This is a genomic window from Arthrobacter sp. BG5, assembly GCF_056680155.1.
On the sequence record NZ_CM155268.1, the window covers coordinates 2206223 to 2319184 of the forward strand.

Annotated in this window: 109 protein-coding genes and 1 tRNA gene (2 of these 110 only partly in view); 61 read left to right on the forward strand and 49 right to left on the reverse strand. The window is 68.9% G+C overall.

The window, feature by feature from the left end; translation table 11 throughout:
- Both pheA and AC1MBE_RS10240 read left to right on the forward strand, forming a co-directional pair.
- A protein-coding gene (gene pheA / locus AC1MBE_RS10235; protein WP_479777905.1) for a prephenate dehydratase crosses the window boundary here: on the forward strand, positions 1-692 show its 3' portion. It extends 289 nt beyond the left edge of the window; the window shows 692 of its 981 coding nt (coding positions 290-981); its start codon lies beyond the left edge, outside the window; its stop codon occupies positions 690-692.
- Positions 693-786: 94 nt separating this feature from the next.
- Complete coding sequence (locus tag AC1MBE_RS10240; RefSeq protein ID WP_346958368.1) at positions 787-1005, forward strand: hypothetical protein; 219 nt, start codon at positions 787-789, stop codon at positions 1003-1005.
- A gap of 85 nt (positions 1006-1090) precedes the next feature.
- Here AC1MBE_RS10240 and AC1MBE_RS10245 read toward each other — a convergent pair whose 3' ends face one another.
- The gene (locus AC1MBE_RS10245) at positions 1091-2206 is read right to left on the reverse strand and encodes a diacylglycerol/lipid kinase family protein (protein WP_479777907.1); all 1116 of its coding nucleotides are present in this window, start codon (positions 2204-2206) and stop codon (positions 1091-1093) included.
- 78 nt (positions 2207-2284) lie between these two features.
- Here AC1MBE_RS10245 and serS point away from each other — a divergent pair, with 78 nt between their 5' ends.
- Complete coding sequence (serS, locus tag AC1MBE_RS10250; RefSeq protein WP_479777909.1) at positions 2285-3565, forward strand: serine--tRNA ligase; 1281 nt, start codon at positions 2285-2287, stop codon at positions 3563-3565.
- Positions 3566-3658: 93 nt separating this feature from the next.
- Positions 3659-4507: an HAD family hydrolase gene (locus tag AC1MBE_RS10255; protein ID WP_346958371.1), complete on the forward strand. Its 849-nt coding sequence runs from the start codon at positions 3659-3661 to the stop codon at positions 4505-4507.
- Positions 4508-4547: 40 nt separating this feature from the next.
- Here the strand turns inward: AC1MBE_RS10255 and AC1MBE_RS10260 are convergent, their stop codons facing one another.
- On the reverse strand, positions 4548-5147 hold the full coding sequence (locus AC1MBE_RS10260) for a hypothetical protein (RefSeq protein WP_479777911.1): 600 nt from the start codon (positions 5145-5147) through the stop codon (positions 4548-4550).
- Between the two features lie 174 nt (positions 5148-5321).
- On the opposite strand from AC1MBE_RS10260, the gene AC1MBE_RS10265 reads away from it, so the two are divergent.
- Positions 5322-7751 (forward strand): phosphoketolase family protein, encoded by a 2430-nt coding sequence (locus AC1MBE_RS10265; protein ID WP_479777913.1) that lies wholly within the window; start codon positions 5322-5324, stop codon positions 7749-7751.
- 56 nt (positions 7752-7807) lie between these two features.
- On the opposite strand, the gene AC1MBE_RS10270 is transcribed toward AC1MBE_RS10265, so the two are convergent.
- From AC1MBE_RS10270 to AC1MBE_RS10280, 3 genes are all read right to left on the reverse strand, one after another.
- Entirely contained in the window at positions 7808-8563 is a 756-nt protein-coding gene (locus AC1MBE_RS10270) for a DUF429 domain-containing protein (RefSeq protein ID WP_479782568.1), read from the reverse strand.
- 57 nt (positions 8564-8620) lie between these two features.
- A complete protein-coding gene (locus tag AC1MBE_RS10275; protein WP_479777915.1) occupies positions 8621-9946 on the reverse strand; it encodes a carboxylesterase family protein in 1326 nt (441 codons plus the stop codon).
- A gap of 138 nt (positions 9947-10084) precedes the next feature.
- Positions 10085-10573 carry an inorganic diphosphatase gene (locus AC1MBE_RS10280; RefSeq protein WP_479777917.1) on the reverse strand — a complete coding sequence of 163 codons (489 nt, stop codon included), beginning with the start codon at positions 10571-10573 and terminating at the stop codon, positions 10085-10087.
- 152 nt (positions 10574-10725) lie between these two features.
- Here AC1MBE_RS10280 and dacB point away from each other — a divergent pair, with 152 nt between their 5' ends.
- The 15 genes from dacB to AC1MBE_RS10355 all read left to right on the forward strand — a co-directional run bounded on the left by dacB (position 10726) and on the right by AC1MBE_RS10355 (position 26136).
- Entirely contained in the window at positions 10726-12240 is a 1515-nt protein-coding gene (gene dacB, locus AC1MBE_RS10285; protein ID WP_479777919.1) for a D-alanyl-D-alanine carboxypeptidase/D-alanyl-D-alanine endopeptidase, read from the forward strand.
- Between the two features lie 148 nt (positions 12241-12388).
- A complete protein-coding gene (locus tag AC1MBE_RS10290; RefSeq protein ID WP_479777921.1) occupies positions 12389-13531 on the forward strand; it encodes a zinc-dependent metalloprotease in 1143 nt (380 codons plus the stop codon).
- 98 nt (positions 13532-13629) lie between these two features.
- Positions 13630-14667, forward strand: coding sequence for a tRNA lysidine(34) synthetase TilS (tilS, locus tag AC1MBE_RS10295; RefSeq protein WP_479782570.1), 1038 nt, complete (start codon positions 13630-13632; stop codon positions 14665-14667).
- A 29-nt stretch (positions 14668-14696) separates the two neighbouring features.
- On the forward strand, positions 14697-15248 hold the full coding sequence (hpt, locus tag AC1MBE_RS10300) for a hypoxanthine phosphoribosyltransferase (RefSeq protein ID WP_138767802.1): 552 nt from the start codon (positions 14697-14699) through the stop codon (positions 15246-15248).
- 200 nt (positions 15249-15448) lie between these two features.
- Positions 15449-17512, forward strand: a complete 2064-nt coding sequence (gene ftsH, locus AC1MBE_RS10305; RefSeq protein ID WP_479777924.1) for an ATP-dependent zinc metalloprotease FtsH — start codon at positions 15449-15451, stop codon at positions 17510-17512.
- Between the two features lie 9 nt (positions 17513-17521).
- Positions 17522-18178 carry a GTP cyclohydrolase I FolE gene (folE, locus tag AC1MBE_RS10310; protein WP_479777926.1) on the forward strand — a complete coding sequence of 219 codons (657 nt, stop codon included), beginning with the start codon at positions 17522-17524 and terminating at the stop codon, positions 18176-18178.
- Positions 18179-18190: 12 nt separating this feature from the next.
- Positions 18191-19144, forward strand: coding sequence for a dihydropteroate synthase (gene folP, locus AC1MBE_RS10315; protein ID WP_479777928.1), 954 nt, complete (start codon positions 18191-18193; stop codon positions 19142-19144).
- 11 nt (positions 19145-19155) lie between these two features.
- The gene (gene folB, locus AC1MBE_RS10320) at positions 19156-19515 is read left to right on the forward strand and encodes a dihydroneopterin aldolase (RefSeq protein ID WP_479777930.1); all 360 of its coding nucleotides are present in this window, start codon (positions 19156-19158) and stop codon (positions 19513-19515) included.
- The gene (gene folK, locus AC1MBE_RS10325; RefSeq protein WP_479777932.1) at positions 19512-20060 is read left to right on the forward strand and encodes a 2-amino-4-hydroxy-6-hydroxymethyldihydropteridine diphosphokinase; all 549 of its coding nucleotides are present in this window, start codon (positions 19512-19514) and stop codon (positions 20058-20060) included. The genes folB and folK overlap by 4 nt, the downstream gene beginning before the upstream one ends.
- Positions 20057-20581: a DUF3180 domain-containing protein gene (locus AC1MBE_RS10330; RefSeq protein WP_479777934.1), complete on the forward strand. Its 525-nt coding sequence runs from the start codon at positions 20057-20059 to the stop codon at positions 20579-20581. The genes folK and AC1MBE_RS10330 overlap by 4 nt, the downstream gene beginning before the upstream one ends.
- Positions 20562-21074 (forward strand): PH domain-containing protein, encoded by a 513-nt coding sequence (locus tag AC1MBE_RS10335; RefSeq protein WP_479777936.1) that lies wholly within the window; start codon positions 20562-20564, stop codon positions 21072-21074. The genes AC1MBE_RS10330 and AC1MBE_RS10335 overlap by 20 nt, the downstream gene beginning before the upstream one ends.
- The gene (locus tag AC1MBE_RS10340) at positions 21071-22654 is read left to right on the forward strand and encodes a PH domain-containing protein (protein ID WP_479777938.1); all 1584 of its coding nucleotides are present in this window, start codon (positions 21071-21073) and stop codon (positions 22652-22654) included. Before AC1MBE_RS10335 ends, AC1MBE_RS10340 begins: the two co-directional genes overlap by 4 nt.
- Positions 22647-23567: a Rossmann-like and DUF2520 domain-containing protein gene (locus tag AC1MBE_RS10345; RefSeq protein ID WP_479777940.1), complete on the forward strand. Its 921-nt coding sequence runs from the start codon at positions 22647-22649 to the stop codon at positions 23565-23567. The genes AC1MBE_RS10340 and AC1MBE_RS10345 overlap by 8 nt, the downstream gene beginning before the upstream one ends.
- 1 nt (position 23568) lies before the next feature.
- Positions 23569-24456: a pantoate--beta-alanine ligase gene (panC, locus tag AC1MBE_RS10350; RefSeq protein WP_479777942.1), complete on the forward strand. Its 888-nt coding sequence runs from the start codon at positions 23569-23571 to the stop codon at positions 24454-24456.
- Between the two features lie 183 nt (positions 24457-24639).
- Positions 24640-26136, forward strand: a complete 1497-nt coding sequence (locus AC1MBE_RS10355; protein WP_479777944.1) for an MDR family MFS transporter — start codon at positions 24640-24642, stop codon at positions 26134-26136.
- A gap of 11 nt (positions 26137-26147) precedes the next feature.
- Here AC1MBE_RS10355 and AC1MBE_RS10360 read toward each other — a convergent pair whose 3' ends face one another.
- Genes AC1MBE_RS10360 through AC1MBE_RS10370 form a run of 3 tightly spaced genes read right to left on the reverse strand, consistent with a single transcriptional unit; the run spans position 26148 to position 28646 of the window.
- Positions 26148-26981: an alpha/beta fold hydrolase gene (locus AC1MBE_RS10360; RefSeq protein ID WP_175323913.1), complete on the reverse strand. Its 834-nt coding sequence runs from the start codon at positions 26979-26981 to the stop codon at positions 26148-26150.
- A 46-nt stretch (positions 26982-27027) separates the two neighbouring features.
- Positions 27028-27651, reverse strand: a complete 624-nt coding sequence (locus AC1MBE_RS10365) for a thymidine kinase (RefSeq protein ID WP_479777947.1) — start codon at positions 27649-27651, stop codon at positions 27028-27030.
- Positions 27652-27710: 59 nt separating this feature from the next.
- A complete protein-coding gene (locus AC1MBE_RS10370; RefSeq protein ID WP_479777949.1) occupies positions 27711-28646 on the reverse strand; it encodes an alpha/beta fold hydrolase in 936 nt (311 codons plus the stop codon).
- Positions 28647-28723: 77 nt separating this feature from the next.
- On the opposite strand from AC1MBE_RS10370, the gene lysS reads away from it, so the two are divergent.
- The 4 genes from lysS (at position 28724) to AC1MBE_RS10390 (ending at position 33808) form a co-directional block, all read left to right on the forward strand.
- Positions 28724-30253 carry a lysine--tRNA ligase gene (lysS, locus tag AC1MBE_RS10375; protein ID WP_479777951.1) on the forward strand — a complete coding sequence of 510 codons (1530 nt, stop codon included), beginning with the start codon at positions 28724-28726 and terminating at the stop codon, positions 30251-30253.
- Between the two features lie 2 nt (positions 30254-30255).
- The gene (locus AC1MBE_RS10380) at positions 30256-30444 is read left to right on the forward strand and encodes a hypothetical protein (RefSeq protein ID WP_479777953.1); all 189 of its coding nucleotides are present in this window, start codon (positions 30256-30258) and stop codon (positions 30442-30444) included.
- Between the two features lie 138 nt (positions 30445-30582).
- A complete protein-coding gene (locus tag AC1MBE_RS10385; RefSeq protein ID WP_479777954.1) occupies positions 30583-30909 on the forward strand; it encodes a histone-like nucleoid-structuring protein Lsr2 in 327 nt (108 codons plus the stop codon).
- A gap of 406 nt (positions 30910-31315) precedes the next feature.
- The gene (locus AC1MBE_RS10390; protein WP_479777956.1) at positions 31316-33808 is read left to right on the forward strand and encodes an ATP-dependent Clp protease ATP-binding subunit; all 2493 of its coding nucleotides are present in this window, start codon (positions 31316-31318) and stop codon (positions 33806-33808) included.
- A gap of 169 nt (positions 33809-33977) precedes the next feature.
- Here AC1MBE_RS10390 and AC1MBE_RS10395 read toward each other — a convergent pair whose 3' ends face one another.
- A complete protein-coding gene (locus AC1MBE_RS10395; RefSeq protein ID WP_479777958.1) occupies positions 33978-34421 on the reverse strand; it encodes a QcrA and Rieske domain-containing protein in 444 nt (147 codons plus the stop codon).
- 127 nt (positions 34422-34548) lie between these two features.
- Here AC1MBE_RS10395 and AC1MBE_RS10400 point away from each other — a divergent pair, with 127 nt between their 5' ends.
- The 6 genes from AC1MBE_RS10400 (at position 34549) to dhaM (ending at position 39978) form a co-directional block, all read left to right on the forward strand.
- On the forward strand, positions 34549-36675 hold the full coding sequence (locus AC1MBE_RS10400) for a S9 family peptidase (protein WP_479777960.1): 2127 nt from the start codon (positions 34549-34551) through the stop codon (positions 36673-36675).
- Positions 36676-36764: 89 nt separating this feature from the next.
- On the forward strand, positions 36765-37274 hold the full coding sequence (locus AC1MBE_RS10405; RefSeq protein ID WP_479777962.1) for an amino-acid N-acetyltransferase: 510 nt from the start codon (positions 36765-36767) through the stop codon (positions 37272-37274).
- A gap of 112 nt (positions 37275-37386) precedes the next feature.
- Complete coding sequence (locus AC1MBE_RS10410) at positions 37387-37578, forward strand: hypothetical protein (protein WP_479777964.1); 192 nt, start codon at positions 37387-37389, stop codon at positions 37576-37578.
- A 98-nt stretch (positions 37579-37676) separates the two neighbouring features.
- A complete protein-coding gene (dhaK, locus tag AC1MBE_RS10415) occupies positions 37677-38678 on the forward strand; it encodes a dihydroxyacetone kinase subunit DhaK (RefSeq protein WP_479777966.1) in 1002 nt (333 codons plus the stop codon).
- A gap of 2 nt (positions 38679-38680) precedes the next feature.
- Positions 38681-39307, forward strand: a complete 627-nt coding sequence (gene dhaL / locus AC1MBE_RS10420) for a dihydroxyacetone kinase subunit DhaL (RefSeq protein WP_346958401.1) — start codon at positions 38681-38683, stop codon at positions 39305-39307.
- A complete protein-coding gene (dhaM, locus tag AC1MBE_RS10425; protein ID WP_479777968.1) occupies positions 39304-39978 on the forward strand; it encodes a dihydroxyacetone kinase phosphoryl donor subunit DhaM in 675 nt (224 codons plus the stop codon). The genes dhaL and dhaM overlap by 4 nt, the downstream gene beginning before the upstream one ends.
- A gap of 15 nt (positions 39979-39993) precedes the next feature.
- Here the strand turns inward: dhaM and AC1MBE_RS10430 are convergent, their stop codons facing one another.
- A complete protein-coding gene (locus tag AC1MBE_RS10430) occupies positions 39994-40830 on the reverse strand; it encodes an HhH-GPD family protein (protein WP_479782572.1) in 837 nt (278 codons plus the stop codon).
- Positions 40831-41091: 261 nt separating this feature from the next.
- Between AC1MBE_RS10430 and AC1MBE_RS10435 the strand changes: the two genes are divergently transcribed.
- Positions 41092-41775 carry a hypothetical protein gene (locus AC1MBE_RS10435; protein ID WP_479777970.1) on the forward strand — a complete coding sequence of 228 codons (684 nt, stop codon included), beginning with the start codon at positions 41092-41094 and terminating at the stop codon, positions 41773-41775.
- A 91-nt stretch (positions 41776-41866) separates the two neighbouring features.
- On the opposite strand, the gene disA is transcribed toward AC1MBE_RS10435, so the two are convergent.
- Positions 41867-42943: a DNA integrity scanning diadenylate cyclase DisA gene (gene disA / locus AC1MBE_RS10440; protein ID WP_346958404.1), complete on the reverse strand. Its 1077-nt coding sequence runs from the start codon at positions 42941-42943 to the stop codon at positions 41867-41869.
- 330 nt (positions 42944-43273) lie between these two features.
- Here disA and AC1MBE_RS10445 point away from each other — a divergent pair, with 330 nt between their 5' ends.
- Both AC1MBE_RS10445 and AC1MBE_RS10450 read left to right on the forward strand, forming a co-directional pair.
- On the forward strand, positions 43274-44887 hold the full coding sequence (locus AC1MBE_RS10445) for a peptide chain release factor 3 (protein WP_346958405.1): 1614 nt from the start codon (positions 43274-43276) through the stop codon (positions 44885-44887).
- Positions 44888-45056: 169 nt separating this feature from the next.
- Positions 45057-46415, forward strand: coding sequence for a protein kinase domain-containing protein (locus AC1MBE_RS10450; RefSeq protein WP_479777973.1), 1359 nt, complete (start codon positions 45057-45059; stop codon positions 46413-46415).
- 2 nt (positions 46416-46417) lie between these two features.
- Here AC1MBE_RS10450 and AC1MBE_RS10455 read toward each other — a convergent pair whose 3' ends face one another.
- Positions 46418-47620, reverse strand: a complete 1203-nt coding sequence (locus tag AC1MBE_RS10455) for a PucR family transcriptional regulator (protein WP_479777975.1) — start codon at positions 47618-47620, stop codon at positions 46418-46420.
- Positions 47621-47717: 97 nt separating this feature from the next.
- Here AC1MBE_RS10455 and AC1MBE_RS10460 point away from each other — a divergent pair, with 97 nt between their 5' ends.
- Together AC1MBE_RS10460 and AC1MBE_RS10465 are read left to right on the forward strand one after the other, a co-directional pair.
- Positions 47718-48791 (forward strand): ferredoxin reductase, encoded by a 1074-nt coding sequence (locus AC1MBE_RS10460; protein WP_479777977.1) that lies wholly within the window; start codon positions 47718-47720, stop codon positions 48789-48791.
- A gap of 11 nt (positions 48792-48802) precedes the next feature.
- Positions 48803-50017 (forward strand): fatty acid desaturase family protein, encoded by a 1215-nt coding sequence (locus tag AC1MBE_RS10465; protein ID WP_479777979.1) that lies wholly within the window; start codon positions 48803-48805, stop codon positions 50015-50017.
- 46 nt (positions 50018-50063) lie between these two features.
- Here the strand turns inward: AC1MBE_RS10465 and AC1MBE_RS10470 are convergent, their stop codons facing one another.
- From AC1MBE_RS10470 to AC1MBE_RS10495, 6 genes are all read right to left on the reverse strand, one after another.
- Entirely contained in the window at positions 50064-50636 is a 573-nt protein-coding gene (locus AC1MBE_RS10470) for a class I SAM-dependent methyltransferase (protein WP_479777981.1), read from the reverse strand.
- A 74-nt stretch (positions 50637-50710) separates the two neighbouring features.
- The gene (locus AC1MBE_RS10475) at positions 50711-52816 is read right to left on the reverse strand and encodes a copper-translocating P-type ATPase (protein ID WP_479777983.1); all 2106 of its coding nucleotides are present in this window, start codon (positions 52814-52816) and stop codon (positions 50711-50713) included.
- A gap of 112 nt (positions 52817-52928) precedes the next feature.
- On the reverse strand, positions 52929-54425 hold the full coding sequence (locus tag AC1MBE_RS10480) for a multicopper oxidase family protein (RefSeq protein WP_479777985.1): 1497 nt from the start codon (positions 54423-54425) through the stop codon (positions 52929-52931).
- A complete protein-coding gene (locus AC1MBE_RS10485) occupies positions 54425-54718 on the reverse strand; it encodes an SHOCT domain-containing protein (RefSeq protein ID WP_479777987.1) in 294 nt (97 codons plus the stop codon). Before AC1MBE_RS10485 ends, AC1MBE_RS10480 begins: the two co-directional genes overlap by 1 nt.
- A gap of 152 nt (positions 54719-54870) precedes the next feature.
- On the reverse strand, positions 54871-56244 hold the full coding sequence (gene radA / locus AC1MBE_RS10490) for a DNA repair protein RadA (RefSeq protein WP_346958414.1): 1374 nt from the start codon (positions 56242-56244) through the stop codon (positions 54871-54873).
- 73 nt (positions 56245-56317) lie between these two features.
- A complete protein-coding gene (locus AC1MBE_RS10495) occupies positions 56318-57445 on the reverse strand; it encodes an FUSC family protein (RefSeq protein WP_479777990.1) in 1128 nt (375 codons plus the stop codon).
- 259 nt (positions 57446-57704) lie between these two features.
- Here AC1MBE_RS10495 and pstS point away from each other — a divergent pair, with 259 nt between their 5' ends.
- From pstS to pstB, 4 genes are all read left to right on the forward strand, one after another.
- On the forward strand, positions 57705-58823 hold the full coding sequence (gene pstS, locus AC1MBE_RS10500) for a phosphate ABC transporter substrate-binding protein PstS (RefSeq protein ID WP_346958416.1): 1119 nt from the start codon (positions 57705-57707) through the stop codon (positions 58821-58823).
- A gap of 163 nt (positions 58824-58986) precedes the next feature.
- The gene (gene pstC, locus AC1MBE_RS10505) at positions 58987-59919 is read left to right on the forward strand and encodes a phosphate ABC transporter permease subunit PstC (RefSeq protein WP_479777992.1); all 933 of its coding nucleotides are present in this window, start codon (positions 58987-58989) and stop codon (positions 59917-59919) included.
- Positions 59920-61029 carry a phosphate ABC transporter permease PstA gene (pstA, locus tag AC1MBE_RS10510; RefSeq protein ID WP_479777994.1) on the forward strand — a complete coding sequence of 370 codons (1110 nt, stop codon included), beginning with the start codon at positions 59920-59922 and terminating at the stop codon, positions 61027-61029.
- 46 nt (positions 61030-61075) lie between these two features.
- Positions 61076-61855: a phosphate ABC transporter ATP-binding protein PstB gene (pstB, locus tag AC1MBE_RS10515; RefSeq protein WP_346958418.1), complete on the forward strand. Its 780-nt coding sequence runs from the start codon at positions 61076-61078 to the stop codon at positions 61853-61855.
- 98 nt (positions 61856-61953) lie between these two features.
- On the opposite strand, the gene AC1MBE_RS10520 is transcribed toward pstB, so the two are convergent.
- The 3 genes from AC1MBE_RS10520 to AC1MBE_RS10530 form a co-directional block, all read right to left on the reverse strand.
- Positions 61954-62970 (reverse strand): inorganic phosphate transporter, encoded by a 1017-nt coding sequence (locus tag AC1MBE_RS10520; RefSeq protein ID WP_479777996.1) that lies wholly within the window; start codon positions 62968-62970, stop codon positions 61954-61956.
- Position 62971: 1 nt separating this feature from the next.
- On the reverse strand, positions 62972-63589 hold the full coding sequence (locus AC1MBE_RS10525) for a DUF47 domain-containing protein (RefSeq protein ID WP_479777998.1): 618 nt from the start codon (positions 63587-63589) through the stop codon (positions 62972-62974).
- 352 nt (positions 63590-63941) lie between these two features.
- Positions 63942-64598 (reverse strand): hypothetical protein, encoded by a 657-nt coding sequence (locus AC1MBE_RS10530; RefSeq protein ID WP_479778001.1) that lies wholly within the window; start codon positions 64596-64598, stop codon positions 63942-63944.
- 203 nt (positions 64599-64801) lie between these two features.
- Between AC1MBE_RS10530 and AC1MBE_RS10535 the strand changes: the two genes are divergently transcribed.
- The 4 genes from AC1MBE_RS10535 (at position 64802) to AC1MBE_RS10550 (ending at position 66844) form a co-directional block, all read left to right on the forward strand.
- Positions 64802-64874: transfer RNA gene (locus AC1MBE_RS10535), tRNA-Lys, on the forward strand.
- Positions 64875-65013: 139 nt separating this feature from the next.
- Entirely contained in the window at positions 65014-65517 is a 504-nt protein-coding gene (locus tag AC1MBE_RS10540) for a MarR family winged helix-turn-helix transcriptional regulator (RefSeq protein ID WP_479778003.1), read from the forward strand.
- Positions 65518-65627: 110 nt separating this feature from the next.
- The gene (locus AC1MBE_RS10545; protein ID WP_479778004.1) at positions 65628-65930 is read left to right on the forward strand and encodes a hypothetical protein; all 303 of its coding nucleotides are present in this window, start codon (positions 65628-65630) and stop codon (positions 65928-65930) included.
- The gene (locus tag AC1MBE_RS10550) at positions 65927-66844 is read left to right on the forward strand and encodes a serine/threonine-protein kinase (protein ID WP_479778006.1); all 918 of its coding nucleotides are present in this window, start codon (positions 65927-65929) and stop codon (positions 66842-66844) included. The genes AC1MBE_RS10545 and AC1MBE_RS10550 overlap by 4 nt, the downstream gene beginning before the upstream one ends.
- A gap of 143 nt (positions 66845-66987) precedes the next feature.
- On the opposite strand, the gene AC1MBE_RS10555 is transcribed toward AC1MBE_RS10550, so the two are convergent.
- Entirely contained in the window at positions 66988-69996 is a 3009-nt protein-coding gene (locus tag AC1MBE_RS10555; RefSeq protein ID WP_479782574.1) for an alpha-amylase family glycosyl hydrolase, read from the reverse strand.
- Between the two features lie 344 nt (positions 69997-70340).
- On the opposite strand from AC1MBE_RS10555, the gene AC1MBE_RS10560 reads away from it, so the two are divergent.
- Complete coding sequence (locus AC1MBE_RS10560; protein WP_479778008.1) at positions 70341-71198, forward strand: putative protein N(5)-glutamine methyltransferase; 858 nt, start codon at positions 70341-70343, stop codon at positions 71196-71198.
- Positions 71199-71234: 36 nt separating this feature from the next.
- Here AC1MBE_RS10560 and AC1MBE_RS10565 read toward each other — a convergent pair whose 3' ends face one another.
- The 5 genes from AC1MBE_RS10565 to AC1MBE_RS10585 form a co-directional block, all read right to left on the reverse strand.
- Positions 71235-71759, reverse strand: coding sequence for a hypothetical protein (locus AC1MBE_RS10565; RefSeq protein WP_479778010.1), 525 nt, complete (start codon positions 71757-71759; stop codon positions 71235-71237).
- Between the two features lie 107 nt (positions 71760-71866).
- A complete protein-coding gene (locus AC1MBE_RS10570; RefSeq protein WP_175322464.1) occupies positions 71867-72130 on the reverse strand; it encodes a GlsB/YeaQ/YmgE family stress response membrane protein in 264 nt (87 codons plus the stop codon).
- A gap of 228 nt (positions 72131-72358) precedes the next feature.
- On the reverse strand, positions 72359-73330 hold the full coding sequence (locus AC1MBE_RS10575) for an aldo/keto reductase (protein ID WP_479778012.1): 972 nt from the start codon (positions 73328-73330) through the stop codon (positions 72359-72361).
- Between the two features lie 18 nt (positions 73331-73348).
- Complete coding sequence (locus AC1MBE_RS10580) at positions 73349-73558, reverse strand: dodecin (protein WP_479778013.1); 210 nt, start codon at positions 73556-73558, stop codon at positions 73349-73351.
- An 89-nt stretch (positions 73559-73647) separates the two neighbouring features.
- Positions 73648-74496, reverse strand: coding sequence for an SGNH/GDSL hydrolase family protein (locus AC1MBE_RS10585; RefSeq protein ID WP_479778015.1), 849 nt, complete (start codon positions 74494-74496; stop codon positions 73648-73650).
- A 220-nt stretch (positions 74497-74716) separates the two neighbouring features.
- Here AC1MBE_RS10585 and AC1MBE_RS10590 point away from each other — a divergent pair, with 220 nt between their 5' ends.
- From AC1MBE_RS10590 to AC1MBE_RS10610, 5 genes are all read left to right on the forward strand, one after another.
- Positions 74717-74974: a metal-sensitive transcriptional regulator gene (locus tag AC1MBE_RS10590; RefSeq protein ID WP_138767747.1), complete on the forward strand. Its 258-nt coding sequence runs from the start codon at positions 74717-74719 to the stop codon at positions 74972-74974.
- Between the two features lie 122 nt (positions 74975-75096).
- Complete coding sequence (locus AC1MBE_RS10595; protein WP_479778018.1) at positions 75097-76455, forward strand: acyltransferase family protein; 1359 nt, start codon at positions 75097-75099, stop codon at positions 76453-76455.
- A complete protein-coding gene (locus tag AC1MBE_RS10600; RefSeq protein ID WP_479778020.1) occupies positions 76452-76796 on the forward strand; it encodes a GNAT family N-acetyltransferase in 345 nt (114 codons plus the stop codon). The genes AC1MBE_RS10595 and AC1MBE_RS10600 overlap by 4 nt, the downstream gene beginning before the upstream one ends.
- A 134-nt stretch (positions 76797-76930) precedes the next feature.
- Positions 76931-77656, forward strand: a complete 726-nt coding sequence (locus AC1MBE_RS10605) for a hypothetical protein (protein WP_479778021.1) — start codon at positions 76931-76933, stop codon at positions 77654-77656.
- Between the two features lie 32 nt (positions 77657-77688).
- Positions 77689-78477 (forward strand): SDR family NAD(P)-dependent oxidoreductase, encoded by a 789-nt coding sequence (locus AC1MBE_RS10610; protein ID WP_479778023.1) that lies wholly within the window; start codon positions 77689-77691, stop codon positions 78475-78477.
- Between the two features lie 11 nt (positions 78478-78488).
- Here AC1MBE_RS10610 and AC1MBE_RS10615 read toward each other — a convergent pair whose 3' ends face one another.
- The 3 genes from AC1MBE_RS10615 to AC1MBE_RS10625 all read right to left on the reverse strand — a co-directional run bounded on the left by AC1MBE_RS10615 (position 78489) and on the right by AC1MBE_RS10625 (position 82071).
- Entirely contained in the window at positions 78489-79556 is a 1068-nt protein-coding gene (locus AC1MBE_RS10615) for an FUSC family protein (RefSeq protein ID WP_479778025.1), read from the reverse strand.
- Between the two features lie 153 nt (positions 79557-79709).
- Positions 79710-81299 carry an MFS transporter gene (locus tag AC1MBE_RS10620; protein WP_479778027.1) on the reverse strand — a complete coding sequence of 530 codons (1590 nt, stop codon included), beginning with the start codon at positions 81297-81299 and terminating at the stop codon, positions 79710-79712.
- Between the two features lie 253 nt (positions 81300-81552).
- Entirely contained in the window at positions 81553-82071 is a 519-nt protein-coding gene (locus AC1MBE_RS10625) for an N-acetyltransferase family protein (RefSeq protein ID WP_479778029.1), read from the reverse strand.
- Between the two features lie 114 nt (positions 82072-82185).
- Between AC1MBE_RS10625 and AC1MBE_RS10630 the strand changes: the two genes are divergently transcribed.
- Positions 82186-82416: a hypothetical protein gene (locus AC1MBE_RS10630; protein ID WP_479778031.1), complete on the forward strand. Its 231-nt coding sequence runs from the start codon at positions 82186-82188 to the stop codon at positions 82414-82416.
- Positions 82417-82488: 72 nt separating this feature from the next.
- Entirely contained in the window at positions 82489-82746 is a 258-nt protein-coding gene (locus tag AC1MBE_RS10635) for a hypothetical protein (protein ID WP_479778033.1), read from the forward strand.
- A 29-nt stretch (positions 82747-82775) separates the two neighbouring features.
- Here the strand turns inward: AC1MBE_RS10635 and AC1MBE_RS10640 are convergent, their stop codons facing one another.
- The gene (locus AC1MBE_RS10640; RefSeq protein ID WP_479778035.1) at positions 82776-85361 is read right to left on the reverse strand and encodes an ATP-dependent DNA ligase; all 2586 of its coding nucleotides are present in this window, start codon (positions 85359-85361) and stop codon (positions 82776-82778) included.
- 40 nt (positions 85362-85401) lie between these two features.
- Between AC1MBE_RS10640 and ku the strand changes: the two genes are divergently transcribed.
- Complete coding sequence (ku, locus tag AC1MBE_RS10645; protein ID WP_479778037.1) at positions 85402-86559, forward strand: non-homologous end joining protein Ku; 1158 nt, start codon at positions 85402-85404, stop codon at positions 86557-86559.
- Positions 86560-86596: 37 nt separating this feature from the next.
- Here the strand turns inward: ku and AC1MBE_RS10650 are convergent, their stop codons facing one another.
- The 7 genes from AC1MBE_RS10650 to AC1MBE_RS10680 all read right to left on the reverse strand — a co-directional run bounded on the left by AC1MBE_RS10650 (position 86597) and on the right by AC1MBE_RS10680 (position 93068).
- Positions 86597-86884, reverse strand: coding sequence for a DUF7218 family protein (locus tag AC1MBE_RS10650; protein WP_479778039.1), 288 nt, complete (start codon positions 86882-86884; stop codon positions 86597-86599).
- Between the two features lie 2 nt (positions 86885-86886).
- Positions 86887-87390 carry an SRPBCC family protein gene (locus AC1MBE_RS10655; protein WP_479778041.1) on the reverse strand — a complete coding sequence of 168 codons (504 nt, stop codon included), beginning with the start codon at positions 87388-87390 and terminating at the stop codon, positions 86887-86889.
- 590 nt (positions 87391-87980) lie between these two features.
- On the reverse strand, positions 87981-88259 hold the full coding sequence (locus AC1MBE_RS10660) for an HPr family phosphocarrier protein (RefSeq protein WP_138767728.1): 279 nt from the start codon (positions 88257-88259) through the stop codon (positions 87981-87983).
- A 58-nt stretch (positions 88260-88317) separates the two neighbouring features.
- A complete protein-coding gene (locus AC1MBE_RS10665; protein WP_479778043.1) occupies positions 88318-90408 on the reverse strand; it encodes a PTS fructose transporter subunit IIABC in 2091 nt (696 codons plus the stop codon).
- A 2-nt stretch (positions 90409-90410) separates the two neighbouring features.
- Positions 90411-91397 carry a 1-phosphofructokinase family hexose kinase gene (locus AC1MBE_RS10670; protein WP_479778045.1) on the reverse strand — a complete coding sequence of 329 codons (987 nt, stop codon included), beginning with the start codon at positions 91395-91397 and terminating at the stop codon, positions 90411-90413.
- Entirely contained in the window at positions 91394-92230 is an 837-nt protein-coding gene (locus AC1MBE_RS10675) for a DeoR/GlpR family DNA-binding transcription regulator (RefSeq protein WP_479778047.1), read from the reverse strand. Before AC1MBE_RS10675 ends, AC1MBE_RS10670 begins: the two co-directional genes overlap by 4 nt.
- A 574-nt stretch (positions 92231-92804) precedes the next feature.
- The gene (locus AC1MBE_RS10680; protein ID WP_479778049.1) at positions 92805-93068 is read right to left on the reverse strand and encodes a DUF6458 family protein; all 264 of its coding nucleotides are present in this window, start codon (positions 93066-93068) and stop codon (positions 92805-92807) included.
- A 313-nt stretch (positions 93069-93381) separates the two neighbouring features.
- Between AC1MBE_RS10680 and AC1MBE_RS10685 the strand changes: the two genes are divergently transcribed.
- From AC1MBE_RS10685 to AC1MBE_RS10705, 5 genes are all read left to right on the forward strand, one after another.
- Positions 93382-93999, forward strand: coding sequence for an alpha/beta hydrolase (locus tag AC1MBE_RS10685; protein WP_479778051.1), 618 nt, complete (start codon positions 93382-93384; stop codon positions 93997-93999).
- A 274-nt stretch (positions 94000-94273) separates the two neighbouring features.
- Positions 94274-95284, forward strand: a complete 1011-nt coding sequence (locus tag AC1MBE_RS10690; protein ID WP_479778053.1) for a LacI family DNA-binding transcriptional regulator — start codon at positions 94274-94276, stop codon at positions 95282-95284.
- 106 nt (positions 95285-95390) lie between these two features.
- A complete protein-coding gene (locus tag AC1MBE_RS10695) occupies positions 95391-96137 on the forward strand; it encodes an HAD family hydrolase (protein WP_479778055.1) in 747 nt (248 codons plus the stop codon).
- Between the two features lie 54 nt (positions 96138-96191).
- Entirely contained in the window at positions 96192-98525 is a 2334-nt protein-coding gene (locus tag AC1MBE_RS10700) for a glycoside hydrolase family 65 protein (RefSeq protein ID WP_479778057.1), read from the forward strand.
- 140 nt (positions 98526-98665) lie between these two features.
- The gene (locus tag AC1MBE_RS10705; RefSeq protein ID WP_479778059.1) at positions 98666-98971 is read left to right on the forward strand and encodes a putative quinol monooxygenase; all 306 of its coding nucleotides are present in this window, start codon (positions 98666-98668) and stop codon (positions 98969-98971) included.
- Positions 98972-98997: 26 nt separating this feature from the next.
- On the opposite strand, the gene AC1MBE_RS10710 is transcribed toward AC1MBE_RS10705, so the two are convergent.
- On the reverse strand, positions 98998-99714 hold the full coding sequence (locus AC1MBE_RS10710) for an HAD family hydrolase (protein WP_479778061.1): 717 nt from the start codon (positions 99712-99714) through the stop codon (positions 98998-99000).
- Between the two features lie 73 nt (positions 99715-99787).
- On the opposite strand from AC1MBE_RS10710, the gene AC1MBE_RS10715 reads away from it, so the two are divergent.
- Positions 99788-100465, forward strand: a complete 678-nt coding sequence (locus AC1MBE_RS10715; protein ID WP_479778063.1) for a FadR/GntR family transcriptional regulator — start codon at positions 99788-99790, stop codon at positions 100463-100465.
- Positions 100466-100474: 9 nt separating this feature from the next.
- Here AC1MBE_RS10715 and AC1MBE_RS10720 read toward each other — a convergent pair whose 3' ends face one another.
- From AC1MBE_RS10720 to AC1MBE_RS10735, 4 genes are read right to left on the reverse strand one after another with little or no spacing between them, the layout of a single operon-like run.
- On the reverse strand, positions 100475-101134 hold the full coding sequence (locus AC1MBE_RS10720) for a transaldolase family protein (protein WP_479778065.1): 660 nt from the start codon (positions 101132-101134) through the stop codon (positions 100475-100477).
- A gap of 8 nt (positions 101135-101142) precedes the next feature.
- The gene (gene rbsD / locus AC1MBE_RS10725; RefSeq protein ID WP_479778067.1) at positions 101143-101562 is read right to left on the reverse strand and encodes a D-ribose pyranase; all 420 of its coding nucleotides are present in this window, start codon (positions 101560-101562) and stop codon (positions 101143-101145) included.
- A 9-nt stretch (positions 101563-101571) separates the two neighbouring features.
- On the reverse strand, positions 101572-102525 hold the full coding sequence (locus AC1MBE_RS10730; protein ID WP_479778069.1) for a ribokinase: 954 nt from the start codon (positions 102523-102525) through the stop codon (positions 101572-101574).
- Positions 102526-102550: 25 nt separating this feature from the next.
- Positions 102551-103348, reverse strand: a complete 798-nt coding sequence (locus AC1MBE_RS10735; RefSeq protein ID WP_479778071.1) for a sugar phosphate isomerase/epimerase family protein — start codon at positions 103346-103348, stop codon at positions 102551-102553.
- A 271-nt stretch (positions 103349-103619) separates the two neighbouring features.
- Here AC1MBE_RS10735 and AC1MBE_RS10740 point away from each other — a divergent pair, with 271 nt between their 5' ends.
- The 3 genes from AC1MBE_RS10740 (at position 103620) to AC1MBE_RS10750 (ending at position 107304) form a co-directional block, all read left to right on the forward strand.
- Entirely contained in the window at positions 103620-105146 is a 1527-nt protein-coding gene (locus AC1MBE_RS10740) for a sugar ABC transporter ATP-binding protein (protein ID WP_479778073.1), read from the forward strand.
- On the forward strand, positions 105143-106159 hold the full coding sequence (locus tag AC1MBE_RS10745) for an ABC transporter permease (RefSeq protein WP_479778075.1): 1017 nt from the start codon (positions 105143-105145) through the stop codon (positions 106157-106159). Before AC1MBE_RS10740 ends, AC1MBE_RS10745 begins: the two co-directional genes overlap by 4 nt.
- Positions 106160-106314: 155 nt before the next feature.
- Positions 106315-107304 carry a substrate-binding domain-containing protein gene (locus AC1MBE_RS10750; RefSeq protein WP_479778077.1) on the forward strand — a complete coding sequence of 330 codons (990 nt, stop codon included), beginning with the start codon at positions 106315-106317 and terminating at the stop codon, positions 107302-107304.
- 128 nt (positions 107305-107432) lie between these two features.
- On the opposite strand, the gene AC1MBE_RS10755 is transcribed toward AC1MBE_RS10750, so the two are convergent.
- The 6 genes in view from AC1MBE_RS10755 to AC1MBE_RS10780 are tightly spaced (at most 18 nt apart) and all read right to left on the reverse strand, a layout consistent with a single transcriptional unit that may run on beyond the window.
- Positions 107433-108419: a phosphotriesterase family protein gene (locus tag AC1MBE_RS10755; RefSeq protein ID WP_479778079.1), complete on the reverse strand. Its 987-nt coding sequence runs from the start codon at positions 108417-108419 to the stop codon at positions 107433-107435.
- The gene (locus AC1MBE_RS10760) at positions 108416-109330 is read right to left on the reverse strand and encodes a shikimate dehydrogenase family protein (protein ID WP_479778081.1); all 915 of its coding nucleotides are present in this window, start codon (positions 109328-109330) and stop codon (positions 108416-108418) included. Before AC1MBE_RS10760 ends, AC1MBE_RS10755 begins: the two co-directional genes overlap by 4 nt.
- Complete coding sequence (locus AC1MBE_RS10765) at positions 109327-109962, reverse strand: bifunctional 4-hydroxy-2-oxoglutarate aldolase/2-dehydro-3-deoxy-phosphogluconate aldolase (protein WP_479778083.1); 636 nt, start codon at positions 109960-109962, stop codon at positions 109327-109329. The genes AC1MBE_RS10760 and AC1MBE_RS10765 overlap by 4 nt, the downstream gene beginning before the upstream one ends.
- The gene (locus AC1MBE_RS10770; RefSeq protein WP_479778085.1) at positions 109962-110930 is read right to left on the reverse strand and encodes a 2-hydroxyacid dehydrogenase; all 969 of its coding nucleotides are present in this window, start codon (positions 110928-110930) and stop codon (positions 109962-109964) included. Before AC1MBE_RS10770 ends, AC1MBE_RS10765 begins: the two co-directional genes overlap by 1 nt.
- The gene (gene xylB / locus AC1MBE_RS10775; RefSeq protein ID WP_479778087.1) at positions 110930-112432 is read right to left on the reverse strand and encodes a xylulokinase; all 1503 of its coding nucleotides are present in this window, start codon (positions 112430-112432) and stop codon (positions 110930-110932) included. Before xylB ends, AC1MBE_RS10770 begins: the two co-directional genes overlap by 1 nt.
- An 18-nt stretch (positions 112433-112450) precedes the next feature.
- On the reverse strand, positions 112451-112962 hold the 3' portion of the coding sequence (locus AC1MBE_RS10780; protein ID WP_479778089.1) for a glucose-6-phosphate isomerase family protein. It continues 73 nt past the right edge of the window; only the last 512 of its 585 coding nucleotides appear in the window; its start codon lies beyond the right edge, outside the window; its stop codon occupies positions 112451-112453.

Below are 112962 nucleotides of genomic sequence, written 5' to 3' on the forward strand. Positions count from 1 at the left end.
CGGGCGTCCGGATCGAGGACATCCGCCGGGTTTCCACCCACGGCCACGCCTGGGCCCAGTGCAGGCTCTGGGTCGACACTAATATTCCAGATGCAGAATATATCCCGGGGTCTTCCACAGCCGCTGCTGCAATGGGCCTGCTGGAAGGCGACCCGCATTATGACGCCGCCATTTGCGCCCCGATTGTCGCTGCCGAGCAGCCCGGCCTGGCCGTGTTGGCCGAAAACATCGGCGACAACCCGGGTGCAGTCACCCGCTTTGTGCTGGTGGGCCGGCCCGGCGTGCTGCCGGAACGGACCGGTGCGGACAAGACCACGGTGGTGGTCCCCCTGCCGGAGGACCGGCCCGGCGCGCTGATGGAGATCCTGGACCAGTTCGCCACCCGCGGCGTGAACCTGAGCCGGATCGAATCGCGGCCCACCGGCCAGTACCTGGGCCACTACTTCTTCAGCATCGACGCCGACGGCCATGTGGGCGACGCGCGGGTGGCCGACGCGCTCGCTGGACTGCACCGGATCAGCCCCGCCACCAGGTTCCTGGGCTCCTACGGCCGGGCCGACGGACAGCGCGCGGAGGTGGCGTCGCACACGTCCGACCAAGCATTCCGAGCCGCCCATGCCTGGGTTGAAGACATACTCACCGGGGCATCTGTGGTTCCGGAATATAAGCCGGAGGCTTCGCCCACAGCGTAGACAAACGCCACATCCGGCACTTCCTCCCCATAGAAACTGTGCGTATGCTTGCCTGATCCATATTTGGGTAGCCCTCTACCGGAAAGAGCAGGTCATGTCAGGCACCAGCACAGAAAATGACGGCCAGGGAATGATTGTCAATCCCAAGCCGACTGCTGAAAACCAGGACTGGGACGGCGACGACGCCGATCGTGCGGACCGGCTGCGCTTCGAAGAGGAGCAGGCCATGATCCGCGAACAGTCCGAGGCCCGCGCCGCCAAGGCGGCCGCGGATGCGAAGAAGGAAGCAGACGCCAAAAAGGAAGCCAGCTAGGCCAGCCAACTCCCGGGCGGGGTGCCGCGCCAGGCTGCCCGCCAGGCGGTCCTGTCGGGACGCCGGCCCGGGCGGGGTGCCGTGCCTAGTTGATGCCGGTCCCCGGCTGGCTGCCGGCCCCGCCCGCCGTCAGCGCGGTGTCCCGGGCTTCGTCCTCTTTGACCCGGACCAGCAGCGAGCGGGGGGCCACCCGGACGGTGACCGTGGTGGCCTCGCCGGACGGATCGCCGTCGACCTGAGTGGGCATTGGTTCGGCGCACTTGATCACGATTTTGCCGGAGCGGTAATACGTCATCACCGGCAGGTTTCTTTTATGCTTCAGCACGATCTTCCAGTACATCGCGAGCCAGCCGATGGCGCTGCGCGGGCTCATTACCACCACATCCAGCATGCCGTCGTCGATCATGGCCTGCGGGATAAAGTCGATTCCGCCGGGGATCAGGCCGCAGTTCGCGAACAGCACGCTGCGGATTTTCCGGGACTGCTCGGGCTGGTCGTCCAGCGAGATCGAGACCCGCTTTCGGCGGCCGGGAAGATGCCGCACCCCGGCCTCCGTGTAGGCAAGCCAGCCCACCGCTTTCTTGAGCCCGGCGTTGGTGTCGCCCACCACCTCGGCGTCCATGCCGATGCCGGCGATCACCAGGAAGGCGTGGTCCTGGGACTGGCCGGTCAGGGCGTTCTCAACCCGCATGCGGGCGGTGTCGATGAAGCGCTGGTGGCCGAACAGCGCAATCTCGACGCAGCCGTGCAGGTCCCCGATGTCGAGGTGGACGTTGCGGGCCAGCAGGTTGCCAGTGCCCAGCGGGAGGAGCCCCATGGCGATTTCCGTGTGCGCGAGGGCGTCGGCCACTACGCGGACGGTGCCGTCGCCGCCGCCCACCAGGACGACGTCGGCGCCGGAATCGACGGCGGCCCGGGCCTGCGAGAACCCGGGGTCCTCGGCGGTGGTTTCGAAGAAGCGCGGGGCCTCCCAGCCGGCCGCGAGGCAGGCGCTTTCGACCAGGACCCGGGCCTCCGCGGACCGGGATTTGATCGGGTTCATCACGACGGCGACCTTCTGCCTGGCCAGGCCGGGGTTGTGCGTATCTTCCCAGACGGCGCTGCGGGTGTGCCTGGCCTTCAGCCGGCGCACGCCCCACCAACTGGAGAGGGCAAATACCAGGGCTCCAGCGATGATGAGGTAGAGCAGCCAGTCGCGCATGTTGCTCCAACACTATCCCGCGCCCGCGACCCGGCAGGACTGCCCGGTCGCGGCCCCCGGATTCGATACTCTTATCTGGTGATCGACGTAAAAGACCTCAGCGAAAATCCGGACAAGTTCCGTGCCAGCCAGCGCGCCCGCGGCGCCGATGAATCCGTGGTGGACGCGATCATCGCCGCGGATACGGCCCGGCGCGCGGCACTGATCCGTTTCGAAAACCTGCGGGCCGAGCAGAACGCCTTCGGCAAGAAGGTGGCCCAGGCCAAGGGCGAGGAGAAGCAGGCCCTGCTCGCAGAGGTCAAGGTGCTCGCCGCTTCGGTCAAGGAAGCCTCGGCCGAGGCCGACGTCGCCCAGGCCGCCCAGGAGGAGCTCCTGCGAGGCATCCCCAACCTGGTAGAGGACGGCGTCCCGGCGGGCGGCGAGGATGACTACGTGGTGGTCAAGACGGTCGGAACGCCGCGCGAATTCCCCGACTTCGAGCCGAGGGACCACCTGGAGATCGGCGAGCTGATCGGCGCGATCGACATGGAACGCGGCGCCAAGGTTTCCGGATCGCGCTTCTACTTCCTGCGCGGCGTGGGCGCCCGGCTCGAAATGGCGCTGCTCCAGATGGCCATGGAACAGGCCATCGACGCCGGCTTCGTCCCCATGATCACCCCGACGCTGGTCCGTCCCGAAACCATGCAGGGCACCGGATTCGACGTCAAGCACGACGCCGAGATCTACCGCCTCGCCGAAGACGACCTCTACCTCGTGGGAACGTCCGAGGTGGCCCTCGCGGGCTACCACGCGGACGAAATCCTGGACCTCACCGGCGGCCCGATCCGCTACGCCGGGCAAAGCTCCTGCTACCGCCGCGAAGCCGGTTCGCACGGCAAGGACACCCGCGGCATCATCCGCGTCCACCAGTTCAACAAAGTGGAGATGTTCATCTACACCACGGTTGAAGAGGCCGCCGCCGAGCACGCCCGCCTGCTGGCCTGGGAAGAGGAAATGCTGGCCAAGTGCGAGCTGCCCTACCGCGTAATCGACACCGCCGCGGGGGACCTTGGCACCTCGGCGGCCCGCAAGTTCGACTGCGAAGCCTGGGTCCCCACGCAGGGCGCCTACCGCGAGCTGACGTCCACCTCCAACTGCACCACCTTCCAGGCGCGCCGGCTCAACATCCGCGAACGGGTGCTCAACGAGGACGGCGCGCCCAAGGGCACCCGCGCGGTGGCCACCCTCAACGGCACCCTCGCCACGACCCGCTGGATCGTCGCCATCCTGGAACACCACCAGAACCCGGACGGCTCGGTCAACGTCCCGGCCGCGCTGCAGAAGTACCTCGGTGGCATGACGGTCTTCCCCGTGCTCTAGCCCGCCCGCCGTCGGCAGCTGTTTACCCAGGCTTCACGCGCCACTGTGGCGCGCGTCCTAGCAGCTGTCGGCGGTGTCTGCTCTACTTATTGGATGACTACATTGACTGAAGCCTCAGTCGCTGGCAACGATGACCAGCGCGAAGCAAACGAAAAAATGATGATCGCCCTCGACGTCGACGGAACCCTCGTCGACCACGACGGGCACATGTCCGTTCCCGTCCGGGAAGCCGCCCAGGCCGTGGTGGCTGCCGGGCACGAGGTCATGATCGCGACGGGCCGTTCGCTCAACGCCACCCTGCCCATCATCGAGCACATCGGCATCGAGACCGGCTACGCCGTCTGCTCCAACGGCGGCGTCACGCTGCGCGTGGATTCCGGGCTCGCCGACGGCTACCAGGTGTTGCACAAGGCCACCTTCGACCCCGGCCCCGCGCTGCGGGCGCTGCGCAAGCGGCTGCCTTCGGCCAAGTATGCGCTCGAGGACGAGAACGGCAACTTCCTCTCCACCGAACGCTTCCAGGACGCCAGCTTCGGCGTCGAGGCGATCGGCGTCGACTTCCAGACCATGCTGGAGGCCACCGCCGTCCGCGTTGTGGTGTTCAGCTCCGAGAACACGCCTGAGGAGTTCAACGCGGCGATCCGCCACGTGGGGCTCGCCGGCGTCACATACTCCGTGGGCTGGACGGCCTGGCTGGACATTGCCGCCGCCGGTGTCACCAAGGCCAGCGCCCTGGAGCAGCTGCGCGGACGCCTCAGCATCGGCGCGCACCGCACGGTGGCCGTCGGCGACGGCCGCAACGACATCGAAATGCTCACCTGGGCGCGCCGCGGCGTGGCGATGGGACAGGCGCCGGCCGAGGTGATCGCCGCCGCTGACGAGGTCACCCACTCGGTGTACGACGACGGCGCCGCGCACGTGTTGCGCAGCATCCTCGGCTAAGGCGGGGCGGGGGACGCTCGCTTCCGCGGGCGGGTCCGTCCTACCGGACTTCGAGGATCAGGCCCAGCAGCCGGGCGGCGGCGGGACGGGCCGCGTGCTCCTCGTTCCACTGCGACCGGGCCACGGCCTTGCTTACGGCCTGGGTGGTGATCCCCAATTCCTCGGCCACGGCCTTCTGCTGGCCGCGCACGCCGGGGGTAAGCAGGTCCAGCACCCGCCACTCGGCGGCGCTGCGGTCGTGCACAATGTGGCCCAGCAGCCGCAGCACGGCCTCGGCTTCCGCGGCCAGGTCCGAGTAGGGGCCCTCAACTGCCACCGGGATGCGTTCCTTGCTGTTCCTTAGCCGGTCCACCGCCCGGCGCGCATAAATCAGTCCGTGGCCGGAGGCGTCCTTGATCTGGTTCGGCAGCGGTTCGTTGACCGGGCCGACGCCGATGCCGACGTACCAGGCACCCGTCCGCAGGGCGATCAGCGCCGCCTCGACTGCCTGCCGCGGGCAGTCCAGGATGCCCTGGACCTCATCCTCCACCGAGCGGTCGAAATCGAGGCGCGCGGGAATGTGCCGCAGGTCCTTGAGGAGCTGCGGCACACGGTCGCCGTCGCGCCGGCTGTCGGTTTGGTTGATGGTCAGCGTGAACATTCTGGATGCCACACTACCGCGTGGCAAACGCGAGGCAAGTACCCGGGACAGCCCCCGTACAGACCCGCCGCGGCCCCCGCCCGGACGCGCGGCGGGCTTGTCTCGGGCCGCCGGAAATGTTGCGATGGATCAAGACGCTGCCGACGGCGGCACGAACCGGGGCGGAGTGCAGCAGTGGCTGATGGGTTGGAGCAGGGGACAGGGCAGCGGACCGCGGAGACGGCCGGCGCGGACGAACTTGGCCTGGTGGACCGGTGGTGGCGGGCGGCCAACTATCTGTCCGTGGGCCAGATTTACCTGCGCTCCAACCCGCTGCTGCGCGAACCGCTGAGCGCCGCGGACACCAAGTCGCGCCTGCTCGGCCATTGGGGGACCACGCCGGGGCTGAACTTCATCTACTCGCACCTGAACCGGGTCATCCGGCGGGACTCCCAGCAGATGCTGTTCGTTGCCGGCCCCGGGCACGGCGGGCCCGCCGTCGTCGCGAACGCCTGGCTGGAGGGCACCTATTCCGAGATCTACAGCAACGTGGGCCCGGACGAGGACGGCCTAGCCGAGCTGTTCCGGCAGTTCTCCTACCCCGGCGGCATTCCCAGCCACGCCGCCCCGGAAACTCCGGGCTCCATCAATGAAGGCGGCGAACTCGGCTACTCGCTGGCGCACGCCTACGGCACGGTGTTCGACAACCCGCAGCTGATCACCGCCGTCGTGATCGGCGACGGCGAGGCGGAGACGGGGCCGCTGGCCGCGAGCTGGCACTCGCACAACTTCCTGGACCCGGCCGCGGACGGTGCCGTGCTGCCGATCCTGCACCTGAACGGCTTCAAGATCGCCAACCCCACGATTCTGGCGCGGATGCCGGAGGCCCAGCTGGAGCAGCTGCTGCGCGGGTACGGCCATGAGCCGCACTTCGTGACCGTCACCGACCCGGAGGACACCGCGGCCGCGCACCGCGATTTCGCCGCGGTGCTGGACCGCTGCCTGGCCGACATCCGGGCGATCCAGGCGGCCCGCAGGACCGCAACAACAGCCGGCGGGGCCGGCGGCAACGACGCGCCCGCCGCCGCGTGGCCGATGATCGTGCTGCGCTCGCCCAAGGGCTGGACCGGCCCGAAGACGGTCGACGGGCTGCAGGTGGAAGGCACCTGGCGCAGCCACCAGGTGCCCCTGGCCGAAGTCCGTACCAACCCCGAACACCTGGCGCAGCTCGGCCGGTGGCTGGAGTCCTACCGGCCGGACGAACTGTTCGACGGCGAGGGCCGGCTCCGGCCCGACGTCGCCGCGAACGCCCCCGGCGGGGAGCTGCGGATGAGCGCCACGCCGCATGCCAACGGCGGCGTCCTGCTGCGCGACCTGAAGCTGCCCGGCTACACGGACCACGCAGTGGACGTCGCCCGGCCGGGCCAGGAGCGGGTCAGCGCCATGCTGACCCTAGGCGGCTGGCTGCGGGACCTGATTGCGCTCAACCCGGAGACCTTCCGGCTGTTCGGTCCGGACGAGACCGCATCCAACCGGCTGCAGGACGTCTATGAGGTGACGGACAAGGTCTGGCAGTACCGGATCGAGGAGATCGACGAACACCTTGCGCGCGCCGGCCGGGTGATGGAGGTCCTCAGCGAGCACCTGTGCCAGGGCTGGCTGGAAGGCTACCTGCTGACCGGCCGGCACGGGGTGTTCAGCTGCTACGAGGCCTTCATCCACATTGTCGACTCGATGTTCAACCAGCACGCCAAATGGCTCAAGGTCCACCGCGAGCTGCCGTGGCGGCGGCCCGTCGCCTCGCTGAACTACCTGCTTTCCTCCCATGTCTGGCAGCAGGACCACAACGGCTTTTCGCACCAGGACCCCGGTTTCATCGACCACGCGGTGAACAAGAAGGCCGAGGTCATCCGCGTCTACCTGCCGCCGGACGCCAACACCCTGCTCTCCGTGATGGAGCACTGCCTCGACTCGCGGGACTACGTCAACATCGTGGTCAGTGGCAAGCAGCCCTCACCCACCTGGCTGGGGCCCGACGAGGCGGCGCACCATTGCCAGCGGGGCCTGGGGATCTGGGAATTTGCCGGGTCGGAGGTCCCGGGCGAGGAGCCCGACGTCGTGCTGGCCTGCGCGGGGGACGTCCCCACGGTGGAGACGGTGGCGGCGGCCGAACTGCTCAAGGAAGGGGCGCCCGGGCTGAAGATCCGGGTGGTGAACGTGGTGGACCTGATGCGGCTCCAGGACGCCGCCGAGCACCCGCACGGCCTCTCGTCCCGGGACTTTGACGGCATCTTCACCGCGGACAAGCCGATCATTTTCGCCTACCACGGCTACCCGTCGCTGATCCACCGGCTGGCGTACCGCCGCACCAACCAGGACGGTCTGCACGTGCGCGGCTACAAGGAGGAAGGCACCACCACGACGCCGTTCGACATGGCCATGCTCAACGGGATCGACCGCTACCAGCTGGCCATCGACGCGATCGACCGGGTGCCGGGCCTGGCGGAACGGCACTCGCTGCTGCGCCAGTCGCTGCAGGACCGGCGCATCCGGGCGCACAACCACACGAGGGAGCACGGTGAGGATGCGAAGGAGATCAGCGGCTGGACGCTCAGCGCTGAATAGCAGCGTAGCTGAATAGCCGCGTCGCGGCCCGGCCCGCAGCCCCGCACCGCGGCCGGCTAAGGGCCGGTGAGGCCGGCCAGGCCGCCGGTGGGCAGGTGGATCCAGCCCTCGGACCGGGCGGCCCGGGCGTGGCCGGCGTCGGGACGGAGGGTCGCGCCGAGGGCCACGGCCCGCGCGGTCAGCGAGGCGATGAGCGCGTCGAACATGTCGTCCGAGCCGGCCAGCGCGTCCTCATGTCCGGCCAGGTCCAGCCACGGTGCCGCCCGCTGGAGCCCGTCCAGGAGTTCGCCCAGCCGCTGCGTTTCCGCGCCCCCGCGGCCCTTGTAACCCCGGGCCAGCAGGCCCCAGGACTTCAGCGACGCGGCCGGGTAGACCTCGGCCAGCCGGCCGCTGCCGTCCCTGGCCTGCGGCCCCTGGTCCAGGGCGATCTTGGCCTGGATGACGGCGCAGCGCATTGCCGGGTGCGCCAGCCGGTCGGCGGAGACACTCAACGGGATCAGCCCGGTCCGCGCGGTGACAAAGCGGTCGGTGTCGCGGTAGGCCAGCCGCCGGCGGCCCTCGATGCCGTCGTAGTCCAGCACCGGGTGCGCCTCGCCGGCCAGGTGCCCTGCGATGAACGGCAGGAACGCGTCCGGCCAGCCTACGGGGCAGTCGATTCCGGTCATGTCGCTGGCGCCGAAGAGCCGCACAATGTCGTCGTCGTCGACGCCGAGCGACAGGTGCGCCAGGCGGGCGGTGCCCCCGCTCCACTCGATCACGGCTGCCGCGGTCTTTTTCGTGGCCGCGGCGAGGTCGACGCCGAGGGTCAGCATCCGCGGTCCGTCCGGGGTGTTCGGTGACACGGTCACGGCGTCAGCCCCTCGTCCGGCTCACAGCGCGCGGTACCGGAATGCGCCGGGAATCCCGCCGCGGCGCTCCAGGCCTTGCCCCGAGGCAAAGCGGGCCCACACGGCGCGCAGTGCCCGGCCCTGGGCGTTGATGTCCTCCCAGCTGGCGCCGGCGAGCAGCCCGGCTCCGGCCCACGTCTTCTCGTTGCCGAACAACAGCGGCAGGTCCACGGTGTGCGCGGCCCCGTAGAAGTTCCCCGGCGCGGCCCAGGACAGTACATAGCTGTACGCCGTGCCGCCGGCCCGCGCGTGGCGCCGGGCGAACCGCCTGGCGGACCGGCCGTACACCGCCTCGGTCACGGCCCAGTTGATGGCTTTGACGGCGGCGGTTCCGAGCACGGGGATTTTGGCCAGGCGGCTGACCGCGCGGTTGCGGGGCAGGAACATCCGGGCTTCCTCGGAGGTGTGCCCGATCAGGACCTCGATGCCGGGGGCCGTGCTGTTCCAGGCCTGCTCAATGCCGGACTCCGGCGGCAGGGGCGCGTGCCCGTACTGGGTGCCGAAGGGCATGGCCGCGATCAGCCCGAACTTCCGGGCCACCTGCGACACGTGCTCCTCGATCTCCACGACGTCCATTGCCGGGGTGTCTTCGGTGACGGCTTCCGCGGCGACGCCCATGGCGCGGCTCATCTTGTCCCGGCCCCGGGTAATGCCCAGCGGCGCGCTCTGGATGATGGCTCGCCGGAACAGGTCAGGCGCCTCCGGCGTCGCCATCAGGTGGGCGACGGCGTCGCCGCCGGCGGACTGCCCAAAGGCCGTGACGTTTTCCGGATCCCCGCCGAAGGCGCTGATGTTGCGCCGCACCCAGCGGAAGGCCTCCAGCTGGTCCAGCAGGCCCAGGTTGGCGGGCCGGCCGGTGCCGGTGGCCAGGTAGCCGAACAGGCCCAGGCGGTAGGTCACGGAGACCACAATGACGCGGTTTTCGGCGACGAGGGCCCTGGGGTCGAAGATCGCCAGGTCGCCGGAGCCGGAGGTATAGGAACCGCCGTGCAGCCAGACCATCACCGGCACGCGTTCGCCGTCGCGCAGGTCCTCCGGGATGGTGATGGAGAGCCGCTGGCAGTCCTCGCTGCCGGGGAGTTCCCCGTAGCGGGTGCCGAGGATGTCGTCCAGGAACGGGACCGGGGCCTGTGGGCAGGCGGGGGAGAGAGCCGTGGCCTCGAGGGTTTCGCTCCGGTCGGGCGCGGGTGCCGGCGGCTGGAAACGTGCGGCGGTGGCGTACGGGATTCCGGTGGCGCGCAGCACGCCGCCGTCGCGCCACCCGGTGACCGGGCCGCAGGGCGGGCTAAAGGCAGGCTCGGCGTTCATGAACCAACGATTTCACACATTCCTGATCCACGGCTGGCAGCGCGCACCTGCGCTTAAATAGCAACGCGGGGTCACTTACCGCCCATATCCGTCGGCCGGATGGGCGGTAGGTGACCCCGCGTTGGTGCTGCGGAGGCGTTAGTGCGCGCCCGGGACGAAGCGCTTGATGGAGGCTTCGAGTTCAGCTTCGGCCGCGGCGCGGTCGCCCCAGCCCTCGGCCTTGACCCATTTGCCCGGCTCCAGGTCCTTGTACCGGGTGAAGAAGTGCTCGATCTCCTTGATCAGGAACTCGCTGACGTCGCCGATCTCGTTGATGTGGTCGAAACGGGCATCCGTCGGGACGCAGAGGACCTTGGCGTCCCCGCCGCCGTCGTCGGTCATGTTGAAGACGCCGATCGGGCGGGCCTCGACGATCACGCCGGGGTAGAGGTCGAAGTCCTGCAGGAGCACCAGCGCGTCCAGCGGGTCGCCGTCCTCGCCCAGGGTGTTCTCAAAGAAACCGTAGTGCGTGGGGTACTGCATGGAGGTGAACAGGACGCGGTCCAGGCGGACGCGGCCGGTCTCGTGGTCGACTTCGTACTTGACGCGCGATCCCTTGGGGATCTCGATGGTCACGTCATGCTTCATGGAATGCTCCTCGACGGATTCAGGGGGTGCGCGGCACACACGACCTGCAAAAAAGCAGTGCCGGTGCCGCCGACTACTATTGAGGATATAGCGACAGGCCCTGGTTTCAGGAACTAGTGGGGACATTTCAGGACTAAAGGACCAACAGCAGCATGAAACCCAGAAAGCGCCGGGAGGGCACGGCTCACGCGCCCGGAACGCTCGGGCGCACCATTCCGATGCTGCTGCTGACCCTTCTGGTCCTTGCGCTCGCCATCCCGGCCGGCGTGGCGGTCAGTCCCGGGTTCCGCGGCCCGGTCCGGCCCCCCGAGCCCGCCGCGGCCGGCCCCTGGCAGCAGTTGCCCACCAGCCTCAGCACGCCCGACGGCGGTCCGGGCACCGCCGGCGCCATGCGGCCGCTCAGCGACGCGGCACCGGTGCCGGACGCCGCAGCGCTCGCCGCCGCCCTCACCGCCACCTTGAAGACCGACGGCGCCGGGTCCTTCAGCGGCGTGGTGCAGGACGCCATCACCGGCAAGGTGCTCTTTGACCGGTCCGGCGACGAGGTCCGCGCCCCGGCCTCCAACATCAAGCTGCTGACGGCCGCCGCTGCGCTGCGCACCCTCGGCCCGGACCGGCGCTTCAGCACCAGGGTCGTGGCCGGCCCCACGCGCGGCTCCGTGGTCCTGACCGGCGGCGGAGACGTGCTGCTGGGCGCCGGCAAGTCCGCGCCGGACGCGGTGCTGGGCCGTGCCGGGCTCGCCACCCTGGCGGAGTCCACCGTGGATGCCCTGCGGAAGGCCGGCACGACCGGCCCGGTGTCCGTCCTGCTGGACGATTCCCTCTTCACCGGACCGTCCCTCAGCCCGGCCTGGAGCCCGGAAGACGTGGCCGCCGGCGAAGTGGCGCCGTTGTTTCCGCTGGCCCTGAACTCGGCCCGTTACGACCCCGCCGTCACCACCGGACCCCGTCCCCGGGACGCCGCCATGACCGCAGCCGAGGCGTTCGCCGCCCGGCTGTCTGCCGCGGGCGCCGCCGCCGGGCTCACCGTCGCACCCGGCGTCGCCAGGCTGCCCGCGGCGCGCAAGCCTTCCCCGGCCGCCGGCGGACAGGCCGGCAAGGTCCTCGCCGAAGTCCAGTCCGCCACCGTCAGCCAGCAGGTGGACCTGATGCTGCGCACCTCGGACAATTACCTCGCCGAGGTGCTGGGCCGGATGGTGGCGGTAGCCAGCGGGAAACCGGCCAGCAACGCCGGCGCCGTCGCGGCCGTCCTGCGGCAGCTCGAGGAACTGGGCATCCCCGCGGCCACGCTCCGGGCAGCCGACCTGGCCGGGCTGACCCTGGACAACAAGGTCTCGGCGCGGCAGCTCGCCGCCGTCGTCCGCGCGATGACCACGGGCACGGACACCCGCCTCCGGTCCGCCCTGGCCGGGTTCCCGGTGGCCGGGCTGACCGGAACACTGGGCGGCCGGTACACGGATACCAGCACCGCCCGGGGCGCGGGCCTGGTCCGCGCCAAGACAGGGACGCTGAACACCGTGATCGCCCTCAGCGGCTACGTCGTGGACGCCGACGGCCGGCTCCTGGTTTTCTCCTTCATCGGCAACGGACTCACCCCCGGGGCTGCCGGCAACAAGACGGCCCTGGACCGGACAGCCTCGGTCCTGGCGGGCTGCGGCTGCCGCTGAGGCCGCGCCGTTTCGACGGTTCCCTGCGCATCAGTGGGTTCGAAACGTCTAATCAGCAGGGAACCATCGAAACGGCGGCCACCGGCTGCCCGTTCGCTCCGCGACGAACTTAAGGCGCATCCCCGGCCTGCTGTGATCTGATGGGGCTATGGAGTCCTCTTCGCGCGAGACATCTGCCGAGACATCTGCCCGGTCAGCAAGCCAGGCCCAGGCCCTCATCAACTGGGAGCTCGCGGCGTCCACGGCCGCGCGCCTCACTCCGGCCGGGCCGTCGCTGGGCTCCGCGGAGATCGGCGCCGCCGTCGAAAACCTGCGCCTGATGGCGGACATCTCGGTGCCGCACGTCCATGACATCACCGGACTTGAGGCCGCCCGGGACCTCCGCGACTCCTCCGTCCTGGTGGTGGACCGTGCGTCGTGGGCCAAGGCGAACACGCAGAGCTTCGCCGTGATGCTGCAGCCCGCCATCGAGAAAATGCTCGAAGGACGCCGCGGGACCGTGGGCCCGGGCGCCGCCAGCGTCAGCGGCGCGATCACCGGCAGCCAGCTGGGCGCCATCCTGGCGTTCCTCTCCAGCAAGGTCCTGGGCCAGTACGACCCGTTTTCCGCGCTGGCCGAGAATTCCACGGCCCCCGCCGCCGGCCGGCTGCTGCTGGTGGCCCCCAACATCATCGCGGTGGAACGCGAGCTCAACGTCGCGCCCGAGGATTTCCGGCTCTGGGTCTGCCTGCACGAACAGACCCACCGCGTGCAGTTCGCCGCCGCCCCCTGGCTCCGCCACCACATGCTGGACCAGATCGAGGACCTCAGCGCCCACCTGCTGGGCAACGTCGACTCGATCATGGAACGCGCCGCGGCAGCTGCGAAGGCCCTCAAGGACCGGTCCGCGCCCGGAGCGGCCCCCGGCCGCGGGGCAATCCTGGACCTGTTGCAGGACCCGGCCGAGCGTGCGGCGATCTCGCACCTCACCGCGGTCATGAGCCTGCTGGAAGGCCACGCCAACGTGGTGATGGATGCGGTGGACGCCAGCATCGTCCCGTCGGTCAAGACCATCCGGCAGCGGTTCAACGCCCGCGGCAAGGACCGCGGCGCGATCGAGAAGTTCATCCGCAGCCTGCTCGGCCTGGACGCAAAAATGCGGCAGTACAGCGACGGCTCGAAGTTCGTCCGCGAAGTGGTTGACGCCGCCGGCATGGAAGGCTTCAACAAGGTCTGGGAGTCCGCCGACCACCTGCCCACCGAACCCGAAATCCACGACTCGAAGCTCTGGCTCGAACGGATGGGGCTCTAGTCCGCGTGCCCGCCACCAGCAACCCGGATCTCCCGGCGGCTTCCGGCGGACGACGACGGCCCGGCCGGCTGGCGCCCGTCGTCGGCAAGGCCCGGAAAATGCTGCAGGACGCCCTCGCCGACGCCGGCTACCCCGCGCGCGTGCTGGTGGCCTGCAGCGGCGGACCGGACTCGCTGGCGCTCGCCGCCGTCGCGTCCTACTTCGGCCGCCGCGGCCACGTCGACGGGCACCCGGTGTCCGTCGGCGCCGTCGTGGTGGACCACCAGCTCCAGCCCGGCTCGGCGGAGGTGGCCGCCGCGGCGGCCGTGGCGCTGCAGGAGCTGGGACTGGCCCCCGTCCAGGTCCGGACAGTCGACGTCGCCCCTGCCGGGATGGGCCCGGAAGCCGCCGCGCGGGACGCCCGGCACGCCGCCCTCGAAGCCGCCGCCGACGAGACCGGCGCCGGAGCCATCCTGCTGGGCCACACCCTGGACGACCAGGCCGAGCAGGTCCTGCTGGGGCTGGCGCGCGGCTCCGGGACCCGCTCGCTCGCCGGCATGCGGCCGGCCCGCGGCCGCCTGCTGCGGCCCTTCCTCGGGCTGCGCCGGGTCGAGACGCTGGAAATCTGCGCGGTTGAGGGGCTGGACCCCTGGCACGACCCCAGCAACGCGGACCCCTCGTTCGCCCGCTCGCGGACCCGGGTGGAGGTACTGCCGATGCTGGAGGACAAACTGGGCCCGGGCGTGGCCGAGTCGCTGGCCAGGACGGCGTCGATCCTGCAGCTCGACGCCGACTACCTCGAGGATGTGGCGAACGACACCTTTGCCCGGCTGCAGGAGCGCACCGGCACGGAGCTCGGCCTGCCCGAGGCCGCGCTGCGCGAACTGGCGCCGGCCGTGAGGTTCCGGGTGATCGCCAAGGCCGCCGCCGCCGTCGGGGGTCAGCAGCCGAGCTACCAGCGGCTGCTCGCCGCGGAGGCGCTGCTGCGCCGGCAGGGCTCCGCGGGGCCGGTGGAGTTGCCCGGCGGCGTGAGCGTCTACCGGCTCTCGCTCGCCCAGTTGCTCGCGGCGGAGCGGTCCGCCCCCGCCGGCGGTCCCCGTGAGGGCGCCCGCTGTGGGAAGCTTGTATTCCGGCCTCAAAAACCGCCCCAAGAATAGTCGCACCCGCATCTACACAGGAGCCATTGGTGGATTCAAACGACGTCCAGGCAGACCTCAAGCACGTTCTCTACTCCAAGGAGCAGATCCAGTCCCGGATCACCGAACTCGCTGCCCAGATCGACAAGGACTACGAAGGCCGCGATCTGCTGATCGTCGGTGTGCTCAAGGGTGCGGTCATGGTGATGGCGGACCTGGCCCGCGCGCTGCACAGCCACGTCTCGATGGACTGGATGGCCGTCTCCTCCTACGGTTCCGGCACGCAGTCCTCCGGCGTGGTCCGCATCCTCAAGGACCTGGACACGGACCTGATGGGCAAGGACGTCCTGATCGTCGAGGACATCATCGACTCCGGCCTCACGCTCTCCTGGCTTAAGACCAACCTGGAGTCCCGCGGCCCGGCCTCGGTGGAGATCTGCACCGCGTTCCGCAAGCCCACTGCCGCCAAGGTCCAGATCGACGTCAAGTACGTCGGCTATGACATCCCCAACGAATTTGTCGTCGGGTACGGCCTGGACTACGCCGAGAAGTACCGCAACCTGGACTTCGTGGGCACCCTCGCACCGCACGTCTACGAGTAGAACCGGCGGCCACGCCCCGGCTCGACGCTGAGCCTGTTCTGCCCCGCACAGCCCTCCGCTACGCCGATAGGGAACTTTTACCCTTGACCGTGCGTGAGTTACTGCGACGGTGTATAGCTAGAACCTGACGCAGCACCACACGCGCGCAGATCGGTCGCCGTGCAGCACTACCAGGAGGGACGGGGCGAGCCCCCGATCAGATGAAAGCGAAGAGTTTCTTCAAAGGCCCGGGCATCTGGATTGTCGTTGTTATCGGCATGCTCCTGCTGGCCTTTGCCACCCTGGCCCCGGGGGGATCGGTCCGGATCGACACGGACAAGGGCCTGGAGCAGTTGTCCACCGGCAAGGTCGAGCAGGCCAAGATTTTCGACGCCGAGAACCGCGTGGACCTGGTGCTGCGGGACGACTACCAGGCTGACGGGCAGAACAAGGGTAAAAACGTCCAGTTCTACTTCGTCAACGCCCGCGCGGCCGACGTCGTCAAGGCCGTGACCGCTGCGAAGCCGCCGAGCGGCTTCACCGACCAGCCGGTCGAAAGCAACTGGTTCTCCGGCCTGTTCTCGCTGCTGGTCCCGGTGCTGCTGCTGGGTGTGCTCTTCTGGTTCCTGCTCTCCCGGATGCAGGGCGGCGGCTCCAAGGTCATGCAGTTCGGCAAGTCCAAGGCCAAGATGGTTAATAAGGACATGCCGCAGGTGACCTTCAGCGACGTCGCCGGCGCCGACGAGGCCGTCGAGGAACTCCAGGAAATCAAGGAATTCCTCCAGGAACCGGCCAAGTTCCAGGCGGTGGGCGCCAAGATCCCCAAGGGCGTGCTGCTGTACGGCCCTCCCGGCACCGGCAAGACGCTGCTGGCCCGTGCCGTCGCTGGCGAGGCCGGCGTCCCGTTCTTCTCCATCTCCGGTTCGGACTTCGTCGAAATGTTCGTCGGCGTGGGCGCCTCCCGTGTCCGCGACCTGTTCGAACAGGCCAAGGCGAATTCGCCGGCCATCATCTTCGTGGACGAGATCGACGCCGTCGGCCGGCACCGCGGCGCCGGAATCGGCGGCGGCAACGACGAACGCGAGCAGACCCTCAACCAGCTCCTGGTTGAAATGGACGGCTTCGACGTCAAGACCAACGTCATCCTGATCGCGGCCACCAACCGCCCCGACGTGCTCGACCCCGCGCTGCTGCGGCCGGGCCGCTTTGACCGCCAGATCTCGGTCGAGGCCCCCGACCTGATCGGCCGCGACCAGATCCTGAAGGTGCACGCCAAGGGCAAGCCGATGGCTCCCGGCGTCGACCTCAAGGCCGTCGCGAAGAAGACCCCCGGCTACACCGGCGCGGACCTGGCGAACGTGCTCAACGAGGCCGCGCTGCTGACGGCCCGCTCCAACGCCAACCTGATCGACGACCGTGCCCTCGACGAGGCGATCGACCGCGTCATGGCCGGCCCGCAGAAGCGCAGCCGCGTGATGAAGGAACACGAGCGCAAGGTCACCGCCTACCACGAGGGCGGGCACGCCCTGGTGGCCGCGGCGTTGCGCAATTCGGCTCCGGTCACCAAGATCACCATCCTGCCGCGCGGCCGCGCCCTGGGCTACACCATGGTGGTCCCGGAGAACGACAAGTACTCCGTGACCCGCAACGAGCTGCTGGACCAGATGGCCTACGCCATGGGCGGCCGGGTGGCCGAGGAGCTCGTCTTCCACGACCCGTCCACGGGCGCCTCCAACGACATCGAAAAGGCCACCGGGATCGCCCGGAAGATGGTCACCGAGTTCGGCATGAGCGAGCGGGTCGGCGCGGTGCGGCTCGGCCAGGGCGGCGGCGAGCCGTTCCTGGGCCGCGACGCCGGCCACGAGCGCAACTACTCGGACCAGATCGCCTACGTCGTGGACGAGGAAGTGCGCCGCCTGATCGAAGGCGCGCACGACGAGGCCTACGCGATCCTGACCGAGAACCGCGACGTCCTGGACCAGCTGGCCCTGGAGCTGCTGGAACGCGAGACCCTGAACCAGGGCGAGATCGCGCAGGTCTTCACGAATATCCGCAAGCGCGATTTCCGCGAGATCTGGCTCTCCAAGGAGACCCGGCCGATCCAGGCCGTCGGCCCGGTGGAGTCCCGCCGCGAAAAGGCGGAGCGCGAAGCCCAGGAGGAGGCCAAGGAAGCCCGGCTCGAGGAACCGCTGGACACCCGGCCCCCGCACGCCCAGGGCGTCCCCGGGCAGGAGCCCTTCCAGGGCGGTGTTACGGATCTGGGGCCTGACGGCCATCCCGGCTAGGCTTCTTCTGTGACTTCTTACTTCGACGACGACGACGTTCCCGCCACCGCCGGCCTCTTCTCCGCGGAAGGGGCGGCGGGGGATCCCGGCCAGAACACCACCCCGGTGGACCACCCCCGGATCCAGGCGGCGGTGCGCGAGATCCTGCTCGCGATCGGCGAAGACCCGGACCGCAGCGGCCTTGTGGACACCCCGAAGCGCGTCGCCAAGGCCTACGCGGAGATGTTCGCCGGCCTGCACCACGACCCGGCCGAGATCCTCGCCACCACCTTCGACCTTGACCATGAGGAACTGGTCCTGGTCAAGGACATCCCGTTCTACTCGACCTGCGAACACCACTTGGTGCCGTTCCACGGCGTCGCCCACGTCGGGTACATTCCCTCCCACGACGGCAAGGTCACCGGGCTGAGCAAGCTGGCCCGGCTGGTGGACATGTTCGCCCGCCGCCCGCAGGTCCAGGAACGGCTGACCACCCAGATCGTCGAAGCCCTCGTCACCCACCTCAAGCCGCGCGGCGCGATCGTCGTCGTCGAATGCGAACACCTCTGCATGTCGATGCGCGGCATCCGCAAGCCCGGTGCGAAGACCGTCACCAGCGCGGTCCGCGGGCAACTGCATGACCCGGCCACCCGCGCCGAAGCCATGAGCCTCATCCTCGGAAGGTAAGAACAACACACTATGGATTCCCTCGCCGCAGCCCCTGGAACAGGTCCTGCCACCTCGCCGCTGCCCGTGCTGCGCAAGCCGCGCCCGGCCGCGAGCTTCAAGGACCTGCCGACGGACCGGACGCTCGTGATGGGGATCCTGAATGTCACCCCGGATTCGTTCAGCGACGGCGGCCGGCACGCGACGCCGGACACCGCCATCGCCGCCGGCCTGCGGATGTTCTACGCCGGCGCCGACATCATCGACGTCGGCGGGGAATCCACCCGTCCGGGCGCGGCCGAGGTCAGCGTCGGGGAGGAGCAGCGCCGGGTGCTGCCCGTCGTCGAGGCGCTGGTCAAGGCCGGCGCCCTGGTCAGCATCGACACCACCCATGCGGCCACCGCCGAGGCCGCCCTGGCCGCCGGCGCCGCGATTATCAACGACGTCTCCGGCCTCACGATCGAGCCGGAAATGCTTGAGTTGGTGGCGAGGAGCAAGGCGCCGTACATCCTCACGCACCGCCGCGGCGACGCGAACACCATGGACTCGCTGGCCGACTACAACAACGTCGCAGCGGAGGTCGCCGCTGAACTCGCCGGTGTCCGGGACAAGCTCTATGCGGCCGGCGCCTCGCCCGAGCAGATCATCCTGGACCCGGGCCTGGGCTTCGCGAAGAACGAGTCACAGAACTGGGAACTGCTGCAAAACATCGACGTGCTGCAGGGCATGGGCCACAAGGTCCTGGTCGCCGCGTCCCGGAAGCGGTTCCTCGGCAGCCTCCTCACCGTCGCCGGCAAGGCCGCCGCGCCCCACGAACGGGACTCCGCCACGGCGGCCGTGACCGCCATCAGCGCCTTCCGTGGCGCCTGGGCCGTCCGCGTGCACGACGTCGGCCCCAGCCTCGACGCCGTCAAGGTCGCCGCCCGCCTCGCCCCCGCCAGCCCGGCCAGTCCGGCGGCGGCCCCGGCCGCACCCGGCGACAGCTGAACCGGCGCCCCATGGACCGGATCACGCTGAGTGGTGTCACCGCCGTCGGGCACCACGGAGTGTTCGACTTCGAACGCCGGGACGGCCAGCCGTTCGTCGTCGACGCCGTGCTGCACCTGGACTTCGGCAAGGCCGCGGCGAGTGACGACGTGCGGGACACCGCGCACTACGGCGAGGTGGCCGAGTGCATCCGCGGCTGGATCACCGGTACCCCGCAGAACCTGATTGAAGCCCTCGCGGTGCGGATCGCCGACGATGTGCTGCTGCGCTTCCCGGTGGCCGCGGTGGACATCACCGTGCACAAACCCAAGGCCCCGATCCAGGTCGACTTCGGCGACGTGTCCGTCAGCGTGCACCGGGAACGGCCATGAGCCCGCACGCCGCCCCCTACACGCGCGCCGTGATCGCGCTTGGCAGCAACCTGGGGGAGCGCAACGACACGCTTTCCGCCGCCGTCGCCGACCTCGTCGACCCGCCCGAGGTACGGCTGCTGGCCATCTCGCCGATCGTACAGACCAAGGCCGTCGGCGGCCCGCCGGACCAGCCGGACTTCCTGAACATGGTGATCGCCGTGGAAACCTCGCTGTCCCCGGAGGAACTGCTGCGGCACTGCCACGCGGTGGAACAAAAGCACTTCCGGGTCCGCGAGGTCCGCTGGGGTCCGCGCACCCTCGACGTGGACATCATCACCTACGGCGAGCTGGTCAGCTCCGACCCCGACCTGACGCTCCCGCATCCACGCGCCGCGGAGCGCGCCTTTGTGCTCTATCCCTGGTCCCTGATCGAGCCCGCGGCCGAGCTGAACGGGGAACGGGTGGGCGACCTCGCCGCCAAGGCCGCCGACTTCCCCGACCTCGTGCCGTTCGACGGTTTCGAGGAACTCAAAGGCACGGCCGGAGTGGTGGAGGCGCCGTGAAACCAATCAGCCCGCTTCTGCTGCTCGTCATCGGAGTCGCCCTCGCCGTCCTGGGCTGGCTCGCCAGCCTGATGACCGCCCGCTACGGGTTGAACACCCCGGTGCTGCCGCTGACCGGGCTGATCACCATGGGCGTGATCGTGGCCGTCACCCTGATCCTGGGCATCCGCGTGCTGCGCTGGCGCAACGGGAAAAAGAAGAAAATGCTCAACCCGATCCTGGCCGCGTGGACCCTCGTCCTCGCCCAGGCCTGCGCTTACACCGGGACCGTGCTGCTGGGCTGGCACGCCGGGATTTTCCTGGACCAGCTGCGGCTTTGGTCCGTGCGCAGCGGGCAGTCCATTACCTGGGAGACGCTGTCCATGGCCGGCGGCGGCCTCGTTATGGTGGTGGTGGGCCTCGTGGTGGAGCGGTTCTGCCGGATTCCCCCGGAGGACGGCGACGCCGAGGGGACCCCCGGGCTGCAGGGCAAGCGCGGCAAACCCGAGGCCGAAGGCGAATATGCATACCGAGGCGATTGACCCTCCTGGGGTGGCCTGGCTGCGGGTTTCCCCGCGCTACGTCACCGTGCGGATGGCGGCCTGGGCGCTGGGCAACGCGGCCGCCGTCGCGGTCCTTTCGCTGCCCCTCGTCCTGGTTCTCACCGGCGTGTGGGACTGGCCGCCGCTCTGGCTCGCCGTCGCGCTGCCCGCCGCTGCCCTCGTGCTGGCCCTCTGGCGGCTGGTCCTCATCCCGCGCCAGGTGCGCTCCATCGGTTACGCCGAACGCGAGGACGACCTCCTGATCCGGCGTGGCATCTTTTTCCAGCGCGTCCTGGTGGTGCCGTACGGCAGGATGCAATACGTGGACATCGGCGCCGGCCCGGTGGAACGCGGCCTGGGCCTGTGCACCCTCAAGCTTCACACCGCCTCGGCCGGGACCAGCGCGGAGATCCCCGGCCTGCCCGCGGCGGAGGGGGCGCGGCTCCGCGAACAGCTGTCCGCCCGCGGCGAGGCCCGTCTGGCCGGGCTGTGAGCGCCGCCGGGGACAGCTGGCAGCGCGTTCATCCAGCCTCCCCGTTCGTCCGGGGCTGGGTGGCGCTGGCAGCGATGTTCTTCTTTTTCGGACGCGACGCCTTCGAACGGCTGCTCCAGGGCGGCCCGGTCTTCGACGATCGGCTCGCCGGGAGGGCGCCGTGGCTGGTGCTCGGCGGCGGCACGGTGCTGCTGCTGACCGTTATCGGCTTTGTCCTGAGCTGGTACTTCACCCGCTACCAGGTGGCTGACGGGTACGTGCGGGTCAACACCGGGGTGCTGTTCAAGCAGCAACGCCAGGCCAGGCTGGACCGGGTCCAGGCGATCGACGTCGTGCAGCCTTTGCTGGCACGGATTTTCGGGCTCGCTGAGCTCCGGTTCGAGGTCGCCGACGCCGGAACGTCCGCAGTGCACCTCGCCTACCTGCGCGCGGACGAGGCCCGCCAACTCCGCGCGACCATCCTGGCCAGCGCCTCCGGTGCCGCTGGTGCCACCGTAGGCACCCGCGCCCCCGGTGCCGCGGCGGGGCTGGAAGCACCGGGCCAGCTGGCCGCAGCCGCGGTGGAAGCGCCGGAACGGGTGGTGCTGACCGTGCCGCCGCAACGCCTGGCGGGGTCGCTGGTGCTGAGCGAGCAGAGCGTCTTCATTGTCCTCGGCGCCGTGGCCTCGGTGCTGCTCTCGGCCGTCACGGAAAACCGCAGCTTCTTCCTGTACCTGATCCCCGCCGGCCTGGGCCTGGTCGCGGCGTACTGGAACTCCTTCAACAAGGGCTACAACTTCACCGCCGCCATTTCCCCGGACGGCATCCGGCTGCGCTACGGCCTGCTGGACACCCAGGCCCAGACACTGCCGCCGGGACGGATCCAGGCCCTGCGCATCAGCCAGCCGCCGCTCTGGCGGATCTTCGGCTGGTACCGGATGCAGGTCAACGTGGCCGGTTATGGAACGGCCGGCGGCAACGGCGAGGGCTCCTCCCGGACCACCCTGCTGCCGGTCGGAACGCTGGCAGAGGTGTTCATCATGCTCTCACTGGTCCTGCCCGACCCCGGCACCCGGGACCCCGTGCGCGTCTTCACCGCAGGCCTGAAGGGCCTGGCGCCCTCCGGCGGTCCGGCGGCACGGGATGACGACGGCGGCGGTCCGGCAACCCCCGACGACGGCGGCTTCGTCACCACACCGGCGCGGGCGCGGGCGCTTGCCCCGCTGGGCTGGCGGCGCAACGGCTTCGCCGCCACCGACACCGCGCTGCTGATCCGGTCCGGCCGCTGGTGGCGCCAGCTCGTGCTGGTCCCGCACCAGCGCACCCAGTCGATCGCGCTGCAGCAGGGGCCGCTGGCCCGGCGTTTCCGGGTGGCGGACCTCGTCCTGCACACCACCGCGGGGCCGGTGGCGCCGCGGCTGGTCCAGGCCGGCCTGAACGAGGGCCGGGCCCTGCTCGACGCGCAGGCGGCCCGGGCCCGGAGCGCGCGGAAACTGCAGACCAGTGAACACTGGCTCGGGGCGGCCGCACCGCTCGCGCACGAACCACTCGCGCACGACCGTCTCGACCACGAACCGAAGGAAGGGCCGCAGCATGGCTAAGCCAGGACGCCTCGGCGTCGGAATCATCGGAGCCGGCAAGGTGGGAGCCGTCCTGGGGGCGGCGCTGCGCGCAGCCGAGCACGCCGTCGTCGGGGTCTCCGCCGTCTCGGACGCAAGCCGCGAACGCGCGGAAACCCTGCTGCCCGGTGTCCCCGTCCTCGAGGTGCAGGACATTGTGGAGCGTGCCGAACTGGTGCTGCTGGCGGTCCCCGACGATGCGCTCGGCCCCCTCGTAGAAGGCCTCGCGAAACTCGGCGCCTGGCAGCCCGGCCAGCTCGTTGCCCACACGTCCGGGCGGTTCGGCGTCGGCATCCTGCGCCCGATCCGGGCCGCGGGGGCAATCCCGCTGGCGCTGCACCCGGCCATGACCTTCACCGGGATGAGCCTGGACCTCACCCGGCTGCTGGATTGCAGCTTCGGTGTGACGGCCGACCCGGCGATGCTGCCGATCGCGCAGGCGCTCGTGGTGGAGATGGGCGCCGAGCCGGTCGCGATCGCCGAGGGCGACCGCACGGTCTACCACGCGGCCCTGGCCCACGGCTCGAACCATCTGGTCACCCTCGTGGCCCAGGCGTCCGAACTGCTGCGCGAGGTGGGCGTCGAAGCACCCGAGCGCATGCTGGGGCCCCTGCTGCGCGCCAGCCTGGAGAACGCCCTGGCCTCGGGCGAGTCTGCGCTGACCGGACCGGTGTCCCGCGGCGACGTGGGAACTGTCGCCGCGCACTCGGAGGCCCTGCGGGAACTCGACGGTGGGTCCGGCGGCGATATTCTGGAGGCGTACCTGGCCATGGCACGGGCAACGGCCCGCCGCGCGGGCAGCCGCGGGCTGTTGAAGCCGGACCAAATTGAGGGCATCCGGCGGGCTCTCGAGGGCCCCGACGCCGATGCCCCGATTCCTGAGGAAGGACCCTGAGATGGCAATCCAGCTCGTGACCACGGCTGCCCGGCTGCGCGCCGAGAGCGCCCGCCTGCTCACCGAGAAACGCGGCACCTCGCAGGGGCTCGTGCCGACGATGGGCGCCCTGCACGAGGGACATGCCCAGCTGGCGCGCACCGCCGTCGCGCAAAACGACGTTGTGGTGGCGAGTATCTTCGTCAACCCGCTGCAATTCGGCGAGGCCGTGGACCTCGAACGGTACCCGCGCACGCTGGAGGCGGACCTGGCCCTGCTCGAGGCCGAAGGCGTCGACCTCGCCTTCGCGCCCGCGGTGGAGGAGGTGTACCCGGGCGGGGAACCCCTGGTGCGGATCACCTCGGGCGTGCTGGGGGACAAGTGGGAGGGCGCCTCCCGGCCCGGGCACTTCGACGGCGCCCTGACGGTGGTGGCGAAGCTGCTGCACTACGGGCTACCCGCGCTGGGACAGAGCACGTACCGGGCCTACTTCGGCCAGAAGGACGCCCAGCAGCTGGCCCTCGTGAAGCGCATGGTGGCTGACCTGAACTTCCCGGTGGAGATCGTCCCGGTGCCGATTGTGCGGTCCCCGGACGGGCTGGCGCTCTCCAGCCGGAACCGTTTCCTCTCGGCCGAGGAGCGCGAAGCGGCCCTGGTGCTGTCCCGGGCACTGCGGCTGGTCGAGGAGCGGGCCAACGCGCACGAACCCCTTGACCTGGACTCCGCGCGGGCGCTGGTGGAGTCCCAGCCCCTCGTGGAACTGGACTACTTCGACGTCGTGGATCCGCGCACCCTCGAGCCGCTCGCCGAGAACTGCCGGGAGACCCCGTTCCGCGGCGAGGGCCTGGTCCTGATCGCGGCCAAGGTCGGCCCGGTGCGGCTGATCGACAACGTGCCGCTGGACTCCTGACCCCCTAGAAGCCGGAGGAGGCAACGCGCGGTCACCTAGCGCCCGTCCGGCGGCCCACCGTGGGCCGGGACTGACCCCGCGTTGTTTTCCCGCGGCGGGAATTACTGCCGCCCGGCACGGGTTGGAAATCGTAGTGGCGACATAGTTCGCCGAAACCCAACGTCGACTCCCAAGGGGATTCCCATGCCAGCAGATGCCCCTTCCAACGTCCAAGACAGCCTGGCCCCGCCGACCCGGACCGACGCCGCCGCCCCCGCGGCAGCGCAGCGCGGTGAGGCACCCGCGGCGCCGGAGAAGCTGTCCCGGGAATCCGTCACCATCATCGCCACCCTGCTGGTAGCCACCTTCGTGGTGATCCTCAACGAGACCATCATGAACGTCGCCCTGCAGCGGCTGATGGTGGACCTGCGGGTGGACGCTCCCACCGTGCAGTGGCTGTCCACCGGCTTTATGCTGACCATGGCCGTGGTCATTCCCACCACCGGTTTCATCCTGCAGCGGCTCTCCACCCGGGCGGTCTTTATGCTGGCGATGGGGCTGTTTTCCGCGGGCACCCTGCTGGCGTCCCTCGCACCTGGCTTTGAAATCCTGCTGCTGGCCAGAATTATCCAGGCCGGCGGCACCGCGATCATGCTGCCGCTGCTGATGACCACCATCCTCACCCTGGTCCCGGTCTCCCGTCGCGGCGCCGTCATGGGCAACGTAAGCATCGCGATCTCGGTGGCACCGGCCATGGGACCGACGGTTTCCGGAATGATCCTGCAGCACTTTTCCTGGCGGTTCATGTTCGTGTTCGTCCTCCCCATCGCGCTGCTCGCGTTCGGCATCGGTGCCCGGTTCCTGAGGAACATCGGCGAAAAAGAGAAAACCCGGCTGGACGTGCTGTCGGTGGTCCTTTCTGTCCCGGCCTTCGGCGGGGTTGTCTACGGACTGAGCCAGATCGGCGGCGGGGGCGGTGCCGGCGCCCCGGCGGTCGCGGCGCTCGCCGTCGGCGTCGTGGCGCTGCTGGCCTTTGTCCTGCGCCAGCTCAGGCTGCAGAAGGCCGAGGCGCCGCTGCTGGACCTGCGCGCGTTCAACTTCCGGATGTTCACCGTGTCCGTGCTGCTGCTGGTGGTGGCGATGATTGCGCTGTTCGGCGCCGTGATCCTGCTGCCGCTGTACCTGCAGGAGATCCGGGGCCTGAAGTCGCTCGAGACAGGCCTCGTCCTGCTGCCGGGCGGCCTGGCGATGGGTCTGCTGGGCCCGGTCATCGGCAGGCTCTTCGACAAGGTGGGTCCGTTGCCGCTGACGGTGACCGGGTCCGTCATGATGGTGCTCTCGCTCTGGCAGTTCTCCAGGCTGGACAGCCAGACGCCGGTGGGCTGGATCATCGCGCTGCATGTGGCGCTGAGCCTGGGTCTGGCGCTGCTGTTTACGCCTGCCTTCACCACGGGGCTGAACCCGTTGCCGCCGCACCTGTACTCCCACGGGTCGGCCATCATGAGCACCCTGCAGCAGGTCGCGGGTGCGGCGGGCACAGCGCTGCTGGTCTCCATCTTCGCGGCCGTCTCGGCCGGCTCCGGTATCGTCGCCGGCATGCACGCGGCGTTCCTGACCGCGGCCGCCATCGCACTCGCCGCCGTCGTGCTGTCCCTGCTGATGCGCAAGACCGACGGCGCGGCAGCCCCGGGCGGCCACTGACCCGGCAGCTGCTAGCCGGCGAAGAACTCGCTGAGTTCGGCGATGAGCTTGTCCGGCGCCTTGTTGACCCCGTCGTGGCCCATGCCCGGCAGGATGGTGTAGCTGGAACCGGAGAGCACGTCGTGGATCTGCCCGCAGGCCACACCGAAGTACGCCGGGCTCTTCTCGCCCACGATGATCAGCGTCTCCAGCGGCAGCTCCAGGAACGGCTCGGCCGGCATGTCCGCGGCGATGATCGCCTTGATCTCGCGGACGCCGGTCTTCATCAGCTCGCGCAGCTGCTTGCCGACCGGGGTGCCGGCGGTGAGCTTGTTCGCCAGCGTCAGCATCGACAGCGGCATCCGGGACAGCGCGCTTCCGGTCTCCAGGCCGCGGACCAGCACGGCGAGGGCGCGGTCGTCGTCGCCCGCCGCCGTGAGCCGCTCGTATTCGGCAGTCCAGTCCGCCGTGACGCTGTGGTTCACCGAGACGGCCGGGTCGTACACGGCCAGCCGTTCCACCGGCAGGGTGCGGGCCGCGTGCAGCGCCACCGCGCCGCCGAAGCTGTGCCCGAAGACGTCGGTACTGGCGGTGTGCTTCATCACGGCATCTAGGTCACGGATGTCCACGTCCAGCGTGTAGTCCTCCGGCTGCGGTGAGGACGAGCCACGGCCGCGGCGGTTAAACGTGTGCACCGGGCGGCCCAGGGCGGCGCTGAGCTTCTGCGCGAACCGGGTGTAGTCGGCGGCCGTCACCATTGAGGCCGGGACGACGACGACGCCGGAACCCGCCGCGGCGAGCTCCGCGCCCGTGCTGAAAAGCTCAAGGGTTCCGCCGTCGGGGGTTCTGATGTTCTCGCGGGTCATGCTCCGAGCCTAGCCGAGGCGCCCGGAACCGCACAGCGGGGAGCGGCTAGCCCAGCCGGCCGCCGGAGATCTCCAGGTAGCATGATCCGCACAGCGACTCGTACCAGGCGTCCTGCCCGTCGATGGCCACCTGGTCGCCGTCGAACACCACTTCATCGCCGATCCGGCGGGTGTTGAAGATGGCCTTGCGGCCGCAGCGGCAGATCGTCTTGAGCTCCTCCAGGGTATGCGCGATTTCCAGCAGCCGGAGCGAACCGGGGAAGGCGCGGGTCCGGAAATCGGTGCGGATGCCGTAGGCGAGCACGGGAACGTTGTCCAGCACGGCGATCCGGAACAGATCGTCCACCTGCTCCGGCTCAAGGAACTGGGCCTCATCCACCAGCAGGCAGGCCACGGGCGGCGTGTCCACGTGCTGCAGCAGGGCATCTGGGTCATCCCCGTGGGCGTGCGCGGAGAACAGCTGCCGGGCGGACGCCCCGGCGGGGATCAGGAAGTCCACCGAGCGGGTCATCCCCAGCCGGGACACGACGTCGGTGTCGCCCTTGGTGTCGATGTCCGGTTTGGCGAGCACCACCCGCTGGCCGCGCTCCTCATAGTTGAACGCTGCCTGCAGCAGGCCCGTCGACTTGCCGGAGTTCATCGCGCCGTAGCGGAAGTAAAGCTTGGCCAAGGGGGTCCTTTCGACATAGGTCGCCCCCGATTCTAGTGCCAGACGTCCAATGCCAGACGTCAGCGGGCCGGCCGCAGCCGCCGCCGCACCTGTAGCCGTGCCGGGCCGGAAGCGTCGCCGCCGAGCAGGAACCTGGCGGCGATGACCGCCAGCCGGCGGTTCCCCGGGCGGATCGGTCCTTCGTGCAGCTGGCCCGGCACCACCGCGAACTCGATCGCGGGGACCGCCGCGGCGAGCTGCCGTCCGGTTTCGGCGAAGTAGTCCGGGCTCCACCCCCCGGTGAGCATCAGCGTGGGGGTCCCGACGCCGGCAAAGTCGCCCAGCTCGGCGTCGGCGGCCAGCACGGCGCGCATTTCCGCGACGGCGGTGGGCAGCAGCGCCCGCATTTCGGCGCCCAGGGTGGTCCGCGCGGAGAGGATGCTGAGCATCCGCAGGGCACCCAGCGGCAGCCGGGACACCGGGCCCGCGGTTTCCAGCCCCTGGACCAGGTGGGCCCAGGCGTGGTCAAGCTCCCCGGCGGCCACCGACCGTTCCAGCTCCGGGCGCCAGCGGCTGGTCAGGCTCCCGGCCAGGGACACGGCCGCGTCATAGGTGACCAGGCGGCGGATCGGGACGCTGCGCGCGGCCTGCAGCGCCACGAAACCGCCGTAGCTGTGCGCGACGACGTCCGTGGAGCCGGTCCGGCGCAGCACGGCGGCCAGGTCGGCCACCTCCGTGGCGGCGGAGTAGTCCGCGGGCTGCGGCGAGGAACCGGCCCGGCCGCGGCGGTTGTAGCAGTGCACCGGGCGGCCCAGCAGCCGGCTCAGGCTCCGCGCGAACGAACGGTAAAGCGCGTCCGTGACCAGGGTCCCATGCACCAGCACGACGCCGGTCCCCGCCGCCGCTGTCGGGGCGGGCTTGGGTGCCGCGTCCGGGGCCGGGGCCGGAGCGGGCCGGACGGTGTGCAGCTCGAGGTGCCCCTCGCCGTCGTCGGTCCGAATCGTCCACGTCTCCATAGCTGTGAGTCTATTCCCGGTCCTTTCCCGCCCCCGCCGCACCGGCGGAGGGCCAACTCCCGGTAAACTTGGGGATTGTGACTTCCCAAAACACCCCCGCCCCGAACTCCGCCGAGCACTCCGACGCCAGCGAACAGACGCTGGTCCGCATGGAAAAGCGCGCCAAGCTGATCGAACGTGGCATCGAGGCGTACCCGGTGGGAGTCGAGCGCACCCACTCGCTGACGGATATCCGTGAAAAGTACGCACACCTCGTAGCCGACGAGACCACCGGCGACGTCGTCGGCGTGACCGGCCGCATCGTCTTCATCCGCAACACCGGCAAGCTATGCTTCGCCACCCTGCAGGAGGGCGGCCTCGACGGCAAGGCCGTGCGGTTGCAGGTCATGCTCAGCCTGGCCAACATCGGTGAGGAAGCGCTCGCGGACTGGAAGTCCCTCGTTGACCTCGGCGACCACGTCTTCATCAAGGGCGAAGTCATCTCCTCGCGCCGCGGCGAGCTCTCCGTGATGGCCGAGTCGTGGTCCATGGCGTCCAAGGCGCTGAGGCCGCTGCCGGTGCTGCACGCCGAGCTCAACGAGGAAACCCGCGTCCGGCAGCGCTACGTGGACCTGATCGTCCGCGACGAGGCCCGCGAAATGGTCTACACCCGGGCCGCGATCACCCGTTCCATCCGCGAAACCCTGCACCGCCAGGGCTACGTCGAGGTGGAAACCCCGATGCTGCAGCTGGTGCACGGCGGCGCTACGGCCCGTCCGTTCGAGACCCACATGAACGCGTTCGATCAGAAGATGACCCTGCGGATCGCCACCGAGCTGTACCTCAAGCGCACGGTGGTCGGCGGGATCGACCGGGTCTACGACATGGGCCGGGTCTTCCGCAACGAGGGCGTTGACTCCACGCACAGCCCCGAATTCACCACCCTGGAGAGCTACGAGGCGTGGGCCGACCAGTTCGTTATGGCGGACCGCATCAAGGAGATCATCCTCGACGCCGCCGACGCCGCCGGCGTGGGCCGGGTGCTGCAGACCGAGGCCGGCGAGATCAACCTCGACGGCGACTGGGCCTGGATGGCCGTGTACCCGGGCCTCTCCGACTTCGTCGGCCAGGAGATCACCCCGGAAACGCCGGTCACGGAGCTGCTGGCCCTCGCCGCGAAGCACGAGGTCAAGGTCGACGCCGGCTGGGACGCCGAGAAGCTCGTGGTCGAGCTCTTCGGCGAACTGGTCGAACCGACCCTGCTCAACCCCACCTTTGTCTATGACTACCCGCCCTCCGCGCAGCCGCTGGCCCGCCACCACCGTGAGGACAACCGGCTGATCGAAGCCTGGGACCTGATCATCGGCGGGATGGAGCGTGGCACCGCCTTCTCCGAACTGATCGACCCGGTGATCCAGCGCGAACGGCTCACCGAGCAGTCCCGCCGTTCGGCCGCCGGCGACGTCGAAGCCATGCAGCTGGACGAGGACTTCCTCCGCGCCCTTGAATACGGTGCGCCGCCGATGGGCGGCATCGGCCTGGGCATCGACCGGCTGGTCATGCTCTTCACCGGCGCCGGCATCCGCGAGACCATTCTCTTCCCGCTGCTCAAGCCCGAGGGCCACTGATCATGGAATACATTGCCGTCCTGCTCCCGTCCGTGGTGGTCGGGCTCATCTTCTGGTTCGCCATGAAGGCAATTTTCAACGCCGATAAATCCGAGCGCCAGGCGGAGGCCCGCGCCCAGGCGGAGGCCGCAGCCCGTGGTACGGAAGAGAATCCCGCCACCGGAAACGGGCATTCCCCCGACCAGCGCTAAAAAGCGCGGGTGTTTCCCTCCTGCGGATTTTCTTTGGGATGGCATTTCCGCTTTGACTCCCGGCCATAAAACGATGGATACTTTTTACAGATACATCCTGCTTTTCTAAATACTCATACTTTTGAAAAGAGAGTTTTTATGGCACAGAAAGTTAAAATCATCCTCGTTGATGATCTGGATGGGGGATCCGCGGACGAAACTGTCCGGTTTGGCCTGGACGGCGTCAGTTATGAAATTGACCTGTCCTCAAGCAATGCGTCGGAACTCCGCTCGGCGGTCGAGCGGTACGTGGCCCACGCCCGTAAAACATCAAGCGGCCGCGCAACCCGGACAAAAGTCTCGGGCGGCCGTAATCAGGACTCGGCTCAGATCCGTCAATGGGCCCGGGACAACGGCTATGCGGTAAACAGCCGCGGCCGTATCCAGGCTGAAATTCAGGAAGCCTACCAAAAGGCAAATTCCTAGCACGGCCTGGCTGCCCGCGGTTCGACTCGGCGCCGCGACGCAATTGACACCAACAAAGCCCCCGTCTTCCGGCGGGGGCTTTGTCATGTCCGGCCGGGGGTTCCGGCCGTGCCGCTGCTCATGTCCGGCCGCGCGTGCTGACCGTGCCGCTGCGTTCCAGCCCGGTTGTTGGCCGGCCAAGCGGCTGACACGCCGGAACACGCCGGTCCCGGGCCGGCCCCGGCGGGAAGAACCGGGCAGGAGCCGCCGGGCCGAGCCGGGGATGGCTGCGGGCGTGCCGCGGGCAGCCGCGTGGGTCCGGGAGGGGGTGCGCAGGGTGTCCCGGTTTCCCCCGTGGCGAACAAGCCACAAATCTGCAACTCCGCCACGTAGCATCAAAGTACGTCGTAGCTAGGAGTGTGGCGAAATGTTTGAGCGATTTACGGACCGTGCCCGTCGCGTAGTTGTGCTTGCCCAAGAAGAGGCACGCATGCTGAACCACAATTACATCGGTACCGAACACATCCTCTTGGGCCTGATCCATGAGGGTGAAGGTGTTGCCGCCAAAGCCCTCGAGTCCCTGAGCATCTCGCTCGACGGTGTCCGCGAGCAGGTGCAGGAGATCATCGGCCAGGGCCAGCAGGCCCCGTCCGGCCACATCCCGTTCACCCCGCGCGCCAAGAAGGTGCTGGAGCTCTCGCTGCGCGAGGCCCTGCAGCTGGGCCACAACTACATCGGCACCGAGCACATCCTGCTCGGCCTCATCCGCGAGGGTGAAGGTGTGGCAGCCCAGGTGCTGGTCAAGCTCGGAGCGGACCTGAACCGCGTCCGGCAGCAGGTCATCCAGCTGCTCTCCGGCTACCAGGGCAAGGAAACCACCGGCGCAGGCGTTGGCTCCGGCCAGGCCGAAGGCACCCCCGCCGGTTCGGTCGTCCTCGACCAGTTCGGCCGCAACCTGACCCAGGCCGCCCGGGAGAACAAGCTGGACCCGGTGATCGGCCGCGAGCAGGAAATGGAACGCGTCATGCAGGTCCTTTCCCGCCGCACCAAGAACAACCCGGTGCTGATCGGCGAACCCGGCGTCGGCAAGACCGCCGTCGTCGAGGGCCTGGCCCAGGCGATCGTCCGCGGCGACGTGCCGGAGACCATCAAGGACAAGCAGCTGTACACGCTGGACCTCGGGTCCCTCGTGGCCGGCTCCCGCTACCGCGGCGACTTCGAAGAGCGCCTCAAGAAGGTGCTCAAGGAGATCCGCACCCGCGGCGACATCATCCTGTTCATCGATGAGATCCACACCCTCGTGGGTGCCGGCGCCGCCGAAGGTGCCATCGATGCGGCCTCGATCCTGAAGCCCATGCTGGCCCGCGGCGAGCTCCAGACCATCGGTGCGACCACGCTGGATGAATACCGCAAGCACATCGAGAAGGATGCCGCCCTGGAGCGCCGCTTCCAGCCGATCCAGGTCAAGGAGCCCTCCGTCGCCGACGCGATCGAGATCCTCAAGGGCCTGCGTGACCGCTACGAGGCGCACCACCGCGTCACCATCACCGACGGCGCCCTCGCCTCGGCGGCCAGCCTCTCCGAGCGCTACATCTCGGACCGCTTCCTGCCGGACAAGGCGATCGACCTGATCGACGAGGCCGGTGCCCGGCTGCGCATCCGCCGGATGACCGCCCCGCCCGAGCTCAAGGTCATGGACGAGAAGATCGCGGCCATGAAACTGGAGAAGGAATCCGCGATCGACGCGCAGGACTTCGAAGGCGCCGCGTCGCTGCGCGACAAGGAGCAGAAGCTCATTGCCGAGCGCGCCGAAAAGGAACGCCAGTGGAAGACCGGCGGCATGGACGACATCTCCGAGGTGGATGAGGATCTCATCGCCGAGGTGCTGGCGAACTCCACCGGCATCCCGGTCTTCAAGCTGACCGAGGAAGAGTCCTCGCGCCTGCTGAAGATGGAAGACGAACTGCACAAGCGTGTGGTCGGCCAGAACGAGGCCATCAAGGCCCTGTCCCAGGCGATCCGCCGCACCCGTGCCGGCCTGAAGGACCCGAAGCGTCCGGGCGGCTCGTTCATCTTCGCCGGGCCCACCGGCGTCGGCAAGACCGAGCTGGCCAAGGCACTCGCGGAGTTCCTGTTCGGCGAGGAAGACGCGCTGATCACGCTGGACATGTCCGAGTACTCGGAGAAGCACACCGTCTCCCGGCTCTTCGGTGCCCCTCCGGGCTACGTGGGCTACGAGGAGGGCGGCCAGCTGACCGAGAAGGTCCGTCGTCGTCCGTTCTCCGTGGTGCTGTTCGACGAAGTGGAGAAGGCGCACGCCGACCTCTTCAACTCCCTGCTGCAGATCCTGGAAGACGGCCGCCTGACCGACTCCCAGGGCCGCGTGGTGGACTTCAAGAACACCGTGATCATCATGACCACGAACCTCGGCACCCGGGACATCTCCAAGAGCGTCGCCACCGGCTTCCAGTCCGGCACGGACACGCAGACCGGCTACAACCGGATGCGCGCCCGGGTCACGGAGGAGCTCAAGCAGCACTTCCGCCCCGAGTTCCTGAACCGTGTTGACGACGTGGTGGTCTTCCCGCAGCTGACCCAGGACGAGATCATCGAGATCGTGGACCTGTTCGTCAACCGCTTGGAGAAGCGCCTCAAGGACAAGGACATGGGCATCGAGCTCACGCCCGCGGCCAAGGTGCTCCTGGCCACCCGCGGCTACGACCCCGCGATGGGTGCCCGGCCGCTGCGCCGCACCATCCAGCGCGAGATCGAGGATCAGCTCTCCGAGAAGATCCTTTTCGGCGAACTGCACGCCGGCGACATCGTGGTGGTGGACGTGGAAGGCGAAGGCGACGACGCGAAGTTCACCTTCGCCGGCAACGCTAAGCCGCGCATCCCGGAGATCGCTCCGAGCGTCTAGGCGCCAAGGTATAAGGTTCCAAGCAGAAGGCTCCGGCCGCTTCCTTCAGGGAGGCGGCCGGGGCCTTTTTGTTGCCCGCGCGCGGGCCGGCGGCGGGAGCGGGTCGCCGCGCATTGTCGCTCGCGCGTTGTGGCTGGGCGGCTTGCGCGGCGCTGCTCGCCCGGCGCGGTCAGGCGGTAACGGTGATCCATTCGCCGTCGATGGCGGCCTTCAACTTGCCCAGCGGCGCCTGGGCCGGGCCGTTGACCACGCTCCCGTCGGCTCCCTTGAACGAAGAACCATGGCACGGGCATTCGAAGTCTTGGCCGGCCGGCGCTACCGGGCAGCCGGCATGCGTGCAGGCCGCGTCGTACGCCAGCACGGTCTTGTCATCCTGCCGGAAGACCACCACCGTTTTGCCGTTGACGCTGCCGGTGGCCGTGCTGCCCACCTTCACCTCGCTGAGCTTGCCGATCCGGACCGGTGTGCCGGCCGGGACCGAGGGGCCGGCCGCCGTCGTTGCGGGGGCGCCGGAGGGCGAAGCCGCGCACGCCGAGAGGGCCAAGGCGCCACCCCCGATGGCGCCGGCACCAAGCAGAATGGAGCGTCGGGGCAGGGACTTTTCAGGGTTCATGCCCCCATCATGCCAACTCTGCCTGAAAGCCCGCTGCGATTCCCGGGGAGCTCCCAGTCTGAAAGCAGTGTTTCACTCTGAGTGAACGGGGTGTGATCCCGGGCACAAGCGGTGTTGAATCGGGGGCATGGCTTCTTCTGACACGCAGACCCCGGGCGAGCACCCCGAGACCCCTTTCCACGACCTGGACCACTACCTCGCCATCCCGAGGGTCAGCGGCCTGGCGTTGAGCCCCGACGGCGGACGGCTCGTCACCACCGTGGCCACGCTGAACGACAAGGGCACGGAATTCCGCACGGCGCTGTGGGAACTGGACCCCGAGGGTAAAAAGCAGGCCCGGCGGATCACCCGCAGCGCCAAGGGCGAGGCCGGCGCCGTGTTCGCCACGGACGGCAGCCTGTACTTCACCTCCGCGCGTCCGGACCCCGAGAGCCCGGATGCCGAGCCGGTCAACGCGCTCTGGGTCCTTCCGTCCGACGGCGGGGAGGCCCGCGTCGCGCTTTCCCGCGCCGGCGGCGTCGGGAGCCTCCTGGCGGCGAAGCAGGCCGACGCCCTCTTCCTCACGGCGTCCGTGCTCGCCGGATCCACCGACGAGGACAATGACGAGGAGCGCCGCAAGGACCGCAAGGACAACAAGGTCGCCGCAATCCTGCACAGCGGTTACCCGGTGCGGTATTGGGACTCGGACCTGGGCCCCGCGCAGCCGCGGCTGTTCGCCGTCGAGCCCGGCCCGGAGCCGGAGCCCGGCAAGCCCGCGACGGTCGACGCCGTCCCGCCGGTCAAACTGCGCAACCTGACCCCGGACGCCGGGAACGGGCTCCGCGAGGCGGAGACCGTCGTCAGTCCGGACGGGAAAACCCTCTACAGCAGCTTCACCAAACCGCTCGCCAACGCCGACTCGCGCACCGTGCTGGTGGCGGTCGACGTCGCCACCGGCACCCGCCGGACCCTGTTGGACACCGAGGGCATGAGCTACTTCCCCGGTCCGGTCAGCCCCGACGGCCGCACCCTTGCGGTGCTGAGCGAGACCGAGACGACCCCGGAGCAGGCGCCGCAGATCAGACTGCACCTGCTCGACGTCTCGGGCGGCGGCGCCGCTGGCGGCGCGGGCCTGACGCCGCTCGCGCCGGAGTGGGACCGCTGGCCGCACCCGGCGGCCTGGCTGCCGGACGGCTCGGCCCTGCTCGTGACGGCTGATGAGGACGGGGCGTCCCCGGTGTTCCGGATCAGCGTCCCCGGGACGGACGGCGGAGACTCCGCCCCGGTACGGCTGACGGCGGACACAGCCGCCTACACCGACGTCGCCGTCTCCCCGGACGGAAGCACCGCCTACGCGATGCGCAGCTCCTACGAATTCCCGGCGGAGGCCGTCCGGATCGACCTGGCTGGCGGCGACGTTACCCGGTTGCCGGCCCCGGCGGAGCGTCCGGTCTATCACGGCACGCTCGAACGGGTGGAAACGACCTCGGCCACCGGCCACCGCGTCCCGGCGTACCTGGCCCTGCCGGAAGGCGCCTCGGCCGGAAATCCGGCTCCGCTGCTGCTCTGGATCCACGGCGGTCCGCTGGGATCCTGGAACGCCTGGACCTGGCGCTGGAACCCGTGGCTGCTCGTGGCTAGGGGCTACGCGGTGCTGCTGCCGGACCCGGCCCTGTCGACCGGCTACGGCCAGGACCACATCCAGCGGGGCTGGGGCGAGTGGGGCAAGGCGCCCTTCCTGGACCTGATGGCGATCACCGATGCCGTCGAGCAGCGCACCGACATCGACGAGACACGCACCGCGGCCATGGGCGGATCGTTCGGCGGCTATATGGCCAACTGGGTGGCGGGCCAGACGGACCGGTTCAAGGCGATCGTCACGCACGCCAGCCTTTGGGCCCTGGACCAGTTCGGCCCCACCACGGACTCCGCGCAGTACTGGCTCAAGGAAATGACGGCCGAGATGGCTGCGGAGAACTCGCCGCACCTGCACGTGGAGAACATCCGCACGCCCATGCTGGTCATCCACGGGGACAAGGACTACCGGGTACCGATCGGGGAGGGGCTGCGGCTCTGGTACGAGCTGCTCTCCAAATCCCAGCTCGCGGCCGACGAGAACGGCGAGACCGACCACCGCTTCCTCTACTTCCCGGACGAGAACCACTGGATCCTGCAGCCGCAGCACGCCAAGGTCTGGTACGGCGTCGTCGAGCACTTCCTGGCCAAGAACCTGCTGGACAAGGACCTCCCCGTCCCCGACGGGCTCGGTCTCTGACCCCTGCCCCGGCCTTGGCCGCCCCGGTTTGGGCCCCCGGTCTGGGGACAGGGCGGGGGCGGGGCGGCCCTGCGCCGTAGGATTGGGCTGTGACTGAGACGATCCGCATCCGCCCTGCCCGCACCGGCGACGTCGCCGCCATCAAGACCCTGGTGGCACCCCTGGCGGACCAGCGGATCCTGATGGCCAAGGAAACCGTCGCGTACTACGAAAGCCTCCAGGAGTTCCGGATCGCCGAGGCGCCCGACGGCGAGGTGATCGGCTGCGGGGCACTGCACGTGATGTGGGACGACCTGGCCGAGGTGCGCACCCTGGCGACCTCGGACGCGTGGCGCGGCAGGGGTGTAGGGCACCTGCTGGTGGAGCGACTGTTGGAGGACGCGAAGGCCCTCGGCGTCTCCCGCGTCTTCTGCCTGACCTTCGAGGTGGAGTTCTTCAAGAGGCACGGCTTCGACGTGATGGCTGACCAGACGGCAGTGGATCCGGTGGTGTACTCGGAGCTCCTGCGCTCGCATGACGAAGGCGTTGCCGAATTCCTGGACCTGGCCCGGGTCAAGCCCAACACGCTCGGGAACACCCGGATGATCCGGACGATCTAACTGCCTGAACTTCCTGCAACGGGGTCTATCGCCAAATCAACTTGGTGGATAAACTGATCCCGGCCCGATGGGGCGGGCCGCCAGCTTCCGGAGGCAGAAATTGCAGAATCGCGTGATTTTTCCAGATTTCTCCGCATTCCAAATGACGGTCGACGCCGTGCCGGTTCTGCCGGATTCATCCGGCGCGGGCGGCGGCTCCGGCGGTGCGCCCGAGGACGCCTCCCCCCGCCGGCTCCGGCTCCGGGCCGCGCTTGGTCCGGACGCCTGGCCGGGCTTCGCGCCGGAGGCTGCGGCCGGCCCCTGAGCCCCCGGTTGGCGGCCGCCCCGGGAGCCTACCGCTGGCAGGGCCCCGGTAGTAGGGTCTAAGCAAGCAGCCAGGACAACCATCCAGGGAGCACAGCCATGAAGAAACTCATCAACGATCCCAAGGCCGTGGTCGACGAGTCAGTGGAGGGGTTCGGGCTTGCGCACGCCGACCTCGTGAGCGTCTACCCGGACCCCAAATACATCGTCCGGAAAGACGCCCCGGTGGCGGGGAAAGTCGGTCTGGTCTCCGGCGGCGGCAGCGGCCACGAGCCCCTGCACGGCGGCTATGTCGGAATGGGCATGCTCGACGCCGCGGTTCCCGGCGCTGTGTTCACCTCGCCCACCCCTGACCAGATCCTGCCGGCCACGCTCGCGGTGAACTCGGGCGCCGGCGTCGTGCACATCGTGAAGAACTACACCGGTGACGTACTGAACTTCGAAACCGCCGCCGAACTGGCGCAGGCCGAGGGGGTGGAGGTCCGCACGGTGCTGGTCAACGACGACGTCGCCGTGCAGGACTCGCTCTACACCGCCGGGCGCCGCGGTGTGGGCGGAACGGTCCTGGTCGAGAAGATCGCCGGCGCCGCGGCCGAGCGCGGTGACAGCCTCGACGCCGTCGCGGCCATCGGCGACCGCGTCAACCAGAATGTGCGCAGCATGGGCGTGGCCCTGAGCGCGTGCACGGTGCCGCACGCCGGGGTGCCCAGCTTTGAGCTTGAGGACAACGAAATCGAGATCGGCATCGGCATCCACGGCGAGCCCGGCCGGCACAAAATCCCGATGGAGCCCGCGGACGGCATCACGGACCGGCTGCTGGACCCCGTGGTCAGCGACCTCGGCCTCGCCTCGGGGGACAAGGTCCTGTTGTTCGTCAACGGCATGGGCGGCACGCCGCAGAGCGAGCTGTACATCGTTTACCGCCGGGCCGCGCAGCGACTCGCTGAACAGGGCGTCACCGTGGAGCGCTCGCTGGTCGGGAACTACATCACCTCGCTGGAGATGCAGGGCTGCTCCATCACCGTCCTGCGCCTCGACGACGAAATGACCGCCCTCTGGGACGCGCCCGTCCACACCGCCGCCCTCCGCTGGGGCATCTGATCGTGGGGCTGGATGTCGACTGGGCCGTGCGGTGGCTGACGCTTTCCGCGGAGGCGATGGCAGAGCACCGGGTCGAACTCATTGAACTGGACCGGCCGATCGGGGACTCCGACCACGGCGAGAACATGGACCGCGGGTTCAAAGCCGTGATGGACAAACTCGCCGAATCGCCCCCGGAAACCGCCGGAGCCGCGCTGAAGCTGACCGCCATGACCCTGATGTCGAAGGTGGGCGGCGCCGCCGGGCCGCTGTACGGAACGGCTTTCCTGCGCGCCGCCACGGCGCTCGGCGACGCCGCCGACATTGACGCCGCCACGCTCGCCGGCGCCCTGCAGGCGGCCCGCGACGGGATTGTTGCCCGGGGCAAGGCCGAATCCGGGGACAAAACGATGGTGGATGCCTGGACGCCCGCGGTGGATGCCTCCGCGGCCGCGGCCGGCGACGGCGACGTCCGCAAAGTCCTGGCCGCGGCGGCCGACGCGGCCGAGGCCGGGGCGGTGTCCACCGACCCGATGCTGGCCCGCAAGGGCCGCGCCAGCTACCTGGGGGAGCGCAGCATCGGCCACCGCGACCCCGGTGCCGTCTCCAGCGCCCTGATCCTGCGCGCCGCCGTGGGGGCCGCCGGATGACGGTCGGGCTGGTCGTCGTCTCGCACAGCGAAAAGATCGCCGACGGCGCCGTCGAACTCGCCGCGCAAATGGCCCCCGACGTCGTGATTGTCGCGGCGGGCGGCACGGACGACGGCAGGATCGGAACCAGCCTGGAGAAGGTGATGGCCGCGCTGGAACGGGTGGCCGGGGAAAGCGGGATCGTGGTGCTCACCGACCTTGGCTCCGCCGTGATGACCGCGGAATCGGCGGTCGAGTTTGCCGCTGACCCGGGGTCCATCCACCTGGCCGACGCCCCGCTCATCGAGGGACTGGTCGCGGCAGCCGTATCCGCCCAGACGGGGGCCGACGCCGGGACGGTGAAAGACGCGGCCGAAGCCGTTTACCGGCCCCCGGCCCACCCGCACGCGCCCGAACACGAGCACCAGCAGCCGCCGGACGCCCAGGGCGACTTCGAACTCGTCAACCAGGCCGGGATGCACGCCCGGCCGGCGGCCAAGATTGCCGGCGGCCTGGCCGGAATGGACGCCGAGGTGACCGTCAACGGCGTTGACGGCGCCTCCATGACGGAGCTGATGATGCTCGGTGCGGGCAAGGGGACCGTGCTGCACATCCAGGCCAGCGGCACGGACGCGGCCAAAGCGGTGGACTACCTCGGCGGACTGATCAGTGCCGGCTTCGGCGAGCCCTAGGCGCGAGCCCCAGGCTCAGCCCGGGAGGCGCAGGCCGCCCGGGTGCAGCTCGGCCAGGCCGTCGCCCAGCAGCCCGGCCACCGCCCGCTCAAGCTGCTCAGGCGCCGAGTTCAGCCGGTGCAGGGCCGCGAGCGGGACGCCGATCCCCTCAGCGTCGAACCCCAGGTCCGCCGGTGCGCGCTCCAGCAGCTCCCGGGCCACGGGCGCCTCGGCCATCCGCAGGACCGCCATCACGGCCCCGCGCACCTGCCGGTCGGTGCCGTGCCAGGCCTGCCCCTTGGGAGTGTAGGTGGGTGGCGGCTCACCGGCAGCGAGCCAGGCGCACGCCGCGCGGACCGGGCACTCGCCGCATTTCGGTGACCGGGCGGTGCAGACCAGCGCGCCCAGTTCCATCACGGCGGCGTTCCAGCGAACCGAGGCGGCATCGTCGTCGGGCAGCAGCTGCGCGGCCAGCCGCATCTCCCCGGCTGTCAGGGCCGGCGCCGGAAGCGCGGCCCCGGTGAAGAGGCGTGCGTGGACCCGGCGGATGTTGGTGTCCACCACCGTCTCCCTGCGGCCGAAGGCAAACGCGGCGACGGCGGCCGCCGTGTAGCTGCCCACGCCGGGAAGTTCCAGTAGGTCCGGGTAGCTGCCGGGCACCTCGCCGTCGTGGTTGTCCACAATCGCGACGGCGGCCGCATGCAGCCGGAGCGCCCGCCGCGGATAGCCCAGCCGTCCCCACGACCGGACCGCCTCGCCGGCAGGCTCCCGCGCGAGATCGGCCGGGGCAGGCCAGCGCAGCAGCCATTCCTCCCAGACCGGCAGCACCCGCACCACGGGGGTCTGCTGCAGCATAATTTCGCTGACCAGCACGCCCCAGGCTGAGCAGTCGGCGGCCCGCCATGGCAGGTCCCGCGCGGTGTCGGCGAACCAGGACGCCAGGGCGGCGTGCAGTTCCTGGAGCGGCACGGCCGGCTGGGCGGGGACGGCGGCGACGGGGACGGCGGCGACGGCGGGGAGGGCGGGGGAATCGGCTAGGGCTTTGATCGAACCAGCTTAATAGAGATGCGGACCATAGTGCGGCCGGCGGCGTGGTGGGTCAGCCCGGGCCGCGGCGTTCTCTAACCTAGGAGGATGGTCAGGCAAGGCAATTCAGGAACTCGCGGTTCGGGACCGAAGGCTTCCGCCAAGGCAAAGGCCAGCGGCAGGCAGGTGCGGAAGCCGGTCAGCCCCGTTTACCGACGCCGCCGGCTCTTCGCCGCGGCGATCCTGCTGCTGGTGCTTGCCCTCGCGGTGGGTGGATTTGCCGCGATCTCCAACGCCATGAACGGGGCAACACCGGAGCCCGCCGCCAGCGGCTCGCCCCGGTCCGAAACGCCGGTGAGTACCGGCACCGCAAGCCCGCAGGCGTCCGCGACGCCCAGCCCGGGCGCCGGCTGCGACCAGAAGCTGCTGACGGTCTCCGCGGCCACGGACAAGGCCGCCTACGCGGCAGGTGAGAACCCGTTGCTCACCCTGAAGGTCACCAACGGAAACCAGGTGCCCTGTGAGGTCAACATCGGAACCTCGCAGATGGAATACCTGGTGACGAGCGGCTCGGACCGGATCTTCTCGTCGAGGGACTGCCAGGCGGAAAGCAGCGACCTGGTCAAGACCATCCGCCCAGGCCGGAGCGAGACGGCGAACTTCCCGTGGCAGCGCAACCGCACGGTGCAGGGCTGCGCCGCGGTCGACGCCAAACCTGCGGGAGGAACTTACGTCTTCACCGCCCGGCTGGGTAACAAGACCAGCACCAGGGCCGTCTTCCAGCTCGGTTAAGCCGATCGAGTGCTCCACAAGTGCCGTTTTGGCGGTCCAAAAGGGCGGTCACGGAGCGACCGGCGGTGCCTACGGGCCTAGAGGAACGGGCCTAGAGGAACCGGTCGAGCAGGCTGGCTTCGGCCATCCGGCTCAGGCCCTCGCGGACGGTCCGGGCACGCTGGTCGCCGATTCCGTCCACCGTCATGAGGTCATCGATGGTGGCCGCCATCAGGAACTGCAGCCCGCCAAAGTGGTCCACCAGCCGGTCGGCGACGGCCTTCGGCACCGCCTTGAGCCCGGAAAGCAGGCGGTACCCGCGCGGCTGCACGACGGCGTCGAGGTTCGCCTCGCCGCCGGCGAAGCCGACGATCCCCGCGATTTTGCCCAGGTCGATCAGCTCGGTGGGCCCCAGGTTCACAAGGGCCTTGACGGCGTTGTCGATGTCCGCGGCGGACGCGCTGGGGCCCGAGTAGTCCCGGATGATCACGTCGCTGCCCGGCCCGCGTCCCACCGTCAGTTCGTCGAGTTGCAGCGAGAGCAGGCGGCCGTCCTCGCCGAGTTCCAGCACGTACTGGGAGATCTCCTCGGAGATGCGCCGCACCATCTCCTGGCGCTGCAGGGTCACGGCCACGTCGCGGACCGTCACCATGGCCTCGATCTCCAGGGCCGAGAGCGAACTGGTCACCTGGTCCAGGCGGGAGCGGTAGCGCTCCAGGGTGGCAAGGGCCTGGTTGGCGCGGGCCAGGACCTTCTCGGAGCCTTCCAGGACGTGCCGCAGGCCGTTGACGTAGAGCGCGATGATCTGCATCGACTGGCTCACCGAGATCACCGGAACACCGGTCTGGATGGCGACGCGTTCGGCGGTCCGGTGCCGGGTTCCCGTCTCCTGGGTTTCGATGCTTGAGTCCGGGACCAGCTGGACCCCGGCGCGCAGGATGTTGCTCGCGTCCTTGTCACAGACAATGGCGCCGTCCATCTTGGCCAGTTCCCGCAGCCGGGTGGGGGAGAAGTCAATGCCGATCTCGAAGCCGCCGGAGCAGATGGATTCGATGGTCCGGTCGATGCCGAGCACGATCAGGGCGCCGGTGCGGCCGCGGAGGATGCGCTCCAGCCCGTCCCGCAGGGCAGTGCCGGGTGCCACCCTGGCCAGCGTCGCCTTAAGCGCATCCTCGGGACTCCGAGCCATAGGTTTTCCCTTCAAAGGTGCAGGTCGATGCCCGCAAGTACACCGGTTTTTATCGGATTTCCACCGTTGGCCGGCAAGAACAAAAGTGCCTGGTTTCCCGTATGCACCATCATAGGGGCAGCGGCGGGCGGTTTCCGCACGGTCAAGCCTCAAAGTGGCCCATTTCCGCCGTGCCGGGGCCACCGTGCAGACGGCCATCCGGCGGAAGCCGGAAACCGCATTTTCGCCGGCCCGTCCGGGCCTGCCGCGGCCTGCGATAAACTTGTTGCTTGGGTGTACCGCGGGCTCTCCGCGCCGTGACCCGTCCACAGCCGCAGCGAAAGTAGCACCGTGTCTCAAGAAGTCCACAGCCCCGCCCGAGTCCAGGAGATTCACAAGCAGGCAGCCCGGCGCCGGACCTTCGCAGTGATCTCCCACCCCGACGCCGGCAAGTCCACGCTGACCGAGGCGCTGGCCCTGCACGCGAAGGTGATCGGCACCGCCGGCGCGTCCAGCGGCAAGGCCAACCGCAAGGAAACGGTTTCCGACTGGATGCAGATGGAGAAGGACCGCGGCATCTCGATCAGCTCGGCAGCGCTGCAGTTCGCCTACCGCGACACCGTCATCAACCTGCTGGACACCCCGGGCCACGCGGACTTCTCCGAGGACACCTACCGGGTGCTGGCCGCCGTCGACTGCGCCGTGATGCTCGTGGACGCGGCCAAGGGCCTGGAAACCCAGACCATGAAGCTCTTCGAGGTCTGCAAGCAGCGGAACCTGCCGATCATCACCGTGATCAACAAATGGGACCGGCCCGGCCTGGACGCCCTGGCCCTGATGGACGAGATCACCGAGCGCACCGGCCTGCAACCCATGCCGCTGACCTGGGCGGTCGGCATTTCCGGTGATTTCCGCGGCGTCTGGGACCTGCGCAATGACCGCTTCGCCCAGTTCAAGCGCAACAACGCCGGCGCCAACATCGCCCTCACCGAGTACTTCACCCCGGAGGAGGCCGCCGCCAGCCAGGGCGGCGACTGGTCCAACGCCGTGGACGAGGCCGGGCTCGTGATCGAATCCAACCTCGCGTTCGACGTCGACGCCTTCCACGCCGGCAAGGCGACGCCCATCCTGTTCAGCTCAGCCGCCCTGAACTTCGGCGTGAAGGAAATCCTCGACGCCCTGGTGGACTTCGCGCCGCCGGCCGCCCCGCGGCCCGACGTCGACGGCGCCGCGCGCCCGGTCGATGACCCGTTCGCCGGGTTCGTCTTCAAGGTCCAGGCCGGCATGAACAAGGCCCACCGCGACCACGTCGCGTTCATCCGGGTCTGCTCAGGCGTCTTCGAACGCGGCATGGTGGTCACCCAGGGGCGCACCGGGAAGTCCTTCGCCACGAAGTACGCCCAGCAAGTCTTCGGCCGCGAACGCGAGGTGATCGACGAGGCCTTCCCGGGCGACGTCGTGGGCCTGGTGAACGCCTCCTCGCTGCGCGTCGGGGACAGCCTGTTCCTGGAGAAGCCGGTGGAGTTCCCGGCCATTCCGCTGTTCGCCCCCGAGCATTTCCAGGTGGCGCGCTCCAAGGACCCCAGCCGCTTCAAGCAGTTCCGCCGCGGCATCGAACAGCTCGAGCACGAAGGCGTCATCCAGGTGCTCCGCTCCGATATCCGCGGCGACCAGGCGCCCGTGCTGGCCGCCGTCGGCCCGATGCAGTTCGAGGTGGTCGAGGACCGGATGGCGCACGACTTCAGCGCCCCGATGCGGCTCGAGCGGCTGCCGTACTCGCTGGCCCGGATCACGACGGCGGACGCCATGCCGGCGCTGGCCAACGTGCCCGGCGCCGAGGTGCTGCTGCGCTCCGACGGCGAGTACCTGGCACTGTTCAACGATGTCTGGGCCCTGCGCCGGATCGAGAAGAACCACCCGGACCTCACGCTGGTGCCAATCGGCACGCACAACCCCGCAAAATAGCCGGAAATTTCCTCAGCTCAGGTCTTCCTGAATCCGCATTCCGCGGTATCATAAGTAACCTTGCTAATTTCGCGGGCGCTGGCGCTGGGGGCCGGCTTTTAGGACTGATTCGTCCGATTCCATGTGCGGACCCCTATCGAGGGAACAAGAAAACTCGTTGACAATAACTATGGACTCCGGCTTTCTGCTCAGCGGACGGTACCGGATCGATGCCCTCATTGGCAGGGGAAGCCAATCGACTGTGTACCGCGCGCACGACGAGCTGCTGCAGCGCGAGGTGGCGGTCAAACTCTTCCGCAATGACGCGGACGATCTCGAGCACACCCGCCGGCAGGGCCAGGAAGTGCGGATTCTCGCGGGGATGAGCCACCACGCCCTGGTGACGCTGTTCGACGCCGGCGCCGACCTCAGCAGTCCGGACTCCCGGCTGACCTATCTCGTGATGGAACTCGTGCGCGGGCAGGACCTGCGCCACCGGTCCCTGCAGGGGCCGCTCTCCGCCGCGCACATGGCCCATATCGGCTACGACCTCGCGGACGGGCTGTCCTACATCCACCACCACGGGATCGTGCACCGGGATATCAAGCCGGCGAACATCCTGCTGGTGGACTACAGCAATGACGACCGCCGCCCCCGGGCCAAGCTGACCGACTTCGGCGTCGCGGCCATCCTGGGGCACAACCGCGCGGACGAGGACGGCGGCACCTCCGGGACGCCGGCCTACCTGAGCCCGGAACAGGCCGCCGGCGAATCCGCCGGCCCGGCGAGCGACATCTACTCGCTCGGCCTCGTGCTGCTCGAAGGCCTGACCGGCAGGATGGCCTACCCGGGCGCGCCGATCCAGTCCGCCGTCGCGCGGCTGCTGCACGACCCCCAGATTCCGGAGGAGCTCGCCCCGATGTGGGTGGCGCTGCTGTCCTCAATGCTCTCGCGCGACCCGGCGGCCCGTCCGCGCTCCCGGGAGGTGTCCCTTGCCCTGAGACAGGAAGTCATCAACGGCGTCGGCCGCCACCGGCAACTGCCTGCGGCGGCGGCGAATGACGAGGAAGGCCGGATGCGCGCCGTCGAGCGGTACCGGATCCTGGATACCCCCGAGGACGGCGCCTTCGACCGGATCGCGGCGCTTGCGGCTCGCGTGTTTACGGTGCCGGTCGCGATCGTCAGCGTCGTCGACCACGACCGGATCTGGTTCAAGGCCCACCACGGCACCGACGTCACCGAGATTGGCCGGGATCCGGGGCTCTGCGCCTCGGCCATCCTGCAGGACGGGCCCTGGATCGTGGAGGACGCCGTAACGGACCCGCGGACGCTCGCCAACCCGCTCGTGGCGGGAGAGTTCGGGTTGCAGTTCTATGCCGGCGTGCCGCTGCGCACCCCGGACGGCTACAACCTCGGCACCTTCTGCATCCTGGACCGGGAGCCGCGGGAGTTCACCGCGGAGGACACCCGGACGCTCGAAGACCTCGCCGCGATCGTCATGAACGACCTGGAGATGCGGCTGCAGAGCCGCGCGGCGATCGCCAGCTAGGGTCAGCGCCTGCCGGCGTGCAGCGCGAGCTCCAGCTCAAACCGCGCCACCGGGTCCTCCAGCGCGTCGCCGAACAGCTCGCGCAGCTGGGCCGCCCGGTAGCCCACGGTCTGGGGGTGGATGCCCAGCTCGGCGGCCACCGGTGCGCGCTGGCCCCAGTGGCGCAGCCAGGACAGCAGAGTTTCGGCGAGCCGCTCGCGCTGCGCCGGGCGGAGCCCCTCCAGTGGCGCGAGGCGGCGGTCCGCGAGCTCAGCGATTGCGGAGGGCTCGGCGCCGAGGATCACCGCCGCGAGGTGCTCATCGGCCCAGATGGGCGGATCCTCCGGCCCGTCCCGGTGCGGCAGGACCGAGGCCGCGAGCACGGCCAGCCGCAGGGATTCGGGGACTTTCTCCCAGCCGCCGGCCGGGCCCACGGAGGCGCCGCGGCCCCGCAGCGCCTTGTCCAGGTCCTTCCGCGCGGACGCGGAGTTGCGCGCCGGCACGAGCGCCACGGCGTCGGTCTCACGTTCGATCACCAGCGTTCCCGGTCCCAGCCGCAACCGCAGTCCGGCGGCCCGGTTCACCGGCAGCGTGACAACGGTCATGCGCTGCGGCAGTGACCAGTCCGCCATGGCCGCCGTCTGGCGCAGCGCCGCCTCGTCCGCCTGCCCCAGCAGCAGCAGATCCAGCAGTTCCGTGCGGCGCCGGTCCACCGCCCCGGCGCGTTCGGACTGCTCAAAGGCATAGGCCTCCGCACTGACCGCGGAGAGCTCGTCGATGTAGGCAAGAATCGATTCGCCGAGGTCCACCACCACGTTCTGGCCCAGATGGTGCTCCACCGAGACCTTCGACATTTCCCGGAACGTCACCCGGGCGCCCATCCGATAGGCGCTGAGCAGCGCATCCATGCTCCTGCCCTGCCGGAACTCGCCGCTGCCCAGGCCGGCGACCAGCTGCCGGCTCTCTTCGGAAAGCGCCGGCAGCGTGGTGCCGGGAAGCTGCAGGAAGCGGTCCAGCGCCGTCGCAACGCCGCGCCGGAGGCCCCGCCCGAAGCGGCCCTCGATCGGCCGGGCATAGGCGGGAACCAGGTGCGGCACGGCGGCGATGATGGCCTCCACAATGCCGGGCATCCTGGGCCGGAGCATGTCGCTGACCTCTTTGGGCAGCGCCAGCCAGGGCGGGTCGTAAGAGGAATGGCCGGGGTGGCCGGCAGCGGAAGCGTTCATGGCCGAGTCCAAAAGTTGTTGTACGGAAACAGTTTCTTGGAGTCAATCGTATGCCTTGGGCGAAGATTTATGACCCAACCTGACATACTATTGATGAATGATCCGGCTCCGTAAGCTGGCGCGCGCCGCATCTCTACTGACCACCCCCTTAGCTCCAGAAGACATTCTGTCGCTGTTCAACCCCGTGTTTTCTGCCCGCCAGTTACGCGGCGTGGTTACCCGGGTGGTTCCAGAAACGGCCGATTCCGCCACCATTTTCTTCCGTCCCGGCCGAGGCTGGCAAGCGCACCGCGCAGGCCAGTGGGCCCGCATCGGCGTCGAACTCAACGGCGTGCGCCACTGGCGGTCCTACTCGCTCAGCGCGCCCGCAGGTGAGGACCCCGCCATCACCGTCACGGACATGGGTGCCGTCTCCGGGACCCTGGTCCGCACCACCAAGCCGGGCGACGTCCTCTTCCTCGCTCCGCCGCAGGGCGACTTCGTCCTGCCCGAGCATCCGCGCCCGCTGCTGATGCTCACTGCGGGCAGCGGCATCACTCCGGTGATGTCGATGATCCGCACGCTGGTCCCGCACCGACCCGACGCCGACGTCGTCCTCGTCCACACGGCGCGGACGGCGGCCGACGCCATCTTCCGCGAGGAACTGGCCGAGCTCGCGGATCAGTTCCCCAATTTCAAGGTCACGCACTGGTTCACCGGCGAACGCGGGCGGCTGGATTTCAGCACCGCGGCCGGGCTGGACGCGCTGTGCCCGGACTGGCGGGACCGCGCCGCCTACGCCTGCGGCCCCGAAGGTTTCCTCGACGACGCCGAGGCGCTCTGGGAATCCGAGGCGGCTCCGGACACCTCCGAGGCGGCCGCGACCCTGACGATCGAACGCTTTAGCACGAGCCTGGCCGGCGGCGAAGGGCACGACGGCGGGCTGGTGACCTTCGAAGCCTCGGACCGTGAAGTCGAAGCGGACGGCGACACGCCCCTGCTCGACGTCGGCGAGGACGCCGGGGTGCTGATGCCCAGCGGCTGCCGGATGGGCATCTGCCACAGCTGCCTCATCCCGCTCCGCGCCGGCCAGATCCGCGACCTGCGCACGGGCGAAGTCCACGGCGAGCCCGGCCAACTAATCCAGACGTGCGTCTCGGCAGCCGCCGGACCCGTTAACCTCGACCTCTGAGGAGAAACCACATGACCACACTTGCAGATAAGACAGATATTGCCGAAGACGGCAGCACAAGCACTGGCGCCCAGTCCGGCTCCGCCGGGAAGCCGGCCGCCGCCGTAAAGAAGCGGCCCGGTGCGCTTGCCGAGACCGGAAGCCCGTTGCTGCGACCCCCTGCCGCGGCACACCTGTCCGACGAGCAGGTCGCAGAGCTGGGCCGTGAACTCGACGCGATCAAGGACGACATCCTCGCCAAGCGCGGCTCCTCCGACGCCGCCTACATCCGCCGCATGATCAAGATCCAGCGCGGCCTGGAGATCTCCGGCCGCGCCGCCCTCCTGGTCAGCAAGAACAAGGCCGCCTGGGTCACCGGCACCACGTTGCTGAGCTTTGCCAAGATCCTGGAAAACATGGAGCTGGGCCACAACATCCTGCACGGCCAGTGGGACTGGATGCGGGACCCGGACATCCACTCCACCACCTGGGAGTGGGACTTCGTCACCCCGGCGCGCTCCTGGCAGCACACCCACAACGACCTGCACCACCGCTGGACCAACGTCGTCGGCAAGGACAACGACATTGGATACAACCTGCTGCGGATGGACCCGCAACAGGAATGGAAGCCCTTCAACCTGGGCAACCCGCTCTACAACGCGCTGCTGGCCCCGGTCTTCGAGTGGGGCATCGCGATCTACGACCTGGAACTCGTGGACTACAAGGAGGGCAGGAAGTCCAAGGAGGCCCTGACCAAGGACCTCAAGGCGCTCGGCCGCAAGGCCCTGAAGCAGTTCACCAAGGACTACGCCGCCACGCCCGCCGTCGCCATGCTCACCGGCTCCGGCAAGCAGGCCCTGTACGGCACGCTGACCGCCAACGCCGTCCGAAACGTCTGGGCGCACGCGGTGATCTTCTGCGGCCACTTCCCGGACGGGACGGACACGTTTACCGAGGAAATGGTCGACGGCGAAACCCGCGGTGACTGGTACGTGCGCCAGATGATCGGCTCGGCCAACATCTCCGGCTCCAAGTTCATGCACCTGATGACCGGCAACCTTTCGCACCAGATCGAGCACCACCTCTTCCCGGACCTGCCGTCCAACCGCTACGCCGAAGTGGCGCCCAAGGTCCAGGAAATTTGTAAGCGCTACGGCCTCCCGTACACCACCGGCCCGATCTGGAAGCAGGTCGGCTCCACCTGGGCCAAGATCTTCCGGCTGGCCCTGCCGCCGAAAAAGGCCTAGGCACCGCAGGTCCCGCCGCTGCGTTCCGTTCTCGAGCCGGTCCGGGCTAGGCCTTGACCGCCACCCCCAGAACGTGCGCCAGCGGCGGGTTGCCGGGCAGGACCGCGAAGCCGAAGCGCTCCAGGGCCTCCACGGCCAGGCCCGCCTCGACGATGCTGGCGGCGGTGTCCCGGTTCGGGTGGCAGCCGCCGGCCAAACGGCTCCAGAGCGGAGTGATCAGGTCCTCCGCCGCCGCCAGCACGCGGTGGGCGGAGCGGACGTGCTCGTAGAACAACAGCCGGCCGCCGGGTTTCAGGACCCGGATGGCTTCGGCCAGGACGGCGGACGGTTCGGCCACGCTGCACAGCACCAGGCTGGAGACGACGACGTCGACCGAGGCGTCCGCGGCCGGCAGCGCTTCCGCGAATCCGTTCCGCACCGTGATCGGCACCGGCGCTGACGCCGCGGCGTCCAGCGCCAGCGCCCTGAGCGTGGGGTCCGGTTCCAGCGCCAGCACCGCCGACACCGCCGGCGGATAGAACGGAAACGTGGCGCCGTAGCCTGCCCCGATTTCGACGACGGCGCCGTGGGCTGCCGCCACGAGCCGCCGCCGGTGGGCTGCGGCTCCCCGGGCGTCCATCCGCGGCCCAACCCGGGCGTAAGAGCGTCCGAAAGACGGGGCGTGCGACTCGGCATCCATGGGCAGCTGTCCGCTCAACGGACCTGCGCCGGATTGAGCTTCAGCCGACGCAGCAGCTGGGCGTTCAGCGCCACCACCACGGTGGAGGCGGACATCAGCACCGCTCCCGCCGCGGGGGACAGGACGATCCCGGCGAAGGCCAGCGCGCCGGCGGCCAGCGGGACGGAGATGACGTTGTAGCCGGTGGCCCAGATCAGGTTCTGCCACATCTTGGCGTAGCTGGCCCGGGAAAGATCCAGCATCGACAGGACTGCCCGGGGGTCGTTGCCGGCCAGGACGACGCCGGCGGACTCCATCGCGACGTCGGTACCGGCGCCGATCGCGATGCCGACTTCGGCCCGGGCCAGCGCGGGGGAGTCGTTCACGCCGTCGCCCACCATCGCCACCTTCAAGCCGCGGGACTGCAGTTCGGCGACCTTCTTGTCCTTGTCGGCCGGGAGGACCTCGGCGAAGACCTCGTCGATGTTGAGTTCCTCGCCGACGGCGCGGGCCACCTGCCGGGCGTCGCCGGTGATCATCGCGACCTTGATGCCGCGGTCCTGCAGTGCCTTGACGGCCTGCCGGGACTCGGTGCGCACGGCGTCCTCGAGACTCACGGCCCCCAGGATTTTTTCCCCGTCAATGATGTGCAGCACGGCCGCACCGCGCTCCATCCAGGCCCGGGTGGCCCGTGCCAGTGCCTGCGGTTCTTCCGCTTCGAGGTCCCGGAGCAGGGCCGGGCCGCCGACCTGGATGGTCCTTCCGTCCACCGTGGCGCGGACGCCGCGGCCGGTCATGGACGAAAAATCGGTCGCCGCGGGAATCTGCAGACCCTGCTCCCGCGCCGCCCGGACGATGGCCCGCGCCACCGGGTGCTCGCTGTCTGCCTCCACAGCCGCGGCCAGCGCCAGGAGGCTGTCCCGGTCCACGCCCTCGGCGGCCGCGACGTCCTTGAGGGCGGGTTCGCCCTTGGTGAGCGTTCCGGTCTTGTCGAAGAGGACGACGTCGACGGTCCGCATCCGTTCCAGGGCCATCCGGTTCTTGATCAGGACCCCGGCCCGGGCGGCCTGTTCGGTGGAGATCGCGATGACCAGCGGGATGGCCAGGCCCAGCGCATGCGGGCAGGCGATCACGAGTACGGTGACGGTGCGGGTGACGGCGTCGGGAATGCTGCCCAGCAGGGACCAGACGATGAACGTGATGACGCCGGCGCCGGCGGCGAAGTAGAACAGGAAGGCTGCGGCCCGGTCGGCCAGGGCCTGCGCCTTGGACGAGGAGGCTTGCGCCTCGGCCACGAGGCGCTGGATCCCGGCCAGCGCGGTGTCATCCCCGACGGCGGTGACCTGCACGCGGACGGTGTTGTCCGTGGCCACGGTCCCGGCGACAACCTTGTCCCCGGGTGAGCGGAGGACGGTCTTGGATTCGCCGGTGATCATCGACTCGTCGACCTCAACCTGGCCGTCGACGACCACGCCGTCGGCCGGCATCCGGGCGCCCGAGCGGACCAGGACCGTGTCCCCAGCCACCAGGTCGCTGACTTTGACGGTTTCCGTCCCTGCGGCGGTGATCCGGTCCGCTTCGTCCGGCAGCAGGGCAGCGAGGGCGTCGAGCGCGCCCCGCGCCGAGCCGAGGGCGCGCATCTCGATCCAGTGCCCCAGCAGCATGATCGCCACCAGCAGGGCCAGCTCCCACCAGAAGTCGAGGTCGAAACCGCCGATCCCGAGGCTGGTGACCCAGGAGGCGACGAAGGCGACGCTGATGGCCATGGCGATCAGCAGCATCATGGCCGGTTTCCGGCTCTTCAGTTCATCCAGGCCGCCCTTGAGGAAGGGCTGGCCGCCGTAGAAGAAGATGACGGTGCCCAGTACCGGCGGAATCCAGGCCGAGCCGGGGAAGACCGGCGGCACGTAGCCGAGCAGGTGCCCGAACATCGGGCTGAACAGCACCACCGGCACCGACAGTGCCAGCGTCAGCCAGAACCTGTTCTTAAACATCGCGACGCTGTGGCCGGCGTGCTGGCCGTGGCTGTGTACCAGATGCTCATCGTCCCCGCCGGGCTGCGGCCGGTGGTCGTGGCCGGAGTGGCCGGGGCCGGCGCCGGCCGGCAGTTGATCGGTCTTTACGCTGTGCTGGTGTTCCATGGTTCCTGCCTCCGGAGAAGTCGCGGCTGGTCCTGATTCCAGTTCCCAACATACCCCTGGGGGGTATGCTTGGCAATACTGCCGGTGCGCAGTCCGGAGCCGCCGGTCCGGGTCAGCGCACCTCGATGACGCCCATCATGCCGAGGTCCTCGTGGTCCAGGATGTGGCAGTGGTAGACGGTGCGGCCGGTGAAATCCCGGAAGTCGATCCGGACCGTGACCTGCCCGTTGGCCGGCACGTTGACCACATCCCGAAGGGTGGCCTTTTCCACGGCCCGGCCGTTCTCCGCGATGAGCTGCATCGGCCACACGTGCAGATGGAACGGGTGGTCCATGGGGCTGCGGTTGACCAGGATCCACTCCTCGACCGTCCCGCCGGCCACAATGGTGTCAATCCTCCGCTCGTCGAAGGCCAGGCCGTTGATGGTGAAGGCCATTCCCATCCCGGGCCCCATCCCGCCGCCCTGCCCCTGCCCCATCGGCGTGGCAAGCACCAGCTGGCGGCGCGCGGCGACCGCGGCGGAGCGCAGCTCGGGCGGCGCCGGTCCGGCTGTGATGACGGGTGCCGGCGGGGCGGGGTCGCCGGCCACGTCCAGCGTGGCCAGGGTGGTGCCGGCCGGATCCTCGGCCCCGTCCTGCCCCGCCGGCCCGCCCGGTCCCATGCCGCGCCGGCCCATTCCGGGCATGGCTCCACGGTCGTAGGGCACCGCCTTTAGTTCGGATTGCCCGAGGGCGGCCGTGACCAGCAGTTCCGCCCGGTTCCCCGGCGCCAGCAGCACTTCCTGCACGTCCGACGGCGACTGGGCCCGCCCGGAGTCCATGCCCAGGAGCTGGAGTTTCTGCCCGTCCAGCCGCAGCCGCAGATACCGGGCCACGCAGCAGTTCACGATCCGCCACCTTTCCCGTTCCCCCGGCCGGGCCGTCATGCGGGGATTGGACTGGCCGTTGACCAGCAGGAGCGCCCCTACGCGTCCGGCCATCCGCTCCGGCAGGGACGCCTCGGCCACGTTCCCGGCCCCGTCCAGGCTGGTGTCCGAGACCAGCAGCACGCGTTCGGTGCCCGCTGCCACGGGCACGGGGTCTTCGACGATGATGGCGCCGAAGAGGCCGCCGGACACCTGGGCGGCGACCCGGCCGTGGTGGTGCGGGTGGTACCAGTACAGCCCTGGCGGGTGCCCGGCCGGGAGCCGGTATTCGTAGTCGAAGCTGCTGCCGGGGTCCACGGTCACGAATACGTTGTCGCTGTTGCCCTGGGGTGACACGTGGAGTCCGTGCAGGTGCAGGTTGCTGGGTTCGGCCAGCTTGTTCACCAGTTTGAGCCGCAGCACGTCGCCGGCCCGGAGCCGGAGGGTGGGTCCGGGGATGCCGCCGTTGTAGCCCAGCGCTCCCGCCTGCAGCCCCGCCACCGGGAACCGGCCCGGGGCTGCCTCAAGGCTGGCCGCCAGGACGCCTCCCGTGCTGCTGAGCGCGGCCGGCTGGCGCAGGGACTCTCCGGTGACCGGCGCGGGTTGTGAATTGAGCGACCACCACAGACCGGCGCCGCCGGCGACGGTGCCGGTCACTCCGAGTCCGCCCAGCAGCAGGGCGCTGCGGCGGCTGATGGGTGGCACTACGGACCCTCGCCGAGTTCCTTAACATGCTCGCGGTACTGCTCCGCCGTCAGCTCGCCCCTCGCGAATCGCTCGTCCAGGATGAGCCGGGCCGGGCTCTTGCCGCCCGGTGTGCCGGGCGCCCGGCCCGGAAAGCCCGGCTGGCCGTAGGGCCCGGGATGTCCTGGCTGAGGTCCGCGGCCGGTCCCGCTGAAGACCCGCACCGCGAGCAGCACGAGCACAGCGATTCCGACGAGGAGGAGCGCGCCCCAAAGCCACATCCACCACAGGTTCTGCCCGTAACCCCACATCATGACTGTTCCCTTCGCCAATGGAAGCTACTGCTCCCATGGTGCGCCTGCCGGGTCGGTGGCGCTAGGGTCCTAAGTCGCGCCCGCGCATGGTTGCCGACGCGCGGGGCCGCGCACGGCTGATCCGGCGGCGGCGGAACCAGCTGCGGCGCAGCTCAGCTGATCAGCAGGCCCAGCGCTTCCGCCAGGTGGCTGACCTCGCGGACCGAGAAGCCGGCCGGGACGGGGCCGGGCCCGTTGGGGCTGGCGGGCACCACGGCGTGCGTGAACCCCAGCCGGTGCGCCTCCTGGATGCGCTGGTTGATCCCCGGCACGGGACGGACCTCGCCGGCCAGGCCCACCTCGCCGAAGGCGATGAGCCGTTGCGGGAGCGGTTTTTTGGCCTTTGCCGAGGCGACGGCCAGGGCCACGGCCAGATCCGTGGCCGGTTCGCTGAGTTTGACCCCGCCCACGGTCGCCACGTAGGAGTCGTCCTTCTGCAGCAGGCAGCCGGCGCGTTGCTGCAGCACGGCCAGCAGCATCGCCACCCGGGAACTGTCCAGGCCGCTGGTGGCCCGGCGGGGCTGCGCGTTGGCGCTCTCGGCGAGCAGCGACTGGACCTCGGCGAGCAGCGGCCGGCGGCCCTCCAGCGTCACCGTGATGCAGGTGCCGGACACGGGGTCCTTGGTGCGGGAGACGAACAGGCCGCTGGGATCGGCCAGGCCCACGATGCCGTCCTCGTTCAGGTCGAAGCAGCCGACGTCGTCGGTGGGTCCGTAGCGGTTCTTGACGGCGCGCAGCAGCCGCAGCCGGGAGTGCCGCTCGCCCTCGAACTGGCAGACCACGTCCACCAGGTGCTCGAGCAGACGGGGACCTGCGATGGAGCCGTCCTTGGTCACGTGGCCCACCAGCAGGGTGGTCATGTTGCGGCGCTTGGCCGCGGCTATCAGGGAGGCCGCCACCTCGCGGACCTGGGAGACGCCGCCGGCGCTGCCCTCGACGTCGGCGCTGCTCAGTGTCTGGACCGAGTCGACGATCAGCAGCCGCGGCTCGAGCTTTTCCACCTGGCCCAGCGCCTGGCCCAGGTCCGTTTCGGCGGAGAGGTACAGGGATTCGGCGACCGCGTCGATCCGGTCCGCGCGCAGCTTCACCTGGGCCGCTGACTCCTCGCCGGTGACGTAGAGGACGTCCTGCGCGGTGCGGGCAAACTTGGCCGCGACGTCCAGCAGCAGCGTGGACTTGCCCACGCCGGGTTCGCCGGCCAGCAGGATCACCGCGCCGGGAACCAGGCCGCCGCCCAGCACACGGTCCAGTTCGTCCACGCCGGTGGGCAGGAACGCGGCCGTCGTGGCGTCCACCTCGGCGATCCGGCGGGCCGGCTCCAGGACGGTCGTCGCCGCCGTCGTCCGCGCCACGGCTGCACCGGTTTCTTCCACCGTGCCCCAGGCCTGGCACTCACCGCACCGGCCCACCCACTTGGCCGTCGTCCAGCCGCATTCCGCGCACTTATAGCCCGGCGCCTTGGCGGCGCGGGAAGTCTTTGTAGCCATTGCTCCACCCTAACCGGGGGCACTGACATTCAGGCCCCGTCCCCGGCCCGGGGGAGGTGACGGGCAGCTGGGACTACAGGGCAGGCAGGATGTCCCGGGCCTCGTGCGGATCCACCCCCGCGGCTTCGAGCAGGTCCACCATCAGGGGCCGGAAGAGCATCACCACGGTTTCGCCCTCGAGCCGCTGCACGTCCAGCAGGCGCGGGTGCAGCCTGCCGGCGGTCTCGCTTAGTGCCGCCCTGGCCGTGCGCAGGTGGGCGCGGCGGACGCCGTCGTGCACCTCCGCCAGCCCCAGGCCCAGCTCATCAATCGCGGCAGCGGTCTCCTGCAGCACCTCGGCAATGTTCTCGGTGGCCTCGTCCGAGAGCGCCGCGTGGTTGATCGCGCTGGTGAGCCGGCGCGCGAACACGCGGCTGTTGCGCAGCGCCAGGTCAATAAAGTCCACCGACTGCGCCAGCCGGTCCAGCTCCTCGCGGTGCCGCCGGTAGGCGGGGGCCAGGGTGGCCACCTCACCCGAGGCGCGGAGCGTCTGGCGCATCGCATCGACCAGAGGCTGGCAGTTGCGGCCGCGGATCAACGCGTGCCAGGCCTGCGTGGAGTCGCTGTGGGTCAGGGCCGACGAACACTCGCGCAGCACCTCCGCCAGTTCATGCAGCAGCTTCTTGACGTCGTTCCGGGGCTCGCGGCGCGGATCCTTGGGGATCAGGAAGGTCACCAGCAGCGCGAACACGCCGCCCACCACGGCATCGATGCTCCGGGTGAACGGGCCGCCCGCCGGTGCCGGCAACAGCACCACCAGCAGGGACTGCAGGCCCAGCTGGGTAGTAAAAATAGTTCCGCTGTCCAGGAAACGGGCCAGTAGAATCGAGAAAAGGAGCACGACGGCGGCCTGCCAGATCCCCGCGCCCAGCCAGTGCAGCAGCAGGTCGCCCACCACAATGCCGATGGTGCAGCCCAGGCCCACCTCCACGACCCGGCGCAGCCGCGGATCGCGGGAAAAGCCCAGGGCGATCAGGGAGGAGGTGGCGGCAAACAGCGGTCCGGTATGGCCCAGCACGTACTCGGCGAAGGCGTAGGCGCCCACGGCGCAGGCCGTCATCTGGACCGCCGGCAGCAGCGAGTTGCGGCTCCGGACGAATCCGGTGCGGACCCGCCCGCGCAGGAATCGTGCGCTTGCAGTGAATCCAGTCGCGGAGGCCATGTCCACCAGTCTATTTGCTGTCCGCGGTGCCACGGCCGCTCGCCGCGGCCCTACGACCGGGACGCCGCTAACGCAATGGCGACCCGTCAGATGTCGACCAATGGTCCGGCGTCGTTAACCCTCCGTTCACTTTGGACCCCAATTCTCTTCACCTGGGGCACCTAACTTCGGTAAAGGTACAAACCGTATCCACCGTCTTTTCTGCTCGGACGTCTCCGGTCCGGCACGCATCTGAATAACCCTGGAAGGGGTACATCTAGTGAAGGCATCACGCTTCGGCCGCAACGCGGCCATCGCTGTTATCGCAGCCGGCGCACTCGCGCTCACCGCTTGCGGCTCGGACAACGCAACCAACACCGCTGCGGGCACCCAGTCGGCCGGCGGCCCCAAGGTCACCGGCACGCTGACCGGCATCGGTTCCTCCGCGCAGGGTGCAGCCATGGACGTGTGGAAGACCAACTTCGCCTCCGCCAACCAGGGCGCGAACGTGCAGTACTCCCCGGACGGTTCCGGCGCAGGCCGCAAGGCCATCCTCGACGGCTCGGCCCAGTTCGCCGGCTCCGACGCCTACCTCAAGGACGAAGAGGCCGCCAAGGCCAAGGACCAGTGCGGCCCGGACGGCGCGATCGAGGTTCCCGTCTACATCTCGCCGATCGCCATCGCGTTCAACGTGCCGGGCGTGACGGACCTGAAGCTGGACGCCGCAACGGCGGCCAAGATCTTCCGCGGCGAGATCGCCAAGTGGAACGACCCCGCCATCACCGCGCTGAACCCGGATGCCAAGCTTCCGGACCTCAAAGTCACCCCGGTCAACCGCTCTGACGACTCCGGTACCACCAAGAACTTCACCGAGTACCTCGCCGCCGCGGCCCCCGCCGTCTGGAAGGACAAGGCTGACGGTGTGTGGCCTTCCTCGCTGAAGGGCGAGAACGCCAAGGGCACCTCCGGCGTCGTCAAGACCGTCACCGACACCGCCGGTGCGGTCACCTACGCAGACGACTCCGCCGTCAGCGGCAAGATGGGCACCGCCCAGATCAAGGTCGGTTCCGACTTCGTCAAGATCTCCCCGGAAGCTGCCGCCAAGGCTGTGGACCTGGGCAAGCCGGTCGAGGGCCGCGGCGCCAACGACCTCGCCATCAAGCTGGACCGCACCACCACGGAATCCGGCGCCTACCCGCTGGTCCTGGTTTCCTACCACATCGTGTGCAGCACCTACGACAAGCAGGAAACCGTCGATCTGGTCAAGGGCTTCGAGAAGTACGTACTCTCCGAAGAGGGCCAGAAGGCTGCCGCCGAGTCCGCCAAGTCGGCTCCGCTGTCCGCCACGCTCTCCGAGAAGGCCGTCAAGGCCATCGAAGCCATCAAGGTCAAGTCCTAACGTTTGATCTCTTCCGCTAAGTTCCCCGCCCCGCCGCCTGGCGGGACGGGGAACTTAGCGGTGTTTTCCCTAGTTTCCGAGTTTTCGCAGTTTTCGTAGTTTTCGATAAGTGCGGCCCGGTAACGTTCAGTACGTCCGCACCATCAACACCGAAGGGCCAGGTATGACCTCCACCTCCCTGACCAAATCCCAGGGCGCAGGCCGCGCCGGGGACAAAGTCTTCTCAGGGGCCACCCTGGCAGCAGGCTGCCTGATCCTCGCCGTGCTGTTTGGCGTTGCGCTGTTCCTCGTCATCCAGGCCATTCCGGCCTTCACCGCCCCGGCCGAGGACATCCAGGGCGGCAAGGGGTTCTTCGCCTACATCTGGCCGATCGTCGTCGGCACCCTGATCGCCGCCGTGATCGCCCTGGTCATCGCCACCCCGGTCGCCATCGGGGTCGCCCTCTTTATCTCGCACTACGCCCCCCGCCGGCTGGCGTCCGGCCTCGGCTACGTGGTGGACCTGCTGGCCGCCATCCCGTCGGTGGTCTACGGCGCCTGGGGTGCCGCGTTCCTGGCCAAGGAAATCTCCCCGGCCTACAACTGGCTGGCCACCAACCTGGGCTGGCTGCCGATCTTCCAGGGGCCGGCCTCGGCCACCGGCAAAACCATCCTGACGGCAGGCATCGTGCTCGCGGTCATGGTCCTGCCGATCATCACCTCGCTCTCCCGCGAAATCTTCCTGCAGACCCCCAAGCTGCACGAGGAAGCCGCCCTCGCCCTCGGCGCCACCCGCTGGGAAATGATCCGGATGGCCGTGCTGCCGTTCGGCCGCCCCGGCATCATCAGCGCCGTGATGCTGGGCCTGGGCCGCGCCCTCGGCGAGACCATGGCCGTTGCCCTGGTGCTCTCCTCAGGCGCCCTCACGGCAAGCCTGATCCAGTCCGGCAACCAGACCATCGCCGCCGAAATCGCCCTGAACTTCCCCGAAGCCAGCGGCCTGAAGGTCAGCACGCTGATCGCCGCCGGCCTGGTGCTCTTCGTCATCACCCTCGGCGTGAACATGATTGCCCGGTGGATCATCACCCGGCACAAAGAATTCTCGGGAGCCAACTAAATGACCTCCACCCTGACCCCGGTCCGCAAACGCTCGGCCCTGACCAAGGGACAGCTGCCCAAGGCCGCGCCGTACATCGTGCTGGCCCTGGCCCTCGTCATCGGTGCCGCCATCCTGGCCCTGGTCGGCTTCAACCCCTTCGGTTGGGGCATCGTCTCGGCCCTGCTCTTCACCGCCGGCCTCGTCGGCTGGAGCGCCGTCGTTGAGGGCTCCCGCAAGGCCAAGGACAAACTGGTCACCTGCCTCGTGGTCGGCGCCTTCCTTGTTGCCCTGCTGCCGCTGATCTCGGTGATCTGGACCGTGCTGGTCAAGGGCCTGCCCGGCCTGGTGGACCCCGGCTTCCTGAGCACCTCGATGAACGGTGTTACCGGTGCGTTCGACAACAAGAGCGTCGAACAAGGCGCCCCCGTGCTGGGCGGCATCTACCACGCGCTGCTGGGCACCGTGCAGATCACCCTGCTCGCCACCGTCATCTCGGTCCCCGTGGGCCTGCTGACGTCGATCTACCTCGTCGAATACGGCCAGGACCGGCCGCTGGCCCGCGCCATCACGTTCTTCGTCGACGTCATGACCGGCATCCCCTCGATCGTGGCCGGCCTGTTCGCCGCCGCGTTCTTCTTCGCCGTCGTCGGCCCGGGCACCAAGACCGGCGCCGTTGCCGCCGTCGCACTCTCCGTGCTGATGATCCCGGTGGTGGTCCGCTCCAGCGAGGAAATGCTCAAGATTGTGCCGAACGAACTCCGCGAAGCGGCGTACGCCCTCGGCGTCCGCAAGTGGCGGACCATCCTCAAGGTGGTCATCCCGACGGCGATCTCCGGCATCGCCTCCGGCATCACCCTGGCCATCGCCCGGGTGATCGGGGAAACCGCACCGATCCTGGTCACCGCCGGCTTCGCCACCTCGATCAACAACAACGTGTTCGGCGGCTGGATGGCCTCGCTGCCTACCTTCATCTACACGCAGATCCTCAACCCGACGTCGCCGTCCAACCCGGGTCCGTCCGACCAGCGCGCCTGGGGCGCGGCCCTGGTCCTCATCATCCTCGTGATGCTGCTCAACCTGGCCGCCCGGCTGGTGGCCCGCATCTTCGCACCGAAGGCCGGCCGCTAGGCCGCCGCCGGCACCCGGTCCCTACCTCCACAAGTGAAGGAACAGCATGTCTAAGCGCATCGACGTCAAAGACCTGAACGTCTACTACGGCAAATTCCTGGCCGTCGAGGACGTCAACATCAACATCGACGCCAAATCCGTCACCGCGTTCATCGGCCCGTCGGGCTGCGGGAAGTCCACCTTCCTGCGCACCCTGAACCGGATGCACGAAGTCATCCCCGGCGCCCGCGTCGAAGGCGAAGTGCTGCTCGACGGCGACAACCTTTACGGCCCCGGCGTCGACCCCGTGACGGTACGCTCGCAGATCGGCATGGTCTTCCAGCGCCCCAACCCGTTCCCCACCATGTCCATCCGGGACAACGTGCTGGCCGGCGTCAAGCTGAACAACCAGAAGATCTCCAAAGGCGAGGCCGACTCGCTGGTGGAGCGCTCGCTGCGCGGCGCCAACCTCTGGAACGAGGTCAAGGACCGCTTGGCCAAGCCCGGCTCGGGCCTGTCCGGCGGCCAGCAGCAGCGCCTCTGCATCGCCCGCGCCATCGCCGTGGAACCCCAGGTGATCCTGATGGACGAGCCGTGCTCCGCGCTGGACCCGATCTCCACGCTCGCCATTGAAGACCTCATCAACGAGCTCAAGGACGAATACACCGTGGTGATTGTTACCCACAACATGCAGCAGGCCGCCCGGGTCTCGGACAAGACGGCGTTCTTCAACATCGCCGGGACCGGCAAGCCCGGCAAGTTGATCGAATACGGCGACACCCACACCATCTTCAGCAACCCGACCGAGAAGGCGACCGAGGACTACGTTTCCGGCCGCTTCGGATAGGCCGCCTGCCTCATCGAATGCTCCGCAGGTGCCGTTTTGGGCCCTCAAAAGGGCGCTTACGGAGCAATCGACAGGCCCCGGGCCCTAGAGCGCGGTGCCTAGAGCCCGGCGAGGGGTGAGAGGGCGAGTTCCAGCACGAAGGCCGCCGCGGCGGTGACCATCGGGGTCAGCGCCCAGAACGCCAGGATCCGGAGGACAAGCAGCCGGTTGGTCCCCGCGTAGCCCTGGTTGGTGCCTGCCCCGAGCACGGCGGCGGTGACCGTGTGGGTGGTGGAGACCGGCCAGTACAGGCCGATCGCACCGACCAGCAGAATGGCGCTGCTGCTCAGCTGCGCCACGAACCCGCGCAGCGGGTCCATCCGGATCATCCGGTAGCCGATCGTGTAGGAGATCCGCCAGCCGCCCGCCAGCGTGCCTGCCGTCAGCGCGGCAGCGGTCAGCAGGGCCACCCAGACGGGGGTGGAGCCGCCGACCGGCAGTCCCGCGGCGAGCATGCCCAGGATCAGTACGGCGCTGGTGCGCTGCCCGTCCTGCAGGCCGTGACCGAAGGCGACGGCGCCCGCTGCGATCGACTGGGCCCGCCGCGACCTGCTGTTCACCACGCTCGGCGGGGTGTAGCGGGCTGCCCACGTCGCGGGCCAGACCAGCAGGTAGGCGCCGGCAAAGGCGATCGCGGGGGAAAGCAGCAGCGGCAGGACCACCTGGAAAAGCAGCGACCGGTCCGCGCCCAGGACCGCGTGCCCGCCGACGGCCACGCTGGCGACGCCGGCCCCGGCAAGGCCGCCCACCAGCGCATGGGTCGAGGAGGAGGGGATCCCGCGCCACCACGTGTAGATGCCCCACACCACGGCGCTCAGCAGCCCGGCCATCAGGATGGTCAGGCCGTTGCCGCCGGAGGGAAGAACCACCCATGTCCGGCTGACCTCCAGTGCCATGGCTGCGCTCAGGCCGGCTCCGATGAAGTTGAACAGCCCGGCCAGGAGCACCGCGACAGTGGGGGTCAAGGCGCGCGTCCGGACCGCGAGGGCAACCGAGGAGGAAGCGTCACGGAAACCGTTAAGGAACGCGAACGCCCCGGCGAAGAGAACCACCGCGGCGAAGAAGAGGACGGACACCTCAGGATTCCTTGACGATGATGCTGCCCACCTGGGTGGCAATCCGCCGCATGTCCTTGGTGACCTCCACGAGCTGGTCCGCAATGTCGCGGTTGCGCGCGTACTGGGCCGATTTCATGTCCTTGAGCATGTCCGCAACCCAGACCCGGTGGGTGCGCTCCGCGCGCTTGGTGAGGCGGAGGACCTCGATCCAGTAGTCCTCCAGATCGTCCAGGTTGTTCAGCTGGCGCATGGCGTCCACGGTGAGCTCGGCCTGCCGGCTGATGATTTCCAGCTGGTCGGCGGCGCGTTTGGGCAGTCGCTCCAGCTTGTAGAGGAAGACCAGGTCCGCGGCGGCGTCCAGCTTCTCCATCGCCTCGTTGAGGTAGCGGGAGAGCGCGTACATGTCCTCGCGGGGGAGCGGGTTCAGGAAACTCGTCCGCATGTGCGTCAGGAGGGCGAAATGCAGTTCCGCAGACTTCGCCTCGTGGTCGTGCATGTCCTCCACCAGGCGCGAATGCTCACTGGCGGGGGCGCCGAGGATCTCCGAAAGGGTTCCCGTGGCCAGGGCTATCTGGCGGGCCATCTGGGAAAGCAGGTTCAGCCCGGCGGGCTCCTGGGGAAAAAGGCGCAGCTTCACGTGGGGTTACCGGTCTCCGGACGAGGCTTACACGGGTGTTGTCTGCCGGCCCTGGAACGTGACGATGACCCGCGCATGGGGATCACTTTACCGCCCGTACTTCGCCCGCCGGGAACCGCGCCCGGAGGCGGGCAAGAAAATGGTGCCGAACCGGATACGCCTCTCGGCGGTAGGCCGCTCTAGGCGGCTAATTGTTGAAGCCCGGGGGTTTCGCGGCTCGGCACCGCCTTTAGTTTTCTACGTCGGCGGGACCAAGTCAACATTGACAGCCGGGCGCCGGCGTGTGTATCGACGAGGCCGCCACGCGGGCCGCCGGGGCCGGGGTCCGGCGCTCCCCGGGACTAAAGAGGGCTCAGTCCAGTTCGCCCAGCCGCCAGGCGTTGGCCGCGTGTTCGAGGTCCTCGGCCGTCTTGACCAAAAGGTGTGAATTGCGGGTGAGTTTGCTCGCGTGGTTCGCGTTACTGTGCTCCGCGCCGTCGGCCAGCGTGGCCTGGCCCAGCGCCACCACCCGGCAGAACGCCGCCGAGCGTTCCAGCGCGACGTCGAACTCGCCGTCGAAGGCACCGGAGAGGATGGCGTCGGCCATGGACTTCATTTCCTCGGCGCCGGGAGGCTCGGCCGCGCCGGCCACCACGTGGGAGACCTGCGCGGTGTCTTTGCCCGCCCTGAAATAGACCGAAATCCGCTCCGGATCCCGGATGGTGGCGGCGCGGAGGGCGTAGAGCCGCCAGAGGGCGCCGGGGAGCGAACGCGCAGGGCTTTCCGCCCACATCTCGGCGATGGCGTCGAGGCCTTGTTCGTCGGCAAGTTTCACCAGCCGCCGGGTGACCGTGGGGTCGTCGCTGTCCCGCCCGCGGCGCACGAGCGCCTGGGCAGCCAGGTGTGCCGCCTCGGACACCCGGGCCGGGTCCGCGCCGCCGGCGAACGGTTCGAAGTCGATGGGCGCAAAGGGCTTCGGCTTGTGGTGACGGTGCGGTCCGGGGCTGCTGGCTCCTGTTTGCTCGCTCATGCCACCACGCTACTCCTGTGCATTCAGGGAATCGAGCACAGCGCCGTCCCGCGAGAGGGGGCCGCAGAGAAGTACGACGGCGGCGTGTCGGGTCCGGTAACAAAGGCCGCCCGCGTCTGGGGTACAGTGTTAACGTCCAGAAATGGACTGGGCCGACGCGCCTGTCAACGGGGTGGATTTCCGCCCGTTGCGGCTGTTGGCTGGGGCCTTTAGCTCAGTTGGTAGAGCATCGGACTTTTAATCCGTGGGTCGTGGGTTCGATCCCCACAGGGCCCACTCTTTTAGCGAAGAGTGGAACAACCCCCGGCAGCCTGGCAACAGGAGGCCGGGGGTTTTTTGCGCCCGGATTCCGGAGCCGCCGACGCTCATGAGACAAGCAAGCCTGCCTAGTAGTTAGTTCGGCTAGGATAATCGGATGAACTCGGATACCGCCGCAGGCTCAGGCTACTGGTACGCCCCCGACGAGCGGATCGACCCGCCCGCCGCCGTGCTGCAGGCCCTGCGCGGATACCGATCGGCCGAGGTTGCCACCCGGCGCTCCACCCGCGACTCCATGGGCATGGGCGAAACCGACCTGCTGGCCCTGCGGTACCTGCTGCGCGCGGAGGCCGCCGGGGAGCGGATGGGACCCAAGGACCTCAGCCGCCTGCTGGGCATCACGACGGCGTCCACCACCTCGCTGATTGACCGCCTCGTGAAAAGCGGACACGTGCGCCGCGAGCCGCACCCCACCGACCGGCGGTCCTTGGTGATCGTTCCCACCGCCGCGACGGATTCCGAAGTGCGCGCCACCCTCGGGGAGATGCACCGCAGGATGCTGGCGGTGGCGGAGGAGCTCACCGCGGAGGAGAGCCACGTCATCGTGGCCTTCCTGCGGCGCATGACCGAGGCGCTGAACGAGCACACGGAACGCCACTAACCCCTGCCACAAGCGCCTGCGGTAAATATCTGCGCCTAGCAACTAGCTAGTCCGACTAGTGATATGTATGCTTACTACTTGTGTCAGATAATCGTTTGCGTGGAGGAGTCGTGGCTGAGTTGTTGACGATCACCGGAACCCCGGGAGCCGGTGCGGCCCCGCTGGTCTCGCCGCACTCCCCGGCCCAGTCGGCTGCCATGGTGCCCACGCTGCCTCCGAACCCGCCCAGCCAGGCGCCCAACCACTGCGGATCCCCGATGGAATGGACGGCCCCGGCGCTGGGGGCGATGTCCGTCCACACCTTCGACACCGGCTTCGCCTCCGCCGGGCTTCCGCCGGTGTGGCGCTGCGCGTGCGGATTTCAGCTCGACGGCATTGTCCACACCTCCAACGCGTTCGCAGCGCTTTCATGAGCGCCGCACCGGTGCTCGCGGCCGTGGACAGTCCGGCCGCCGGCGCAGTCGAGCCGGCAGCCAGCCTCGACGCCAGGATCCTGCCCCTGCCGGGGGCTCCCGGGGGGCGCTTCCTGATGCATGAACTCTTGGGCCGCGGCGCGACCGCCACGGTCTTCCGCGGAACCGACCTTTCCACCGACCGGACGGTCGCCATTAAGGTCGCCGAAGGGCCCGGGGAGAAGCACGCCCGCCGGATCCATGCGGAAGCGGACATTCTCGCCAACCTGGACCACCCCGCCGTCGTCGGCTTCGTCGCGGCAGGCACAGTCCCCGACGGCGACCCGTGGGCGGGGCGCCCGTTCCTGGTCGAGGAGTTCGCCTTCGGCGGCAGCCTGGCCGAGCGGGTCCGCCTGGGTGCCACGGCCGCGGAGGAGGTGGCCGGCTGGGCCGCCGCCGCGCTTTCCGGGCTGGAGCACGTCCACTCGCGCGGGCTGGTCCACCGGGACATCAAGCCTGCCAACATCCTGCTCAGCGCGCTCCGGAGGTGTTCGGTCCGAATCGCCGACTTCGGGATCGCCACGCAGGCAGGCACCGCCCCCGAGCCGGGCGAATCGTCCGGCACCGTGCACTACATGAGCCCGGAGCAGGCGGCCGGCCAGCCCCTCGGCGCGGCCACCGACATGTACGCGCTCGGGCTGGTGCTGCTGGAGTGCCTCACCGGGGTCAAGGCCTACCCCGGAACCCCCGTCGAGTCACTCGTGGCCCGCACCCTGCGCGGCCCTGACATCCCGGCGGAACTGGGACCCGGCTGGGTGTCGTTGCTGACGGCCATGACGGCGATGGACCCCGCGGCGCGCCCCACGGCGGCAGCGGCCCAGAAGCTGGCCGCCAGGCTCGCCCGGGCCCTCCCGCCGCTGCGCCTGGTCGGCTGAGGCGCCCGCCGCTGCGCCTGGTCGGCTGACGCGCCGGCTGAGGCGCCGGCCGCCCGACTACAGTTACACGGCCGAGGGCCGGCACGCACGGTGAGTGCATGCCGGCCCTCGGCTGTTGTCCCGGCGGCCGTCGGGCCCGGCTGCTACCCCGCGGCGCTGATCAGGTGCGTGAAGTGGTCGTACCGGAACGTGACCGGGCCGCCGTCGTGCACCATGCTGAGGTTTCCGCCGCCGGCAACCCCGCCCGCGCCGTAGTTCTCAGCCCAGGAGCGGTTGAGGGCGGCCTTGAAGGAGTAATTGCCGGCCGGAAGGTCCGGGAACGTCAGCTTCCAGACCAGGTCCGCCGGATCCAGCGTGAGCTGGGCCTGCGGGCAGTCCGGCAGCCAGTCAGCCGGGCAGCCCAGCTCGGAATCGAGGTCCCCGGCGACGGCCACCGCCGCGGGCTGCTGTGCGGCGTAGACCGCGCTCATCACATGGGTGCTGTGGTCGTAGCGGAAGGTCACCGCTCCGCCGGGGTGGTTCAGCACGATGTTGCTGCCGTTGGCCCCGCCCCCCGCACCGTAGTTCTCGTCCCAGGTGCCGTTGATGGCGGCCTTGAATTCGTAGCTGCCGGCGGGCAGGTTGGGAACGGTCAGCCGCCAGACCTTGTCGGCCGGATCAAGCTTCAGGAACGCCGCCGGACAGGCCGGCTGCCAGTCCCCCGGGCAACCCATTTCCGAGTTGAGGCTGCCTGCCACGGTGACCGAATCAGGCTGCGGAAGCTCGCCCGCGACCACGGTGCGGACCTCGCTGACCACCTCGCCGGCGCCCGGCACGGTCATCAGGGCGCGGTACCGCAACTGGGCGCCGTCCGCGACGGACAGTGCGGCCAGGTCGTCCACCGCGCTGTAGGCGGGGGAGGAGCTGTCCTCACCGAACTTGGTCCAGGCTCCGCCGTCGACGCTGCGCTCGAAGCGGACCGCGTAGTCGGCCTTTTCCGGACTCGCGACGGCGCCGACCTCCACCTTGCCGCGGACGCTGCTGCCTTCCTTGGGGCTGACGATGCTGAGCAGCGGGGCCGGTACGGCACCGCTGCGGGGCTGGCTCACGGAGGTGTGCGCCCCGTTGTCCAGCACGACGGCGCGGTACTCCAGGGCGGTGCCGGCGTTCAGGGCCGAGACGTCGTGGAAGACCTGGTACGGCGCCGTGTCATCGGTGCCGATCGAAGCCCACTGGCCGCCGGCCGTGCGGGCCTGGAAGGTGACCTCATAGAAGGAACTGCCGTCGACGTCGGCCGCGATCCGAACGCGGCTGTTGTCCGCGGCGGACGCCGCCGGCTCCTGCAGCGTTACCGCGGGTGCCGCTTTGGAATGCGGGATGCGGCCCGCGGACTCGTAGACGACGGCGGAGAGCGGCGGCACCGTGACCGTGAGCTTCCCGTCCGCGGCGGCCTTGACCTCGGCGGCCGCTGCTCCGTAAATCCGGTTGAAGCTGCGCTTGGCTACGTAGGTGGGGATCGCCGCCGTCTGGGCCTGCGTGCTGTTGTTCACGGAGACCACGTACTCGCGCTGGTCCTTGGCGTCGGTCCGGGAGAAGGCGTAGATGCCGGGCCCGTCGGAGGCGTAGCGGTTCTGGTGCGCGCCGTTGCGCAGCGCCGGGTGTTCGGTGGTGAGGGCGGCGAGTTCGCTGATTCCGCGGTACAGGGGGTGGGCGGTGTTGAAGTTGTCGCCCGCGTGGGTGGCGTCGGTGCCCAGCAGGTCGTCGTCGAGGTAGTCCGGGACCTTGCTCGCGAACATCGTCTGGCGGGCGTCCTGGTCGCCGCCGGGGCCGGTGAAGCCCTGTTCGTCGCCGTAGTAGACCACGGGGTTCCCGCGGGAGAAGTACATCAGCTCGTGGGCGAGCCGGTCCCGGGCGACGCGTTCGGCGTCGTCCGCGCCCGGGTTGTCCGCGCTGATGAAGCTGCCGATCCTGCCCATGTCGTGGTTGCCCAGGAAGGTGGGCAGTTCGTAGACGTTGGAGTCCGCGTCGGTGTACCAGTCGTCGCCGGCGAAGAAGGTCTCCAGTTCCTTGGCGCCCTGGCCGCGGGAGGCGAAGTTGCGGGCCGCCTCCTGGAACGGAAAGTCGAGCACGGCCTGCATTTTGTTGCGGGTGGTGAACTGCGAGGTGAAGCTCTTGGAGGTGTCGAAGACCTCGCCGAACATGAAGAACTCGTCCTTGCCGTGCGCCTTGGCGTAGGCGAGGACCTTGGGGCCGAACTGCTGCCAGAACTCGTCGTTGACGTGTTTCATGGTATCGATCCGGAAGCCGTCCACGCCGAAGTCGCCGATCCACTTCTGGTAGATGTCGACCATGCCGTTCACCACCTTGGGGTGTTCGGTGAAGAGGTCGTCAAGGCCGAAGAAATCGCCGTAAAAGGAGTTTTCACCCTCGAAGGTGGTGTCGCCGCGGTTGTGGTAGAGAGTCGGGTCGTTGAGCCAGGCCGGGACCTTGAGGTTCTCCTCGCCGGGCGCCAGCTTCGGCGTGTAGGGGAAGGACTTCGCCGCGTCCAGGGCGGGGAAGGTGCCGGTGCCGGCGTAGTCGCGGTCATCGAACGGTTCGCCGGCGGCGGTCAGGTACGGGGCGGCGTCCTTGGACTTGTAGGCGGTGCGGTCGCCCTGTTCATAGCCGATGACGTCTGCTGTGTGGTTGGTAATGATGTCGAAGTAGACCTTCATGCCGCGGGCGTGGGCCTCGTCGATAAGGGTCTTCAGCTCGGCGTTGGTGCCCAGGTGCGGATCGATCTGGGTGAAGTCCGTGACCCAGTAGCCGTGGTAGCCGGCGGACTGGTCCTCCGGCTGGACGGCCTTGTTCTTGAAGCTCGGGGTCAGCCAGATCGAGGTGGTGCCCAAACCCTGGATGTAGTCGATCTTCTCCCGCAGGCCCCTGAGGTCCCCGCCGTTGTAGAAGCCCTTCTTCGTCGGGTCGAAACCGGAGACCATCGGGTCCGCGCCCAGGCCGCCGTCGTCGTTGGCGGTGCTGCCGTTGCTGAAACGGTCCGCCATCACAAAGTAGAAGCGCTCGTCCGTGACCGGCCCGCGGAGGGAATGCGACGCCGACGGGGCGCCCGGCCCGCGAGGGTCCGGCGCCGCTTGGGCGGGGACGCCGACGGCGGCGGCGGCCAGTGCCGCTGCCAGGGCGACGCCGGCGCGAACGGTGTGGGGGCGTCCTGCGCCGCGCCTCAAACGGGGCGGCCAGGGCAGGCTGGAGCTGCGGGTGTTCACGATGGAGACCTTCCGGGTGAGCGACGTTGCCTAGACGAAGGGAGGGATGCGGGAGACCGGCTACTGAGAGCCAAGTCACAATTGTAAGCGCTTGCACATGGATTTTCCAGCAAATCATCAGGTGGCGGTGTTGGGTCGCCGGCCGCCCGGGGAGGACATTTTGCGGGCCACGCTTGGCGCTGCCCGCGACGTGGATAGCATGTCTTGCAGACCGGCGGCCGGAGGAGCCGTCCGGCAGCCGCCGCGAAAGGGGCGTCATGTCCATGCAGGCCCTGCCCCCGCCGCGGCCCGAGGTGGTCGAGGTGGTTGGGCGGCTGCGCGCCGCCGGCTGCGTCTTCGCCGAGGAGGAGGCTGCCCTGCTGGCCGCCGCCGCGGGCACGGCCGGTGAGCTGGAAGCGCTGGTCCGGCGGCGGGTCTCCGGGCTTCCGCTGGAGCAGCTGCTGGGCTGGGCGGAGTTTTGCGGCCTGCGGATCGCCGTGGATCCTCACGTCTTTGTTCCCCGGCGCCGCACCGAGTACCTCGTCCGGCAGGGGGCACGGCTGCTGCGGGCAGAATGGCCAGGCGAAGCTGGTCCGGCGGGAGGGTTGCCCGTCGTCGTCGACCTGTGCTGCGGCTCCGGCGCCGTCGGGGCCGCGCTCGCCGCGCTGGCCGGGCCGTTGGAGCTGCATGCCGCCGACGTCGACGCCGCCGCGGCGGCCTGCGCGAGGCGCAACGTGCTGCCGCTGGGCGGGGAGGTGCACGAGGGCGACCTTTACGGAGCGCTGCCGGACCGGCTCCGCGGCCGGGTGGACCTCCTGGCCGTGAATGCGCCCTATGTTCCCTCGGGGATGATCGGGACCATGCCGCCGGAAGCGCGGCTGCACGAGCCGCGGGCTTCCCTTGACGGCGGTCCGGACGGACTGGAACTGCAGCGCCGGGTGGCCGCCGCGGCGCCGGAATGGCTGGCGCCGGGCGGCCACCTGCTGATGGAAACGAGTCGGCGGCAGGCGCCGCAGACGGTGGAGATCTTTGCCGGGAACGGGCTCTCCGGCCAGGTGCTCAGCTCGCGGAAGCGGGACGCCACCGTGGTGCTGGGCGCCGTCAGTGCCGGTGCCGCGGGCCGAAGCCGCTCTTGAGGGCGCCCGTCCCCGGATGTGGTGGAGCCAGTCCGGTCAGTGCTTGTCCGGGTCGACGTTGGTGGCCGGCCCGGCGGCGGTAGCGCCGCCCTCGTCGGACCAGTCCTGCCCGGTCTCGTCATTCAGGGCGGGGTCCGAGCGGACGTCCGACGCGGAGTCGGAAGCGTTGTCCGCCGCGACGTGGGCGCCGCCGGAGGTCCCCAGGTTCGCCGTGCCGGGGTGGGTGCTGTGCGCCGGGATGGCGCTGCCGGAGGGGGTTGCCGCGGCGCTTTCCGCTTGGCTTTGCGGGGCGGAGGCGCTCCGGGACGGGGTATCCTCCCGGTGGACGGCGGAGCTGATCACCGTGCCGGCGCGGCGGGCGGCCTCGGTGAGCTGCCCGGACACTTCCGGGGCCTTTTCCTTGACCGCGTCGGCCGCGGCCGCCACCTTGTCCTGGACCGGCTTGCTTTGCCAGAGGTCGGCTGCCCGGGCCTTCAATTTTTCGTAGGCGGCCCGTCCGGAACGGGATCCCAGGACGTAACCTGCCGCAAGGCCGGTGCCGAAAAGAAGTTTGGCTTTCATGCTGTACTCCTGCTCTTGATGCTCTGGAAGAGTTCGAAAAAGTGGCCCGGTACCAAAAAACCGGCCCCAGGAAAGTATCCCGGGACCGGTTTTCCGGTCACACCGTTTTAGCGGTGCGAGCGCTTGGTGATCATGCCGTAGACCAGCAGTACGATGATCGCACCGCCGATCGCGAGCAGCCACGTGGTCAGCGAGAAGAATTCCTGCAGTCCCGTGCCGAAGATTGCGCTGCCGATGAGGCCGCCCAGGAGGGCGCCCACAACACCGAGGATCAGCGTGATGACCCAGCCACCGCCCTGACGTCCCGGCAGGATAGCCTTAGCAATTGCGCCGGCAATAAGACCCAGAATAAGAAATGCGAAAAAACCCATTTTATCGGCCCTTCTCTTTCATTGAGGAGACACCCGGGTTGCCGGGTGCGCTTCATCCTTCTGTCTAAATACTAATCATGCTTACTATCAAAACGCCACTCGGCACACGGAAAAGTTTCAAAAATCCTTGTCTTCACCGGGAATTTACGGGCCGGTAGCAGGCCGCAAATCCGCGGACGGGCCCCGGCGCCGGGCGGTTAGCGGGGCGGTTGAAAGGCCGCGGCGGGCTCACCAGGCGTAGTCTTCCGGGGCGGTCCGGGGGCCGGAAAAAATAGCGTCCAGGCGCTCAAGGGCCTCGGTGTCGAGGTCAATCTGCAGCGACCGGAGGGCGGCGTCCAGCTGCTCGCGGGTGCGCGGGCCGGTGACCGGCGCCGTCACGGCCGGCTGGTGCAGCAGCCACGCCAGCGCCAGTTCGCCGGGCTCGTGGCCAAGCTCGTCCGCGAAGTCCTCATAGCGGCGGATCTGGTTCCGGTGCTTTTTGAGGGCTTCGAGGGCGCGGCCCTCGGCGCGGCGGACGCCGTCGTGCTCCTTCTTGAGCACTCCGCCGAGCAGCCCGCCGTGCAGCGGCGACCACGGCAGGATCCCTAGCCCGTAGTGCTGCGCGGCCGGAATTACCTCAAGTTCCACGTTGCGGGTCAGCAGGTTGTAGATGGACTGCTCGCTGACCAGTCCGTTCGAATGCCGGTGCGCCGCGGCTTCCTGCGCCCGGGCCAGGTGCCAGCCGGCGAAATTGCTGCTGCCCGAGTACAGGATCTTCCCTTGCTGCACCGCGACGTCCACGGCCTGCCAGATCTCTTCCCACGGGGTGTTCCGGTCCACGTGGTGGAACTGGTAAAGGTCGATGTGGTCGGTCTGGAGGCGCTGCAGGCTTGCGTCGAGGGCGCGGCGGATGTGCAGGGCGGAGAGCCTGGGCTCGTTGGGCCGGTCCGCCATGGTGCCGTAGACCTTGGTGGCCAGCACCGTCCGCTCCCGGCGCTCGCCGCCCTGGGCGAACCAGCGGCCAAGGATTTCCTCGGTCCAGCCGCGGTGCTTGGAGCCTCCGTAGACGTTGGCGGTGTCGAAGAAATTGATGCCCGCATACAGGGCGGCGTCCATGATCGCGTGGGCGGCAGGCTCCTCGGTCTGCGGACCGAAGTTCATGGTGCCCAGGCAGAGCCGGGAAACGTTCAGCCCGGACCGGCCCAGCTGGGTGTACTGCATGCGCCGCCCTTCCGGACGTCAGCGCTCCAGCCGGAACCCGAGCTTGATGGTCACTTGCCAGTCGGCTACCTGGCCGTTCTCGAGGTGCCCGCGGATTTCCTTGACTTCGAACCAGTCCAGGTTCCGCAGCGTCTTGGCGGCCTCGGCGATGCCGTTGCGGACCGCGGCGTCCACGCCTTCAGTCGAGGTCCCGACAATTTCAGAAATGCTGTAGGTGTGATTAGACAACTTCGCTCCTCGTGATCGTCATCGGTCTGCTGTGTCCGGCCGGTGGCCGGGGGCCGTCCCTGCAGAGTAGCCGACAGATCCCGGCCGGACTAGGGGTGGGCGGCAGTGGCTGATGAGCCGAAGACCGGCCCGGGCTGGGGCCGCTTGGCCGCAGGCGGCGCGTCGCCGTCGCGAGGCCGGACGCGCCGGATCATCCAGGGCAGCAGGTAGTGCGTGGCCCAGGCCAGGTCGCCGGCCCGGGTCTCCCGCCAGTTGCCGGCCGGCAGCGGTTTGGGTTGCAGCGGCTGCAGGCCGTGCGGGACCTGCAGTGTGTCCAGGACCATGCCCGCGATCGTGTGGTGGCCCAGCGGGGAGAAGTGCAGGCGGTCCGGATCCCACATCCGGGGGTCGCTCAACTGCCGCAGCGTCCACAGGTCCGCAATCACGCCGTGGTGGCGGGCCGCGATGGTCCGGATGTTCTCGTTGAAAACGGCCACCTTGCCCCGGATATGGCCGAAGACCGGGGTGTCCCCCCAATCCGGGCCGGTGAAGAGCACCACGGTCGCCCCGGCGGCCGAGAGCGCGGCGACTGCCGCGTCAAGGCTCGCCGCGAGCCGGTCGGGGTCCCGGCGGTGGAACACCAGGTCATTGCCGCCCGCGGACAGCGTCACCAGGTCCGGTTTCAGGGCGATCGCCGGGCCGAGCTGCTGGTCCACGATCTGTTGCAGCACCAGGCCGCTGATGGCCAGGTTGGCGTAGGAGAAATCGCCGCGGGCGGCGCTGAGTTCCTCGGCGATCCGGTCCGCCCAGCCCCTCATGCCGCCGGGGCTCAGGGGCTCGGGGTCGCCGAGGCCGGCGGTGAACGAATCCCCGAGGGCAACGTAGCGTTTCCAGGGGCCCGGGCCGGTGGTGGCACCTTTTCGGGCCCTCGCCGGATTACCGAAGCTGGCCGCGTTCACATCTTCAGCAATACGCTTACCGCCCCGGCTCCGGTAGGGACGTAAGTACCTACCGGAGGGTATCCGCGCCGGTTTGGCCAACGGCTGCTCTGTAACGGCCGCTCTGAGGCGCCAGAACGGCGCCTACGGAGCAGCCGGAGCCTCCAATACCACACGGGGTACGGAAAATACCAAGGGGGGTATATCATAGTAGGGAAACCATTTACTCCGGGAGGCCGCCATGGAACTCGATCCCACGGACATGAAGTCCGTCATTAACCGCTTGCGCCGTGCCCAGGGCCAGCTCGCTGCGGTCACGCGCATGATCGAAGAAGGCCGGGACTGCAAGAGCGTCGTCACGCAGCTCGCCGCCGTCTCGAGCGCCCTGGACAAGGCGGGATTCTCCATCATCGCCACCGGGCTGCAGCAGTGCATGCAGCAGGAGGATCCGAGCCTGGACCGTGCCGAGCTGGAGAAGCTTTTCCTCTCGCTCGCATAAGCGCATGCCATCGCCAAGAGGCCGGGATCAGCTGATGATCCCGGCCTCTTGCGTTCCCTCCGGCACGGCCGACAATGGAGGAAACGCGGCCGGGTGACCCTGCCGCGAGGCTAAGGAGTTCCATGCAGCAGCCCGCAGGCGGCCCGGCAGCGGCCGCGCCGGAGCGCGACCTGGTCATCGACCTGGCCCGCTTCTTCTGCCTCGCGCTGGTCGTCATCGGCCACACGATGATGGTGAGCCCGGTCCTGCATCCGGACGGCACCGTGAGCTCGGAAAACACCCTGGGCAACCAGCGCTGGTTCGAGCCGGTGGTCTGGGTGCTGCAGGTGATGCCACTGTTCTTCGTCGCCGGCGGGGTCACCGGCCTGTATTCCTGGCGCCGGCTGCGCGACCGGGGCGGCAGCGCCGTCGAGTTCGTCCAGGGCCGGCTGCTGCGGCTGATCCGCCCGGCGGCCGTGCTGCTGGCCGCCATGTTCACAGGCCTGTGGGCCGCCAGGCTCAGCGGAGTGGACCCGCAGGTCATCGCGCTGCTGACCACCGGCGCGGGCATGCCGCTGTGGTTCCTGGCCGCTTACCTCGCCGCGCAGCTGAATCTGCCCTGGCTGGCCGCGCTCCATGACCGGGCGCCCTGGTCCACCCTTGCCGGACTGGTTGTCCTTGTGGTGGCGGTGGACTGCTTCCGCGGCGCGCTGCCCGGGCTGGCCTACGCCAACATGGTCTTCCTCTGGTGCGCTGTGCAGCAGCTTGGCTTCCTCGTGGCCGACGGGAAACTGCAGGGCCTGGCGCCGCCGGGACTGCTCGGCATCGTTGGGGCGGCCAATCTGCTGCTCGGGGTCCTGGTGGTGCTGCGGCTCTACTCCGGGAACATGCTGGTCAACCTCAACCCGCCTAACCTGACCTTGTTCCTGCTGGCCGCCGCCCAGGCCGCCACCCTGCAGCTGGTCCGGCCGCTGCTTTCCCGGTTGGTGGCGCTGGGCCGGGTCCGCAGGGTTTTGGCCCGGGTGGGGCGGCGCTCGATGACCGTCTACCTGTGGCATCTGCCGCTGCTGGCGGCGATGTCCGGCCTGCTGCTGCTGACGGACCTTCCGCAGCCGGCCGGCGGGAGCGCGGCGTGGTGGTGGACGCGCCCGCTGGTGCTGCTGGGCGTGGTCGTCCTGTTGGTGCCGGTGCTGGTGATGTTCGGCCGGCTGGAGGAGCGGCCGACGGCGCCGGGCCAGTCCCGCCCGCGGCCGGTGGCCGCGGTGCTGACGGCCGCCGCCGTCGTCGTCTTCATCCCGGTGGCCGACGCGGCGCTCAACGGCCTCACCGTGGGGCTGCTCGGCGGCGGGGCGGCCTGCTTTGCGCTCGCCGTGCTGCTGCTTGGCCGGGTTCCGGCCCGGGGCGCGGCCAGGAGCCCCGCCGGGGGCTCCGCGGCAAGCGGGCCGGACGGATCCGGACTGCCATTGCCACACCCGCCATTAAGTGCCAATCTCGAACCATGACGGAGAACTCGGCAACTACTGAAGACACGTTCAGCCCGGACGTCTCCACCACCCGCAATGATGCCCTGCACCGCTATGAGCTGCACGTCGGCGGCAAGCTCGCGGTCCAGGTGCGCTACATCGACCGGCCGGGCCATGTGGACTTCATCCACACCGAGACGGCCGAGCAGTTCAAGGGGCAGGGGCTGGCCGGTGTGCTCGCCCACTTCGCGCTGGACGATGTGGTGGCCTCGGGGAAGCGGATCATCCCGCACTGCCCCTATATCTACCGCTACCTGCGCAAACACGACGCCTACAACCAGTGCATCGACTGGCCGGAACAGGCGCCAGCAGGGGCGTAACCGCTTGTGAGCGGGGCGACAATTTCGTATGGTTTAGCTTGAGTTATGCAGTTGGCTCAAGGACGTGTCATTTGGAGAACCCCGTGAACCACAAACTGCGTGTGCTTGTCCGTGTTGATGTCGATCCCGGACACGTGACTCTCGAAGTTACCGGTTGCCTGACCCAGGCAAGCTACCCCGCCCTGTTGCACATCGTGCGACGCGCCAGCCGTCTTGCCGCCGGCTCGGACGTGAGCATCGATCTGCACGGCGCCACCCACCTCGACCCGGAGATCCTGCTCTACCTCCGCCGGCTCGCCGCAACCAAGGACCCGGTGGCCACGCCGGACCCCGTGGCGGCCGCCGTCGGAATTGTCCCGGGCGGCTCGGAGTCCTTCCGGGTCCGCCTCCAGGAACCAGCCGAGCTGCCGATCTGCCTGCTGCACGTCGGCTCCGACGGGGAGGCGCTCGCGGGCCTGGACGGCGCAATCAGCGGAGCCGTCAACGGCCGGCTCCTCGCGGAAGTCGAGACCATCGACGGCGCCGCTCCCGCGCCGGACGGTACCGGCTGCGCCGATTCGGAGTTGATCGAGGGCCTTGAGCTCTCTGACTACTTCGAGGGGACCCTTGATCCTGCCGCCACCGTGCAGGCACTCTCCGACGAGGCCCTCGGCCAGCTGGCCGACGCGCTGTACCGACACCTGGACACCCCCAGCCCCTCCTTCGGCGCCCACACCTGGTACGAGCTCGCCGCCGAAGAGCTGCAGCAGCGCTACCGTGCCACGGACGCGGCCGGCGCCGGGCGGGTCCCCGCCGACGTGAACAGCGCCCCGGACGGCCCGGCGGACGGCGAACTCGCCGCCGGTCCGGTGCCCGCCTGACGCCCCGCAGGCCGCGCCGCTAGGCTGTGGCTATGAACACACCCGCGCACGGATCGTCAGCCACCCCCGGCACCGCCTTGGTCACCGGCGCCACCGCCGGCCTCGGGGCCGAATTCGCCCGCCAGCTCGCCGAGCAGGGCCACCCGGTCGTTCTCGTGGCACGTGACGAGGCGCGGCTGCGGGACCGCGCAGCGGAACTGGAAAACCGCTACGGCGTCCGGGCCGAGACACTGGCCGCCGACCTGGCCGACGACGCCGGTGTGGCCGCCGTCGTTGCACGCCTGAGCGATCCGGCACGGCCGGTGGACATCCTGGTCAACAACGCCGGGATCGGGCTGCTGCAGTCCTTTGCCGACAACGCCATCGCGGACGAAAAGCGGCACCTCAGGCTGCACGTCGAGACGGCCATGGAACTCTCCCACGCCGCGCTGCAGGGCATGCTGCAACGGCGTTCGGGCCGGATCATCAACGTGGCGTCCGTGGCGGCGTTCCTGCCCCGCGAAACCTATTCCGCCGCGAAGTCGTGGCTGCTCAGCTTCAGCCGCTGGGCCAACCTCGCCTATGCCGGGCGCGGGGTGAAGGTGACGGCGGTGTGCCCCGGCTTCACGCACACCGAATTCCACGACCGGATGGGCATGGACAAGACGGTGGCGCCGCGCTGGATGTGGCTGCAGGCCGACCAGGTGGTCCGCGAGGGCCTCGCCGACAATGACAAGGGCAAAGCGGTCTCCATTCCGAGCAGGCGCTACAAGATTCTCACCGCTGCGACGCGCGTACTGCCCGCCCGGCTGGTCGCGGGCCCGCCGCGGCGCGCGAAGTAGGCGCGGTCGCGCTACCTGAGCGCCGCCGGGGCGGCCGGCCGGCGGCGCCGGATCAGGACCACCACGGCGATCCCCGTGCAGGCGCCGATCAGGGTCTCGACCGCCCGTTCCGCCACCAGCAGCTGCGGATCGGCGGGGAAGGCCAGCTGCGTCATCAGCAGGATCACGGGCGTGAATGACACCATTGCGAGGCCGTAGTGGCGGGCCATAAAGAGCTCGGTGGTGAATTGCAGGACGATCACCAGGACCGCCACGACCGCCGTTTCATGCCCGGGAAAGAGCCGCAGCGGTGACCCCGCCCAGGGGAACAGCACCACGGCGACCACCACCAGGCCCAGCAGGGTGCCGACGATCCGGTGCAGACCGCGGTAGACGCTGCTGGGCAGGTCCGCGCCCGCCAGGGGGACCGCCGCGGCGGCCATCGCCCAGTGCGGGTGCCCGCTGCCGCTGATCACTCCGACACTGCCGGCCGCCGCGACCGCAACCAGATACCGTGCCGCGTGGATCCAGGCCGCGCGGCGGCGGACTCCGCGCAGCGGCGGCACGTCGCGTTCCGCGCCGCGCTGCCAGGACCGCCCACGGACCCAGCCGCCGAAGCCGACCGCCATGGCAAACGCCGCGGACCCCGCGCCAATCAGGACGGCGAGCGGCCACGGGACCGCGGTGGGGATGGAGGCGCAGGCCCCCAGGGCCAGGATGCCGAAGAACGGGCCATTGGGCCGCAGCCCGACCCTGTCCGCGAACAGGGAGCCCGCGGCGGCCAAGACCGATTCCACGGCCACGAGCGCCCAAGAGTGGAGCTGGTTCACCGAGAGCAGGACGCCGACGCCCAGCCCGCCCACCAGCACGAAGGCCGCCTGCAGCTGGTGCTTGAGCCTGAGCTGGTGCGGTTCGGAACGGCCGTACATCCCGGTGAGGGCGCCGAACACGGCGTAGATGATGAGGTCCGGGCGCCCGGCCGCGAGCAGCGCCAGGGACGGCACCGCCACGCTCACGGCGACGCGCAGCGCCGAGACATGGTCGCGGTTCGCCGGGCCAAGACGGTGCAGGACGCGGACATGCCGCAACAGGGACTGCACGCGGACCTCCTCGGGGGTCGGATCGGGGTGGGGGCGGGGCGGCAGACAAACGCGCCAAAGGCCTGCCCCGGGTGCTTCCCCCAATGGAAAAGTACGCGGGACAGGCCTCTCTGGGCGGGGCGCTGGTGAGGGCGTTCGGGCCGGGGGCCTGGACTAGGCCCGGGCGGGAACCTTGCCGGCGTCCCCGCCGTTTGCGTCGGCCGAGGTGAGCGGCATGTCCATGTGCTCCAGGTCGATCAGCGGGTTCTCGTCCTGCGTCTCCACCAGTTCGCGGGCCTCGGCCTGGGTGTCGACGCTCGGCATGGAGCCCGGCAGCGGCATCTGAGCCGATTCCTTCAGGAAGTAGATCGCCACTGCGCCGATCGCCGAGGTGGCCATCAGGTAGTAGGCCGGCATCATGTCGTTGCCGGTCGCGTTGATCAGCGCGGCGACGATGAACGGGGTGGTGCCGCCGAAGATCGCCACCGAGAAGTTGTACGCAATGCCCATGGCGCCGTAGCGGCTGGCCGTCGGGAACTGGGCCGGCAGCGCGGAAGCCAGGTTGGCCACGTAGAACGTCACCGGGAAGGCGATCAGGGCGAGGCCGGCCAACGTGGACCAGATCTCACCGACGCCGATCAGGAGGAACGCGGGGGTGGCCAGGACGACGGTGCTCAGGGCGCCGATCCAGAGCACGGGGCGGCGGCCGATCCGGTCGGAGAGCTTGCCGGTGAGCGGGATGCAGAGGCTCATGATGACCAGCACGGGGATGGTCAGCAGGGTGCCGTGCAGCTCGTCATAGCCCTTGGACTCGGTGAGGTAGGTCGGCATGTACGAGGTCAGGGCGTAGCCGGCGGTGTTGGCCGCGGCTACCAGGATCATCGCGACGATGATGGAGCGCCAGTAGGCCTTCACAATGCCCACCGGGCCCTTGGACGCGGCCGTGTCGGCGGCGGTGGCGTCCTTGGCGAGGTTTTCCTGGGCGTCCAGGGTGGCCTGGAACTGGGGGGATTCCTCGATCTTGCTCCGGAAGTAGACGGCGATCAGGCCCAGCGGACCGGCCAGCAGGAACGGGATACGCCAGCCCCACTGCTCCATGGTGTCCTGGCCGAGGGTCAGCTGCAGCACGGACACAAGGGCGGCGCCGGCGGCGAAGCCGAGGTAGCTGCCCATGTCCAGGAAGCTGGCGAAGAATCCGCGCCGTTTGTCCGGAGCGTACTCGCTCACGAAGGTCGTGGCGCCGGCGTACTCGCCGCCGGTGGAGAAGCCCTGGATGACCTTGAACAGGACCAACAGGACCGCGGCCCAGATGCCGATCTGGGCGTAGCCGGGCAGGAGGCCGACGGCGAAGGTGCTGGCCGCCATGATCATCAGGGTCGCGGCGAGGACCTTTTGCCGGCCGATCTTGTCGCCAAGCCAGCCGAACACAACGCCGCCGAGAGGGCGCGCGATGAAGGTGGCGGCGAAGGTGCCCAGCAGGAATAGGGTCTGGACAGACTTGTCCGCCTCGGGCAGGAAGACCGGCCCCATGGTGGTGATCAGGTAGCCGAACACGCCGACGTCGTACCATTCCATGGTGTTACCCACGATGGTGCCGCCGAGCGCTTTTTTCAGCATCGGCTGGTCGACGACGTTGACGTCGGACTCGCGGAGCCGACGTCGGCGCAGCTTCGGTTTCTTGGCGCCCCTGGGTGCGCCTTGGTTGGTTCCGCTGGCGTTCAAAACACCAGCTGAAGAGTCGGTCGTGCTTCGGTCTTTGGGCATTTGGGCAACTCCTGTGGAGGTCATTTGCTTGCGACTTGTAGCTGCCCCGCTCCGGGCAGGCTTTCAATTTTACGCGATTTCCATGGCCTTTCCGACTTTGGTGCCGTATGATCAGCCGATTCCGGCGCCAAAGGGGCGCTATCGGCGGTGACTTCGTGCCGGATTTATCCGCGCCGCTCTTGGGAAGAAGCCGCATCCGGGAACTTTCCGCCAAGTTTTTTCGCGTCGGCCCGGATCTGGGCCCTTTTCGGGACTATTGAGCAGCCTTTCGGGCCCTTGCGGCCGGCCGCGCCAGGCGTATCTCGGGCAGTTCGTACCAGTCGGCCGGCAGCAGTTTCCGTTCCCCGTCGGCCTGGAACCCGTGCTTGGCGTAAAAGGCCCGGGCCCGTGGGTTGTCTTCGAACACCCACAGGTACGCGGGGGAGTCGCCGATGGCGGCTTCCAGCAGGGCGGCGCCGAGCCCGCTGCCGTAGGCGCGGGTCAGCGTGTAGAGGGAATACAGCTCCAGTTTTCGGGGCCGGTCCGCGTCCCGCCCCGGTCCGGCGTCGGCGAATCCAACGATTTCGCCGGCTGCGTCCAGCGCGATGATCCGGGGTTCGGCACTGTCCAGGTGGGGCCGGCGCCGTTCCACCCGCTCAGGGATGGTGGCGCGGCGGGCTTCAAAGAACGCCGCGGGCAGCTGGGCCGCGTAGCACTGCTCGTGAGCGAGGGTGTGCATCCGGACCAGGGCGTCGGCATCGTCGGCAGTGGCTTGGCGAAGCGTGTACTCCATGCCCCAGCCTAACTTTTCGTGCCTCTGTCCAACGGGTGCGGACGCCGCCTATGGTTGACCCAACGCCGGCGTCGTTGCCGGCGTTGGCAACAGCCGAGCCGAGGAGAGCCACCCATGACAGAGAACACCGGCAAGCAGGAACAGCCCGGAACGCCCGGCGCGGACGAGCCCCCGGCCGCACCGAAAGCGGAGCAGGGCATGAAATCCCGCCTCACCGAGGCCCAGAGGGAAATGCTGGCCAGCAAGTCCCGCGGCGGGGCCGGGTTGCCCAGCGTCGGCCGCAGCCATAAGCCCACCCACGCCAGCGGCAAGCAGGGTCCCGCGCAGAAGAAAGTCCGCTGGTAGGACCTAGAGACATCTCAACGGCGCCGACCTACGATTGGGGGACGCTTCATTTCATCGCAGAAAGGAAGAGCCATGGCGGATCATCACTCGAAAGAAGAGATCGAGCCGGAGGTTGCAGGCCACCTGGCGGAGTCCATGGACGAGGTGCCCGGGCCCGAGAGCAAGCGCCCGGAACCGCCGTCGCCCGCGGACGGCCATGAGTGGCCTGACGGCAGCGGGAAGCACCGTCATCCCAAGGACCGCGACGTTGTCCGCGGGCAGCAGGGACAGCAGGTGGCAGACGCGGCCATCCACCGGCAGAGCCGCCCGCAGATCCCGCATCACGACTAAACACCCTGGGGGTCCGCCACGGCGGGCCCTCAGCCATGTTCGACGACGACGTCGGCCGGGGCCTTGTCCAGGCGCCAGCCGCGCCAGACCGGGTGGCGGAGTTTCCCGCCGGCTGTCCATTCGCCGAACGCCACCTCGCCCACCAGCTTCGCGGACACCCACCGGGCGTCCGAGGCGTCTTCGGCGGGGACCTCCGCGAAGGGCGAGGTCTTGCGCGGCAAAGCATCCAGCTGCTGGCGCAGTTCCCTGAGTTCGCGGCCGCTGAAACCACTGCCCACCCGGCCCACGTAGCGCAGCTTCGTCCCCTCCGGGATGCCCAGCAGCAGCGAACCGACCGTGTCGCGGCGCCCACCGTTGCCCGGCCGCCAGCCGCCCACCACCACTTCCTGGGTCTTCCCGAGCTTGAGCTTGAGCCAGGACCGGCTGCGCTGGCCGACGTAGCGCCCGCCGGTGCGCTTGGCCATCACGCCCTCGAGCCCCAGCTCCTCGGCGCTTTCCAGGATGTGCCCGACGTCGGCGTCGATCACCTCGGACAGTTCCACCGGGCAGGCGCCGCCCCGGGAACCGGCCCCGACGCCGGCCCCGAAGAAGGACTCCAGCCGGTCCCGCCGCTCCCGGAGGGGGCGGCGCCGCAAGTCCTCCCCGCCCTCGGTAAGCAGATCGAAAAGCATTAGGCGCACCGGGGTGGAAGCCTGCGCCTTCGCGACGTCGGCAGCCTTGCTCAGCTTCATCCGCCCCTGCAGCAGCCCGAAATCGGGGCGGCCGGACGGACCGACGGCGATGATCTCGCCGTCTGCGGCGAAGTCCTGCGGCGGCCAGCAGGAACGCTCCGTGAGCTCCGGGTAGCTGGCGGACATGTCCTTGCCGTTGCGGCTGATCAGCCGGATGCGGTCCGCGTCGCCCAGGACCAGGGCCCGGACGCCGTCCCACTTGAGTTCAAACTGCCAGTCCTTGTCCGCCAGGTCCGCAGGGGTACCGGCGCTCGCCAGCATCGGCGCGAGCTCCGCCGGGTCCGGTGCGGAGCCGGCCGGGCCGGCGGCGGCAGGGCCGCGGGCGGAGCCGGCCGGGGGGTCTGCCGCCGCCGGCCGGCGGCCCGCCGGGGCTGCTTGGTGCCCGTGCCCGGCGTCGGGGGTGTCCATGAGGTGGATGAGCCACTGGTCGTTGGCCTGGCCGGTGTGGATCAGCGCGAACCTCCGGGTGCCGCCCAGCCCGCCGCCCTCCGCTCCGGTGAGGGTGGCGATGACCTCCTTGCCAGCGATCCACTTTTCGCACTCGTAGTGGCCGTGGTCCCAGATGCTGACGGTGCCCGCCCCGTACTGGCCCTTGGGGATGGTGCCCTCAAAGTCCGCGTAGTCCATCGGGTGGTCCTCGGTCTGGACGGCGAGGTGGTTTTTGGCCTTGGTGGTGGGGACGCCTTTGGGCAGCGCCCAGGACACCAGCACGCCGTCGCGCTCGAGGCGGAAATCGAAGTGCAGCCGGCTGGCGTGGTGCTCCTGGATGACGAAGCTTTCCCGGAGCGTGCCGCCGTCGGTCCTGCTGCGGTGCTGTTCGGCGGTGAACGGCTCCGGCGTGGCCGTCGCGTCCCGCTTGGCCCGGTAGGTTTCCAGCCGGGGGTCGGTGTTGCCGCCGTCGCCGGTGCTTACTTTGGGGTGGCCGTCGGATTCGGGCGTGGCGCCGGCGTTGGCCGCCGGGGCGCCGGGGTGCGCGGCGTGAATGCCGCCGTGAGCGCCGCCGGAGATGGCTGCGAACGGGTCCTTGCCCGCCTGCACCCGCTTGATAACCTCCCGGTAGTCGAGCTGGTGCAGGGACGGCGAGCCGAGTTCCCGCCAGGTCCGCGGCGCCGCCACGGTGGGCCGGAGCCTGCCGCGCAGCGAGTAGGGCACGATCGTGGTCTTCGCGACGCTGTTCTGGCTCCAGTCCACCAGCACCTTGCCGGTGCGCAGGGTCTTCTTCATGTCGCTGACCGCCAGGTCCGGGTGGTCCGCCTCCAGCGCCCGGGCCAGTTCGTGGGCAAACTCCGAGACCTGGTCCGAGCTCTGGGTCCCGTCCAGCGCGGCGTAAAGGTGGATGCCCTTGCTGCCGCTGGTCACGGGAACGGGCTCCAGGCCCACGTCCTGCAGGATGCTGCGGGCCAGTTTGGCGACTTCTACGCACTCGGCCAGGCCTGCGCCGTCGCCGGGGTCCAGGTCCAGCACCAGCCGGTCCGGCGGCATGGCGTTGCCGTGCGAATCCACCCGCCACTGCGGCACGTGGATCTCCAGCGCCGCGATCTGGGCCAGCCAGGTGAGCGTGGCCGGATCGTTGACCAGCGGGTACTGGATGGTGCGCTCCTTGTGCGTGATGGACGCGCGCGGCACCCAGCCCGGCGTGGAGTGGTCCAGGTTTTTCTGGAAGAACATCTCGCCCGGCGCCCCGGCGGTGCCCACGCCGTGGACCCAGCGCTTCCGGGTGGCCGGACGGTTCGCCGCGGCCGGGATCAGGACGGGGGCCACCGCGGCGTAGTAGGCGAGCACATCGGCCTTGGTCGTCCCGGTCTCCGGGTACATCACTTTCTCGAGGTTGGTCAGCACCAGTTCCCGGCCGTCAACGCGGACGCGTTCCTTGCTGTCAGCCAAAACACTTCACCTCCGTCCGGCTCTGGTGTTCACTTGTGCCATGAGAGCCATCTGGAAAGGCGCGATAGCGTTCGGGCTGGTCAACGTGCCGGTGAAGGTCTACAGCGCCACCGAGGACCACGACATCAGCCTGCATCAGGTCCATAACGCCGACGGCGGCCGGATCCGCTACCAGCGCCGGTGTGAAGTCTGCAGCAAGATCATCGACTACGAGGACATCGACAAGGCCTATGAGGACGAGGGCCGCACGGTGATCCTCAGCCGCGAGGAACTCAAGTCGATCCCGGCGGAGAACAGCCACGAGATCGAAGTGGTGCAGTTCGTGCCCGCGGAGCAGCTCGACCCGATGATGTTCGAGAAAAGCTACTACCTCGAGCCGGATGCCAAGTCGCCCAAGGCCTACGTGCTGCTGCGCCGGGCGCTGGAAGACACCGACCGGGTGGCCGTCGTGCAGTTCGCGCTGCGGGAAAAGACCCGGCTGGGGGCGCTGCGGATCCGCGGCGATGTGCTGGTGCTGCAGGGGCTGCTGTGGGCTGACGAGGTGCGCGAGGCGAGCTTCCCCGCGCTTGAAACCAGCGTGCGGATCTCGGCGCAGGAGCGGGAAATGTCCGCAGCCCTGGTGGACTCGATGGCGGCGGACTTCGAGCCGGAGCAGTTCACGGACGAGTACCAGGTCCAACTGCGGCAGCTGATCGATGCCAAGATCGAACAGGGCGAGTCGCTGGACACCGAGGAGACTTTCGGCGCCCCGGCGGCGGAGGCCGGGACCGGCGAGGTGATCGACCTGATGGACGCGCTGAAGCGCAGCATCGAGCGCAAGCGCGGAGCCGCTGCCGGTTCCCGCGCCGCTGCGGACGACGCTGCGGACGACGCTGCGGACGACGACGGTGGTGCAGGGGAGGACGACGGCGCGGCGGGCGGCAGCAAGTCCAAAGCTGCCCCGGCCCGGACACCCCGGTCCAAGGCGGCCCCGAAGGCAACCGCCAAAACCACCGCGAAGGCGGCCTCCGGCGGTACCGGCGGAACCGGCAGGGCGTCCAAGACGACCTCCGCGAAGACCACCGCGGCCAAGGCGACGGCGTCGAAGAGTGCCGCATCGAAAACCGCAGCTTCCAAGACCGCTGCCGCCAAGACAACTGCGGCGAAGGGGGCGGCGAAGACAACTGCGGCGAGGGGCGCGGCGCGCAAGGGCGCCTGAGCCGGGGGTAGCCGCCTGCGGCGCTGCCGTCATCGGCTCAGGAATTCCGCAGCGCGGAGATCAATTCGCTCTTCTTTTTCGCCGAGTAGCCCTTGAGCCCGATTTCCTTGGCTTTTTCTTTCAGCTGCGGGACCGTCCAGTCCTCATAGTCGCCGGACTTGCCGCCCTTGTGGCCCACCGAGGACCGGCCCCGCTTGGCCGCCGCGTTGGAGATCCGGGCAGCCTTCTGCTTCGAGGCGCCGTCGTCCAACAGGGCCTCGTAGAGTTCCGGGTCCTTGATGCTGGGGCTTTCGGAACCCTTCGGCTCACCCTTCTTCGTGGGCATGGCTACCGCGGCCCCCCGTCGGCGTGATCAGCCGGCTCGACGTCGTCGACCTCGCCGCGGTCAACGGAAGAGCGCCACCCGCCGGTTTCGATGCCGCGGGACTCGATGAATTCCTTGAAACGGCCGAGGTCCGCGCCGACCTGGCGGCTGTCCGCACCGATCGCTGAACCGGCCTTCTCCACCATGCCTTCGGGCTCCCACTCCAGTTCCACGCTGACGCGGGTGCGGTCGGCGCCGAGGGAGTCGAACGTGACGGTGCCGGCGTTGCGGGGTTTGTCCGTGCTGACCCAGGCGATCCTGCGGTCCGGTGTCTGCTCGGTGATCTGGGCCAGGTACTCGCGCCGCACGCCGGCGATGTCGGTGCGGAACTGGAGGGAGGTCTCGTCGATTTGCTCGACGGCCTCGACGCCCCTCATGAACACCGGGAAGGTCTCGAACTGCGTCCACTGGTTGTACGCGGTCGACACGGGGACGTCGACGTCGATGCTCTCCTGCACGCTTGCCACGGTTCGTCTCCTTAAGCCTGGAACTGGTTCTGGCGGCTGCCCGGCCGGCGGCCGCGTTTCCCAAACTATCGACGCCGTGAGGGGAACACAAGCATTTACTAAGGCCCCTTATGGATTGTGCGGGAGAGTCGCAGGGAGCGGAAACGACGGCGGCCCGGCACCACCCCGTCAGTACCCCGGCGTCGGTGCAGCCAGGGGACATGCCCTCCGGTCAGGTCCCCCGTTGGGCATAGTGCCCCTGTGCCCACGCGCCGCGGCCAAGACTGGACATGTCCCGTGGAGCGCGGCGTTGGGGACGGGACATGTCCCGTCGGGCGCGGCGTTGGGGACTGGACATGCTCCCGGTGTATGCGTGATGGCTGGGAACGCGCTCCCCTCGAGGCCGTCTGCAAGAAACCACGGGACATGCCCTCCGGTCAGGGCCGCCGCTGGACATAGTGCCTCCATGCCCACGCGCCGCGGCCAAGACTGGACATGTCCAGTCGGGCGCGGCGGTGGGGACTGGACATGTCCCGCGCGGCAGGGAGCGGAAACGACGGCGGCCCGGCACCACCCCGCGAAGGGTGCTGCCGGGCCGCCGCGGCGGGCCGCTATTCGGCGTCGTGGTCCGTTTCGAGGATCTGGACGAGACGGTCCAGGGCGGCGTCGGCGCCGTCGCCCTCGGCACGCAACACCACAACCTCGCCGTGCGATGCGCCCAGGCTCATCAGCGACAGGATGCTGGCGGCGTCCATGGCCTCGTCTTCCGGTTCGCCGAGCCGGGCGATGGTGATTTCGAGATCGAACTCGCCTGCAGCCTCGGCAAAGATGGCGGCCGGACGGGCGTGGAGCCCTACGCGGCTGGCAATGGTGGCGTTACGTTCGGTCATTTCTGCTCCTTGATTTCAGCTTTGGATGATCAGCTTGGGAAGGTCTGTTCGGACCGGCTCAGACGGTTACGGGAACCGGTTCAACCGTATCAACGGTCTTCTTGACTGCCCAGCGCTTGAGCGCGATCACGGACAGCGCGGTGACCACCGTGCCGACCAGGATCGAGACGACGAACATCAGGAAGTTGTCGATCGCGAAGAAGACGAAGATGCCGCCGTGCGGAGCCTTGGAACCGACGCCGGCCGCCATCGAAATGGCGCCGGTCACCGCGCCGCCCACCATGCTGGCGGGGATGACGCGCAGCGGGTCGGCCGCGGCGAAGGGGATGGCGCCTTCGGAGATGAAGGAGGCGCCCAGCAACCAGGCGGCCTTGCCGTTCTCCTGCTCGGCGAGGCTGAACAGCTTCTTGTTCAGCACGGTGGAGGCAAGGGCCATGGCCAGCGGCGGCACCATGCCGGAGGCCATCACGGCCGCCATGATCTGCCACGGGGCCTGGTTGTCCAGGGATGCGGCGCCGAGCCCGGCGACGGCGAAGGAGTAGGCAACCTTGTTGACCGGGCCGCCGAGGTCGAAGCACATCATCAGGCCCAGGATCACGCCGAGGGCGATTGCACCCGCGCCGGTCAGGCCGGAGAGCCAGGCGTTCAGGCCCTTGGTGATGGCGACGATCGGGCCGCCGAGGATCAGGAACATCAGGCCCGAGGCGACGATTGAGGCCAGCAGCGGGATGATGACCACCGGCATCAGGCCGCGCAGCCAGCGGGGCACCTGCAGGCGGCCGATCACGAGGGCGATGTAGCCGGCGAGCAGGCCGCCGACGATGCCGCCGAGGAAGCCGGCGCCCATGAATCCGGCCACGGCACCGGAGACGAAGCCGGGGGCGATACCGGGACGGTCGGCGATCGCGTAGGCGATGTACCCGGCCAGGGCCGGAACCAGGAAGCCCAGCGAGAGCGCGCCGATCTTGAACAGCACCGCCCCGAGGTAGGCGCCCAGCGGGCCCCAGGCGTTGTCCGGGAACTCCGTGGGCAGGTTGAAGAGGCTGTTCTGCACCACGATGTCATCGGCGAAATTCGTGATCAGGTAGCCGCCCATCAGGAAGCCGAGGGCGATAAGCAGGCCGCCGCCGGCCACGAACGGGATCATGTAGCTGACGCCGGTGAGCAGGGCCTTCTTGAGCTTCTGGCCGATGTGCTCGCCCTTTTCCTCGGCCTCGTTCTGGGCCTGTTCCTCGGCGCCGAAGTGCGGCACGCGCCGGGCGTTGGGGTTGTCCGCCGCGGCGAGGGCCTCCTGGACCATCTTGTCCGGCTCGTCGATGCCGCGCTTGACCGGGGCGTTGATCACGGGCTTGCCGGCGAAGCGCTCCTTGCCGCGCACGTCGACGTCGACGGCGAAGATCACGGCGTCGGCCGCGGCGATCACGGCCGGATCCAGTGCCTTGGCGCCGGAGGAGCCCTGGGTCTCGACCTGCAGGTCCACCCCGACTTCCTTGGCGGCCGCCACGAGGGAGTCGGCGGCCATGTAGGTGTGGGCGATGCCGGTGGGGCACGCCGTGACCGCGACGAGGCGTTTGGTGCGGGGAGCCCCGGCGGCTGCTTCAGCCGCGGCGGGTGAACCGCTGGCACCGGCCGGTGCCGCGCTTGCTCCGGCCGCCGCGACTGCGGCGGCGGGGACGGTGGCGGCGTGGCTGGCGGGCTTGTCCGCCAGTGCACCCTCGACCAGCTCCACGACCTCGGCCTGCGTGGCGGCGGCCCGCAGCGATGCGGTGAAGTCCTTTTTGATCAGGGACCGGGCCAGCTTGGAGAGCAGTTTGAGGTGCTCCTGGTCCGCGCCTTCCGGGGCGGCGATGAAGAAGATCAGGTCTGCCGGGCCGTCCTTGGCGCCGAAATCGACCGGCTGGGACAGCCGCGCCATGGCCAGCGTCGCTTCCGTGACCGCCGTCGAACGGCAGTGCGGGATCGCGATGCCGCCCGGCACGCCGGTGGCGGTCTTGGATTCACGGGCGAAGGCGTCGGTGAAGAGCCCTTCGACTTCGGTGGCGCGGCCGTTGGCTGCAACTCTGCCTGCCAGGTGCCGGATCACGTCCTCGGGCGTATTGCCCAGGTTCTGGTCGAGCTCGACCAGTTCGGTAGTAATGAGCTGGGTCACTGTCAATCCTTTTTCAGGGCCGTGATGGTTACGGCGGCGGGGGTTGTTTGGTGCACTGCCGGGACGGTGGAGCCGGGCAGGGAAGCAGCGGCGGCACCATGGGCCACCGCCTGACGCAGGCAATCGGCCGGGGCGGCGCCCTGGCTGGAGGCGAGCAGGTAGCCGGCCAGCGAGGAATCGCCGGCGCCGACCGTACTGACCGCCTTGACCGGCGGGTGCGTGGCCAGCCACGCGCCGTCGGCCGTCACAAGCACCGCACCCTTGGAACCGAGGGTGGCGAGCACGGCACCCACCCCGGAACGCACGACGGCGGCGGCGGCTGCCGCGGCAGCCTCCGGATCGGCTTCGAGTTCCTCGGCGGACTTATTCGTGGCGAACCCGGCTGCGGCAGCCAGTTCCGCCAGTTCCTCGGCGTTGGGTTTGAGCAGGTCCGGTTTCCCCAGGGCGTCCCCGGAGATCGCGGCGGCGAGCGGTTCGCCGGAGGAGTCGACGGCGATGAGGGGTGCCTCGGCGCCGTCGTGCAGGGAACGCAGCCGCCGGGTCACGGTGGCGTAGAAGTCGGCCGGGACTCCGGGCGGAAGGGATCCGGCCAGGACAACCCAGCTGGCACCGCGGGAGGAGTCCAGCAGCAGACCGATCAGGGCCTCCTGCTGTTCGCCGCTTAGTTCCGGGCCGGGCTCGTTGATCTTGGTGGTGACACCGCCGGGCTCGGTGAGCGCCACGTTGCTGCGCAGCGGCTCGCCGATGGGCAGGGCAGCGAACGGCACGTCGCTGTCCCGCAGTCCGGCGAGCACTGGGTCCGCCGCCGCGCCCGGCAGCACGGCAAGGGTTTTTAGACCGGAAGCCACGAGGGCGCGGGAGACATTGACTCCCTTGCCGCCGGACTCCTGCCGGACGGAAATGGCGCGCTGGACTTCGCCGCGGAGCAGGGGGCCGGGCAGCGCCACGGTGCGGTCCAGGCTGGGATTGGCCGTGAGGGTGACGATCATGCGACCACCACCTCCACTCCGGCGTCCGCGAGGGCCGCGGCGAGGTCCGGGCTGGGTGTCGTGTCTGTGATCACGGTGTCCAGATCTTTCAGGGAGGCGAACTGGACCAGCGTTTCCGCGTCCAGCTTGGAGGAATCAGCCAGCACCACAATGCGGCGCGCTGAATGGACGAAGGCGGCCTTGACGGCTGCTTCTTCAGGATCGGGAGTGCTCAGTCCGAAGGCCGCGGAAATGCCGTTGGTGCCGATGAAGGCGATGTCGGGCCGGATCCGCCCGGCGGCTTCGACGGTGGACTGGCCGACGGCGGCCTGGGTCAGGCCGCGGACCTTGCCGCCGAGCAGGTGCAGGGCGATGCCAGGCCCACCGGACAGCTTCGCCGCGATAGGCAGGGCGTGGGTGATGACCACGAGTTCGGCGTCGCCTGCGGCCCCGGCCCCGGCCCCGGCAGCGGCCGTCGCTCCGGCGGTTCCGGCGGCGGCCGTGCGGGCCGCGAGCAGCTCAGCGAGGGCCTCGGTGGTGGAGCCGGCGTCGATCAGGATGCTGCCGGACCGGCCCTGCGGGATGAGTGCCAGGGCCGCCTCGGCGATCCGGGTCTTCTCGGGCTGCCGCTGCACGGTGCGCTCGAGGATGCTTTCTTCCGTGGTGCTGATGCGCTCCGGGGAGACAGCGCCGCCGTGGACCCGGCGGACGGTGCCGGCGATCTCGAGGGCGGCCAGGTCGCGGCGGACGGTTTCGGTGGTGATGCTGAAGCGCTCGGCGAGGTCGGTCACGCTGGCCCGGCCGCTGGCGGCGACGAGCTCCACGATCAGTTGTTGGCGTTCCTCGGCGAACACTTGCCCTCCATTGCGACGTTTACTTCGGGTGTTGCTGCTTCACGTTCCGGGGTTCCGGCTGCTTCGGTGACCCCCATCACATGAAGTGGAATTGATTGACTTTATCTTTGTTCGTGTGGCTTTGTCAACGAAAAACCACATGAACGCAGAAATGGGTGTCGACGGCCCGGGGGACATGCCCGGTCCGTGCGCTTTGAAGGGGACATGCTCATTCCTCGCGGCCCGCCGTGGGGGACATGCTCATTCCTCGCGGCCCGCCGTTAGGCACATGCTCATTCCTGGCGCCGAAGCGTGGGCATTTCGGGACTATGTCCGTTCGCCGCATCCAAGGCTGGGCATGTCCGGAGGCGGGGCCGGGGCAATGAGCGGGCTGTCGGGTTCGAGGGTGAGTATGCCCATTCGGCGCGTCCAGGGCTGGGCATGTCCGGACGCGGGGCCGGGGTATTGAGCGGGGCTGTGAAGGGCGGGTGTGATGAGTTCGGCGGCTGCAGCTTAAACGCAGGACGCCGGGCCCGACCTGAGAGGTCCGGCCCGGCGTCCGGGTCAGTTTCGTAGCGCGTTGCTGCGTCCGGGATCAGATCCCGGCGTCGCGGCTTTCATTGCGGGTGATGGTCTCGCCGGTGTTGGGGTCGACGACGGAGCGGGTTTCACTAACGCGGCGGGTGCGGCCGCGGCCGGGGGAGGCCAGGATCAGGGACGCGACCAGCCCGATGACGCCGACGACCATCAGGATGTAGCCGATCATCGTCTGGTCCACGTTGGGGATCAGTCCGGGCGCGATGGCCCAGGCCAGGATGGCGCCGATGGCGATGAGGAAGATGGAGGAACCGATTCTCATGACTTGCTCCTTGGTGTCCGGTGGGACCGATAGGTATTGCTAAGCATGCTGTCAAGCGTCACGCTACAGCCAGGTACGTGTCCTTTCAACGATTCCGCGGCCGCCCCGCCGGGGAATCCGCAGGTGAGGGCTGAATCGGGCCGTGCCGGGTCCATTTCCGCGGCGTTTCCGGACGACGGCGTCGATTCCGGGCAGATGCGGCGCGGATCCGGGGTGCATCTGTCCGAATCCGCAGCGGAAACCCGGGGCCGGAGCGGACACCGGTGCCGGACCTGGCGCGCCGGCGGCCGGGCCGGCTGGCTAGGCTGTCCCCATGGATACTGTGGTCTGGTCAAAGCCGGAGGCCGAGCGTGCCAGCACGCCGCTGCTGGTGATGCTGCACGGCTACGGCACGGACGAGACCCGCATGGCGGACCTGTTTCCCAGCCTGCCGTCCGCGTTCACCTGCGCCGCCCTCCGCGGGCCGAAGGTAATCGGCGACCACTACGGCTGGTTCCTGCTGGACTACTTCCTCACCCACGACTTCGCGGACGTCATCGCCGCGACGAATTCGGTCTTCAGCTGGATCGACGCCGTCAAGGGCCGGCACAGCAGCGTCAGCCTGCTCGGCTACTCCCAGGGCATGGCCATGGCCAGCACCCTGCTGCGGCTGCGGCCGGAGGGCTTCCGTGCCGTCGTCGGACTGTCCGGCTTTGTGCTGGACAACGAGCTTCTCGCCATGAGCGAGTCCTTCGACGCGCGGCCGCCGTTCTTCTGGGGCCGGGACAAAGCGGATCCGGTGATCAACGACGCCGCGACGGCGCACACCGAGGAATGGCTGCACCTGAACACCCAGCTCACGGCGCGCAGCTACCCCGGAATGGGCCACTCGGTCTCCCCAGCCGAACTCGTGGACGTCGGCGCGTTCCTGCGTCACTACGTGCTGCGCTGAGGCTCCTCCCGCGCCGCCCGACGCCGGCGCCGAACACGGCCCGACGCCGGCGCCGAACACGGCCCGACGCCGGCGCGAACACGGCCGGACGCCGGCGCCGAACGCCGCCCGACGCCGCCTCCCACCCCGCCGGACAAGTCCATTCGATGGACTGCGACTGCCACTTGCGCGCCGAATTTATAAGCGCTTACACTCATCTTTGGCCAATTTGATCGGCCCACTACTCAGGGGGAAGAAAGGTCCAGGCCCGTGTCGCATGGCTAAGGCTCCACGCGTGACCATCCAGGACGTCGCAGCCCTTTCCGGGCTCTCCATCTGCACCGTCTCCCGGGCCCTCCGCGACCTCCCCAATGTGTCCGAAAAGGCCCAGGCCAAAGTCACGGACGCGGCCGCCAAGCTGGGCTACAAGGCGTCCTCCGCGGCCGCCCGGCTGGCCGGCGGCAGCACGGGGTCCGTGGCCATCATCACCCCCACCGCCACGGCCTGGTTCTTCGCCCGGGCCGTCGAGGCCGCCGAGGAGGTCTTCGCCGACAGCGGCTTCGATACCGTGCTGATCAGCCTCCGGAACCGGCCCAGCGTGCAGCGCAAGCTCTTCGGCGACCTGGCCGGCCTTGCCCAGCGGGTGGATGGGGTCCTGCTGCTCAACGTCGCCCTCGACGGCGACGAGATAGCCGCCCTCGAAGCCTCCGGCCTTGCCGTCGCGAGTGTGGGCATGCGCGGCGTGCCGTGGGACAACGTCGGGATCGACAACGAAGAGGCCGCGCGGCAAGCCACCGGCCACCTGCTCGGCCTGGGCCACTGGGACCTGGCGATGCTGGCCGGCCGCGAGCCGGGGGACCGCTCGGTGGACACCGCCGACGCGCGGCGGCGCGGCTTCGAGCTGGCCCTGGCCGAGCACGAGCTGACCGTCGACCCCGACCTGGTGCTCGACGCCGGCTCCAGCATCGAGGGCGGACGCCGAGCCATGACGGAACTGATCGAAAACCGCCGGATGCCCTCCGCCGTGTTCGCCGGCTGCGACGAGACTGCCTTCGGGGCGCTGATGGCACTGCGGGACCTCGGTTTGTCAGCGCCGAAAAACGTCTCCATCATTGGAATAGACGATCATCAGATGAGCTGGTTCCTCGGGCTGACCACTATTGCCCAGCCGGTCGCCGACCAAGGCGCGTTCGCCGCCAACCTGCTGATCGAAAGGCTGCACCGCTCGGGGCTTCCGAATCCCCCTGCCACGCACCTGCTGGAGACCAAGCTGGTCGAGCGCAGGACCACCCGCCGACGGCGCTGATGCCGGCCCCCGCCCCCAAAAAAGCGCCCGGCCCCGGAGCGCCGTCCCGCGGGGCCACCAACCTTCCCAAGGCTCTCCCTGCCCCCGTCTGAAAGGACCCCAAACCATGACCGAGAATTCCCAAGCCACGCCCGGCCCCGCCGGAGTGCTCGCCGGCGCCTCCGCCATCCTCTTCGACCTCGACGGCGTCCTGACCCCCACCGCGGTGGTGCACGAGCGCGCCTGGCAGGAACTCTTCGACGGTTTCCTCAAGAACGTCCCGGAGGCACAGGGCTACCGCGAGAGCGACTACTTTGACCACATCGACGGCAAACCCCGCTTCGACGGCGTCCGCGACTTCCTCGCCTCGCGGAACATCGTGCTGCCCGAGGGGCCGGCCGACGACGACCCGGCGCACGACACGGTGCACGGCCTCGGGAACCGCAAGAACAAGGTCTTCAACGACATCGTCGCCGCCGGCGGCGTGACGCCTTTCGAGGGCTCCGTCCGCTTCATCGAGGCAGCGCTCCAGCGCGGACTCAAGCTCGCCGTCGTCTCCTCCTCCCGCAACGCCGTCCCGGTGCTCAAGGCCGCCGGGCTGTCGGACTACTTCCCGGTGGTGGTGGACGGCGTCGTCGCGGTGTCCGAGGGGCTGCCGGGCAAACCCAGCCCGGCCACCTACCAGTACGCCGCACGGCTGCTGGGCCTGCCCAGTGAAGAGTGCGTCGTCGTCGAGGACGCGGTCTCCGGTGTCCAGGCCGGAAGCGCGGGGAGCTTCCATTCGGTCATCGGCGTGGACCGCGGAGCGGGCCGGCAGACCCTGCTCGACGCCGGCGCCACGATCGTGGTCAACGACCTGGCCGAGCTGCTCTAACCGGCCGCCGCCACACCCCACCCGCACAACCGTCACCGCCAAAGGACCCCAACCATGGCTCTCATCACCTCGGACCGCGCCAGGTTCCCCAACGACCCCTGGCAGCTTGTGGAAACCGTCCACTTGCCAGGCAATGCCGGGACACTGGAGACCCTCTTCAGCCTCGGCAACGGCCACCTCGGCATCCGGGGAGCGCACTGGGCCGCCGCCGACGCCGAGCTTCCGGGCAGCTTCATCAACGGCTTCCACGAAATCTGGGACATCAAGCACGCGGAAAACGCCTACGGCTTCGCCCGCACGGGCCAGCGCATCCTGTACGTCCCGGATGCCAACAACTTCGTTGTGGTGATCGACGGCGAGATGCTCAGCCTCGAGGAATCGACGGTGCTGGACTACCGGCGCAGCGTGGACTTTGCGACCGGCGTCTATGAATGCCGGATCGTCTGGCAGTGCCGCTCCGGCGCGACCGTGACCACGACGGAACGCCGCGCGGTGGGGTACCAGGCGCGCGGTGCCCTCGGCATTTCCCTGGAGGTCGCGGCCGACCGGGACATCTCCGCGGACGTGACCTCCGCCGTCGTAAACCGGCAGGACCAGCCGGTGGAAGACCACTCGGCCCACGACCCGCGCCGCGCCGGCCGGCACGCCGGGCGGGTGCTGCTCCCGGTGCGGCTCGACGGCGGCGACGGCTCGCTCCGGCTGTCCTGGGAGGCCGCCGAGTCCAAGCAGCGGCTCGGCATGGCCGTGGACCACTGGACCTCGGCCGGAGTGCAGCCGTTCGACACGCAGGTGGACCAGGACGACAGCAGCGTCCGCTACGTCCTCGCCGTCAGCGCGGACGCGCCGTTCGTGCTGGAGAAAAGCGTCAGCTACGCGGTGGGGCGGGCCTCGGACGAGGACCTCGCGGACACCGCCGAGCGGTCGCTCCTGCCGCTGGCCGAGATCTTCGCCGAGAGCGAGGCGCACTACCGCGACTACTGGACCTCCAGCGACATCGTGGTGGGCGGCCAGGCCGAGCTGCAGCAGGCCATCCGCTGGAACCTCTTCCAGCTGGCGCAGGCCACGGCCTGCGCGGACGTGGCCGGCATCCCGGCCAAGGGCGTGTCCGGCTCCGGCTACGACGGGCACTACTTCTGGGACCAGGAGGTGTACCTGCTGCCCTACCTGACCTATACCAGCCCGGGCAACGCCCGGCAGGTCCTCGAATTCCGCCACGAGCTGCTGCCTGAGGCCCGGGTCCGCGCCAAGGAGCTCAGCGTTGACGGAGCCCTGTTCCCCTGGCGCACGATCAACGGCCTGGAGGCCAGCGCCTACTACGCCGCCGGCACGGCCCAGTTCCACATCGCCGCCGCGATCGCCTTCGCCACGAACCGCTACATCTGGGCCAGCGGGGACACCGGGTTCAAGGAGACCCTCGGCTCCGAGCTGCTGATCGAGACCGCACGGATGTGGGCCTCGCTGGGCTTCTTCGGCAAAGACGGGCTCTTCCACATCCACGGCGTCACCGGCCCGGACGAGTACACCGCCGTCGTCAACGACAACCTCTACACCAACGTCATGGCCCGCTTTAACCTGCGCGCCGCCGCGGCGCTGGACCACCCGGCGATCGACGACGCCGAGCGGGAAGTCTGGGAGCAGGCCGCCAACCGGATGCAGCTGCCCTTCGACGAGGACCTCCAGGTCCACTCGCAGGACAACGACTTCATGACCCTCGAGCCGTGGGACTGGAGCACGCCGCGGTCCAAGTACCCGCTGCTGCTGAACTTCCACCCGCTGGTGATCTACCGGCACCAGGTCCTCAAGCAGGCCGACACGGTCCTGGCGATGTTCCTGCAGTGGCAGGACTTCACCGCCGAGGAAAAGCGCCGTGCCTTCGACTTTTATGACCCCATCACCACCGGCGACTCCACCCTGTCCGCCTGCGTGCAGGGCATCATGGCCGCCGAGGTGGGATACGGCAGGGCCGCGCTGGACCACTTCATCCACGCGCTCTACATCGACCTCGACGACACGCACGGCAACACGATCGACGGCGTGCACATCGCCTCGACCGGCGGGGTCTGGAGCTCGCTGGTCAGCGGCTTTGCCGGGATGCGGGACCAGGGCGACGTACCCTACTTCGACCCGCGGCTCCCCGCCGAATGGGATTCCCTGTCCTTCCACCTGAAACTCCGGGGCGGGCTGCTGCGCGTCGAGCTGGACCATGCGGCGCTGCGGCTGAGCGTTCCGGACGGCGCGCCGCTGGACGTCGACGTGCGGGGCGAACGGTTCACGGTCGGCAGCGAGCCGGTGGACGTGCCGCTGCATGCCGTCATGAGCCCGCAGCCCACGGTATTCCCGGACGGACCGCCGACGGCGTCCATCCCGGTGGTGCGCGCCGTCAATTAGGGCGCCGGGGCCGCCGGCGGGCGCCGCGGGCGCCCGTCCCGGGGCCGCCATCACGGTGGAGTGTCGGCGCGGCCGTAGGAACGCTTCGCTCCGTCCGCCAGGGCGGCTAGAGTCGGATCCAACGAGGGAGAGGAATGCCAGTGCCTGTTGCTTTGTATGCCGAATTTACGGTCAAGACCGGGGCCGAGGCCCGGGTCGCGGAGATGATGGCCGAGCTGACCGCCAAGGTCCGTGGGGAGAGCGGAAACCTTGTTTTCGATCCGCACACCAGACGTGAAAATCCGAGCGCCTACTTCGTGTACGAGATCTACCGCGACGAGGAGGCGTTCCAGGCGCACATCGCCGCGGAACACAGCAAGGTCTTCAACGCCGAGCTGGGCGGACTGATCGAGGAAGACGGCTCCCAGCTCAGCTGGCTGACCCCCGCGGCGCCGCTCGAACCGTAGGCGCTCGCGCCTCGGCGCCTCCGGGTTTAGGCGCCTCCGGCGCGGTGGCGGCCGGAGGCCGCAATAACCGCATGCAGGTCCGGGACGCCACGGCCTGACAGGGTTGGCCAGATGGTCAGCCCGTCCGCGGCGGCCAGCGGCACAAGGTGCGGAACGCCGAGCGTGGGCAGTCCGGCTGCCCGGGCCGCGCGGGTTCCCGGCAGTGAGTCCTCGATGGCGATGACCCTCCGGCTGGACAGCCGGGGCCGCGTCCGTTCGAGGTGGCGGAACGCGGTCTGGTAGGCCTCGGGATGCGGCTTTCCCTGCGAAACCATGTCCCCGGTCACGGCCAACTCGAAGCTGTCTGCCGGAAAGTGCTTCAGGATGTCGTCGACAATATGGCGGTGGGACATGGTTACGAGCACGCACGGCACGCCTTCTGCCCGAAGTCCGGCCAGCAGTTCCGCGGCGCCGGGACGCCAATGGACCGTTTCGCTGATGCAGTGCCGAACGCCTGCGGTGACGCGCAGGGCGATCTCCTGCGCGGAGAGCCGCACGCCTGCACGTTGCAGGACCTTGATTGACTCCGACTGGGAACGGCCCATGATCGACAAGGCCTGGGCTTCAGTCCAGGTTCCGCCAAAACTCTCGACCAGCTCGGTCTGCACCGCGGTCCAGTGGCGTTCCGTGTCCACCAGTGTGCCGTCGAGGTCCCAGAAGACTGCTTCGAGCCCGATCTCCTCGCCGCGCATGGTTGCCGCCACGCTGCTCCTTGCCTCTGTGCCCGGTCCGGATCGCCCGCCTTGGTCCCTTCCGGCGGTGAACTATGCTGGGCGAATGGCCCTAACGGATGATGCGATCGCCAGAATCAAGGACATGATTCTCACTGGCGAGTTGTCGCCCGGAGACAAACTGCCTCCGGAAAATGAGCTGAGTGAGAAGCTCGGGCTCTCCCGCAGTTCACTCCGGGAAGCCGTGAAGGCTCTCGAGACCATCAGGGTACTGGACGTCCGGCGTGGTGACGGCACCTACGTCACGAGCCTGGAGCCGGCCCTGTTGAAGGAATCCGTGGCGTTCATGGTCGACCTCAGCCGGGATTCGTCGGTCCTCGAACTGCTCGAGGTTCGGCGGATCCTGGAAGCCTCGGCGGCCTCGCTGGCGGCGCAGGCAATCTCGCCCGAGCAGCTCGCGCTGCTCCACAAGGAGATCGACGACGTCGACGTCGACTCGGCGGAAAACCTGGTTGAGCACGACCTGACCTTCCACGCCCTGATCGCGGAAGCTTCGGGAAATTCCTATCTGGCCAGCCTGCTTTCCGGCCTCAACAGCAGGACCGTTCGTGCCCGGGTGTGGCGCGCGCTGACCGAGGAAGACGCCGTCGCACGGACGCTCGCTGAGCACCGCGCGATCGCCGATGCCCTGGCTAACCACGACGCCGATCTGGCCCGGGCGCTCACGATCGTCCACGTCAGCGGCGTCGAACACTGGCTCAAGCGCTCGCTGCCGGCCAAGTAGCACCGCCTCCTAGCCGACCACGCTCATCCGGGCGGATTCCGCTTCGAAGACCTCCACGGCGGCGGCCGTGAGCGGGTCCGAAAAGAACTTTCGCCACGTGGCCGGGGCCAAGGTGAAATGCGAGATTCCGAGCCGGGCCAGCGCGGAGATCTGGGCCGTTTCCCGCAGGCTTGCCACGAGGAGCTTCATCGGCGAACCTCCGGCCGTGATGCACTGCTGGATGGCTGCGATCTCCCCCGTCCCGTCACGGCCGGCGTCGTTCATCCTGCCCAGATACGGGGCCAGGAACTCAGCGCCGGCAGCCATCGCGGGCAGCGCCTGCTCACGCGCGTAGACGGCCGTGACCAGCACCCGCACGCCCCCGGCTGCCAGCGCCCGGGCGGCCACCACGCCATCGGCCGTGGCGGGAACCTTCACCACAACGTTGCCGCCCAGAGAGTGGATCCAGGCACCCCGGTCCTCGACTTCGGCCGCGGTGGCGCCCCAGGCCTGGACGAATACCGTGCCGGCCCCGGCGGCCCCTGCCCAGTCGACCAGCTCAGGAATCTGCCGGTTCAGCACTCCGGCGCCGGCGAGGATGCTTGGGTTCGTCGTCAGGCCCGCGAACAGGCCGCTGCGCAGCAGCGGCTCGGCCTCGGCCCGCGACGCCGTGTCCAGATAGAAATACACCGACCCTCCTAGTCCTGTGCCGAGCCGTATGCGACGCCTGCATGCAGGATCACGTTCGCGTAAGGGGTGAACTCTCCGGAGCGCACGGCCGCCCGTGCGCTCGAAGTTTGTGCCTTGAACTCGGCATGGGGAACGAACTCCGGGACAACACCCGCCGCCTCGAGCCGTTCCAGGATCCGTGCCAGCATTGCCGGGCTCGCCTCGCGGAGCTCCTCGGCCAGGGTCGCGCCCTCGATCACCACCTCCGCGAGTACGGCATCCAGGACCTTGAGGAACGGCGGCTCGGAGGGGAAATAGGCCAGGTCCACGCGTTCGACCCCGGCGGGGATGGGCAGCCCCGCGTCGGTGACCACCAAGGTGTCTGTGTGGCCGGTCTCGGAAACAATGCGTGACAGCTGCCCGTTGAGGATTCCGTGGTTCTTTCTCATGTGCTGCTCCTAATGGCTCGGGACGTTGTCGGAAAGGAAGAGTTCGACGTCTGCCGCGCAGGGCAGGCTGGGGGACGCGCCCTTCTTGGTCACTGCCAGTGCGCCCGCGGCCATCGCGCGACGGATTGCGTCGTCAATGGACAGGCCGGCGGCGAGTGACGCGCCAAGGTATCCGGAAAAGGCATCCCCGGCGGCCGTGGTGTCCACCGCGGTGACCGGGAAGGACTCGAAAACGGCCTGCCGGTCTGCGGCGACGAGGACGGCCCCGGCTGAGGCGAGGGTGATGATGGCGGCCCCGGTTCCCTGCGCGAGGAACCATTCCCCGGCGCGAATGGCGCTGGCGTGGCCGGTCACCGGAATTCCGGTGATAAGGCTTGCTTCCGTCTCGTTGGGTGTTACGTAGTCCACGCTCGCCCACGTCTCGCGGTCCAGTGCCGCGGCGGGTGCCGGGTCCAGGATGACCGTCAGACCTGCGGCCCGGGCGGCCCGGATTGCATGGGCGGCTGCTTCCCGGGGTATTTCCAGCTGGGTCAGGAGCACCGATGCTCTGGGGGCCAGCCGGGTGATCGCGGCGCTGATCTGTTCCGTCCCCAGATGATCGTTGGCCAGCGGCACCATCACAATGTCGTTTTCGCCGGAATCGTCCACCCTGATGTGGGCGATCCCTGTGGGGGCCTCGACCACGCGGAGCTCGCTGGTGTCGACGCCGTGTTCCTGCAGGCCTCCCGTGACCAGCGGCCGGAAGATGTCGTTGCCTACGCACCCCACCATGAAGGACGGTGCCCCGGCGAGTCCGCTCGCCACGGCCTGGTTGGCGCCTTTGCCTCCCAGCAGCAAGGTAAATTCCTCGCCGAGGATGGTTTCGCCTCGTTTCGGCAGTCTTTGGGAGAAAGTTGTGACGTCCGCGGTGATGCTGCCAACGATGATGACGCCTTCTCGGCCTTGTCGGCTCTCGTTTGTCATATGTTAGTCCTTATAGGTCGGATGTTTAGTGCTTATCGATGGAGGCGACTGATGCCAGCTGGCTGCGGATGAAGCCGTTGGCGTGGGCGCCCAGGTCGGCCGAATCGTCCCATAGGTTCCGCCACACGCCCAGTGTGTTGCTCAGGTTGCCGTCCACCACAGCTGAAGAGAAGGACTCGAAGACCACCGGACCGGTGTATCCGATCAGGGCGAGGCCGCGGAAGAACGCACCGAAATCCACACTGCCGGACCCGAGATAGCCGCGGTGGCTCTCCCCAATGTGCACGTACCCCAGCTTGTTGCCGGCGGCGAGGACGGGGCTCAACAGATCCGGTTCCTCGATGTTCATGTGGTAGGTGTCCAGGTGCAGGTAGACGTTCGGGTGGCCGATCTCCTCAATGAACGCCAGGGCCTGCCGGCCGGTGTTGAGCAGGTTGCTTTCATACCGGTTCACCACCTCCAGGCCGAGGCGGATGCCAAGTTCCCCGGCGCGCTCGGCGAGCCGCCGCAACGCTTCGGCGCTGTTCCGCCGGCCCGCTGCAGTGGCGGGCCGGGAGTACTTCTGCATGGCACTGTAGATGACGCCGCACAGGTAGTCCGCGCCGAGGTCGTGCACGATTTCCAGGCACTTGTTCAAGGTTTCTTCGCCTCTGGCGACCACGGACGGGTCCTCGCTGCTAAGGTCCGTCTGGGCGGTCAGGCCCAGGGAAGCCGTTGCGGCCAGTCCATGCTCCGCGAGGGTGCGGGAAGCTTGTTTCGGCTCGAAGGACCAGGGGTCCATGAGCGGGATTTCCAGCAAATCGAAGCCGGCCTCGGACGTCATGCGCGCTGACTCCGCAAAGGAAATCGGGTCCAGCGAGCCGTTCCAGACTAGGCTGTGGCAGCCAATCATCATATGTTTCTCCCATAACGATTTCTAAACATCCGACCAAAAGGTGTGTTTTAGGTCATATTTGACCTTACTCTAGTTATGGACCAAGGATAGATACATCGAGATACAAGCTGGCAGTCGGCAGTGCTGCCGACCGCCGTCCAAAATCCACGAGTACCGGCCGTAAGGCACCAGCGTTATCTCCGAAGAAGTAGGTGAGACAGTGGGTGAACCACTACTGAAGGTCGAAGGGATCAGCAAAAGCTTTCCCGGCGTCCAGGCTCTGAGTGATGTCCACTTCGACGTCCATAGGGGCGAGGTTATCGCGCTGGTCGGCGAGAACGGCGCGGGAAAGTCCAGCCTGATGAAGATCCTGTCCGGCATCTATCAAAAGGACGCCGGCACTATCTACCTCGAAGGGGTCCCGGTCCAGATCGACGGCCCGCGGCATGCCCAGGAACTCGGCATCATCATCGTCCATCAGGAAATGAACCTGATGTCCCACCTCACGGTGGCCCAAAACATCTACATCGGCCGCGAGCCGAGGCGCCTCGGCGGGCTCTTGCTCGACGAAAAGAAGCTGAACCGGCAGACCGCCGAGTTGCTTGGCCGGCTCGGGATTAAGGAGTTCGCGCCGACCGACCTGGTCGAGAACCTCACGGTGGCAAAGCAGCAGATGGTGGAGATTGCCAAGGCATTGTCCTTCGATGCCAAGGTCGTCATCATGGATGAGCCGACGTCGGCCCTCACCACCTCCGAAACTGAGACGCTTTTCCGGCTGATCGGCGACCTTCGCGAGCGCGGCGTCGGCGTGATCTACATTTCGCACCGGATGGAGGAGCTGAAGCGGATCACCGACCGCATCACCATCCTCCGCGACGGCAAGTACATCGCCACCATGGACACCGCGACGGCCAGCCAGCACGAGGTGATCAAGCTGATGGTCGGCCGGGAGATTGACGAGAATGCCCGCCCGGAGAACGTACGACGGGACAACATGGACGACGTCGTCCTCCGGGTCGAGAACCTCAGTACGCGGAAACTGCTCAAGGATGTCAGCTTCGAGCTGCGGCGCGGGGAGATCCTGGGATTCTCCGGACTGATGGGGGCGGGGCGGACCGAACTGGCCCGGGCCATCATCGGCGCAGACCGGATGACGGCGGGGCAGATCTTCGTCAACGGCAAGGAAGTGAAGATCGGCCAGCCTGCGGACGCCGTCAAGCACGGGATTGGCTATCTGTCCGAGGACCGCAAGAGCCTGGGGCTGCTGCTGGATCGGGACGTGAACACCAACATTCTGCTGTCGTCGCTCGGAAACTACACGAATCCTGTCGGTTTCATGAAGTCGGGCTCGGGCAAGGGTACGTCGCAGAAATACATTGACTCGCTCCGGATCAAGACCCCGTCGATGTTCGCGACCACGAAGAACCTCTCGGGCGGAAACCAGCAGAAGGTCGTCATCGCCAAATGGTTGGCCCGCGACTGCGACATCCTCATCTTCGATGAGCCGACGCGCGGCATCGACATCGGTGCGAAGGAAGAAATCTACCGCTTGCTCAACGACCTGGTGGCGCGGGGCAAGTCGATCATCATGATCTCCTCGGAACTGCCGGAGGTTCTCCGGCTGTCCCACCGGATCATGGTCATGGCCGGTGGCCGCATCACGGGGGAAATCGACAGCGATGGTGCTGATCAGGCAACAATCATGGACTACGCCACACGGGTGGAGCAGCAGGGAGCGGAAAAATGAGCGAAGTAAAGTCTGTACCGCGCACAGAGGCGTCCGCGGGCGCCGTGAAGCGCGAATCACCCAGGGGATCCTTCCTGCGCCAGCGGCTCCAGCAGTCGCTGGCGTTCGGAACCCTAATCGTCCTGCTGGTCTTCTTCTCCTTGGCCAGCAGCAACTTCTTCACCTGGACGAACATCTCCGGAATCTTGCTGTCCACTGCGGTGATCGGCATCCTGGCGTTCGGCACCACGCTGGTGATCATCACCTCCGGCATTGACCTCTCCATCGGAACGGGCATGACGCTGTGCTCGGTGGTCACGGGCCTGCTGCTGGTGAACTTCCAGCTTCCGCTGTATATAGGCGTACTCGGCGGCATCGCGACCGGCGCATTGATGGGCCTGATCAACGGCCTCAATGTCTCGATCCTGAAGCTTCCGCCGTTTATCGCCACCCTCGCCATGATGCTGATCGCCCAGGGTCTTGCCCTGGTTCTGTCCGGCGTGCGGCCGATCTACTTCAGCAAGGTTAAGGGCTTCAAGGACATTGCGCTCGGCCAGCTCATCCCGGGCCTGCCCAACGCCGTCCTGATCCTGATCCTGACCGGCATCGCGGCGTACCTGGTGCTTGGCAAGACCCTGCTGGGCCGCTATATCTTTGCGATCGGCAGCAACGAGGAAGCCACCAAGATTTCCGGCGTGAACACCGGCAAGTGGAAGATCCTCGTCTACACCGTGGCGGGCATCTTCACCGGCGTGGCCGGCGTCGTCATCGCGGCGCGGCTCGACTCCGCCCAGCCCCAGCTGGGATCCGGCTATGAGTTGCAGGCCATCGCGGCCGTCATCATCGGCGGAACCTCCCTCCTCGGCGGGCGGGGCTCGGTCCTGGGCACCCTCATCGGCGCCCTCATCATGAGCGTGCTGATCAACGGCCTGCGCATCATGTCGGTGCAGACCGAGTGGCAGACCGTCGTGGTGGGAATCGTGATCCTCGTGGCCGTCTTCACCGACTCGCTGCGCCGCCGCCGGGAGGCCTAGGCAGGGCCCGCGGCGCCGCCCCGACGCGGATGCGGGGGCCACGGAGAAATTAGTCCCAAAAATAACTTGTATCTACCTGTACTTAACGTTCGAAACCAACAACAATGGTCAAGGGCCCGCAATGTTGCCGGCCCGCTCACTGGATGGAGATCTACATGAAACTCGGCAAAAAGACCCTCGCGGCGGGCGTCCTCGCTGCAGCTCTTTCCTTGACCGCCTGCGGCGGCGGCTCCGGCAGCGCGAGCCCCAGCGGCGGCGGCGACAGCGGCGGTACCCCGTACGTGGCCATGATTTCCAAGGGCTTCCAGCACCAGTTCTGGCAGGCTGTGAAGAAGGGTGCCGAGGACAAGGCCAAGGAGCTCAACGTCAAGATCACCTTCGAGGGCCCGGCTGCCGAAACCGAAGTCGACTCGCAGCTGCAGATGCTCCAGGCCGCTATCGACAAGAAGCCGACGGCCATCGCCTACGCAGCGCTGGACCCGGAAGCTTGTGTTCCGGCGATTGAGCAGGCCAAGGCCGCCAACATCCCGGTGGTCCAGTTCGACGCCGGCTGCAAGAGCGACTACCCGGTGAACCTGGCCAAGACCAACAGCATGGATGCCGGCGCCATGGCGGCCGACCACATGGCCGAGCTGATCGGCAAGAGCGGCGAAATCGCCGTCGTCGGCCACAGCCAAATCAACAGCACCGGCGTGGAGCGCCGCGACGGCTTCCTGAACGAGATGAAGGCCAAGTACCCGGACATCAAGGTTGTCGACGTGCAGTACGGCGACGGCGACCACCTGAAGTCCGCTGACATTGCCAAAGCGATGATCCAGGGCCACCCGAACCTCAAGGGCCTCTACGGCACCAATGAAGGCTCGGCCGTGGGCATCGTCAACGCGGTCACCGAACTCGGCCTCAAGCCGGGCAAGCTCACCGTCATCGGCTTCGACTCCGGCAAGGCCCAGCTCGACGCGATCCGCAGCGGACTGATGGCCGGCGCCATCACGCAGGATCCGATCGGCATGGGTGCAGCCACGGTGCAGGCCGCGATTGACGCTTCCAAGGGCAAGTCCCTGGAGAAGGTCACCGACACCCCGTTCTACTGGTACGACAAGAACAACATGGACGACGCCAAGATCGCGGCTGTGCTCTACCAGTAAGGCCCCACCAGTAAGTTGCTTCACAACTGAGCTGCTGCGCTCTATAGGGCGCACACACAGAGAGAGGCCCCGGACGGTTCCGGGGCCTCTCTCTGTGTTCCGTGCGTACTGCTGGCGGCCGGCGCTGCCTAGTCCGGCTCGGGACCGGCGCGCCACTGCAGGACCCGGGCGGCATTGTCGCCCAGGATCCGGTTCACAGCGGCTGCGCCGACGCGGTCGGCCAGCCGCGGGACGAAGCGTTCCGGCAGATATGCCAGGCCCGGCATCCCGCCGTAGGAGACGTACCGGGTGCGGCGGGCGACGTCACCGCCGAGGAGCAGCCGGCCGCCGCCGCCGCCCGCGATGACCTGCTCGGCGAGGGTGATGATCTCCGCATCCGTGCGGCCCTTGGGGCGGGCCATGCCGTCGTAACCCAGATAGGCGCCGCGGGACGCCAGCTCGAGGTGCAGGGCGGCGTCGGGGTTGCGGTCGGCATGGGCCAGGATCACCCGGGACTCCGGGACGCCGGCTGCGGACAGGAGGTCGAGCAATTCATGGGCCGCGGTGCAGAACTCCAAGTGCACCATGACCGGGGCGCCCGTGACGGTGTGGGCCACCGCCACAGCCGTCAGCACGCGGCGTTCGAAATCGGTGATTGACCAGTAGCCGATCCCGGCCTTCAGCATCCCCGCGCGGACCGGCACGGTGTCGTCGGACGCCTCAGGGTCGTCGACGGGACCTGGGCGTTCCGCGGATTCTTCGGGTATCCCGCAGCCCGCCGTGAGGTCCAGCGTGAACCGCCGGGCGAGCTTCTCTTCAGCGACCCCGCGGAGCCAGTGCTCCGCCGGGTAGTGAGCCTCCCGGTGGGCACCCGTGGTGGCGACAATATCTAACCCGGAGGCCGCGGCGATGCGCGCCGTGGCCGCGGGATTGCGGCCCAAGCCGAGCGGGGTCGCCTCCACCATCGCCGCCATGCCGGCGTTGCGCAGCAGGGCTGCCTCGCGGCCGGAAAGCACCTCGTCCTCCAGCTCGTCTCCCGGCAGCAGGGGAGAGGACTGGAACAGGTGCTCATGGTAGTTCGTCGGGCCGAGGGACGCCGGCTCGATGTCTCCGAGGACCGTGCGGACGAAGTTCATCTCGCGCTGGCTGCGGCTTCGGCCAACTGGTCGAGCAGCTGGTCAGTGAGTTCGACGTCGAACACCTCGGCGATGACCTGACTCCAGCCATGGATGAAGTAGCGCCAGCCGTCCACGACTGTCAGCTGCCGCCGTTTCGCCTGCACGCGGGCCTGGGCAAGGAATTCCAGCGAGCCGCGGTAGTTGAACTCCCATACGATGGCGTCCGGCGGAAAATCGACACCGTCCGGGACGGGGGATCCCGGCCGGTCCTTGCCGAGGCCGCTGGCGTTGACCACCAGGCTGCCGGACGGGGCGTCAGCCAGGACGCGCGCAGTGTCCTCAGGGCGCTCGATCAGGCAGTACTCGAAGAGGCCGGCGGGGAGCTGGCCACGGGCGTGGACGTCGGCGAGGTGCTGGAGTCGGGCCGGGCTGGTGTCAGTGCAGACAATCTTCTCCGGCGCGTCGGCGTGGCCCGCCAGGTACCACGTCAGAGCCGTCCCGGCGCCGCCCGCACCGAGGCAGACCACATGGGCGCCGGTTTCCTTGAAGTGGCCCGGCGGCAGGAATTCCTCGAGCGCCAGGCCCGCGGTGATGGGGTCCTTGGCGTGGCCGATCAGCCGGCCGTCCCGTTTGGAGATGCTGGAGATCTCGCCGCAGAGCCGGCCGAATTCGTCGATCTCGTCGAAGAGGTCGTGGGCGGCCTGGTACAGGTCCATCTTGTGGGTTGTGACCAGAGCGCCGCGGTGGTTCTTGTCGTCACGGATCCGGGTGACGAGCTCGCGGTACTGTTCCCGGCTGGCCCCCAGGGGCAGATCGTGGCCGGTGAGGCGGTTGGTCGGCAGCTGGAGGATCCGCGCCCACTCCGGAAAAACCTTCATGATCGAGGACCCCGAGGTGGTCACACCAACAAATCCCATGTAGCCGTTCATGCAAGCGTCCTTTCCAATGCGGCGCTGAAGTTGAGCGCCTTCTCGCGGACCAGGTCATAGCGTCCTGCTGCGAGGTCGGCGGTGGAGCAGAGGTCGCTGCCGGCGCCGACTGCGACGGCTCCGGCGTCGAACCATTCGCCGACGTTGCCGGGGGTGACGCCTCCGGTTGGCATCAGTGGTACGTCCGGCAGCGGGCCGCGGAGCGCCCGGAAGTAGGAAGGGCCGCCGAGTGAGGCGGGGAAGATTTTGACGACGTCGGCACCCAGGGCCACTGCGGTGAGGATCTCGGTGGGCGTCAGGGCGCCGGCCATAACGAGGGATCCGGTGGACTTCATTGCCGTGACGGTTTCCGCGACGGTGCCGGGGCTGACCAGGAACTCTGCGCCGGCGTCGGCGGCGTCCTCCGCCTGGGTGCTGGTGAGCACGGTGCCGGCACCCAGGTAGATGCGGTCGCCGTATTCGGCGCGCAGGGCGCGGATGACGCCGGGGGCGTCCGGGGTGGAATAGGTGATCTCCAGCCCGGTTACGCCCCCCTCCAGCAGGGCGGCGGCGCCGCGGAGGGCGCTCTCGGTGCTGGGAGCCCGCACAACGGCGAGGATCCCGGTCTGCCTCAGTTTGAGAAGGTCGGCCATTAGTTCACTTTCATAGGAGTCGGGCTGACGGGGTTGGGCGGCGTCCGCCCTTCCAGGACGGCCAGCAGGTTGTCCACGGCGATGGATCCCATGCCGTCAACTGCCTGCACGGTCTGCGCGCCGAAGTGCGGGGTGATGACCACCCGGGCCGCGAGCTGCGGATCCAGCACGGGCGAGTCCTGCCCGCTGGTGTCGCCGCGAAGGGTGTCCGCTGCGAAGGCTGCGAGCACTCCGGTGCGCAGTGCTTCGGCGACCGCCTCCTCATCCACGAGCTCCGGGCGGGCGGTGTTGACCAGGACGAGCGGTTTCGCCGCCCCGGTCAGCCAGGCCGCGTCGATGAGCTGCTGGCCGCCCGGGGCGTGCAGCGAGATCACGTCGCATCTCGCCGCCATGCCCGCCAGGTCCAGCGGTTCGGCGCCGAGGCTCCGGATCAGTTCGGGGCCCATCAACGGGTCGGAGGCGTAGACGGTGGAACCGAAACCGGAGAGCAGCCGCGCCACGATCTGCCCGATCCGGCCGAAGCCGACCAGGCCAACGGTCAGCGAGCCCAGCTCACGGCCACGTATGACGGACCAATCCCGGTCGCGCACCTGGCGGTCGCCCTCCGGGATGGTGCGCAGGACAGCCAGCATGAGAGCGACGGCGTGCTCGGCGACGGCGTTGGAATTCGCGCCGGGGGTATTCGTGACCACCACCCCCCGGTCCGCTGCGGCTTGGACGTCCACGGCTTCGAAACCCACCCCGTACCGGGCCACGACCCTCAGCCGCGGCGCCGCGTCCAAGTGGGCAGCGGTGACTTCACCCGTTCCGGCAATCCACCCATCCGCCACCGCAAGATCGGCTCCGATGGCGTCCAGGGAGTGGTCCGCCGGCCCCCGTCGGACGGTGTAGCCGCGGCCTTCCAGCCGGGAGACCAGGTCTTGTTCACCGGAGGAGAAGGAACGGGAGGTGACGAGGATAACCGGCATCAGTGCTTCCCCCGCCGGGTGGGGAACCACGGTTCGAGCTGGCCGTAGGCGTCAAGGAACGTCTGGTGGCTGGCGGCGTAGCGTTCGTGCGCTTCGCGGTCCGGCTGGAACTCGGCGGTCACCCGCGACAGGTCCCGGGCGACGCTGAAGTCGTCCACGAGCCCAAGTGCCACGCTGGCGGTGACGGCGGCCCCGAGGCTGTTGGCCTCTTCGACGATGCTCCGGCGCCGGACGGTCACGCCCCAGACATCGGCCATGATCTGCAGCCAGGTATCACTATTCGCACCGCCGCCGATCGCGTCGATCCGGCTGATGGCTGCCCCGGCCCCGTTGAAGGCGTCGACGCAGGTCCCCAGGTTGAAGGCCACACCTTCAAGGACGGAGCGGATCATGTTCCCGCGGCCGTGGTGCATCTCAAGGCCCACGAAGGCGCCGGCGGCCTGCGGGTTCCAGTACGGTGAGCGTTCGCCGAGCAGGTGCGGCAGGAAGTACAACCCCGACTCGCTCGCGGTCGCCCCGGACGCTTCGGCGATAAGCCGGTCGAAGCGGTCCTTTTCGCCGCGGTCGGAGAAGAGCCCGACGGCCCACTGGAGGGACGCCCCGCCGGCCTGCATGGTCGCGGTGGGGACGTACTTCCCGTCGATGACGTGGTCGAACGTCATGGTCCGGCGGAGCGGGTCGATCAAGGGCGCGGCCGTGACAATCTGCACCCACGAGGAGGAGCCCAGGTACACGTACGCCTGGTCGGCCTCGGAGACGACGCCTGCGCCCACGGCCGCCACCGGGCCGTCCCCGCCGCCCATCACCACCGACGTCGCGGGTCCGAGGCCGGTGGCCGCCGCGGCGGCGGGGGTGAGGGTGCCGACGACGTCGGTGGACTTGAGAATTTCGGGAAACAGCGCCGGATCGATCCGGGCGGCGGCCAGCATCCGTTCGGACCAGGTTCCGGTGGTCTGGTCGTAGGCGTTCGTGGCGGAGGCATCGGAGTGGTCCGTCGCGAGCCGCCCGGTGAGCCGGTGCACCACGTAGTCCTTGGCGAGGCAGACGTGGCGGACCCGGCTGAAGACCTCGGGTTCGTTGTCCCGTACCCACATGACCTTGCTCAGCGAATACGTGGGATTGATCCGGTGCCCGAGCAGGGCGTAGGCCTCCTGCTCGTCGAAGGCCCCCGCCAGTTCGTCGGACTGGGCGACGCTCCGGTGATCGGCCCAGATCAGGGCGGGCCGGACCGGTGCGTAGTTGCCGTCGAGGAGCACGGCCCCCATCATCTGACCGCCGACCACGATGCCCTGCACCGACGCCGGATCGACGCCGGTCTCGGCCAGCAGCTTTTGCGTGGCCTGGACCACCGCATTCCACCAGACATCGGGATCCTGCTCCGCGCGGCCGCCGGCAGCGAAATGCGGCTCGTAGCTGATGGTGACGGCCCGCAGGAGGGTTCCGTCAGCCTCGTGCAAGGATGCCTTGTTGCCCGTCGTGCCGAGATCGTGAGCGATGATCATGGGACCGGTCCTTCCGTCCTAGGCCTGTGCTGCGAAGAAAGGTGCGAACTCGTGTCCCGAGTCGGCGGAGTAGATGCGCTGGCCCATGCCGTGCTCCAGGACCCAGCCGTAGTCGTGGCCGGCGCCGCCGGGGTAGACCGCAAGGAACTTGTAGGGCTCGGAGCCGACGTTGATGCTGCGGTGTGCCCAGCCCGGCGGGATGTAGCCGATCACGCCCGGCGCCATGTCCACCCAGGAGGTGTTCTCACCATCAAACATCAGCAGGCCGCCTTGGCCGGAGATGCCCAGGTAAATCTCGCCCTGGTGGTTCGGGTGCTGGTGGCCCTTGGTCATCCAGAACTCCCCGCCGGTGGTGCCGGGCTCAATCGTGGTGATGGACTGCGGAAGTTCCCGGTCCGCTTCCGGCACCGGGGTCGAAACCACCGAGTAGACCACGGGATTGCCGTTCGCGACGGCCCCGTTCCAGGCGTCCCTGTCCGCGAACAGGCCCTCCAGGTCCGACATGCGGCGTTCCAGGGTGGGGCCCTGCG

Coding starts and splice junctions, on each gene's coding strand:
- AC1MBE_RS10240 (WP_346958368.1), top strand. CDS start 787: ATGTCAGGCACCAGCACAGAAAATGACGGCCAGGGAATGATTGTCAAT.
- AC1MBE_RS10245 (WP_479777907.1), bottom strand. CDS start 2,206: ATGCGCGACTGGCTGCTCTACCTCATCATCGCTGGAGCCCTGGTATTT.
- AC1MBE_RS10255 (WP_346958371.1), top strand. CDS start 3,659: ATGACTACATTGACTGAAGCCTCAGTCGCTGGCAACGATGACCAGCGC.
- AC1MBE_RS10260 (WP_479777911.1), bottom strand. CDS start 5,147: ATGTTCACGCTGACCATCAACCAAACCGACAGCCGGCGCGACGGCGAC.
- AC1MBE_RS10270 (WP_479782568.1), bottom strand. CDS start 8,563: ATGCTGACCCTCGGCGTCGACCTCGCCGCGGCCACGAAAAAGACCGCG.
- AC1MBE_RS10275 (WP_479777915.1), bottom strand. CDS start 9,946: ATGAACGCCGAGCCTGCCTTTAGCCCGCCCTGCGGCCCGGTCACCGGG.
- AC1MBE_RS10280 (WP_479777917.1), bottom strand. CDS start 10,573: ATGAAGCATGACGTGACCATCGAGATCCCCAAGGGATCGCGCGTCAAG.
- dacB (WP_479777919.1), top strand. CDS start 10,726: ATGAAACCCAGAAAGCGCCGGGAGGGCACGGCTCACGCGCCCGGAACG.
- AC1MBE_RS10290 (WP_479777921.1), top strand. CDS start 12,389: ATGGAGTCCTCTTCGCGCGAGACATCTGCCGAGACATCTGCCCGGTCA.
- tilS (WP_479782570.1), top strand. CDS start 13,630: ATGCTGCAGGACGCCCTCGCCGACGCCGGCTACCCCGCGCGCGTGCTG.
- ftsH (WP_479777924.1), top strand. CDS start 15,449: ATGAAAGCGAAGAGTTTCTTCAAAGGCCCGGGCATCTGGATTGTCGTT.
- folP (WP_479777928.1), top strand. CDS start 18,191: ATGGATTCCCTCGCCGCAGCCCCTGGAACAGGTCCTGCCACCTCGCCG.
- folB (WP_479777930.1), top strand. CDS start 19,156: ATGGACCGGATCACGCTGAGTGGTGTCACCGCCGTCGGGCACCACGGA.
- folK (WP_479777932.1), top strand. CDS start 19,512: ATGAGCCCGCACGCCGCCCCCTACACGCGCGCCGTGATCGCGCTTGGC.
- AC1MBE_RS10335 (WP_479777936.1), top strand. CDS start 20,562: ATGCATACCGAGGCGATTGACCCTCCTGGGGTGGCCTGGCTGCGGGTT.
- AC1MBE_RS10345 (WP_479777940.1), top strand. CDS start 22,647: ATGGCTAAGCCAGGACGCCTCGGCGTCGGAATCATCGGAGCCGGCAAG.
- panC (WP_479777942.1), top strand. CDS start 23,569: ATGGCAATCCAGCTCGTGACCACGGCTGCCCGGCTGCGCGCCGAGAGC.
- AC1MBE_RS10355 (WP_479777944.1), top strand. CDS start 24,640: ATGCCAGCAGATGCCCCTTCCAACGTCCAAGACAGCCTGGCCCCGCCG.
- AC1MBE_RS10360 (WP_175323913.1), bottom strand. CDS start 26,981: ATGACCCGCGAGAACATCAGAACCCCCGACGGCGGAACCCTTGAGCTT.
- AC1MBE_RS10370 (WP_479777949.1), bottom strand. CDS start 28,646: ATGGAGACGTGGACGATTCGGACCGACGACGGCGAGGGGCACCTCGAG.
- AC1MBE_RS10380 (WP_479777953.1), top strand. CDS start 30,256: ATGGAATACATTGCCGTCCTGCTCCCGTCCGTGGTGGTCGGGCTCATC.
- AC1MBE_RS10385 (WP_479777954.1), top strand. CDS start 30,583: ATGGCACAGAAAGTTAAAATCATCCTCGTTGATGATCTGGATGGGGGA.
- AC1MBE_RS10390 (WP_479777956.1), top strand. CDS start 31,316: ATGTTTGAGCGATTTACGGACCGTGCCCGTCGCGTAGTTGTGCTTGCC.
- AC1MBE_RS10395 (WP_479777958.1), bottom strand. CDS start 34,421: ATGAACCCTGAAAAGTCCCTGCCCCGACGCTCCATTCTGCTTGGTGCC.
- AC1MBE_RS10400 (WP_479777960.1), top strand. CDS start 34,549: ATGGCTTCTTCTGACACGCAGACCCCGGGCGAGCACCCCGAGACCCCT.
- dhaK (WP_479777966.1), top strand. CDS start 37,677: ATGAAGAAACTCATCAACGATCCCAAGGCCGTGGTCGACGAGTCAGTG.
- dhaM (WP_479777968.1), top strand. CDS start 39,304: ATGACGGTCGGGCTGGTCGTCGTCTCGCACAGCGAAAAGATCGCCGAC.
- AC1MBE_RS10435 (WP_479777970.1), top strand. CDS start 41,092: ATGGTCAGGCAAGGCAATTCAGGAACTCGCGGTTCGGGACCGAAGGCT.
- disA (WP_346958404.1), bottom strand. CDS start 42,943: ATGGCTCGGAGTCCCGAGGATGCGCTTAAGGCGACGCTGGCCAGGGTG.
- AC1MBE_RS10450 (WP_479777973.1), top strand. CDS start 45,057: ATGGACTCCGGCTTTCTGCTCAGCGGACGGTACCGGATCGATGCCCTC.
- AC1MBE_RS10455 (WP_479777975.1), bottom strand. CDS start 47,620: ATGAACGCTTCCGCTGCCGGCCACCCCGGCCATTCCTCTTACGACCCG.
- AC1MBE_RS10460 (WP_479777977.1), top strand. CDS start 47,718: ATGATCCGGCTCCGTAAGCTGGCGCGCGCCGCATCTCTACTGACCACC.
- AC1MBE_RS10465 (WP_479777979.1), top strand. CDS start 48,803: ATGACCACACTTGCAGATAAGACAGATATTGCCGAAGACGGCAGCACA.
- AC1MBE_RS10470 (WP_479777981.1), bottom strand. CDS start 50,636: ATGGACGCCCGGGGAGCCGCAGCCCACCGGCGGCGGCTCGTGGCGGCA.
- AC1MBE_RS10475 (WP_479777983.1), bottom strand. CDS start 52,816: ATGGAACACCAGCACAGCGTAAAGACCGATCAACTGCCGGCCGGCGCC.
- AC1MBE_RS10485 (WP_479777987.1), bottom strand. CDS start 54,718: ATGATGTGGGGTTACGGGCAGAACCTGTGGTGGATGTGGCTTTGGGGC.
- radA (WP_346958414.1), bottom strand. CDS start 56,244: ATGGCTACAAAGACTTCCCGCGCCGCCAAGGCGCCGGGCTATAAGTGC.
- AC1MBE_RS10495 (WP_479777990.1), bottom strand. CDS start 57,445: ATGGCCTCCGCGACTGGATTCACTGCAAGCGCACGATTCCTGCGCGGG.
- pstC (WP_479777992.1), top strand. CDS start 58,987: ATGACCTCCACCTCCCTGACCAAATCCCAGGGCGCAGGCCGCGCCGGG.
- pstA (WP_479777994.1), top strand. CDS start 59,920: ATGACCTCCACCCTGACCCCGGTCCGCAAACGCTCGGCCCTGACCAAG.
- pstB (WP_346958418.1), top strand. CDS start 61,076: ATGTCTAAGCGCATCGACGTCAAAGACCTGAACGTCTACTACGGCAAA.
- AC1MBE_RS10530 (WP_479778001.1), bottom strand. CDS start 64,598: ATGAGCGAGCAAACAGGAGCCAGCAGCCCCGGACCGCACCGTCACCAC.
- AC1MBE_RS10540 (WP_479778003.1), top strand. CDS start 65,014: ATGAACTCGGATACCGCCGCAGGCTCAGGCTACTGGTACGCCCCCGAC.
- AC1MBE_RS10550 (WP_479778006.1), top strand. CDS start 65,927: ATGAGCGCCGCACCGGTGCTCGCGGCCGTGGACAGTCCGGCCGCCGGC.
- AC1MBE_RS10560 (WP_479778008.1), top strand. CDS start 70,341: ATGTCCATGCAGGCCCTGCCCCCGCCGCGGCCCGAGGTGGTCGAGGTG.
- AC1MBE_RS10565 (WP_479778010.1), bottom strand. CDS start 71,759: ATGAAAGCCAAACTTCTTTTCGGCACCGGCCTTGCGGCAGGTTACGTC.
- AC1MBE_RS10570 (WP_175322464.1), bottom strand. CDS start 72,130: ATGGGTTTTTTCGCATTTCTTATTCTGGGTCTTATTGCCGGCGCAATT.
- AC1MBE_RS10575 (WP_479778012.1), bottom strand. CDS start 73,330: ATGCAGTACACCCAGCTGGGCCGGTCCGGGCTGAACGTTTCCCGGCTC.
- AC1MBE_RS10590 (WP_138767747.1), top strand. CDS start 74,717: ATGGAACTCGATCCCACGGACATGAAGTCCGTCATTAACCGCTTGCGC.
- AC1MBE_RS10595 (WP_479778018.1), top strand. CDS start 75,097: ATGCAGCAGCCCGCAGGCGGCCCGGCAGCGGCCGCGCCGGAGCGCGAC.
- AC1MBE_RS10600 (WP_479778020.1), top strand. CDS start 76,452: ATGACGGAGAACTCGGCAACTACTGAAGACACGTTCAGCCCGGACGTC.
- AC1MBE_RS10610 (WP_479778023.1), top strand. CDS start 77,689: ATGAACACACCCGCGCACGGATCGTCAGCCACCCCCGGCACCGCCTTG.
- AC1MBE_RS10620 (WP_479778027.1), bottom strand. CDS start 81,299: ATGCCCAAAGACCGAAGCACGACCGACTCTTCAGCTGGTGTTTTGAAC.
- AC1MBE_RS10625 (WP_479778029.1), bottom strand. CDS start 82,071: ATGGAGTACACGCTTCGCCAAGCCACTGCCGACGATGCCGACGCCCTG.
- AC1MBE_RS10630 (WP_479778031.1), top strand. CDS start 82,186: ATGACAGAGAACACCGGCAAGCAGGAACAGCCCGGAACGCCCGGCGCG.
- AC1MBE_RS10635 (WP_479778033.1), top strand. CDS start 82,489: ATGGCGGATCATCACTCGAAAGAAGAGATCGAGCCGGAGGTTGCAGGC.
- ku (WP_479778037.1), top strand. CDS start 85,402: ATGAGAGCCATCTGGAAAGGCGCGATAGCGTTCGGGCTGGTCAACGTG.
- AC1MBE_RS10650 (WP_479778039.1), bottom strand. CDS start 86,884: ATGCCCACGAAGAAGGGTGAGCCGAAGGGTTCCGAAAGCCCCAGCATC.
- AC1MBE_RS10660 (WP_138767728.1), bottom strand. CDS start 88,259: ATGACCGAACGTAACGCCACCATTGCCAGCCGCGTAGGGCTCCACGCC.
- AC1MBE_RS10670 (WP_479778045.1), bottom strand. CDS start 91,397: ATGATCGTCACCCTCACGGCCAATCCCAGCCTGGACCGCACCGTGGCG.
- AC1MBE_RS10680 (WP_479778049.1), bottom strand. CDS start 93,068: ATGAGAATCGGTTCCTCCATCTTCCTCATCGCCATCGGCGCCATCCTG.
- AC1MBE_RS10685 (WP_479778051.1), top strand. CDS start 93,382: ATGGATACTGTGGTCTGGTCAAAGCCGGAGGCCGAGCGTGCCAGCACG.
- AC1MBE_RS10695 (WP_479778055.1), top strand. CDS start 95,391: ATGACCGAGAATTCCCAAGCCACGCCCGGCCCCGCCGGAGTGCTCGCC.
- AC1MBE_RS10700 (WP_479778057.1), top strand. CDS start 96,192: ATGGCTCTCATCACCTCGGACCGCGCCAGGTTCCCCAACGACCCCTGG.
- AC1MBE_RS10715 (WP_479778063.1), top strand. CDS start 99,788: ATGGCCCTAACGGATGATGCGATCGCCAGAATCAAGGACATGATTCTC.
- rbsD (WP_479778067.1), bottom strand. CDS start 101,562: ATGAGAAAGAACCACGGAATCCTCAACGGGCAGCTGTCACGCATTGTT.
- AC1MBE_RS10730 (WP_479778069.1), bottom strand. CDS start 102,525: ATGACAAACGAGAGCCGACAAGGCCGAGAAGGCGTCATCATCGTTGGC.
- AC1MBE_RS10735 (WP_479778071.1), bottom strand. CDS start 103,348: ATGACGTCCGAGGCCGGCTTCGATTTGCTGGAAATCCCGCTCATGGAC.
- AC1MBE_RS10745 (WP_479778075.1), top strand. CDS start 105,143: ATGAGCGAAGTAAAGTCTGTACCGCGCACAGAGGCGTCCGCGGGCGCC.
- AC1MBE_RS10750 (WP_479778077.1), top strand. CDS start 106,315: ATGAAACTCGGCAAAAAGACCCTCGCGGCGGGCGTCCTCGCTGCAGCT.
- AC1MBE_RS10755 (WP_479778079.1), bottom strand. CDS start 108,419: ATGAACTTCGTCCGCACGGTCCTCGGAGACATCGAGCCGGCGTCCCTC.
- AC1MBE_RS10760 (WP_479778081.1), bottom strand. CDS start 109,330: ATGAACGGCTACATGGGATTTGTTGGTGTGACCACCTCGGGGTCCTCG.
- AC1MBE_RS10765 (WP_479778083.1), bottom strand. CDS start 109,962: ATGGCCGACCTTCTCAAACTGAGGCAGACCGGGATCCTCGCCGTTGTG.
- AC1MBE_RS10770 (WP_479778085.1), bottom strand. CDS start 110,930: ATGCCGGTTATCCTCGTCACCTCCCGTTCCTTCTCCTCCGGTGAACAA.
- xylB (WP_479778087.1), bottom strand. CDS start 112,432: ATGATCATCGCTCACGATCTCGGCACGACGGGCAACAAGGCATCCTTG.